A 115,343-nucleotide genomic window follows, 5' to 3' on the forward strand; every position below is an offset into this window, starting at 1 on the left:
GTACGGAACCGAGTATGCAGCCAGAGAAGTATGGGTAGAAATGACTGAAGAGACTCAAAAAGTTGCACAGAATTTATTGAATGTATTTAAAAAATCTGTTGAAAAAGAGGGAATAAGACACCGCGATTTAAAGCAACAAGGGGCTTCAGCAGAGTTAATCATTGAAGAGATGAAATACCACGATCTGCTGGTTTTGGGAAGAGATTCTAAATTTTTTTACAGTGAACCTGATAAAGATACACGCACCTTAGCCAAGGTGGTAAAGGGTGGAGTTTCTCCGACGTTAGTTGTCACAGATGAATACAGAGAGATTGAAAATATTATGATTGCATTTGACGGTAGCTCTGCTGCTGCACGATCCTTGAAAGCTTTTGTTCATTTGCTGCCCTATGGGAAAGATATTGAGATTGATCTGGTGAATGTAGCTGATGGTGAATCGAGTGAGGCTATGGAAAAATCAGCAAGCATATTGAAAATGGCTGAAAATTATTTAAAGGCTCACAATTTTAACTATATCATCAAAACTGTATTGGAGAAAGGGGAACCCGGCTTGAGAATTCTGGATCGTCAACTGATGAAGAATCCGGATCTTCTGCTTTTGGGGGCACACTCAGTGTCTGCAGTAAAACGGACAGCATTTGGGTCAACAACGCACTACCTGATTACAAGCACAATGGGTCCGTTGTTTTTAAGTCCATAAATTGCGGTTACTGTCGGAACTGTTTCACTAATGTTTGTACCAAAACAAAAAAGCCTTGCAAGTTATTGACCTGCAAGGCTTTAATTTTTTAACTGTACCCGAGAGAGGACTTGAACCTCCACGCCCGTAAGGGCATACGCACCTGAAGCGCACGCGTCTACCAATTCCGCCACTCGGGCATTTCGAATTGATTTTAGATCCCAAATATAGGAAGCTTTTTACTCTCTTTGCAATAAGAAATTAATTCCCGTAAAAATTATTTCTGATGGGATTTCAGAATTGATTTTCTGTTGTGCTCTATCTCTCAATGGCGGATTGCACATACTGAAATCAATAAAAGTAGAGAGCCGGATTTCAATAAAAATTTTTTAGTTTACAAGCGAAATTTCAGATTAGAATGGGGGCTTTAATTTTTTATCCTGTCTCTATCATGATTTATTCACTCAATGTATTGGATCTATAAACGACGGCTCTACTTTAAAACAAATTTATAAGCATGGATAATAAAAACGTTACGGAAGAGGTAGGAATTGATAATATGGGAAGGGTTATCTTTCTATCAACTATTGCAGCTATTGGAGGTTTTCTTTTCGGATTTGATAGTGGTGTGATCAACGGTACAGTTGGGGCACTGCAAGAGGCATTTAACTCAGATGCTGTCGGGACGGGTTTTAATGTAGCCTCGATGTTACTTGGTTGTGCTCTGGGTGCTTTTTTTGGTGGTAGCCTTGCCGATAAATTTGGCCGGAAACCAATTCTGCTAATTACAGCTGTGGCCTTTATTTTCAGTGCATGGGGATCCGGTGCAGCCGGAAGTTCGACGTTCTTTGTATTTGCCAGAATTCTGGGTGGATTTGCTGTGGGGGCTGCAAGTGTGCTGGTTCCGGCGTACATCAGTGAAATTGCTCCTCCAAAGGTGCGTGGTGCCTTAACCACATTGATGCAGCTGATGATTGTAATCGGTCTGTTTATCGCATTTGTAAGTAACTACAATATTGCCGGAAGTGCCGGTGGTGCAACGGAACCGTTTTGGGGTGGTTTTGATGCGTGGCAATGGATGTTCTGGGTTGAGATGATTCCCGCCGGAATATTCTTTTTAGGCCTGTTGTTTATACCCGAATCACCAAGATATCTGGTTGCAGCCGGTAAACTGGATGAAGCAAGAGCAGTTTTATCCAGCTTGGCTACCGGAGATACTGCTGATGATAAGATCAAGGATATTCAGTCTACTTTAGAGGAAAATCGGAAGCCAAGACTTTCAGATATTATTTCAAAACATACCGGAAAAATTCAGCCGATTATCTGGGTAGGCTTGGGTTTAACAACTCTTCAGCAGTTTACAGGCATCAATGTGGTTTTCTACTATGGAGCAACACTTTGGCAAGCAGCAGGCTTTACAGAAGAAAATGCTTTACTTCAGAATGTGATCAGCGGATCGGTTAACGTGCTATTTACATTTGTGGCTATTGCGCTGGTCGACAAAGTAGGACGTAAGCCACTATTGATGATTGGAGCTTTGGGTCAGGCTGTAATGCTTGGAATATTAGCCTTAATATTTGGTACTGCAGCCGCTACCGATGGTGGTGCACTACAGCTTGAGGGTAATATGGGACTGTATGCCCTGCTATCTGCCAATGGTTATATTGCATTTTTTGCTTTCACATGGGGACCGATTATGTGGGTTATGCTGGGTGAAATGTTCCCTAACCAGTTCCGGGGCGCGGCACTTGCCGTCTGTGGATTAATTCACTGGTTATCAAATTTCACTATTACCATGACATTCCCCGTACTACTGGCGTCTATAGGTCTTGGATTATCATATGGCATTTATGCAGGATTTGGCGTCATCGCATTCTTTTTTGTGAAACGCTATGTGGTTGAAACAAAAGGGCGTACACTGGAAGATATGTCCCGCGATATCCAGAAATAATCGATTTACAACTGCAGCTATTTTGGAGCTGCAGTTTTCTGTGTTTATGTCATCAGATGAATTTCTTTTATAAGCCATTACCGTTCTTAAAGATGTGGTAATGGTTTATTATCATCTGTTTTCAGATCTATAATTTCTTTTGGGCATAAATTTACCAACCACCTTACTATTAATTGTATAAGTACTATATAACATGGATTTGACCGATCATCTTGGGCAGAAAATTTTTGAAAAAATTGATACAACTATCTTTTCTGATGCTAGAGAAGCTTCGAAAGTTGTAGCGAACGAGATAGCCGGTCTTATTCGAGCCCGAAATCAGATTGGACAAAATACAGTTCTGGGCCTGGCCACCGGTTCAACTCCGATCCAGGTATATGGTGAACTGGTTCGGTTACACCGTGAGGAGGGATTAAGTTTTGAAAGGGTAGTAACATTTAATCTGGATGAGTACTACCCAATCCGGCCGGAGGAACTGCAGAGCTACGTGAGGTTCATGAATGAGTATCTTTTTGACCACATTGATATCAAAAAAGAGAATGTTCACATTCCGGATGGTACACTCGAGAGGGAAGATGTTTATAAGTACTGCAAAGAGTACGAGCAGAAAATTGAGCAAGTTGGCGGACTGGATGTCCAGATATTAGGAATCGGCCGAACCGGCCATATTGGTTTTAACGAACCGGGATCGCTCGAAAAAACAAGAACCCGGTTGGTAACACTGGATGAGTTGACCCGGGCAGATGCGGCCGCATCATTTTTTGGTGAAGAGCATGTACCGCGAAGAGCCATTACAATGGGTGTTGGCACCATTCTGAAAGCCAAAAAGATCTATTTAATGGCTTGGGGGGAATCAAAAGCCTCAATTATTCAAAGGTCTGTAGAAGGTGAAATATCGGCCCAGGTTCCTGCTACTTTCCTTCAAAAGCACGAAAACACAAAAGTAATTCTGGATGAAGCGGCTGCTTCCGAATTGACCAGGAGGAAGACTCCGTGGCTGGTTGGTCCTTGTAAATGGGACGATCGAAGAATACGAAAAGCGGTTACCTGGCTAAGTCTAAAAATCAGTAAGCCCATTCTTAAACTTACGGATGAGGATTATAATCAACATGGGATGAGTGATGTAGTTACTGATTACGGTCCTGCATACAATGTTAATATTCGTGTTTTTAATCAGGTTCAGCACACTATAACCGGTTGGCCCGGTGGTAAACCCAATGCGGATGATTCTAACAGACCGGAACGGGCAGAACCATTTCCGAAAAGAGTTTTAATTTTTTCACCCCACCCGGATGATGACGTAATTTCAATGGGAGGTACCTTAATGCGTTTGACGGATCACGGTCATGAAGTTCACATAGCCTACCAGACATCGGGTAATATTTCTGTATACGACAATGAGGCCCTTCGATATGCTGATTTTATTTCCCAGTACAGTTCGAATAAAGCTGAGAAGAACCTATTTGAGAATTTGCTGAATTCAGTGGAAGAAAAAACTCCCGGTGATACAGATTCTGAAGTCATGCTGGAGATTAAAACGAAAATACGTCAGGCCGAAGCGCGTGCCGCATGTCGATATTCGGGCTTGCCTGAAGAGAATATTCACTTTTTAAATATGCCTTTTTATGAAACGGGAAGGGCTAAAAAGAATCATCTCTCTGATAATGATATCCGTTTAATACAAGATGTAATGGAAAAGGTGAAGCCTCATCAGATATATGCTGCCGGGGATTTATCTGATCCGCACGGGACTCACAGAATTTGCTGGGATGCCATTCGTACCGCACTCGAAAATCTTAAAAACGAAGCGTGGATGAAAGACTGTTTTGTCTGGCTGTATAAAGGTGTTTGGCAGGATTGGGATATCAGTGATATTGATATGGCTGTGCCGTTGAGTCCGGATGAGAGGTTGAAAAAACGCCGTGCGATTTTTAAACACGCTTCGCAGAAAGATCAGCCAAAATATCCCGGAGCCGAAAGCCGTGAATTCTGGATGATTGCTGATGAACGAACGATGAAAACAGCTAAACTTTATGATCAGCTGGGACTTGCAGAGTACGACTCTATTGAAGGTTTTACACGCTATATGTTAGACTGATATTTTAAATCTGAATTAAGGTATTGTATCTCAGAAGTAAAAAATCTATTTATAAGACTATTGTGGTTTGGATAATGGTATGTTGTGAATGAAAATTACGGGAATAGCACAACTTATCTCCAATTTTGCTCATTACGATTGTTGAACTATCTAAGAAACTCCTTGTCTACTATTAATTTAACTGGAGCTTACTGAAATGGATGGTGGAGATAAAGCTCATCATAAACTTGTGGAACAAATACGTTCAGGAGATCAGTGTGCTTTTGAAAAACTGTTCCACCTCCATTATGCAAGGCTCTGCGTTTTCTCGAACAGTTACTTAAAATCACTGGACGTGGCCCGGGACGTGGTTCAGGAAGTATTTATTAAAATTTGGGATAACAGAGAAGAGTTTGAAATCCGGCACTCTTTAAAAGCCTATCTATACCAGGCTGTACGGAATCAGTCGCTCAATCATCTTGAAAAAAATAAGCAGAAAATTAGACTGAAAGAGAGCTTAAAAGAGCAGAGGGATCTGCTTCAGGAAGAAGTTCCCACAGATTTTAGTACCGAAGAGCTTACCCAAAAAGTGTGGAAAATTGTTGATGAGCTACCCGAAAGGCGTAAGATGATCTTTATTCTCTACCGTAAACACGGTTTATCTTATAAAGAGATTGCCGAAGTGATGGACATTACTCGGAAAACGGTAGAAAACCAGATGGGGAAATCACTGCAATACCTGAGAGAACGACTCGACTTATAGTTTAATTTTTTCAAGAAAAATTTAAATACAGTGGGGGGATCACCATCTGTCCTTGTCTAAAAAGTAACAAAATTGATATGTATGGTAAATAAAGATGAAATATGGCCGGTAATTGTCAGGTATTTAGATAATACGATGGACAATTACGATTCTAAGAGGCTGGAAGATTGGCTTTCGGAGAGCAATGAAAATAGTAAAATCCTCCACTCGGTTAGTCAGATCTGGAAAGCTTCTGAAGATAAATCTCAGGATATAATAATCCAGGAATTGAATCTCGAAGAGGATTGGAAAAGCATTTCTGATCATATTAACACCTCGGATGAGGAGCAAAAAAAGGCAAGGATACTGAAATTTAAGCGGCTGCGTAAGCGCCAGCAATTTGTATCCCGGTTTATGAAGGTAGCTATTCTGGTACTCGTAGCCGTAGCGTCCGGATTGTTAACACTTCAATACGCTCCGGCACCACAGGAAAAAGATTACGATCCTGTATTTAATGAAATTAGAACAAGTGCAGGGGAGCGTGCCAGAGTTGATCTGGGTGACGGTTCTAAGGTTACACTTAATTCGGCAAGTAAGTTGATTATGCCGGAGACATTCAGTCAAAAAACCCGGGAAGTTGAACTGCAGGGGCAGGCATTTTTTGATATAGAATCCGACAGAAACCGTCCATTTTTGATTCACACTCAGACTGGAGTGATCGAAGTAGTGGGCACATCATTCGACGTTCGCTCATACAGTGAAGATGATCTGATTGAAGTGGTGGTTCGGGAAGGTACTGTAGAAATTAGCCAACAGGATGAGCCGGACCAGAAGCTGATTGTTAATGAAGGATATAAAGGTTCAATCGTAGTTTCTGAAAATCGTCTCAACCTAAAATGGGTTGATGATCTGGATAGCTATTTTGGCTGGATGGAAGGCCGCATAGTTTTTCGTGAAGACCCTTTATATAGTGTATTCCGCCAGATCGAAAGAATCTACGATGTTGAAATAAGTTACATGGGGACGGATGATTCTATTTTAGAAAAAGAATTTTCGGCTGATCTGAAAACAAGGTCAGTCCGTGAAGTGATGGACGTTTTGAAAATGACCATGGACATCGAGTTTGAAATAGAAGATGACCGTGTGATCATTTTATAAAGTTTTGTGTCTCGACAGACATAAAAAGAACAGTAACAGTAACAAATAATCAAAAACCCACGCGTATGAAAACCGTTACGTTGATAAAAGGATTTACTTTCCTGCTATTGATGGTGATGATCTCATCATTGATGCCGGCAAAAGCATCCGTTCAAAATCAGTCTTCGGAGTCTGAGTTACCGCAGTTGGTAACCTATTATTCCGTTAAGAACTACAGTAGTCAAATACCGGAGTTACAATCTTCTATATCTGTTGATTTTCAAAATATCTCAGTTGTGGAAGCGCTTTTCCAAGTTGCCGAAAAAGCAGACCTGGAAATCGCATTCGATTCCGGAATTTTTGACGATGATGATCTGGTAACATTACAGAATAATAAAATCAGTGTAGGTGAATCACTTGAACAGATTTTAAAAAACACCGGATACGAAGCGGTTATAACATCACGCCGCCAAATCATACTTCGCGAAAGAGTTGTGGAAGAGATTGAGGAAGAGGAGTTGATGGTAGATGTTCAGGGACAAGTTGTGGATGCCGAAACCGGTGAGCCGCTGTTTGGTGTTACCGTTTTTGTTGTTGGAACACAAACCGGTACAACTACCGATGCTGAAGGAAGATTTACCTTAACAGTTCCGGATGGTGGCGAAGTTTTGGCTTTTTCATACGTTGGATATGTAAGACAAGAAGTTCCAATTGAAGATGAAACGGAGTTTTTCATTGAAATGAGATCCGATGTGGCCATGCTTGAAGATGTAGTCGTTGTCGGGTATGGTGTTCAGCAAAGAACAGAGGTAACCGGTTCCGTCTCTTCTATAAATGCTGAAACTATTCAGAATAATCCAACTTCAAGTTTTGAAAATGCCCTTCAGGGTCGACTTGCAGGTGTAAACGTAGCAGAATCGACCGGTGAACCCGGAGCTGCTCCTCAGGTGGTTATCCGTGGTACAGGTTCTATTTCTGCGGGTAACGATCCTCTCTATGTAATTGATGGAGTTCCTCTGTCTCAAAACTACAATCAGCAGGGATCTATCGGATCACAGCGGGCGTCTTTTCAACCCCCAAGAGCGAATCCGTTATCAACACTGAACCCGAATGACATTGAGTCGATTGAGGTACTGAAAGATGCTTCTGCAGCAGCTATTTACGGTTCAAGAGGTTCAAACGGTGTAGTTTTGATTACTACCAGACAAGGTAGAAAAGATACTGCACCTCAGGTCAATTTCAGGACTTACTTGGGAGTTCAGACTCCATTTAACGTACCGGAACTGATGAATGCAGAGGAGATTATTGACTACACAAAAGATGCGAGAAATAATACCTATCTGAGAGAGCAGGATCCGACCAATCCTTCCAGCCCATTCTATAACCCGCAGTATGATCCTGATACGAATGCAGGCCGAGAGGCTTCCGGCGCAACGGGTAACCATATCATTCCGGATGCATATGTAAATTGGGACGGAACAGATACAGACTGGCTTGACCTGGTACTGGATCAATCCGTACTTCAAAATTATGATATGTCGGTTAGTGGCGGTTCGTCAAACGTAACCTACTTTTTAGGAGGTGGTTACATGGATCAAACTGGTATAGTAGAGGGTTCCGCATTTAACCGATACTCAATCAATGCGAATCTAAATGCAGACCTTTCAGAAAAAGTTCAGCTTGGACTTACTGTAAATGGAGCCTTTACCGAACATGATAGAAAACCGGCCGGCGCTCCCTACTTCGGAACACCTCCGGGTATTATCTATTCTGCTATGACGCAATCTCCGGTTGTAGATCCATACAACGAAGATGGCACTTATCGTCAGCTGGAGGGAAGTCATAATGACCTTGGTGGTGCGATGACAACAACCAACCACCCGCTTGCTGTAAGAGATTACATTGATGAGCGCATTGCGAATAACAGAATTTACGGTAATCTGAATACCAGATATCAAATACTGGAAAACTTGCAGTTTAAGACAATGGTAGGATATGACCTTGATAACTATCAAAGATCCTATTACCAGGGAACGCAACTCTATTACAGAGGTGGCGATCCAAGACCATTCGGACAATCCTCATCAGCTCAGAGTTTTAACTGGCTGTGGGAAAATACACTGAACTACCAGGCATCTGTCGGTGAAGATCATCGTATTGATGCGGTTGCAGGTTACACTGTTCAAAAGCAGCGTGATGAAAGAAACTCTGTAGAAGCACAGAATTTCCCGGATGATCAGATAAAAACTGTAAACGGTGGCCAAGTAACCAATGGATCACAATTTATAGAAGAGTGGTCGTTGATCTCTTATTTGGCTCGTGTCAATTACGTGTTTAAAGATCGCTATCTCCTTACCGGTACCATCCGTTCTGACAGATCGTCAAGGTTTGGTGCGAATAATCAGACAGGTGTATTCCCATCCGTTTCTTTGGGTTGGAGAATGACACGTGAGCCTTTTATGGCTGATCAGAACTTGTTCAGTGAGTTGAAGCCAAGAATTAGTTACGGTGTTACGGGTAACTTCCTGATTCCTAACTACGGTTCAATCGGTCTGTTGTCGGGTTCAAACTATGTGTTTGATGATCAAATTGTTTCAGGAGCAACTCCTTCAACTTTAGGTAACTCAGAACTTACATGGGAAACCACCAAGCAGTTGAATGTTGGTCTTGACTATGCACTTATGGAGGATCGTATTTACGGTTCGTTTGATTATTACGTGAGTAACACAGAAGATTTACTTCTTGAGGTGAACATTCCTGCAGTTACAGGCTTTACTCGTGCACTAACCAATATCGGTGAAGTTGAAAACAAAGGTTTTGAAGTTCAGCTTACCTCACGAAATATGGTCGGAGCTTTCCAATGGTCAACAGATTTTAACTTCTCTACAAACACAAATGAGGTTAAAAAACTGGGTAACGAAGGAGATCCGATTCTCGTACCGGGTGCTGCCGGAGTTCGACACATCACCCGAGTAGGTGATGCTATCGGTAGCTACTATGGCTATGAAGTTGTGGGCATTTTCCAAACTCAGGATGAGATTGACAATGCACCTGAAGACCTTGAAGGAAACCCAACTCCGGGTGACTTCCAGTTCAGAGATGTGAATGGTGATGGATTTATTGATGCGGATGACCGAACAATCATTGGCAGCTACCATCCTGATTATACATGGGGTTTAACCAACCGCTTTAACTGGAGAAATATCGACTTTAGCTTCTTCCTGCAAGGTGTGGAAGGAAGAGAAGTCATGAACCTTACTGCTCGCCACCTGAAAAACGGTGAGGCCAATTTTGGAAGCTACGCGGTATTGAACGACCGATGGAGGTCGCCTCAAGATCCTGGAAATGGTGAGCATCCAAAAGCTGAGAGAGCTTCAGGCGGTAACAATAACCGTGCTTCATCTTATCAGGTAGAGGATGGTTCATACATCAAACTGAAGAATATCACCTTAGGTTATAATCTTCCTCAGTCGCTCATATCAGACTTTGCACAGAATGTAAGACTGTACGGTTCTGTGACAAATGTTGCGATCTGGACTGATTACAATGGATTTAACCCTGAAGTGAATTTGCAACCCGGTAATGGATTGACTCCGGGCGAAGATTATGGAGCATATCCATTGTCGAGAGCATTTCAGTTTGGTATCGACATCTCCTTTTAATTACAAAAGAAACTATGGTGAATAAAATGAATAAATTAAAAACACTGTTGCTGGTACTGCCGGCACTGATTCTGGTAGTTTCGTGCGGAGATGATTTCACAATTCTTGCTCCGCAATCGGAACGTAACGTTGAGAATTTCTATCAATCAGATACCGATTTTAGAGTGGCCATTAACGGCGCTTATGCAGGTATTGCTGATAACAACCTTTATGGTCGGAATCTTATGCTTCTGCATGAGATGAGATCGGATAACACCTTTAATGGTGGTGGAGCCACAGGTTTGGCAGAATCGTTACAACGAATTACTCGTTTCGATGAGTTGCCCGGATCCACTGAACTGGAAGATACCTGGGCCGGTGGCTATAAAGTGATTGCAAGTGTCAACACAATTCTCAGCAGAATTGATAATGTTGACTTTGACAATCCTGACCTGGCCGATCGAATTGAAGGGGAAGCACTCTTTATCCGTTCACTGGTTTATTACAACCTGGCTGTAACTTATGGAAATATTCCTCTTCAGCTGGAAGAAGTAACCACTCCAAATGTTGAGATCAATCAGGTTTCTGCGGATGTGATTTATGATCAAATCATTACCGATCTGGGAACAGCTGAAGGTCTGCTGCCTGCCTCTTATTCCGGAAGTGATGTAGGTCGTGCCACAAGTGGTGCGGCTTCAACTCTGCTGGGATTGGTTCACCTGACGAATGGTAATTCCGGACTTGCAGAAGATGCACTGCGCCGAGTGGTAGACTCTCAGGAGTATGAACTGGTGCCGGCCTATGCTGATATCTGGGGACCATCCAACGAAAACAATATTGAGTCCATATTTGAGATTCAGTATAAGTCGGGTGGCCAGGGTACAGGAAGTGGCTTCACAGAGTACTACTCTACAGATTTATCAATTTCTGGTGGAGTAGGTGGAGGTAACGTACCTCAGGGAATAAACGATAACCTCTTGGATGCGTATGACGAAACTGATGATGACCGTTTTGAAACGATCGGAACTGACGAAGATGACTTGCCATATTTGAATAAATACGACGCCAGTCAATCCATCGCTTTTGATTCGGATGTCAACTTTATCGTATTCCGATATGCGGATGTACTTCTCATGTTGGCCGAAGCAATCGGTGAGAGTCCGGAAGCATACGACCTGATAGATGAAGTTCGGGAACGTTCCGGGCTGACCACGCCTTCTGCAACCCTTACAGGAAGTTTTGAGGAGATCTTACTCCTTGAACGTCGCCGTGAATTTGTGGGCGAAAATAAGAGATGGCCTGATTTACTCCGTTTTGGAGTAGCTCCGCAGGTGATGGCAGATTTTCTGTCTGATGAAGGATTAACCCCTTCAGATATTCGGTTGCTCTACCCAATTCCTCAGCGCGAACTGGACGCAGCACCCGGACAGCTAACACAGAATCCGCTTTAATATTTCGATTCAATTCCGGGGTGAAAAATTTGTCATCCCGGAAATTGATTCCTGGCTTTATAATTTTGAAAACTGAAATATCATGATGAAACAAATTCTAATAACCACACTACTGCTTTTTATTGCTGCATCAACAGTAAAAGCACAGATCAATACATCTGACGATACTCCACTGAGAGTGATTGCAATTTTTGCCCATCCCGATGATGCTGACTCTAAAATGGGAGCAACAGCTGCTATGATGGCTGAAATGGGTCATGAAGTTAAATTCCTTTCACTGACGAATGGAGATGCAGGACACCAAGAAAAAGGCGGTGGAGCACTTGCCAGAATTCGCCGGGCTGAAGCCGAAGAAGCCGGTGAGCGACTTGGTATCGAAGAATATGAAGTATTTGACAATCACGATGCAGAGCTGCTTCCCGATCTTCATATCCGAATGGACGTGATACGTGCGATTCGCGAATGGAATGCGGACGTTGTACTGGGTTTGCGACCTAATGATTACCACCCGGATCACAGAAATGCAGGGAAACTGGTAATTGATGCTTCCTATATGGTGATTGTGCCAAACGTAGCACCCGACACCCCACCACTGCCAAATAACCCTGTTTTCTTCTATATGCAGGACAGATTTAGCAAACCGAATCCATTCAGCCACGATGTTGTGGTAGGAATTGATTCTCACATAGAAACTAAACTTGCCGGACTGGACGCCCATACTTCTCAAATGTATGAATGGTTGCCATGGACCAATCAAAGTCTCGATGAGGTTCCTGAAGATCCTGATGAAAGAGTTGAGTGGTTACGTCAACGTTGGATTGGCCGTGAAATGTCGGACGAGCAGAGAGCAGGCCTTGAAAAGTGGTATGGCTCCGAAAGAGCTTCAGAATTTAAGTATGCCGAATCATTTGAAATTGCTGAGTATGGAAGATATCCATCTGAGGAAGAGCTTAAAATGATATTCCCAATGCTGGGTAACTGATTTATTACATCTTCATAACGTACCTAAGCCGTGCCGGTTTGGTAGCCGGCCGGCTTTTTTTATACAATCACTATTCAAAACATCAGTGTTTTTATGATCAATCAGACGGCTATAGGAATAGATCTTGGAGCCACCAACATCAGGGTTGGTTTAGTTCAAGGTGGTGAACTTGTTCAGGTAGAAAACTGTCAATTACCCGAAGATAAATCTGTGATGTCCATCCTGAATAAAATGGGTGAGATGATTGAAACAGTAGATGACGGGGCAGAACATATTGGCATTGGCGTGCCCAGTGTAGTCGACTCTGCCGAGGGAATCGTTTACGATGTTCAGAATATACCCGGTTGGGAAAAAGTGCACCTCAAAGACCTTCTTGAAGAGAAGACCGGAAAACAGGTTTACCTGAATAACGATGCAAATTGTTTTGCACTTGGTGAATGGATGTTTGGGAATGGAAAGGGGAAAAAGAATATGATCGGTATCATTATCGGTACCGGGTTTGCAGGTGGTATTATTATTGATGGCAAACTTTACGAAGGCAGAAATTGCGGAGCCGGAGAATTCGGCATGATTCCTTACAAACAGTCTATATTGGAACACTACTGCAGCGGTCAGTTTTTTACCCGGCTGGTTGGTGTTCGCGGAGAAGAGATCTACGAAAAAGCGATGAATAACGACAGCCCATCAAAGAAGCTTTTTCAGGAGTTTGGTAAACATGTAGCCGAAGCAATTAAAATTGTGCTCTATACCTATGATCCGGAATCAATAATTTTAGGCGGATCTGTCAGTCAAACATTTCCACTATTTCAAAAAGGATTCGAGCAGGAACTGAAAAGTTTTGGTTTCACCAACTCACTGAAAAATGTTGAAATCACAATTTCCAAAACTAAACATATTGCAATATTAGGTGCCGCAGCACTTTGCGCCAACCATATTAATGTTAATCACACGGAAAAATGATCAGGAAACTTCTCACATTAACTTTATTTATTGTATTTGTTCATTCACAGGTGGCTTTTACCTGGACTAATCCGTCCAATTCCGTAACTGTACGAGTTCAGCAGGCCGAAGATGGGGCTCCCGTAAAATTTGGGATCCCTTTTAAAAAAGGTGAACTAAAATCACCGGATCATGTGCGTGTTTTGAATGAAAGCGGAGAGGAAATTGCGATTCAGACAACGGAAGTAACCAACTGGCTGCCGGCTGATGACAGTGTGAAATGGCTTTGGATATTTTTCTTTGCTGACCAATCGGATGAGTATACTGTTGAGTATGGTGATGAAGTGCGGCAAAGCGTATTTACCGATTCCCCAATCATGTTTAAAAACAATCAAAGGGTAAATGGTTTTGCTGAGATTGAGACCGGTCCGCTCAAATTTCGAATTGATAAAGACGGTTCAGGATTTATCGACCGTGTGTACTATAATCCGGAAGAAGATGGTTATAGTGATGAACATATTGTTGCTACCGAACTGGAGCAAAGAGGGACCTTTTTTGATTTGATGGATGATGCCGGCATCGACACTTCAAGAGCTGTAATTCATCAGCATTTTATAGAAAAAGGTTCAGGTCCGATGCACGCTATTCTTCGCGTTGAAGGCGAATATGTATATGACAGGGATGATCACGAAAATTCCCCGTTTGTAACCTATTATCATGCTTATGCCGGAAAATCGTATGTTAAAGTACTGCATACTATCACCTACACCGGAAAACCGGATCAGAGTGAGTCTTTGAATGGTAAACAGCACGAAGATATTGCTACTCAAACTGAACTTCTTGTGGATGAAGAGGCTCGATCAGAAGATGAAGGTCTAACACAACCTAAAGACAGAATTGCGTCGGCGGGATTTGGTCTCCAGTATCAGCTGAAAAACGATTTACACATAAAATCGGCACTTGAAACCGGTAAATGGTACGAAGATGGGGATACCGACTTCATAGATCACCGAGTGGGACGTGAAAGAACCATATCCGTTTTTCAAACCGGTCCCGAAGCGGCCAGGCTTTCTCCCGCACCCGTGTCTGATAAAGATAACAGGATTGATGGGTTTGTTGCTGAAATTCGGGGAGATGGAATTTTAAAATCCGGAGAAAAATCTGAAGGTTGGATGTCTTTATCTGATGGCCGTACTGGCATAACGGTTGCTCTTAAGAATATGGTAGAAGAGTATCCAAACGAGCTGAATGTAAACACAGAATCCGGAACGCTTCACGCCTATACTTGGTCGCCAAACGAAGAACCAATGAGCTTCGCAAGATTTAATACGGAACCTGATGGCGGGATGGTGGGTAACTTCGCCCAGGGCTTGACCAAAACGACGGAGGTGGTTTTCAATTTCCATTCCGGAGATCTGAATGCTGAATCGGTCAGATCTGAAATTTTAAGCTTGGTTAATCCACCCGTCGCTCATGCCGGAGCAGAATGGTATAGCCGCTCGGGAGTATACGGCCAGTTTGCCGGAACAGGAACACAGTTTGATGAATTAGAGCAGAGTTTGGATTACAAATATGAATGGATGCTCTTCAATCAAAAATGGGAGCCATGGTATGGTATGTTTGACTATGGGGATGTTCGAAATTACTACTTTAACAACAACTGGTTTCAGTGGGCAAATAATGAGCCGGCGATGGATTTTCAGTACTGGATGCAGTTTATGAGAACAGCTGACATTGATATGTATGAAATGGCAAAAGCGATGAGCCGCCATACGATGGATGTGGATAATACTCACTGGCCAAGACCTAACTGGTATCGTGGCGATACGAACCGTTCGTTGGACTGGAATGAGTCAGAAATGCAGGACGAAATTAACGAGTATGTAGGGATGGGAAGGCGTCATGCAAATCAGCAGTGGGTTTCTATGCTGTCGGCACATGTTTGGGTTCCGGGTTGGATCGCGTCTTATTACCTGGATGGATATCACCGTGGTTTGGATGTTGCCCGATTAACAGGCGATTATTATGTGCGACGCATTTTTGGAGGACATGGTTTAACCGGCCGCAGATTATATCTTTCGATCTGGAATTTAGCTGAACTTTATGACGCTACGAAAGATGAAGTTTACCTGGAAGAACTGGACGATCGTATTGACAGAATGCTCAGGCTGCAGAAAACACAGGGTGGCAGGATAGTTATTGACCGGTACGGTTATTCCCAAAATTATATCTCTCACGGGTTGAGTAAGGTTTTACAAATGTTTGACCGCCCAGACCTGGAGAATGCTCTTGTGACTAATGCCAGAAGCCTATATAACAATCCTCCGTACGATCACGATATGGAATCCTACCTGTCTAGCATTCATGCACTGATTGTTGGATACGATCTGACCGGTGAGGAGAAGTATATCGAAGAAGCTTGCTATCGGTCACGCTATCTGCCGGTTGATGAGATGGACCAACCTGTTTTATCGTATGATAATCAGGGAGAGCTTGCAGTCGATCTGGAGGATATTAGCCGTTTACCGTCTGCAGGTGAGGGTCCGTCTTTCCGCGGACGACTACCGATCTGGGCTTATTCGAACGGACTTCGAATTTTTGGCTGGACACACGCTTTCAACGTGCCCTATACAATTGACCGCTTGACGAAGCTCAATAACCTGAACTCCATGCAGTGTGTGGACTGATCGGTTGCCGATATAAATCCAGAGGAATAAACTGGATTTTAATCTGATGACTAGTAAAAAGTGTAGGTATACTTAATCAGTACTGTTCGATTTTCAAACCGTGGAAGGGTGGGAGTAATCCTGTTCAGTTCGCGGTTTGATACCTCACTGTATACAACCCAAAAATCGTGTCCCTCACTGAAGTTATATCTAAACCTTGCATTTGTTCCTACCTGCCTGGCAAGATGATTGTATTGAGAAAGAACCTGCAGAGAAAGATGTGTATTTAAAGCTGCAATCGATCGTACTCTGAACAGATGAAGATATTCGGTTTGATCTCTGTCCGGGAAACTTAAATAGTTCAACTCTGCATCAGCACTTATTTCAAAGTGTTTTGAAGCATTCCATGCCGGAGAAAAAGTAAAGGAGTATTGATAGCCATCATAAAATGTTCGAGCCTGCCCGGAAATGGATGTTCTGACCTGACGGGAATTGGACATTTGGTATGATGCCTCGGCTCCATAAAATGTATAGCTTCCGGTCTCAACCGTTGCATTATCGCTGAAAATCAGTGGCAGTCTTAGATCCTCATACCATAAACCTCCGGCAAGCTCAAATTCTGTATCGTTCTTAAGTTCGATTTCCCAAGACTGCTCGATGTTTATAGATTCGATCGATTGATCTTCATTTCTTAAAAATGCAGAACCTTCGAGAGATGGATTTACAATTCGTATGGAGGATTCAGGATCATTAAAATATCCGTAGGCCAGTTCCAGATTGAGCTGGGTGTAATCGAAACGAGAATTAAAGCCAATTTCAGGTAGATATTGATCGCCGGACCGAATGAATGAAAAATCATAGTAAAAACCGGTGGATGATCTCTTTAATAAATTTACTCTGAAGATGGATTGATCAAACAGGTTCGATCCGGTTCTGTTATCAAAAGTAGTGGCTGTTTTGAAATCCAGAAAGTGATTTCTGGTATAATTATAGAGCAGGTCAAAACCGGTACCGATGTTGTAGCTCCCATCAAATCCAAGTCGGTTTGTTACCATTCCTCCCGCATGAGAATTCTGATTGATAATATTTTGTTTCATCCGGTAAACCCCGAAGTTTTCAGCAGGTTGATCAATTGAGTTTAAACGGTCGGTTTGCATATTTAAAACACCGACATCCCATTTTCCTGTTCTGCCGGCCAGTCGTAGCCCTCCCAGAATTCGAACCTGTTGACCCTGTTCAAGACCAATTCGTCTGCTGTAAAAAAGTGCATTATTGCCTCCAAGATTGAAATCAAAAATGTCTGACCGCTCCTGGAAGAATTGTCTTTTTTCGGGGAAGAAAAGCGGCGTTCTGTTAAGATTTATTTGAGCTTCATCAGCTTCAACCTGGGCAAAATCGGTGTTCAGCGTCAAATCCAGGTTCATATTTCCGGTTATTGGATATTTGATATCCAGACCGGCTTCAGTTACATAATCAGTGCCGGTTTGATATGCATCGCCGGATGTATTCAACAAGTTTGACTGTTCAAATCCACCCAATAGGTAAGGGGTAATGTAGACCGGTTTTTCATATTCAATTCCTGTAAAACGCACCTTTTGGGCTTGCGATGGTTTTGTAAACCCCCGTGACCATTCTGGGGCGATATCAGGGAAGATGTGTCGCTCGGCTCGACGAGCATCCCACCGGTACGTGATGAGTCCCATGATCACTTCATTGTTAACTTCTCGAAATCCCAGGCTTGAAAATGGAATTCGAATTTCCGCAAACCAACCATCCTCTGTTATCTCAGCTGCAGCATCCCAATGTGTATTCCAGTCTCGATTAAAAGAGTTGCCGCCTTCAGAGTCGTTGGATATCTGCTGATCTACCCGAACTCCTGTGGGTGTGACAAAGAACCATTTAGCGGTTTCATTATCGTTAAAAGAGTCAAGTATGATGGCAAATGTCTCATCTCCGCTGTACCGGTTTCGATAGAGCGTGTTGGCAACAATATTTTCCGGTTCGGAATCGTACAGTTCGCCGGCTATGTATAGATATTTGTCATCATAAGTAACCTTTATCACGGTTCTGTTCGACATTTCACCACCATAAACAGGTTGATATACTTGCATGGGGAAAGGTTTAATCTCCTGCCAGGCGGGCTCATCAGGTATCCCATCAATCGTAACCGGAGAGCTTAGTCTTTGAATGTTGATCGGACTCTTTTTATCAACGGTTTGAGGTGCAACCTGGAAGAGTAAAGCGAACGTAAAAGCTAAGAGTATATTCATGCCAATTTACTGAGCCCAATCGGGGATGATGCCAATTTCTATGCCAAATACATATGAGAATAAAGTGTAGCAGGCAATACTTAGAATGACAGATACAATGATGTTAAGCCAGATCCCTGCTTTCGCCATTTGAGGAATGGATACTTTTCCGCTCCCATATATAATGGCATTTGGGGGTGTGGCTACCGGCAACATAAATGCACAACTGGCAGCTATGGCTGCAGGAATTACGAAGAGCATTGGATTCTGTCCTATTCCAATTGCAGAAGATGCTAGAATTGGAAGAAAAGCAGCTGCGGTAGCTGTATTACTGGTAATCTCTGTGAGGAATACCACAATCATAATTACAACAAAGAGAAGGAAGATAATAGAAAGTGCATCCAGCCCGCTTACGCCCTGACCAATCCATGCCGCTAAGCCGGTTGAACTGATAGCAGAGGCTAAACTCAAGCCCCCTCCAAAGAGAATGAGAATACCCCACGGCAAATCCCGTAAATTACTCCATTGCAGTAAATTTCCACCCGAATTTTTACCATTAGGAATCAAAAACAGTACAACCCCTGCAGTAACTGCAATGCCGGCATCCGACAGTCCCGGAATTAATTCTGAAATGAGTGGACGGAATATCCATAGAAAGGCAGTAGTCGTAAAAATAATGGCTACCCGAAATTCAGGTTTGGAAATGTTCCCAAGTGCTTCAAGCTGATTCAGAATGATCGACTTACCGCCCGGCAGTTCTTTCATTTTAATAGGGAAGATGAACCGACTTAACAGGATATACATAATGGGAAGAAGTAAGAGAACAAGTGGAACACCAATCATCATCCAGCGGGCAAAACTGATTTCAAGACCGTAGTTTTCCAGCATAAAGGCTGCTAAGAGTGCATTCGGAGGAGTTCCTATCAGTGTTCCAATTCCACCAATATTGCAAGCGTACGCAATGGAAAGCAGGAGTACAATTTCAAAATTTGTAACTTTTGGAGCCGCATCATCTTTCTTGTTACCCACAAATTGAAGGACAGAAACGGCAATAGGCAGCATCATTAACGCAGTTGCTGTATTGCTTACCCACATACTTAAAAATGCAGAAGCAATAATAAATCCAATAATAATAGACGAAGGTTTAACACCCACAACATTTACAATGTTTAAGGCAATTCGCTTGTGTAGACCCCAGGTTTGCATTGCAATGGCAATGATAAAACCACCCATAAAAAGAAATATCAGCGGATTTGCATAGGGTGTTGTTGCATCGCTAATAGGTGCTATATCGAGAACGGGAAACAGGACGATGGGAATCAAAGATGTAGCTGCAATGGGAATGGCTTCAGAGATCCACCAGGTAGCCATCAGTATAGCAACTGCAGCCGTTCGCCAGGCAGCCTCGTCTAACCCTTCAGGAGCCGGAAGGAATAGAAAGATGAGAAAAAGAATGAATCCAAGATATAACCCAAATCGAGATGAATCGGTAATTCGATTTAACATAGTATCATTAAATTAAAAAATGTGCACTGTTATATAGACCATCGCGAACGGGGAAACCCCTATTGGGGCGAGTATATTATCACTAAAAGCTGGTAGAGTCGAACAGAGCCTTCATCATATTTTTATATGCGGGAGTAAGTTCAACACTGCGGCGCTCCATCATTTTTCCCATTGCTTCTATCGCCTTTTCAAAATGGTAAGGCACGATGTCATGTCCGCTTACCCAGCTAAAAGAGGGGATATACTTTGGTGGATAACCGTCAGAGAAGAGATTGCAGCACACACCACAAAGTGTTCCCGTATTAAGCATAGAGTTGATGCCTGTTTTACTGTGGTCTCCCATAATTGTCCCGATGAACTGCTGCCCGGAATCAACAAGTTTACCGGAACTCCAATCGGTCACTTTAACAGTGCTGTAATTATTTTTGAGATTTGATGTATTCGTATCTGCACCGAGATTTACCCATTGACCGAATACAGAGTTTCCTGCATAACCGTCGTGGGCTTTATTGGAATAGGAGTGAAAAATAACATTGGAGATTTCGCCTCCTACTTTGCAAACCGGGCCGATTGTTGTGTCTTCATAAATTTTAGCTCCCATTTTAACAACCGATTTTTCACAAATTGCTGAGGGTCCGCGAACGACTGAGTTAGCCATTACGTGAGCATTTTTACCGATGTAAATAGGACCTTTATCAGCGATAAGCATAGCACCCGGCTCAATTAAAGCGCCTTCATCGATGTAGATATTTTCAGGCTTAACAAATAAGGTATTGGGGTAAATTTTCTCTTCACCGTAGGCGATCTTTTTTGATAAGATCAGATCCTTTCGAATTTCATTGCCATTTAACTGAAACAATTCCCAGATATTTTTAACAATTGTATTTCCGTCGGGTTTTATTTCAGAAGTCTCTAATGCTTTTTGATCAATCCCGGATTTCTCCCATTTACTGTGCTCTTTGGTGGATATTAGTGCAGCAATAAGCGAGTCGTTACAGGTTAATCCCTGAGAAATTTCTAACTGCTTTATCTGTTCAATTAACTGTACATTCGGGATGAATCGCGGATTAATCCATAAAACCGCGTCATGTTCTTTCTTTATTTCAGGTAATTCAAATACTCCGGAAAGGTGCTGACGGATAGGTCCTCTCAATGCAGAATCAACAGGTAAACCGAGAGCGTATTTCCATTTTTCTGCAAGTGTGAAAATCCCAACTCTTAAATCGTATACCGGCCGGGTTAGAGTGAGTGGATGGAAATTTTCCATGAAGTGATCTTCAAAAAGGGAGTATTGTAATTTCATTATATTTTGTTTTCCTTTTGCAGGGAATTCTGATTTGTTGTCTTGACGTTTTCTAAAATGTTAAATAACAAATTAATTTCAATCAGACGTTATGAATATTATGTACATTTTAAAAAAGTACATAATGGATAAAATAGAAGAGTAAAACTGATTTAATAGTTATCAGTTATAATAAGATCAATAAAAAGTTATAGACTATGTGCGGAATAGTAGGTTATGTAGGTGATAGAGACGCCGCTGAAGTATTAATCAAAGGGTTAAAAAGGCTTGAGTATAGAGGGTACGACTCTGCCGGAATTGCCATCATGAATGGAGAGTTAAACATTCAAAAAGGCAAGGGTAAAGTAGCCAACCTGGATAAGAAAGTGTTGGAGAATAGTGTGAAAGGCCATATTGGTATTGGTCATACACGCTGGGCTACTCATGGTGAGCCCAATGATGTAAATTCTCATCCACATTTAAGTGAATCCGGTAAAGTTGCCGTTGTTCACAATGGAATTATTGAAAACTACGGATCACTAAAAAGATCTCTGACCGAGAAAGGCCGGACGTTTAAGAGCATGACTGATACTGAAATTATTGCTCAGCTCATTGAAGAGATTTATACAACTTCCAAGAATGTGACTTTTGAAGAAGCCATTCGCCTCACCTTAAAGCAGATTGTGGGAACGTACGGTCTTGCAATTGTAAATCTGGATAGCCCGGAAAAGATTTACATCGCCCGAAAAGGCTCTCCTCTTCTTTTGGGAGTTGGCGATAATGAGATGTTTATTGCTTCGGATGCATCACCCATTGTTGAGTATACCAATAAGGTAGTATACCTGGATGATGGTGAAATGGCGGTTGTAGAGCGTGACGGTTATGAGGTTAAGACAATTGATGATGTGAGCCTGACGAAAGAGGTTCATGAACTGGCAATCAGTTTGGAAGCGATTGAGAAAGCGGGTTATCCTCACTTTATGCTGAAAGAGATATTTGAGCAACCCAGATCAATGGCTGACTGTATGCGGGGGCGTATTGATCCCGATAAGGGAACCATACAACTGGGGGGTATTGCAGATGTAATGGACGATTTGGCTAACGCAAACCGAGTTATAATTGCTGCCTGCGGAACCAGTTGGCATTCAGGCTTGGTGGGTGAGTACCTATTTGAATATTTGGCAAAAACACCCGTTGAGGTTGAGTACGCATCTGAATTTCGATACAGCGATCCACTGATTGGTGAAGGGGACGTGATGCTGGTAATTTCTCAAAGTGGAGAAACAGCTGATACACTTGCAGCACTCCGTGAAGCCAAAGAGCGTGGCGCTTTGGTTTTGGGTATCTGTAATGTGGTCGGTTCAACAATATCCAGGGAAACCGATGCGGGTGTCTTTACCCATGCCGGACCGGAAATCGGAGTTGCTTCAACGAAAGCATTTACTGCTCAGGTTGTTGTATTGACAATGATGGCACTGGCTCTCGGTATTAAAAAGGGACATATCGACAATAAAAAAGCGAAGAAGTATATCAAAGAACTGAATGCCATTCCTGATAAAGTGGATCAAATTTTAAAGGAGTGTGATGATGATACCAAAGAGATGGCTAAGATGTTTACGTATGCACCCAACTTTCTCTATCTGGGACGGAGCTATAACTTCCCGGTTGCACTGGAAGGTGCGTTGAAGCTGAAAGAGATCTCTTACATTCATGCTGAAGGATATCCGGCTGCGGAGATGAAGCACGGACCGATTGCCCTCATTGATGAGATGATGCCGGTTGTGGTAATTGCTGCCACTACTCATACTAATGACAAAATGATCTCGAACATTGAAGAGGTAAAAGCGCGCAAAGGACGTATTATCTCCATTATGAATAAAGAGAACAGTGATGTAAAAGAGCTGTCGGAATACTCCATCTCAATTCCCTCAACGTTTGATGTATTTTCACCGCTTCTTACGGTAATACCGCTGCAGCTGCTTTCGTACTACATTGCCGTGAACAGAGGGTGTAATGTGGATCAACCCAGAAATCTGGCGAAGAGCGTTACCGTTGAATAGCGAATGTAATCTTATAAGTTCGAGTTCGTTGTAACTACTTATGAAATTGTCAGTCAAAAATATGGTCTGTCCCCGTTGTGTTGAATCCGTTTCGGATATTCTGTCGGGGATGGATATTCCTGAAGCTCGTGTTGAACTTGGATCTGTTGAGTTGGAAAAAAAATTCTCAGAGTCAGAACTGGATCAGTTTAGTAAACGGCTTCAGGCAAAAGGGTTTGAGCTCATATTTGATCGTGAAACGGAACTGGTTAATGACGTGAAATCTGCTTTAGTCAAGTATATTGATCATCTCGAGAATTCACAGATGCCGGACAAACTTTCCATCTTTATTGCAGAACAAACAAACTATAACTACTCCTACCTTAGTAAAGTTTACTCCGATCAAACCGGTTATACGATTGAAACTCATCTTATTGAGATGAAAATAGAGCGGGTGAAAGAGCTGCTTGGTTTTCGGAAATGGACACTCAGTGAAATTGCCTGGAAACTGAAGTATAGCAGTGTGCAGTATCTTTCCAATCAGTTCAAAAAAGTGACCGGCATGACGGTTACTGAGTATCGAAAGTCAGGAGAATCAGCCCGGAAAACTTTGGATCAAATTTAGCCAAAAATATTACACATCTCTCTGCTCGCTGTATAACACGTAACGTCCTATCTCTTTCTATACTGTTATCAGAAAATTAAACAAAGAAAAAATCGGGTAAAACCGATCATCCATAAAAGGTAGAGTATTATGAAAAAGCGTATTCAAATAAATGGAATGCATTGCGCGGGTTGTGTCAACTCCGTTGAAAAGGTATTGAGCCGGGTTGAAGGTGTTAAAAATGCTAATGTTCAACTCACTACCGAAAGCGCAGAGATTGAAGTTGAGGGAGATAACTTTCCTTTTGAAGTGATACGCGAAACCGTTGAGAATGCCGGATATGAAGTTGAGGAGCCTAAAAGTGAGTCGGTAACCTTTCAAATTGGCGGTATGCACTGCACAGGATGCTCTTCGGCGGTAGAGAAAGCGATTCGAAAGCAGGATGGCATTGTAAGTGCAAATGTGAATCTAGCCGCAGAAAAGGCTTTTGTAGACTTTGACAGCTCGCAAATATCGATCGATCAAATTAAAGAGAGTATCGAAAATGCCGGTTATGAAGTGATTGAGCAGCAAAAAAAAAAGTTAATAAGTTAGAGCAGAAGCGAGAGAGAGAAGAGAAAAAACTTTCTGCTGCAAAACAGAAAATGGTGCGGAGTTGGGTGGTTACCGTTCCATTAATGATATGGATGTTTCTCAGCATGGTGCTGGGTATTCACTTCACCTCACATCTTGTAATGGAAGTGGCTATGGTACTTGGAGCGGGTTACGTTCTATTCGGACCGGGTCTTGAAACCATCCGAAGCGCTATACTTTCCACCCGAAATTTAACTCCCAACATGGATGTCCTCATTGCTTTGGGTACAACCGCGTCTCTGATAACAGGGTTGGTGTCGCTGGGTTTTATGCTCGGACTGATTCAGTCACCTTTCTACAGTTTTGCCGGAATTGCCTCTATGATCATGGCGTTTCATCTTACCGGGCGATATATCGAGGCAAAAGCGAGAGGACGAGCATCTGACGCAATCACCAAACTTTTGACATTGGAGGCCAAAACAGCCCGTATTATCAAAAACGGAGTTGAAGAGGAGATAGAAATCGGTGATTTGAGAAAAGGGGATGTCATGATAGTTCGTCCCGGTGAAACCATCCCAACCGATGGGGAAGTTGTAGATGGTAAAAGTTCTGTTGACGAGTCTATGGTTACCGGAGAGTCGATGCCGGTAGTTCGAGAAAAAGGGGATGAAGTTATTGGGGGTACGATAAACACAGAAGGCTCCATTCGTGTACAGGCAAAAGAAGTTGGGGAGAATACATTTTTGAATCGAGTAATCCAGATGGTAGAGGAAGCACAGGGATCCAAGATTCCTATCCAGGATTTTGCGGATAAAGTAACGGCAATTTTTGTGCCTGTAATTTTAGTACTCACGGCAATTACATTTACGGTCTGGCTGGCTTTTCCCGAAACATTACGTCCCATTTTAACCTGGGCCGATTCATTTATTCCCTGGATTATCACAGATCTTGAACCGGTTAGCCAGGCATTTTTTGTGGCTCTTGCTGTTTTGGTTATCGCTTGTCCGTGTGCGTTAGGGCTGGCAACTCCAACAGCACTGATGGTAGGTACCGGATTGGGTGCCGAAAATGGAATTCTTATTCGAAAGGGTGAATCTATTCAGCGTCTGCAGGAAGTCACAACTTTTGTATTTGATAAAACAGGTACATTAACGAAAGGCGAACCGGAAGTTACGGATTGGTTCGAAATTGGAAGTGATGAGTTAGATCTCAAAAAAATAATCGCTGCTGCAGAAAACTACTCTGAACATCCGATCAGTAAAGCCATCTTAAATTATACAGGCACAAAAAATCTGCCGACATCGGAAGATTTTGAATCATTTACCGGAAAAGGTGTGAAAGCGATAGTGAATGGTTCGCGAATTCTGGCCGGTAATGTTGACTTACTTAAACAATTTTCTATCAAACAGTCTGAGGCGGTTCAGGAAAAAGCAGATGCACTTCATTCAGCCGGTAAAACTACGATTTTTCTGGTAATGGATGATGAGGTTGTTGCACTGTGCGGAATAAAAGATACCATCAAACCGGAAACCGCCGATACAGTTCGAGAGATTCATCAAATGGGATATAAAACCGTGATGTTGACCGGAGATCAGCAGAAGGTAGCAGAGATCATAGCAGAAGAGATAGGCATTGACGATGTATTTGCACAAGTAAAACCGGATGAGAAAGCCGATGTGATCAAAAAACTGCAAGAAAAGGGAGAAGTTGTTGCTATGGTAGGCGACGGAATCAACGACGCTCCGGCACTGACACAATCTGATGTGGGTATCGCACTGGGAACCGGAACAGATATAGCCATCGAATCGGGGAGTATGATTTTGATTGATGGAAATCCGCAGGCCATTATCAGAGCGATTAATTTGAGTAATGAGACGTTTAAGAAAATACGCCAAAATCTGTTTTGGGCTTTTTTCTACAATATCGTCATGCTACCCGTAGCTATGCTGGGATGGATGCACCCGGTGTTGGCAGAAATTGCAATGGCACTGAGCTCCATAAATGTTGTTGGAAATTCTAAACGTCTGCAAAAAAAGAAAATCTGATTTTTTATAAAGAATTAGAAACAAAGGGACACAATCTTTGTAACAAATTTCTTTGATAACACTCTTGTAAATACACAGCGGTTACAAAAAGTTGTAAATAGTTGTGATGGTGGAAAAAATAAACTTGATTTTGGCTGGGAATATAATTAGATAAAAAGGTCCCATTAAGCCATTCTAATAATTTTTGTGTTCTCTGATGAAAAACTGGAAAACTTTACTTTTTAAGGTAGCTCTGCTAGTAGTTATTGCAATTGTAGTCTTTACTGGCTAATAAAAATCAATTTGGCTCACAATAGCTTAGGTCACCACATTTTAATACATTCAATTTTAGAATGATGAGAATCGTGTAGATGACTGAACGTGATAACTTTGTAAGTGAGCACCCTGTACTGTTAGCAAAACTGCTCAATCATACATTTGATGCTTTATTGATTTGCAAGCCGCAAAAAGATCAACTCGAAGCGGTTTATGCCAATCAAACATACTACTCTTTAACCGGACAAACTGAACAGGATGTTATAGGTTTACGTCCACAGTTAACAGCCCGGAAACCTACTGCAAATAATATCTATGAAGACATCTTATCTCATTATCAGAATAATGAGTTGCTGGAAAGAGAATGCTCCTGCCTTGATGCTTCCGGTTCTCCTTTTTGGGCGCAGTTAAAGTCATTCACCGTTGAAGAAAAAGAAAACCGTTATTGTGTTCTGCTAATCAAAGAGATCACAATTCGTAAGAAGAGGGAGAGTGAACTTACCAAAGCACTGGATATAGCTGAAGCTTCCAAAGATGCGAAGGATAAGTTTTTGGCCAACATGAGCCATGAAATGCGTACACCTCTGAACGGAATTTTGGGTATTGTTCAATTACTGGAAGCAACAAGTTTAAAAGACGATTCGAAGAACTATGTAGATGAAATCAAGCACTCTGCAGAAAATCTGCTGGCTATAGTGAATGATATTCTTGAGTTCAATTTTTTAAAATCATCCGGCTTTAAACCGAATAACAGAAAATTCAGCATTCGCAAAACCTTAAAGCAGATCTTTGAGACGATGAAAGATCGAGCTGATCAGAAAGGTCTGAATTTAAGTCTGGTGATTTCGGATAAAGTGTCTGAACAATTAATAGGGGATTCGGTACGGCTGTCTCAGATTTTGATGAATCTGATCGGAAATGCCATCAAATTCACAAAAGACGGTGAGGTAGCTGTCTATGTTAGGCAGTTGGAGGTGGTTAATGAGAGAGTGCATTTAGAGATTAAGGTTAAAGATACCGGTATTGGCATTCCTGAGTCGTTAGTAAGTGAAATTTTTGAAAGCTTCAATCAAGCTGCAAAAAACACGACGTATAAATATGGTGGTACAGGTATGGGGTTGTCGATTGTAAGGCAACTTGTAGGGCATATGGACGGAAAAATAGGAGTTAAAAGCCGGGAAGGTGAGGGAACAGCTGTTTCTATCACTCTACCTTTTGAACTTGTTGACTCGTCCTCGAATTTTAAATCTTTGGATGAACTTTATGGAGCGGATGAAAAAACAGATTTTAAGGGATATAAAGTTCTCATTGTTGATGATTACACCGTGAATAGACGAATTGTGAAGGGCATGATGAAAAAACTAGGTGTAGAAGTGGATGAAGCCGAGGATGGACGTTCAGCCCTGGAAATGATAGCAAATAATGACTATTCAGTCATTTTTATGGATGTTCATATGCCGGGAATGGACGGATTGGAAGCAACCCAAAAAATCCGGAATCTTGAAGATGATGTAAAAAGTCAAGTACCGGTTATTGCTATCACTGCTTCCGTACTGGATCGGGATATTGAAGAGTGTAAAAAGGCCGGGATGAATGGGTTTATTGCAAAACCATTTACATTTAATGAGCTTTATGAACGCTTCAGTAACTTTATTTCAAAAGACTACTCTGAGGAATCTTCAGGAGAGGTCGAATCGAAAGAATTTATTGGATTTAAAATTGAAAACCTTGAAGAACTTACCGGTGGAGATGATGATTTGCTAAAAGAGATGCTGGATCTTTTTCTGGAACAGACTCCAGATATGATGGAAAAAATTCTGGATAATTTAGATAATAAAAACTACGAGAAGGTTAAAATGAATACCCATACGCTAAAACCAACATTTACGTATGTTGGAATCCAGGAGGCAACAGAGCTTGCAGAAAAGATTGAAGAAATGGCCGGTCGTGAGAATCCTCCCTCTGAAGAACTGGAGAAGTCAATTTACCGACTTAAAGAAATTAGTGACAGATCGATTTTAGAAGTTCAAGAGTTGAGACGATCATTGGTCTAATCGTTGTGTCATTTGTACGTGCGGTATTCCATCCAGATCGTAGATTTCACCTGCACTCGTAAAACCTAAACTCTCATAAAACTTTATTAAATGGGCCTGAGCTTCAATTCGAACATCTTCTGCTCCCTCTTCGATAACCCACTTTAAAGACTCTTTTATAATCTGCTTCCCCAAACCTTGTCCTCTTAGTTTTATATTTACAACGATTCGGCCTACAGAGGGTTCATCGTATTTGACACCGGCCGGAACAATTCTGCTGTAAGCAACCAGGTCATCATTTTTCTTGAGCAGAAGATGGTTTGATTGTTTATCCAATCCATCTATATCGTCATAAATGCAATCCTGTTCTATTATAAAAATATCCTGCCGCAACTTTAAGATCTCATAGAGTTCTTCAGCAGACATGGTCTTAAATCCGTGGTATCGAATAAATTTCATAGAGTGAAAACTTTTTCAGTGTTCTCGCGTAAAGTGAAGAAATGTAATAAATCTGACTGCTATGTTAAAAATCCTAATAATTAATAGTCTTGTTATCTTTTTTGGCGCGTACTTATTAGAGGGTGTTTCGATTAAAAACTATTTGACCGCTATTGGGGTGGCAATTTTATTGGGTTTGATAAACGTGTTCATAAAGCCTCTGATTATCATACTTACGCTTCCACTTACTATTATCACTCTGGGGCTTTTTATCTGGGTAATAAACGCCTGGATGTTGATGATGATTGATAAATTGGTTGAAGGATTAACAATCCGGAATTTCTGGTGGGCACTTTTCTTTAGTCTCTTTATTTCTATTCTGAATGGAGTTCTTTTTAGAATTTTTTAGTTGAATAGATTCATTTTCCTTTCTACAACTGATTTGTAAGTAAAGCTCGACACTTTAATCTCAAATATTAAAGTGATTCAGCTTTTTACTATTTTATGCTTGTGTTGATTTTGCTGCGCATTCTATTATAATCGAACGTTCGATACTACAAAAGCCGTTTAAAGATAAAATATCATTTACAAAAGCAGTGCAAGTCAAAAAGTAGTCAAATCAGAAATATTTACGTCAAATGGTTAAGAAGACAGTTACAGTAAAAAATGAAGCGGGATTACATGCTCGACCCTCTTCGGCTCTCGTTAAAACTGCATCAAAATATGATTCAGATTTTTACATTAGTATGTACGGTTATAAAGTGAATGGGAAAAGCATTCTTGGTGTAATGACGCTTGCTGCCGAATGCGGGGCAGAAATGGAGCTCATCTTGGAAGGTCGAGACGAAAAAGAAGCTCTCGACGAAATATCTCAATTATTTGAAAACGAATTCGAACTACATTAGTCTGCTATGACGGAACGAATCGAATTTAATGGTGTACCCGCTTCTCATGGTATTGGAATCGGGAAAGCTTTTATACTTGAAGAGAGAAATAGTGATGTAAATCCTGAAAAGATTCACGAAGAGGATATCGATTATAACCTTGAAAAGTGTACTCGGGCATTCAGCAAACTTAAAAGTGAATTTCAACATCTGAAGAATGAATCTGAAGGTGAGGTAGCCGATATTGTCGATGCTCAGATTGAAACACTTAAAGATCCCGAGCTGAAAAAATCAATTCTGAGAAAAATTAAGGAAGAACGCTACGAAGCGGAATATGCTATTTTCAGTACGTTGAACGAATTCATCCATATTATGGAGAATTCGGACGCTAGCTGGTTGAATGATCGAACGATTGATCTCATGACGATAAGGGACCAGTTAATAGATGCAGCAAAAAACCGAAGCAGAGATGAGAGTATAGAGGAAAACTCAGTTGTATTTGCCACTGCTATCTCGCCTACCAAAATGATAGAGCTCAGTCGAAGCCATATAGCAGGCGTAGTGATGCAGAAAGGTGGACTAACTTCTCATGCAGTGATCCTTTCACAATCGTTAGATATTCCGTGCATCATTAGTGCAAAATGGAAAAATAAACGCATCAAAAATGGTGAAGATATCATTATTGATGGTGATGAAGGAACTGTTGTTGTAAGACCAAAAGAGAAAGAAGAAGTTCATTACGCAAGGCTGAAGCGGGAGCAGCAAAAGAATTATAAAAAAGAACTCGAAATTGTTGAGAAGCCCAGCAAAACCAAATGCGGGGCTCATTTTTTACTTCAGGCTAATGTTGAGTTTTTAGAAGAGTTGCCACGCATTAAAACTCATGGTGCAGAAGGTGTTGGACTACTTCGAACAGAAACCATTCTGTTTCAAAAAACGGGATTTGATCTAGAAGCACAGTTGGATTTCTATCGAAAAGTTGTAGAGGCGAGCGGCGATAAACCAGTTACAATTCGTCTTTTTGATGCCGGAGGAGATAAACTGCTTGAAGATGCAGAGACTGAATCGAATCCTTTTTTAGGATGGCGTGGAATTCGAATGCTTCTTGACCAGAATGAACTGCTTACTAATCAACTGAAGGCGATATATATACTTTCAGGTGAATACCCGGGCCGGATAAAACTTTTGGTTCCGATGGTGTCTTGTAACAGTGAAATTGAAAAACTGAAAGAAAATATATCATCAATCAAAGAGGAGCTGAAGAGCGAGAATACAAACTTTGATGATAATCTACCGCTGGGCGTAATGGTAGAGGTGCCAAGTGTGGCATTAATGGCGGATCGACTTGCAAAGTTGGTCGATTTTTTCAGTATTGGAACCAATGATTTAACACAATATACTTTGGCGGTTGACCGTGGAAATGAAAAAATTTCAACTCTGTATCAGCCTTTCCATCCGGCTGTTTGGAAATTAATTCGTATGACTAAAGAGGGTGCCGATCAATATGGGATTCCTGTTACTGTATGTGGGGAAATGGCATCAAAACCCAAAGCGGCGGCTTGCTTAATGGGATTGGGAATTACAAATTTAAGTATGACTACATCAGCACTGCCCAAGGTTAAATCGATGCTGTGTAATCACAGTCTTAGTGAAATGCAGAAGCTTGCAGAAGATGTTTCGGAGTCGAATTCTCCTGATGAGGTAATAAGTCTGCTGGAAGGTTTCGGCAGTTAATGAATTATTGTTTAGATCTTTTGAAGCTGATTTGTCTGATGTCTGACAGAATTAGTTAAAGATTTAAATACAGAATGAATAATGCTTTAGAGGCTTTTAGGTAAGCAGGTTTAAATAGGGAAACGTTTCCATAATTAAAATATTTAGGAATTTATTCTATATTTCCTTTTAAAATTAAATAAATTATTACAGTGGCCGACTATCCTTCTGCTTGATGTCTTTTTAAAGGTAAAATGATTAGTTATTATTATTTTTCAACAAGAATGAAATTACGTTTAAAATGGTAAGTAAAGCATATACACCTAAGAGAACAATTTGTAAAGTTACATTTGAAATTCCGGGAGATTGGGCAAAAGAAAGTGCAAATCTTGTAGGTGATTTCAATGATTGGAATGAATCGGAAGATCTCATGTCAAAGAATAAGAAAGGTAATTGGGAGATCACGAAGCGTTTAAAGCCTGAGACGACCTATAGATTCAGATATTTTCTGGATAGCAGTAGGTGGGAAAACGATGACGCAGCAGACCAATATGTTGCAAACGATTTTGGAAATGAAGACTCTGTAGTTATTACAGGAAAATAAATAGAATATGAGTCGGCCATTTGATACAGGGCTATTTACCAAACAGCTACCTACAAATTGGCTTGGAAAACAATTTCAATACCTGGCTGAGGTCGACTCTACAAATACATTCCTGAAGAATATCCCTGAAGAAGAGCTGCATCATGGAATGATTGCTTTGACAGACGATCAGACCAAAGGGAGGGGACAGCATTCGAAAAAGTGGGAGGCGAACGCTTATGAAAATCTCACTTTTTCTATAGCATTTAAGCCGAACTCACCGGATAGACTGACGCTTTTAACACTATCGTGTGCATTTGCTATTGCTAAAGTTTTGGGTGACATCACAAACGAAAAAGCTTTGTTAAAATGGCCGAATGACATTTATGTAAACGATAAAAAAATTGGTGGAATTCTCACGGAGTGCACTTTTATGGGCCCCAAACCCGAACGTGTGCTAATCGGTATTGGCCTTAATATTAATCAGTCTGATTTTGGAGATGAGATAAAAAATAGTGCGACTTCACTTTATCAGATCACAGGTATACAATATTCAAGAGAGGAAGTTTTAAGCAAGATTTTATTTCAGATAGAGCAGACCTATGAACTTTGGGAAAGTCGTTCTCCGGAACTCCATAAAAAAATCAGCCAAAATCTTATAGGGTTTGGAGTTTGGGTACGACTTCAGATAAATAAAGAGCTGATGGAGAGTCGATATAAATTTTTGGGAGTTAATGAAAAAGGTGAGTTATTAGTGTTAAACGAAAAACTTGAGCTCAAGTCCTATTCACATGAGCAAATTCGAATCATCATCGGTAACGAAAGCATTTCAAAAATCAGTTAAGAGCTACCTACCTGACTCCTTAAAGCTCATCGCTGGTGTGAGCGGCGGTCCGGACTCTATGGCTCTACTCTACCTGCTCCATCGATTTGAAATGGATGCTGTGGTTGTTCATTGTAATTATCAGCTTAGGGGAGAGAATTCTGAGAAAGACCAGCGACTCGTGGAGAAGATGAGTTCATTTTGGGAATTTGAATGTGTTTCAGTAAAACTCGAAAATGAGTCTATGAATAATTTTCAAGCTTGGGCAAGGGAGCGCAGGTATGAAATATTTTATGATCTGAAAAGAGAGTTTCAAGCAGATTTTATTACCACGGCACACCATCAGGATGATCAAATTGAGACCATTTTGCAGCGGATGCTAAGAGGCGCAGGCTTGACGTCCTGGAGAGGTATCCGTCCTATTGAAGAACAACTTTTCAGGCCGCTTCTGGAAGTTTCGAAAGGGGAGATATTGAAATTTGTGGAAGAATTTAACATCCCATACAGAATTGATAACAGCAATGAAGAGTCTACGTATGCGCGAAATTTTTTGAGGCATAATTGGTTTCCGGAAATGAGGAAGTTTTTCCCCGGATGGCGTGATAATATTTTAAAACTTCGGGACAGAGCTGAAGAGTACGAGTTGATGGCAGATGAAATTTTAAAATCTGTCAGAATGGATAGGAAATCACTGAAAAGAGAGCAGTTTATGGAATTGCCTGAAAAAATCCGTTCTGCCATTCTCGTTCACTTTATTGAATCGGCTACAAAAGAGATTGATATAAGCAGTTCAATTCGCTCAATTTCTGAGAATTTAATTGAGTTGCAATCCGGAAAGTCGATTCAACTTTCCAGTAACTACAAGCTTGTTCGTGACAGAGACTTGATCACATTGAATAGAATCAGTGATGAAAAAAAAGCATCCGTCGAATTAAAGAAAGAAGATCTTTCTCAAATAAAAGCTGTTTATGGACATCAAATGTCTATTGAGGAATACGATGGAAAATTTGAAGATAATCGATTATATGCGGATCTATCCAAGGTGAGCTTTCCAATAACGGTTCGACACTGGAAAGATGGTGATCGCTTTCAACCGTTGGGTATGGAAGGAACACAACTTATATCTGATCATCTAACCAACAGAAAAATTTCATCTGCACAAAAAAACGATGCTTTTCTGATAGAAACTTTTGATGGAAATATTTGTGCCGTTATATTCCCTCACAATACTTCAGACGATCAAATCGGGACCCTATCAGAGTCAGTTCGCTGTTCTTCTGAAACCAAAAAAGTTTTAGTCATTTGTAATCAAACATAATTCATGAACTTGTATCTGCCTGAGAAAATTAATGTTCAGGGTGAGGAGTTTAGAGTTTATCTCACTCAGGAAGAAATTCAACAAAGAATTAAACAGATCGGTCAAAATCTTAGCCAGAAATTTCAGGATAAGCGCCCCATTTTTATTGGTGTTTTGAATGGATCTTATATTTTCCTTGCAGACTTGATGAGATATGTCAGTATTCCTTGTGAGGTAGATTTTTTAAAGTTAAGCAGCTACGGAGATGAAAAAGTTTCTTCTGGCGAGGTCAGGGATTTGAAACAAATTGATGCTGACATTAAAGATCGGCATGTGATTATCATTGAAGATATTGTGGATACCGGCCTCTCCATGAAATATTTGGTTGATAAGTTGAAGCAGTACAAACCTGCATCCTTAACTGTAGTTACACTGCTTCACAAGACGGAAGCAACCCGATATGAAGTGCAGATCGATTACACTGCTTTTAAAATTCCGAATCTATTTGTTTTGGGGTATGGATTGGATTTTGCACAAGAGGGAAGAAATCTTGGTCAGATCTATATCCAGATTGAAAAAGAAGAGGAATAAAATTTCGAATATTTTGCAATCAATGTTGCAAAGAGTTCATAAAGGTTCCTATATTTGAGGCTCTTAAAAAGATGATATTCGACTACGGAGAGATGGCTGAGTGGTCGAAAGCGCTCCCCTGCTAAGGGAGTAAACCCCGAAAGGGGTTTCGAGGGTTCGAATCCCTCTCTCTCCGCTCAACAAAAAGGATGCTGTTCTGTGAATGGCATCCTATTTTTTTATCCAAATGGGGTTAAATCATGTCTCTTCTCATTTTTGAACTGGTGCCTGCCGCTCTCGTACCTCTTTTTATTTTCTTTGCCCGTATTTTGGATGTTAGCATCGGTACGATTCGAATCATGTTTGTTTCGAAGGGCTTTCGTGGAAAAGCCACGATTCTGGGATTTATTGAGGTGTTGATTTGGATCATAATCGTTGCACAGATATTCCAAAATCTGGATAACTGGCTGAACTATATCGCATATGCGGGTGGATTTGCGGCGGGCAATTTTATCGGGATGTACATTGAAGAGAAGATGAAAATGGGAGTTCAAATCTACCGGATTATTGTGAATCAGGAGAATTCACACCTTGCAGAAGAGCTGATGAAACACGATTTTCGTGTAACGGTGGTAGATGGAAAAGGTAAATTTGGCCCTGTGAATGTTTTGTTTACGGTGGCAAAAAGAAAACGATGGCAAGAGCTGGCAGATGTTGTGAATGAGTTTGCCCCGAATGCGTTCTTCTCTGTTGAAGATGTGAAACATGTTTCTCTGATTGGCGAAGATGTTCCATCGGGCAGACCTGATGTCTGGACGCGAATGCTTAAGTTAAAAAAGGGCGTTTAAGTTGAAAGGTTCTCAAATTTCGGCCAGGATAATACTCAAACTACGGTGGACTCTATGAAATCGTCGCGCCGAAGAGAACTGGAAAAGAGAAGGGAGAAAAAACAAAAGCTGCAGAAAATCTCAGATTACTGTAAACAGCATGTAATTCCATGGCTGGAGATTTATAGAGAGCTTAAGAGAAATAAGGCAAGTTTTAAATTGGAGTATTTGGCTTCCTCACTTGACCAACCGTTAGACTTTTTAGAAGAGACCCTGATAACACTGCTGAATAATGAAGAGGCTGATCTTATTTCAGGAATAATTTCGACATCAGAACTGCCTGTACATCATAGTATGGAGAAATACTTTCCATCACGCCAGCAATTACGCTATGTGCCGGGAAACACCTCAGTTACTTTTGGTTCAGATTCAATCAAAATGGTACAAAAGGCTGTGAAAGAACTTCGGATTTCAAAAGAAGAGCTCTGTTTTGTTTGTTATCCTATATTTACTCCGGTGATCTTTATGAGTGTAGGGGAAATGGTGAAGCAGTGCAGTGTATTATTCGAACCTCAAGAGAGTGTGGCAATTTTATCCAAAGATTATACCTGGATTATATTCAAAAGCCTCGAAGATGAATGGATTTGGATACGACGGAATTCAATGAAATAAACGTTTAGAACTCATTCACCTCTCAAGGGTGTAAATCTACTTTTCAGCTAATTCGAAATCCATTTTAAGGATAGCTAATGAGTCTACAGGATATCTCTATAGCGGTTAATTTGTCAAAGTAATAGTGAATGTTGTTCCTTCATTTACTTCACTTTCAACCTGTATTGTTCCACCCATAGCACGTATATGGTTGTAAACTAAATACAGCCCGATACCTTCACTGTCTTTATTTTTATGAAAGGTTTGGTTGAAACCAAAGATCTTGTCTTTCACTTTATCCATTTCAAATCCAATGCCATTATCAGAGAAGATGATTTGCCTGTATTGATCTTCCTTTTTTGTCTGGATTAAGATTTGAGGGGATGTATTTGGTTTGGCGTACTTTATTGAATTCGTTATCAGGTTCAGAAAAATACTTTCGAGATATGAACGATTGTAAAGAATTGAACCAAACTCTTCCAATCGTGTCTCAATGTTAGTTTCAGTGTCTTTTATAAGTGACTGAATCGATTGTGTAACAGTTGATAAGCATTCAGAAATATCAATTTCTTCAACATTTCCGGTAATATTTTCAGAATACTTAATAGTATCAATCTGCTTATCTAACGTTACTCTCATTTTTTCGGCACTTGTCTTAAGTAACCCGAGAAGATTAAGGATTTCTTCATCCACCCCTTGAGATATATCCAAAATACTAAGGATGCTGATCAAATTTCCCAAAGGAGCACGAAGATCGTGAGAGGTTGAATAGGTGAGTTGTTTTAAATCGCTATTTGATTTGGTGAGTTTTGACAGCTGTAAGTTTCGATGCTCAGCTAGAAGTTTGCCATGGGTTATATTTTTTGCAACAGCATAAACCAGATTTAAGTCCTTCACGGGCATTGAGGTCCACGAAAGCCAAACCGTTTCTCCTTTTTTTGTTACATACCTATTTTCAAAATTCAAGAGGGGAGTGCCACTTCGAATTCTTCCACGATAATTAGATGTAATTTCTCGATCCTCCGGATAAATAAATTCGTTGATGGGTTTGCTGAGAAGTTCATTTTCTGAATAACCCAACAGTTTAATCAACGAAGGATTTACTTTCTTAAAGTACCCATCAAAACCGGCAATACAGAGAAGATCGGCAGAAATCTCAAAAAATAGCTCCAGATTATAGGTTTTATCTGACTGCTTAGAAATGGCTTTCATGGATGATATTAAATTCGGATTTCGAAAACAGAATACTTGAGCTTAAAGAGTCATAAAATATAATCCATTAAAATGGAATGGCTACGCAAAATTATTCTTCTAACAGAATAATAACTAATCTTCTCGCCCACCCCGAATCCATATTCACAAAATTAAATATCCTGCCATATTCCGAGGTTGAACATTCTATTGATTACGGGACTTTGCAGGAGTAGTAAATGTATTTACCTATAAGGCATTATACGCTTTTGAGGGTATAATTAGTGATTAATAAGTAGAAAATTAAGATTCAGTATTAAAGCTACAATCTCTTACCAACATGAGTAATGAAATTTAAAATACAATTCCATTTCAGATCAAACGATCGATGGCTTTGAAGAGAAATGTGTATATAAGCAGTTCAGTAAATTTTTGCAGAAAAGGTGTTTTTTGACTTGTTATAAATCAAGTTTGTATGGGTAAACCATTTGCTTCTTTGGCATTAGGATATATTAATACATTTATATTTAGAAGTATATAATGTTATTAAGTTACTATAAAATAATGTGTTAAATGATTTTATAGACATGCATACATATCAGGCGTAAAGATTAGAAATTAAGTTATATATATTAATATTTATAAAAATTTTGTAAAAATAGGTAACACCTAATGCCTTAGGAAAAGAGTGAAAAAAAAGAGAGGCAAAAAGGGGGAAGTCTTATCTAAAATTAAACAGGGATAAATATTATGAAAACCAAACTATGGGGTATTTTTATACTCGTTCTAACGAGCATGTTGTATCTAACGGCATGCGATAACAGCACAAGTCCGGGGATAGAAGATTCGTTTGAACTTTTTACTGGTCTTGAAGCGGTAGAGGAAGCCAATAACATGACCTTGCTCATCAATAAGGGTAGTGACTCACAAGAAGATGGTTTTTTTAAAATAGATATCAGTGACGTATTGCCTAATGAGTATATAAATAATACAACCGCAAATGCATGGTGTCTTGAGTGGAATAAACCATTAAGATCCAGTAACGATATTCATGTAGGAGTGAAAGCATTCGCTACGGAATCAAATGATAAATGGAAGCCATTAAATTATTTGTTCAGTATAGAAAATGAGCTTAAAGCCAAATATCCTGAAAAAGGCGTTTTGACACATAGAGAAATGCAGGCTGTAATTTGGACCTTAGCAGGGTATATGGGTATTGCTCCGGAATTTAACGTAGATAACCTCAGTGATAGTGAACTGCCAAGCCGATTGACAGAAAATGGCAGAGCCAATTTTAGTCGTGAAATTGTAAAAGAAATCAGTGAACTGGTACTGAAAAATTACTCTTCCAGCACAATAACTACATCTGGTTTTGCACTTCAGACCGAAGAAGATCAGCAGAACGTTTATGTTGTGCCGCCGTCTGGCATTACCACAAATGAAGTTACTGATATTACACCAACCACTGCAGTAACGGGTGGAGTGATTGATGACGCCGGAGATTCTCCAATATCCAAAAAAGGAGTATGTTGGAGTACATCGGCAAATCCAACAACTGACGACAATTGCACCGATGATGGTACAGGATCAGAAGATTTTGTAAGTAACATATCAGGGCTCAATCAGTCTACAACTTACTATGTTCGTGCTTATGCTGTCAATGAAGCGGGAACGTCGTATGGGAATCAAAGAACCTTTACAACAGGTTTGGCAGGCGAAGTTGATAAAGAGCTTGATGTTTGTGGTGATTGGTCGGCTTCCCAATCCGGAGGTTTCGGAGTTACTGTGGATACCTGGGACATATCCGAGATTCCTGTAGGTGCATCTTTTGATATCCGATTTGATGCTTTAAGTCAACCGGATAAATATGTTGTTGAATATCCCATTGGTAATGAAGTGTATGATTCAGGGTGGCGGGGCCTTCAAAGTTATTATAATGATCCCATTCTCTTTCCAGAATTCCAACCAGATGGTGTGGTTGGTCCTGGTCAAGGTCAAGAAAATGGTATCTTTATAAAAGATGCTCAGAATACATTCAGAGTTATCGTTACAGGGCCTCAGGCTGGTACTATATGGTATTATGACATTAGGTGCAGTGTTCCCGGTTAATATGAATCATTAACTTTAGTATTAATATTAGTTTTAAATTTACAGGCGGCATCAGAATTTGATGTCGCCTTTTTTATGTTAATTTTTAAAAAAGTTAAACTAAGAAACTTGATTATATCCTTGAAACAAAGAGATCTCTAATCCTGTATCTATCAAGTCGTGGAATATATTCCTCAGGGCAGAATGACCACCCATGGCGCCATTGCTAAATGCATGGGTGTGGCATCGGGTGCACACATGGTAGGGTATGCGCTGAATCAGCTGGTTCACGAACACGAGGATCAACCGTTACCTACACACAGCGTGGTGAACCGCCTGGGGCAGCTTACGGCACGCGGATAGTTTACGGATGATAGAATGCGTGAACGCCTTGAACCTATTCGAAAAAGAAGCGCAGAATTCTTTCAGAAATATAGTTACAGGATCTCAAGCAGGTAGAGTATGATCCTTCAATATTCTATGTGTAGAGTAGAATGAGATAAAATTAAAAAAGGCGGAATTTTAAACGGATTCAACCTTTTTAATTTAAAAGCTAGTAGCATACAGAATAAATTAATTGGAGTAATTATTTATTTATCTAAACGATACTAGTTTAAATCTGTAAGTTATTTATTCAGCAAACAAAGTAACAACCAACCTCCTCGCTCCACCCCGATTCCTGTGCTCACAAAGATAAATTCCCTGCCATGTTCCCAAGTTAAATCGACCGTTTGTGACAGGCACGGAAACAGAGTGACCAAGAAGTGAACTCTTGATGTGAGATGTCATGTCATCCGGCCCTTCTAGTGTGTGTTCAAATAATGATATGTCTTCCGGGACCATTCTGTTGAAGTGCGACTCAAAATCTCTTCGAACCGAAGGATCTGCATTTTCATTGATTGTTAAGCCGGCGCTGGTGTGTTGGATGAAGATATGTGCAACTCCTGCTTTGATATTTTCCAGTTCAGGAACCTTTTGAATAATTTCATCCGTAATGAGATGGAAACCACGAGATTTAGGTGATAGAGTTATTGATTTTTGAATTGTATTCATGATTTAACCAAATATTCCTTTTATGGATCCGCCATCATGACTGATGGTTTGTCCGGTTACATAACCGCTGTGAGGCGACAATAGCCATGCAGCAAGAGACGCAAACTCCTCTGCTTTACCCATGCGTTTTACAGGAATATTTTCAACCATCTCTTCTTTAGCTTTGTCGTAAGATATTCCTTTCAGACTGCTGTTATTTTTGATTACTCTTTCGATGGCGGGCGTTTCGTGTGAGCCGGGAGCAAGGACGTTTACAGTCACTCCTTTATCCGCAATTTCAAGCGCCAAAGACTTTGCAAAACCGACCACTCCCGCTCTGAATGAATTGCTTAGCGCCAAGGAGGGCAGAGGTTGTTTTACGGATTGGCTTTCAATAAAGAGCATCCGCCCGTACTTCTTTTCAACCAAAAGAGGAGCCAATCGCAACGCCAGATCAATTTTCCAGCGCATGACCAGCTGCCAGGATGAGTCCCAATCAGCCATGTCCGTATTTAAAGGTGTTCCGGTAGGAGGGCCTCCGGCATTAAATACAATTCCGTGAAACGATTTTTTTTGAACACTTTTTTCAATCTTTTTAAGGGTCTCATCATATAGAATACTTCCTTCAATTATACTTGTCTGATCTTCAAAATGTCCGAATTTATCTCTTAGCACATCTCCTCGTCTTGCAACTAAAACGACATGAGCTCCTTCGGATAACATTAGACGCGCAATGGCTTCACCGAATCCACTGCTGGCTCCACAAATAATAAATCGTTGATTATCGAGTTCTAAGTTCATGATGATAGGATTGGTTTAGAATTGTTAATACAGAAATAATATCGACTTGTCATAATAAAAGCTTATTTTAGGAAGCTGTAAACATTTTCATTTAAATAATAAACTTTTTCTGATTTGCCCCTACAAAGGAAGGTCAGATGGTTAGTACCAATTTTATGACTCAAGATATTAGAAATATTGCCATTATCGCTCACGTAGATCACGGAAAAACCACATTGGTGGACAAGATGCTTCGGCAGAGCGGTACATTCAGAGAGAATCAACAAGTAGACGAAAGAGTAATGGATTCCGGTGACCTCGAAAAAGAAAAGGGGATTACCATTAGTTCAAAAAATACAGCTGTACTTTGGAAGGGCACGAAAATCAATATTGTGGATACTCCGGGTCACGCCGATTTTGGTGGTGAAGTGGAACGTATCCTGAAGATGGTTAACGGTGTGATTTTACTTGTTGACGCTGCTGAGGGTCCGCTTCCTCAAACCAAGTTTGTACTCCGAAAATCGCTTGCTCTGGGATATCAGCCTATTGTTTTAATTAATAAAATTGATCGACAAGATGCTCGTCCGGATGCTGTATTGAATATGGTATTCGACCTGTTTGTGTCTCTGGATGCCAGTGATGAACAACTTGACTTCCCGGTTCTATATGCTGCCGCGATTGACGGTTATGCAAAAACGGAACTGGAAGATGAAAATGTGGATATGGCTCCGCTATTTGATAAGATTGTAGATCATATACCACCGCCGAAGCAAATAACAGACGCGCCATTCAAAATGCTGGTCAGCAGCGTGGACTGGAACGACTATGTTGGCCGTATTGCGATTGGTAGGGTAGAGCAGGGAACCATCAAAACCAACCAGGAAATTATTTTGATGGACCGGAAGGGAAATCAAAAGATAAAGGCAAAAGCTACAAAACTGTATACTTTTAATGGTCTGAACCGTGAACCGGTTGATGAAGCTCAAGCAGGGGACATTTTTGCAATGGCCGGGTATGATGCCGTGGAGATCGGCGATACGTTGACTCACGTTTCCGACCCTACTCCGATCGAGTATTACGATATCGACCAGCCAACAATGGCGATGTATTTTAGGGTTAATAATTCTCCGTTTGCGGGCCTTGAAGGTGATTATGTGACCTCAAACCAGATAAAGGATCGTCTTAATAAAGAGATTCGAACTAATGTCTCCATAAGGGTTGAGCAGACCGATAATCCGGATATTTTCAGAGTTGCCGGAAGAGGTGAACTCCAGCTGGCCATTCTTATTGAAACCATGCGAAGAGAAGGTTACGAGTTTGCCGTTTCCCGTCCGGAAGTACTTTACAGAGAAATTGATGGACAGACTCATGAGCCATTTGAAGAGGTCGTGATCGACGTTCATGCAGATTACAGTAACAAAGTGATCGATAATCTGCAGAAACGGAAGGGAATTATGACATCAATGGTACAGGAAGGAGAGAATCACAGAGTTGAGTTTAAAGTACCTTCGCGTGGCTTGATTGGATTCAGAGGCGAGATGCTTACAGAAACCCGAGGAACTGGCATCATGCACCAGCAGTTTGACTCCTATGAGCCATACGCAGGTGATATTCCGGGACGTACACGAGGAGCACTAATTTCACTGGAGAAAGGTGATGTAACTCCATATGCTCTTGAGGGGCTTCAGGACAGGGGGCAGTTTATTGTTGAACCCGGAGATCCTGTATACACGGGCCAGGTTGTTGGCATCAACAACCGCGCGGATGATTTGGTTGTGAATGTAGTGAAGAAGAAGAATTTAACGAATCACCGGGCAACCCAAACTGCTGATTCAGTAAAAATTTCACAGGCTAAAAAAATGAGTCTGGAGCAGTGTATTGAATTTATCGACAATGATGAACTGCTGGAAGTAACTCCCAAAAGTTTGAGAATTCGAAAAACGTATCTTGATCACAACGAGCGGAAAAGAGCTGAGAAGAAGAAAGAGTTGGTTTAATTTCCACGCACTTATCCACTTCATTTATCAAAAGGTGAATGAGTGAGCTTTAAGCATTTGAAGTAACTACAGATCGGGAATTTTTGGGAATGGCAACATTCTTATAATCGTTTTCGACATCATGAAAAACTTCAACAGCTACCGAGTTTTTAAACGAAACGATAAAGAGCTAAATCCGGATGGAGAGTATGTTCTCTATTGGATGCAGATTAACCGACGGTTCCAATACAATTTTGCATTGGAGTATGCTGTAGGCTGGGCCAATAAACTCGGAAAACCACTTCTGATTTTAGAAGCATTCTCCTGCGATTATCCCTGGGCAACGGATCGCTCACATACATTTATGATGCAGGGAATGAAGGAGCATCTGGACTATGCTACAGATCAAAAATTGAATTATGTCTCTTTTGTGGAAAAGGAGGCGGGTCAATACAAAAAGCTGCTCTTCGATCTGGCATCAAATGCCTCTGTTTTAATTACAGATGAATACCCCGTTTTTATCATGAAAGAGAGAAACCGGGAGTATCCAAATGAGGTGAAAATTCCATACTACACGGTAGACAGCAACGGACTGATCCCACTCGGTTTAACCGAAAAAGATCCCTACAGCGCATACTTTTTCAGAAAAATTATGCAGAAACACTTTGTTGAGGCGTTTACCCATCCACCCAAGCAGAATTCATTAGACGAGTTAGAGAACAATTCAAAGATTGAATTACCGCAGTCAATTTTTGATGATCTTCCCGATGCAGAAAATTCATTGAATAATATCCCCGATTTTATTGAACATCTGGATATTGACCATGAGGTAAAACCGATCGAATGGATGGGAACACGGGCGGCCGGTCTTGGAATGCTGGGGCAGTTTATCAGCCAAGCACTTTTGGAGTATGATGATAAGCGGAACGATCCGGATGAGAAGAAGACGAGTCAGCTGAGTCCCTGGCTTCATTTTGGTAAAGTCTCGGAATACGAAATTGTGAAAGCCGTTATGGAGTATCAGCCGGAAGGGTGGGATCTGGATAAAATCACATTCAACAAAGGTTCAACCGGTGGATTTTTTAACGGTAATCCGAATATTGACGGATTCCTGGATGAGGTGATTACATGGCGTGAAGTCGGATTTCACTTTGCTCATCACAGAGATGACTACGATCAGTTTAAAAGCCTGCCGGACTGGGTATTGGAAACAATGAACGAACATCGTGATGATCCGAGAGAGTGGATTTACAGCTACGATGAACTCAAGAATTCGAAGACTCATGATGAGATATGGAATGCGGCTCAAACTCAGCTTCGGGAAGAGGGCATCATCCACAACTATCTGAGAATGTTGTGGGGAAAAAAGGTTATTGAGTGGACTCCGGACCCGGAAACTGCACTTCAGTATTTGATTGACCTCAACAACACCTACGCCATTGATGGTCGTGACCCGAACAGCTACTCCGGTATTTTCTGGTGTTTTGGACGGTTTGACCGGGCTTGGCAGGAGAGACCCATTTTTGGAAAACTAAGATATATGACCAGCGAGAGCACGCGAAAAAAGGTAAAACTGAAGGAGTATCTCAATAAATATGGGAGTCAAAAAAGTCTTTTATAAAATACTTGTCTGAGCCCGAAATTTTAAATCAAAGTCTGTCAATCAGTTCTGTAACCAGTTTTGCAAAATCATCTTTGCGACTTTCAGCAGCTGCTTTTACTTCAGAATGATCCAGCTTTTGGTTTAACACACCGGCGGCCATATTAGTAACCAGTGATATGGCTGCAGCAGGCAGTTCAAGTCTGGAAGCTTCAATCAGTTCCGGTGCAGTGCTCATCCCCACAACATCTGTACCCATCACACGAAATGCGCGGATTTCTGCTTTGGTTTCGTAACTGGGGCCCTTTGCGTAGAGATACGTACCTCGTTGAACCTCGAGCCCGATTGATGCGGCTATTGATCTCACTTTATCTGCTACAGGTCCAAGATTGTATCGATAGGGTTGGGAGACTGCAGGCGCTACTTTCTGGAATATCCGAAAAACATCATCTATAACCATCAGGTCGCCTACTTTAAACCGGGTATTGATTGCACCGGCAGCATTTGATACAATCAGTTTTTTAGCGTTAAATGCTTTGGCTAGGTGAACGGGGAGAACGGTGGTTTCTAACGGATGTCCCTCATAGTGATGAAACCGGCCAGAGAATGCTATAATTTTATGACCTTTAGTAGTACCGGTAAATAGCTCACCTGAATGCCCCGTTACGGTAGTATGAGGGAACCCGGGAATTTGATTGTAAGGAATTGAAAAAGGCTCATCTATGGTTGTTGAAAAATCGCCCAGACCTGAACCTAAAATTATAGCAGCTTCAATTTCCTCAGGAAAATCATTTTGAATCAGGTACGATTTTATTTGATCGATTTTGTCAGGTAGTTTCATCATGATACATTTTCAATTGTATATCCCTTCTTTTTATCGAAGCCCGTTAGTTTAAAAATCGGATTTATCGGTTCATGATAGGTCATGATTGCATAACCTTCTTTATAAGCCAACTCTTGAAGCTCTGACCTGGCCTTTACACTCTGCTTGGGGTCGAAGTCATACTTTGCCTCGAAGCTACGATTTATGGCGCTTCTGCGCCCCAATATGTCTCCCGCCATAAGGTAACGATCATCACCGTTTTCGTAAAAAAGTACCTGATGGAATTCGGTATGCCCGCCAATTCTCTTCGTTCGTACATGATCGATCTGATTCTCCTCATCATTCAAAAAATTGAGGTCAGCATGAGAATCAATAAAGTTGAAGAAGTCTCTTACATCGTCATCCTCTTTTTCGATAATGGACCTGAGCTTTCTCCACCCATTCTTTGATATCCAAACCTTTGCGTCGGGAAACGTAAGATCCCAATACCCATTTTTTCGGTTTGCTAATCCTCCGATATGATCAAAATGGAGATGGCTGGCAAAGATATCCGATATTTCAAAATCCTCAACTCCTTTGGATTCCAAATTTTCCAGAATGGTATCTATAGAACTGTTCTCACCCAGCAAATCACCAAGTCCCACATCAAAAAGAATATTTTTCTCGCCATCCTGTATTAAAAACGGATTAATGGCAAGCTTGAGAGCCCCTTTATTTGGTGGATCATCTCTGCTAATTCGTTTGAAATTTTTATCAAGCCCCACAGAGAATGTACCTTCATACAGTGGTGTAACTTTGATATTGCTCATAGTTTGAATAAACTTAAATCGTTAAAGGAGAGACGGGATCTATTATTACTTTTCAAATTTTTCGTATGCATCAATGATGTCACGAACCAGCTTGTGCCGCACAACGTCTTCCTGACTTAAATAGACGAACGAAATTCCATCTATGTCTTTCAGAATATTTTGAATAGAGATCAAGCCGGACTCTTGTTTTTTAGGAAGGTCCGTTTGAGTGACATCGCCGGTGATAATCGCCCGGCTATTAAACCCAATCCGGGTAAGGAACATCTTCATCTGCGTATTGGTGGCGTTCTGCGCCTCATCCAGAATCACAAAAGCATTGTTTAGCGTACGACCACGCATGTAGGCCAGGGGTGCAATCTCAATAGTATTTTTTGCCAGCTGAAATTCGAGCTTATCAAACTCAATCATCTCTTCGAGTGCGTCATAAAGCGGACGGAGGTAAGGATCGACTTTTTCCTTTAAGTCTCCTGGCAGAAAACCGAGATTTTCACCGGCTTCAACCGCCGGTCTGGCAAGTATAATTTTTTTCACTTTTCGCTCTTTCAGTGCTTTAACTGCAAGTGCAACAGATGTGTAAGTTTTACCGGTGCCCGCCGGACCAATAGCGAAGAGAATATCATTGTTTTCAGAAGCTTTTACGATGTTTCTCTGACCGGGAGTTTTTGCAGAGATAGCTTCTCCGGTATGCGTATGGATAATTACATCACCTTTGTCCTGAGTAAAGGGTTTTCGTGCAGGTGATGAACTGCTGTCTCCCTCAGTTTTATCAGCCAGAGCCAGCAGTGTGGAAACATCCTGAGATTTAATGTGCCCCGTTTGTCTCCCAATTGAAATCATTTCACTCATGATCTCTTCAATAGCACTTACTTCATCCTGGGGGCCTAAAATTTTAATTCGATTTCCTCTGGCGGTAATCTTTGTAGAGGGGAAGGCCCGATCAAGTTGATTCAGATGTTCATCACTAAATCCTAAGATTACAACCGGATCCAGATCTTCGATGAAAATCGTTTTTTCAATGAGTTTTTGGGATGTTTCGATAGGAGTCAATATTTAAAGTTGGGTTTAGAATTTAAAGATAAAGGTTCTATGTGAAAATGATTTAAACGACCTTCTCCGAACCTTTTAAAGCAAGTGAATTGAGTTCGCTGATTCTTTCAGGAATATCTTCTGCTTTAAAGACACTGCTTCCGGCCACAAGTACATCCACACCTGTCTCAACAAGTTTGGAGATGTTTTTGGTTCCTACGCCACCGTCTATTTCAATAAGGAACTCAGCATTTAGTTCACTTCGGATCTGTTTAAGCTCCTGAACTTTCCGGTAACTGGACTGAATAAATTTTTGTCCGCCAAATCCAGGATTTACACTCATAATCAATGCAAGGTCTACATCAGGTAAAATAGGTCGAAGTAGATCTGTACTTGTAGCAGGATTAATGACCACTCCCGCCATACAACCGTTTTGTTTAATACTTTGAATGGTTCGGTGAAGATGTGGACAGGCTTCGTAGTGAACAGAGATTAAGTCTGAGCCCGCGTCTGCAAAGTCATCAATATAATTGTCCGGATTTTCAATCATCAGATGAACATCTAGAAATGAGTCCGGTACAGATTTTCGAACGGCTCCTACAATTCCCGGTCCGTAGCTGATATTTGGCACAAAATGGCCATCCATGATATCACAGTGGAACCAGTTAATTCCGGCATCTTTACATGTTTGAAGTTCATCACCAAGTTTCAAAAAATCAGCGGCCAGTATAGATGGAGCCAGTATCGGTAGATCAAAATTCATGTTAAGTGATTTATTAATTATCTATTTGAGTGGTATCAGGTGGGGTTGTGGCAGTTGAGTCGTCGACAACAGCTCCTGATTCAGCTTCTTCACGGGCGTCAAAACGTTCTGCAATAACCAATTCAATGGATTCTCCTTCCTGGAGTTCAGGTCCAACCGGACTGTATGAAAGAACCGTATTTGGAGTAACATCCCTTGCCGGTTCAAAACGTAATTCTCCAACTCGTAATCCTGCGGCCATAATTTTTTGTTGCGCTTCAGACAGTCTCAAACCCTCCACGTCAGGCATTTGTACCATTCTTGCACCCAAGCCATCACTGACTACAAGGTTTACAACAGTACCGCGGTCAACGGTATCTTCCGGGGCTATTGACTGGCGTAAAATCGTGTTTCTGAAACGGTTAGATTCATAACTGATAGAACCTACAGTTAAGCCATTATTTTCCAGCTGAAGCCGAGCATTGCGAAATGAGAGATTCTCTACTTTGGGAACCACCACCTGCGGTGTTGATTCGGAGTTAACGGTTAAGTAAACCTTTCGATTGGGTTTTACGAGTTGTTTTGCCGAGGGTGACTGATCAATAATGTAGTTAGCCGGATAAGCTGAGTGAGCTCTGCGGTCATGAATTTCATATCGAAGACCATAGTCGATTAAAAGAACCTCGGCTTCTTCGAGAGAAAGTTTGGTTACATCTGGTACGGTTACACCTTCATTGTAATTCGTGTAATTAGGCATAATTACAAAATCCATCAACAGGACGAGAATAGCACCTAATGTGACTAAACTGCCAAGAGAGATGTAGAATGTTTTATTGGTCAGTAATGCTTTTAATTTATCCATGGTTAAAAATACAATTTTCCATCAGTTGTTAGAAACGGACAGTCATACTTATTTGTCGTCCGGGTACAATACTTGGAGTTGCTTCTACTCTGTTTTGTTTCAGCTGAACGGTAAACAGTGCATCAAAAGCTGATGCAACATGATTAACCAGCAAAACCATTTTAAATGACCGGCTTGTTCTGTATAGATCATTAAAACGTTCGGCATCATCAGCAAATTGCCAAAAAAGGGGACTGGCATAAGCACCGTTCCGATCAAATAAATACCGTTGATTGTAGCTTTCTCCCGTATGACCGAGTTGGTCGTGAAAATCGTGGTAGTCTCTCCATCCGGCCTGATACTGATAGTACTTTGCAATCAGTTCGTAGTATTGCTGTGAGCCATAAGCCGGAAGTGTGTGAGAAAAACGATTAGCAGACAGGTCATCCGTAGTGAAATACCGGGTATTTCGTTCACTGTTCCGTAATACATTGATATCTACTGCACTCCAGTCAATATCGGTATCAAAAGCCGGATCAAGTCCTGAAACTTCATTTCTCAGATCTTCAATGTAGGGGTTGTTAATATTATGTACGTCATGGTACTCAACCAGCCATTGAGCATACTGAACCACACTCCAATTCTGATCCGCGTTTCGTTCATAACTGTTTTCAACTCGTGATCCCCGGTTGTGAAAATCGATAGCCAGAACAATTGCAGTGGCTTCAACAGCGGCAAAAAAACCGGCTCGAATCCAGTTTCGGTTAAACGCCTGTGCTGATCCGGGTACTATGGCAGAACTAAAAAAGGCTAAACCGGGCTTAGACTGAAATGAACCTGAAATAGAATAATCGTCAGCAGAATTGAATCTGGTTGTAAATGCAGGGTCAACCAGGTCGAACTTGTTTAATTCCTGAGTCGAGGTAATAACCTGTTCACCCGGGTTGCCGGTACGTTCCACCTGCTGCGAGTGTACGGATAAGGGTAAAAGTAAAAAAATCAGAACGGCTGTAAAACGAATCATAGAAGATCAAAATCGAAAGTTAAGCCGAAATAGAACAACAGTTCACGACCGTATTGAACTCCACCACTTTCCTGCGTGGTAACAAACTGAGATGGCAGGTTCACGTCGAACCGGTTGAATCCGTATGAGGTATTGATGAAAAATTTCATAGGGAAAAGATAGGCATTGTTGAATGCAAATCGCAGTTCTGCTCCAATTCCCGATTTTAGATTATTTCCGATCTCTAAAGGGCCTCCCCAGCCGTTTCCGGTTTCCGCATACAGGTGTGCAAAAAGTTTGTCTAAGGTATAAGGGCCAAATTGTTTGTTGATTTGATCGATAAGCGGTGTGATGTAGGATGTACGAATAAATGCTGTTCTCTGCCCTCCAATAGCAAAAAATGGATAAGATCGCAGCCCTCCCAAACCGCCACTGTAATCAAGATAAAAATAGTCTTCAGGGGTATTTAAATATGTGTAGGCGCGAGATGTGATCAAACCGGTTGATCGATTGGAAATACTAAATCCGTACTGTCCGCTCCACTCCAGAGAGTGATTCTTCTCCCTGTTGTAAATCGGAGAAAGAGAGCCATCTTCAAGTTCAAAACGATCCAATAGCCTTCCGGGTTGATATCGATAAGTGAACGAACTTTTGATTCCTTCAGGAGCAATGTCGGAGTGTCTGGTCGGCTCAATAAGCTCTGCGTGATAGGCTGCAGAAAATGTTGCCCCTTTAAAATACTCTGATGATGAGCCCGGAATAAACTCCTGGTACTCTTCAGAAAAAAATCCGTCACTTGTTACGGTATAGGGAGAGTAGGTTGCTCCCAGTTCCAATAAGCTCCACCGATTTAATTTACTTCTTAAAAATAGGTTCGCTTCCCAAATGGAATAGCGGGTATCAATCTGGCGTATTTCCGGCAGACAAGATGTACACTGAAATTCTTCAAATTCGAGCCCATTTTTGACGTTTCTCTTGAGATTATAAAGCTCAATGGAAATGGTTGGAGACCAGCTTCTTTTTATGAACGGAAGTCCTTTATGTTCTACAATAAAAAACAGATCTCTGTCCAGATTATTTAATCGGGATGGAGAGAAAAAATCACCGATGCCATCTGCAGATCTTGAACCGAATCCGAAAAGTGCTCCGCCAAAAATTGAGATGTTCTCAGTAACATCACGCGTGGATAAATAAGTGCCAATTTTGAGATCTCTCCACAAATTCTCAGAAAGTGAACCAAACTTACCTGATGTAATTAATTCACCATTTCCACCCTTTAATTTCGAATAATTATCAAAGCGAACAACCGGGAATATCGAGAGACCGGTAGTAGTTTCACTGTAAGGCTCAACTTGATATGTTGGAGCAAGATCTTCAGTCTGATGGGTATTGATAAACCTCTCCTGATCCGTATCGTTTTTATTAATGTCAGCAGTGAATTCTGAAGCAATTGAACTAAGGGATGATTTCGTGATTTTGTATCCACCGGCTTTGTACTCTGCCATGTAGAGTTCTTCATCGTAAACATGAGGCATGAATGCCCCGCCAAGTACATCGGTTACTTGCTCAATCTGTTCGGTATTAAGATTTAAACGATAGATATTGAAAATTCCTGTTTGATCGGATGAGAAGTAGAGGAATTCTCCTGTAGGTTCAACCCAGGGATCTCTGAAATCAACGTAGCGATCTGAAAATATTGAGTTGATTTCTCCGGTCTCTAGATCATACTTATAAAGATTCCGGTTTGATTTGGAAGCAGCCGAAAAGTAGATGCTGGAGCTATCAGTATGCCAAACCGGGGTGAAAACTGTTTCACCACTGTTGAAATCGGTTAGCTGAGAAATCTCTCCGGTTTTCGGATCTGCCAAAACTAAATTTTGGGATCCCTGATACAGCTGAACTGCAGCAATTTGATTTGAAGAGGGGCTCCAAGCTGGATCCTGGATTCTTGAATCTGTGGTAATCTTTCGACTTTTCTGCTGATCAATATTGTAGATATAAAGATCATTATAGGTTTCGCCGTAGCGATTTTTCTCAGCTCTGCTATAGATAATTTCTGTTCCGTTGGGGGAGAATGAAAATCTGCTGCTTATAAAATCCAATGCAGCGTTTGAGGTGAAACCGTGTAAACTATGATAGTTTTGATCCCCGGTCATAGATTCACCACTGCTTAAATCATCAATTTTTGTCACTTCTCCGTCATCCACTAAGATTAAAGCATTGCGTGCATAATCTCTTCCCCTGTTTGAGAGGTATGCAAACCTTGATTCAACCGGGCTAAACTGCGGATGGAAATTAAAAAAGCCGTCATCCTCTACAACTACTGTTTCGGTTTGGTGTACCTCGTTTGAGACGGAGGAATACTCTTCTTTTTTTGTATGTATCCAGTCATCAAATAATTCTTCACCAGAGCTCCCGGTCACGGCTTCAATGGTTTTGCTGAAATTTGATTGACTGCCGGAAGCCGATTCAGTAGTAATATCAGCCAGAACTTGTTCTCCAAATCGATTCGCTAAATAAATAGTAAATCCAAATCCCTGACTATATACCAATTCTCTTTCAAGACTGCTTTTAGAATCAAAAACTCCCATCTCAATAAATCCAAGATTCGTTTCTGATAGGACTTCGGTTCGAAGCAACATATCGCGATGAGAGTCCCAATAGTCATATTCCATTCCGGTTCGCTGGTACTGAGCTGTTCCTTCGGCAAACCAAGCCGGTATATTCAAAGTGGCAAACGGAAGGGTTACGACACCTTTGGGAAAACCGTACAGTACATCGGGCCGGCGAACATCCTCGTAGGATAGCCACTGAAAATAGATGGCTGGAATCCGGTTACTCCTTTTCATAGAGGCACCAAGCTGCACCATGTGTGTAAATTCGTGAGGGATTACATTATCCAGCCAATCGTGGGTTCCCCTCAATGGAGTATCCAGGGGAGGAGTCCAGATTTCGATTTTATTATCAAAAAAGAAAGCCGCACCGTTTGAATAGTCCTCCCGGTCTCTTAGAACGATACTTATTTTCCGGTCCGGTACATATTCATAAAGTTCAGTAATTGGGTAATAAACAGAATCAGCTATTGCTGCAGTTCGTTCGGCACTCACTATGCTGCCCTCCTGAAAGTGAATCAGAAAATGATCACTTTCGATGGTAAACCAAGGCAAGTGATTTTGCGGATAATCGTAAAATTGAGGAGAAGTTTGACTATAGGATGTGTGACTGATCCCAATAGACACGATGAGCATAAAAATTATGCATGCCCCAAGCCGATATGTTTTTGAATGAATCAATTATCTGGCAATTGCAATTTTAATCAGTTTACTCTCTTTCTTTTCATTTATCTCGGCAGTAATGAGAGCAATATAACCCCCACTGGCCCAGGATGAAGTATCAATGGAAATCTCTTCCGGTAAACCACCTCTGCTTTGAAATTTGCGATCATAAATGGGGCGTCCGCTTAATGTTGTGATCTTAATTTCTATTTCGGCCGGTTCGCTTGTTTGAAACCTTATATTAGTGTCATTTTGAGCAGGATTGGGCCAGTTATAAGTCTCGTCTTTATTTAAAAGCGTAAAATCAGGGATTTGTGTATCAGCCGAAGAAATGTTAGCCGTACTCTTATTGTCGTTTTGAATACCATAAACAGAGCCCCAGCTGATTTCCCCCATCTCTGGAAATTCCCAGATTTTGAGATCTCCTGCCGGGCTCACTGCGGCAACATAATGATCAAATATGACAGGATTGATAATTCTTTGGTCTAAATTTTGAATTCCACCAACAAGAAGTGGAAATCCATCTAAAAGCTCGCCACTGGTATCATACGCGTAGAGATTTAGAGACGACTTGTCTATTCCGGCGATCAAGATATTCATTTGATCATCACCATTTATATCTGCAATTAGCGGAGTTCCGGAGAACTGAACTCCGGCAGGAGGGTTGAGTGGAAAATAATCTAAATATGATCCGTTTTGGTTCAATGCAATGAGCGAATGATTCTCTTTGTTAACAAAGATAAATTCCGGTGCTCCATTATTAGTTAAATCTGCAACAGCCGGTCGTTCGAGTGATGCTCCATCGTGCAATTGAATAGGCTGATTGTAATCGTTATCCGGAGTAAAAAGTTTTAACGATTTATCCTCAACAAGGTAAAAAAGTGGATTCCCGGATTGCACTCTGATTAAACCTGCATATAGCCTTTGCCTACTTGATTCATTGAATATTGTATGTTCTGAAGATCCGCCGGGGTATGAGATGATAAAGTTTTGACCTGAAAGGGATGCGGAATATCCAGCTTCACTATCAGTTCTGAAAAAAGTTTGATCAGGTACAGATTCGGCGGTTTGATTGTCAATATTAAATCGGAAGGCAGATCCATCTAAATCTATATATCCGGTTTCAACCGAGCTTAAATTTCCACGATTTGCAGGTACTGTGAATTCATCAATCAGCTGAAGTGTTTCACCATCCCATTCAGCTGTTTGCAAAATTATGTTATCTACAGATGAGGCGGGATTTGGGGATAAGTAAATTTTTTCATCTATAATGCTATAGAGGGGTTGCTGATAGCTTTGCAGATCGGTTATCGGAGATGATAATACTTCATCATTTAACGAGTAGACCTGGAGTCCATCGTTTCCGGGAATGAGTATGTGTTGATTTCCATTTCGGGTAAAGGATGACAGTGAAAGAGGGTAGGAGTTCCAGTAGTCGTCACTATCGGGTGTGAAGGTTTCAATGTTGAGGTCAGAACGATCGATAGATAAATTGTAGAGATCTTCGAATGGATTTACCGGCCTGATACTAAAATTTGCAGTGGGTAAATTATCGGAGAAATCGAACAGCTCGAATGTTGAAATTGCTCCTGAATGACTGTTGTTTTGGGGAGTTGTATCTGGGCCGAATCTATTTTCATAAAGTGTGATACGATCTGTTTGAGTGATGACCGTAGCATCATTACCGCTCCACCAAAAATCAAAGGCTGATCCGTTCGATTCATTTTGAAATAGACCTACTGAAACCGGTCTGCCGATATCCTGAGCTCCATCCGCTTCAATTAATTGAACTCCTTTTCTGGATGGGTCATCATTAACACCCAAATTCTGAATCAACTGTTGTTCAATAACAGAATCATCAATATGCCAGATTAAAATCCCTCCATTAAGCTCGCGGTTCCCCTCTTCATCCAATCCGCCCGGGAGAGAAAAATCGTAATGAGAAACATCAATGATAACACCCGGCTCTAACAGTTCATCAAATCCGCTTCGTTGATTTGTAAAATCAACATCACTGTGGGAAAATGTTTGCTCTACGATTGATCTGTCGGGCTTCTGTATTGTAAGTGTAACGCCATTACCGTCAGGATCTCTATGACGGTTTTCTAGGAGGAAATACTCGGTGGAAGACAAGGAAATTTGTGCAGTACTGCTTTGTCGATTCAGTGATGAAACAGGTAGATTTACTGATGTTTCCTGATCTGTGTCATATTGAGTCGGTTCAGTCCAGCCCAGGTGGAGTTTTTCCCATGCGGACATTTCAGGCGGGAACAGACCATTATAGGCAAAAATACCGGCTCCATCCATCAATCCAAATCGACCGATTCCGGACTCACCGGTTTGAGTGTTAAACAGATCGGGCAACCCCAGGTGACTACCCAGTTGTGCAGTTAGCATTCCATTAATAGAAAGAGGGAGTACATAACGTTCGCCGGTCAGATCTTCACCTGATCGGCTGAGGGTGCGGGGTATAATAAGGCTGTTGGTAACCAATATATTACCGTTTTGAATGGGGAATCCGCTAAAAGAAGGATCACCCATCATTTCTGAAAGGGCCTCATTGCTGAGATAGACGGATGGAATATCCTGAGGTGTTCGGTCTAATGTGGTACCGGTGAGTTCAATATCTCTTCCAACACCGGCATGAAAAATAACAAATGCGATATTGTCTCCGGGCTGTAAAGATGGGACTTGCATATCCGATTCTGCCACGGTTTCCCAAACCTCACGCGTTAACTCTGATAATTGAGATAAATCAGGTTCTTCTCCAATTGGAGAGTAGTATTCCATTTTATTAGATAATCTGATTACTTCTGGCAGTACGGAATATTCTATCTCTAATTGACCATCAGACATTCGCTCGAAATAATTTTTAGAAAACCGAAGATGTGCTTCGAAATAGGAACGATCGTGAGGAAGAGCATCCACTGAAGTTCCCGGATTTTCTAAGTAAGGGATACTTCCGGTTTCAAATGTACCATTACCCGACGTAAATCGATTATCATCAGGTTGAAATTCTGCCATCACACCAATGATGTGAAGAGTCCCATCAACCGGAGAGGGAGTCAGTGAATTTAAAGATGAGCTGTAATCTTGAGAATAGACTGATGGAGAACATAAAAAACATAAAAAAAGCAGTGATATAATATGCTTACCACTGCTTTTGAAATGTCTATAAATCATTCACGCTGCCATTATTGGAAGTTAACCAAAAGACTGAGGCGAATAGTGTTTGCCAATGGGTGATCTTCTTCAAGTGTGTAAATATAGCTGAAGTCAACACCAAAAATATTGTATCGTAAACCGGCACCGAGAGTTACAAACTCACGATTTCCGTTGTCAGGGTTTTCATAATAGTAACCTGTTCTGAGAGCAAAAAGATCGTTGTACCAATACTCGAGTCCAAATCCCCACATCAATTGCTGGGGGAGATTTAGTGAAATAGTTTCACCCTGACCTGTTGCACGCTCCAAAGAGCCCCAAGAGTTAAACAGAGCTTTTCCGACACCCATAGGTTCGTACGTCTCATCACCATTCTCGTCTACAGTTCTTTCCGTCCGAGCCATGATTTTTGAGATATCATTTGTAAATGTCAGGGTATTCATTCCCATGTCATCCAGATCCATGGTGTAAGCCCAGCCTAAACGAAATACAGTAGGTAATGGATCTTTTTGTGCATTATCCGTGTACTGCATACCCGGTCCGATATTGGAAAGGTTTACACCTGCATTAAATGAGGCATTTCTGTTCGCTACCTGAAAGGGATTACTTTTATAAAGAGCTGCAAGGTCGAGCCCGACGCTGGAACCCGGGTTAATTTTTTGACCGCTTACTTCACCGTCGGCCAATGAACTGTAAATAAATCTCAATCCGGTACCCAATGCAAAGTTTTCAGAAAGCTGATAACCGTAAGATAGGCCGGCAGAGATCTCATAACTGTTAAAACGCCCGAGGTTCTCGGCAAATTCATCAGTACGTACTTGCTCGCCTAAATTAAGGAATGTGATGTGTCCACCAATTGTACCGATTCCTTCCACATGATAGGTACCAACCAGGTAGTCATAAAAAAGATCTGCATTAAAAGCAGGCAGCCAGTTAGCGTGTGTAATACTTACCTGATTTTGATTTTGAAATGCCAGACCGGCTGGATTCCAGAAAATTGCGGATGCATTGTCAGCAATGGCAACACCGGTACTGCCCATTCCGGCGCCACGTGAATCGGGTTCAATTTGAAGAAAGGGTACTGCTGTAATACCAACCTGTGCTTGTGCTGCAGGTACTGATATAGCAAAAATTACTGCTAATAGGATGGATGATAATGCCTTTTTCATATAAATATGCCTTTATGCTACGAAAGATTGATAACGAGAATATCGGGGATCAATTATAGATATAACTGAATTATAATGATTAATATAGAATTATGAGAACTGTAAAAGATAATAAGCCGGTAAGACTTGATCTAATTTAACGAAAGTAGCAACTATTAAATAGGCAAATTGTTTCTTGAATGTTTACTTCTGTGAAATTTGAAACCTCTTAAGTAGAGATAATTCAATAAAAATATTATACATCCGTCATCTCAAAAATGCAAAAAAATTGTAGAAGGCAACGGATGTATAATGATACGTAATCTAAATCATTTCAACTACAAGAGCCGACGCACCGCCACCTCCATTGCAGATACCGGCACAACCGTATTTGCCACCGGTTCTTTTTAACGCGTGCAGAAGAGTGACAATGATTCTGGCACCGGAACAACCAATTGGGTGCCCAATACTTACCGCACCGCCATGGATATTAACCTTTTCCGCGTCGAGCTCAAGAATTTGATTATTAGCCAGTGATACAACTGAAAAAGCCTCATTGATTTCAAAAAGATCAATCTCATCTTTCGTAAGACCAGCGCGTTTCAGAGCAATAGGAATGGCATCAGAAGGAGCTGTTGTAAACCATTCCGGAGCTTTTGCAGCACTTCCGTGACTTAAAACTTTTGCGAGTGGTTTGAGTCCTAGCTCCTTTGCTTTTTCTTCACTCATGATCAACACAGCTGCTGCTCCATCATTAATACTGCTGGCATTGGCTGCTGTTATTGTTCCTTCCTTGTCAAAAACCGGACGCAGTTGTGGAACTTTATCGAAGTTTACTCGTCCCAGCTCTTCGTCTTTCTCAACTTCAGTAACATTTCCTTTCCGGTCTTTCACTTTGATCTTTACAATCTCATCTTTGAAGTAACCTTTCTCGGTAGCTTCGATGGCACGTTTGTAAGATGTAATAGCAAACTCATCTTGGTCTTCTCGTGAGATATTGCATTCTTTAGCACAGATTTCCCCTGCATTTCCCATATGGAAATCATTATAGACGTCCCAAAGACCATCTTTCAGAATTCCATCTTCTACCTGAGAATTGCCAAGTTTTGAACCGAAACGATGCTTGGGGAGATAGTATGGTACGTTACTCATGCTCTCCATACCACCGGCAATCATAATATCATTCTGGCCGAGTGCTATTTGGTCTGCAGCAATCATGATCGCTTTTGTACCGGATGCACATACTTTATTGATAGTTGTAGAAGGTGTTTTTTCAGACATTCCTGCTTTTAAAGCTGCTTGACGTGCTGGTGCCTGGCCAATTCCGGCTGTAAGTACATTACCCATTACAACTTCCTGAACATCATCCGGTTTGATACCGGCAGTTTTCACTAAATCGTTGATTACGGCTGCACCCAGTTCAGGTGCTGAAAAGGATGATAAACTGCCACCGAACGAACCAAGAGGAGTTCTTCTGGCAGCAACAATTACTGCGTTCTTCATAATGTTATGGTAGATTTAAAATGCTTGATTTAAGTCTTTTATTAGATCATCGACATCTTCGATGCCAACAGATAACCTGATAAGGGAGTCTTTTAACCCGGCTTTTTCCCGGACTTCTTTTGGAATAGAGCCGTGTGTCATAGATGCCGGATGGCTGATCAAAGACTCAACGCCTCCTAAACTCTCTGCAAGAGTAAATATACCGGTTTTGCTCATAAACTCTGAAGCTTTTTCAATGGAATCATCTTTTAGGCTGAATGATACCATCGCGCCAAAGTCATCCATCTGTTGTGAGGCAATATCATGTTGAGGGTGTGATTCCAGGCCGGGATAAAATACTTCTCCAACTTTCGGGTGCTCGTTCAAAAACGATGCGATTTTTTTAGCATTCTCAACAGAACGCTGTACACGAACATGAAGTGTTTTGATTCCCCGGAGAATGAGATAGCAATCCATCGGCCCGGGAACGGCACCTGAAGTTTTAATCTGGAATCTCAATTTCTCCATCAACTCCTTGTTGGAAGTTGCCACGGCTCCTCCAATAGCATCAGAATGACCACCCAAATATTTAGTGGTAGAGTGCATAACCGCATCGGCGCCCAATGTGAGTGGCCGCTGCAAATAGGGAGATGCAAAAGTATTATCAACTATACTTAAAATATTTCGACTTCGGGTAAGCTTGGTTACGGCTTTAATGTCAATAATACGAAGCAGAGGATTGGTCGGTGTTTCCATCCAAACCAATTTCGTGTTGTTTTGAAAAGCAGATTCAACCTCTTGAATATCGGTCATATCCACAAAGGAGAACTCTATACCATATGGCTCAAAGACTTGAGTAAAAAGACGGTAGGTTCCGCCATAAAGATCGTTCGTTGATATTACGTGATCTCCCGGCCGCAATGTTTTCATAATACCATCTATAGCGGCAACACCACTCGCAAAACAGGCACACTCATCTGCTTCTTCCAATCCTGCAATAAGATTTTCCAATGACGTGCGTGTAGGATTTCCAACTCTCGCATAATCGTAACCCTGATGATCATTCGGGGCTTTTTGAGCATACGTTGATGTCTGAAAAATAGGTGGCATTACTGCACCTGTTGTCTCTTCAGGCTTTTGCCCTGCATGGATTGCTTTGGTGTTAAATTTCATATGCTATAGATTATATGATCTTTTTAGTGATTCCGCTTCTTCAGTCATTTCTAAGTCGACATAAATTTCGTAGAGATTACGAATATAATTTATGTTATCGGGGTTGTTTTCTGTTAATCGCTCCCAAAGTTCTAAAGACCTGTTTAAAAGTTCAACTCTATGCTGTTCCAGTCGATCATCAGTTGAGTTTGATGAAAGGTCTGCAAGATATTGAGAACTATTTTTCAGAAAGGCGGCTTTTCGATATGCATTTTCATCTGATAGAGGAACTGCTGAATCAATCTCCTCATATAGATTTGAGATTTCAGATAGTATTTGAAGTAATTCGTCGGTCTCTGAATCGGAAACCTCACGTTCAGAATTGATAATTTGCAGAGCCGTACTTCTGAAAGTGAAATAGAGTTCTCCGGCTAAAGACTCCTTGTATTCAATTCTGTTTGGATAGTCATTTATGAGATCACGAAGTACAGTTATCGAAGAATCATGATCATTATTTAGCATATATGCGTTGGCAAGTCCATGACGAATTTGGGCATTCTGAGGATACTCTTCTACCAACTGATTATAGTAATTTATAGAAGTCTCAATATCGCCGGACTCCAAATAAATGTATGCCAGTTTTTCTTGATATTCCCGGTTATTTCCCTGATCCAATTCAATAGCGTCCTGTAGCGTTTGAATTGCGTCATCAAACCGTCCGGACCGGTAGTATGTATTTGCTAATAGATTGTAAGTAACCAGACTGTCCGGGTTTACAGTAATAGCATTATTAAAATGATCTGCAATCTGCTCAGAATTACTTAGTGCAGCAACTGAGTTATTGCGCTGTAACAGTTTAACCCCTTCACCTTGTTCATATGACCAGGCAGTACGTACAATTTCATTTATCTCATTATTTGCAGACTGATCGGAAAAGTTGATGTCAGACAGATCTTTCAGATTCCTATAGAGCGGAATTCTTTGTGATGGGGGCGATGTTTTTTCGGCAATCTGAAAAAGAAGTGTTGCTTTTTCAATGTTTAAACGAGGGTCTCGTTCATTCCCTTGTAGTTCTTGTTCAGTGTTATTCAACTGATTTTGGAGCTCATCTAATGATGATAGTGATGATGAGTTATCACTACTTGTTTGATTAGTAGAAGTACAGGATAGGGCAAAAAAAATCCCGAAGGCAAGCAAAGTGCCTGCCACTCGGGTATTTAAATAGTTCATACAGTTTTTTTAAATATTGGAATTACATTCCGGCTTTTTCCATGGCTTCTTCAGCTTCTTCTTCCATTCCTAAAATGGTGTAAACCTGGAAGAGAGATTGCCAGTTTTCCGGATTGTCAGGGTTGATTTCTGCAGCTCTTTCGTAATAAACCAGTGACTCTTCAAGATTTTCACGAGCTCTTTCGTCATAATCCTGAGCCTCGGCGTTATCATCAGTATTGTTACGTCTGTCGAACAGACTGGCTGCTCTGTTTTGGTAGATGATACCAAGGATGAAATTTGCTGATTCATCGTTTGATTCGAGTTCAACTACCTTTTTCATTTCACGTATTGCAATTTCAGTGAGTTCGTCTGCATCCGCTTCTTTACGATTAATTTCAGCATTCAACTCTTCAATCTCACTTTCAAGCTGACTCAGTTCATCGCCTGAAGCATTTCTTGCTTCCTGACGCAGTTCAAATACTTCTTCGTAAAGATCACTTACATCATCATTGAGTTCGCTTACAATCTGATAAACCTGTGTACCAAGTACCCGACGATATTGTGGGTTTTCAGGATCATCCTCAATCAATCCCTCAACAAGTTCAATAGCACGATCTCTTTCTCCGGCTTGTAAATAAGCATCTGCAAGTAATTGAATAAAGATTGTATCATCCGGATATAATGACATTGCCTCTTCAGCATAACGGGTAGCCCGGTCGAAATTTTCATTCACAAGAAGGATTCCGATCATGTATTCATAATCATCTGCTTCTGGTGTTTCAAGCATTTCCATGGCTGTTTCGTACGTGCTTACCGCATTTTCAATGTCTTCTTCATTAAAATATGCTGAAGACATTACTTGATAAGTAAGTGCACTATCGGGTTGTACAGTTGCTGCATTTTTGAAATGTGCAATCGCAGTATAGTTTGGATCCGGAGTAGCAGCATTCAGACTGTCATCGTTCAGGATGTTCACACCGGCATTAAACTCATCAGCCCAAAAAGAAGTTACGGTATCTTCAAGCTCCTGATATTCTGCAGGCTCTTCTTCAAGTGAAGACATAATTTCTTTTGCGCGATCATAGGATTCTCGAGCTCTTTCATAATACTCTTTTCGATCACTTGGATCTTCAAAAGTTTCAGCCTGAGAACTGAGCACATAACCTTTGTAATAGTGGGCAACGTAGTTATTTTCGTCCTCTTCAATTGCAGTATCTACAATATTTAGAGCTTCGTCAAAATTTCCTGTTAACAGTTGTACTTGAACGTCATTCACTAATGGATCTGTAGTTTCACAGCCCCACATGAACCCCGCGAATAGTAAGATGAGTAGTAATGGTTTCAGACTTTTCATGTGTTTTATTCTATCAGTTGTTGATTATCTTCGTTAGAGAGAAAGTAACCATATATAGTGCTTTCCGCAATAAGGCTCTGCGATGAAAAGAACTATATGAATCGTTATTATTGATATCTACTTATATAATGCCTTTTAAACCCATAATGTTTCAATAAATTTAAAAATGAATCACAAAATAGTTTCGACATCGAATGCACCCGCGGCCATTGGCCCTTACAGTCAGGCAACAATTTATAATAATGTGGTGTATTGCTCCGGTCAAATAGCCCTTGATCCTTCTACTAATGAAATTATAGAAGGAGGAGTAAAGGAGCAGACCGACCGGGTAATGAAAAACCTGTCAGCAGTTTTGGCTGAAGCCGGCTCCGGGGTTGATAAAGTTCTTCGGTGCACCATTTTTCTGGATGATATGAATGATTTTCCACTCGTAAATGAAGTATATGGTAGCTACTTTAAAGGGAATCTGCCTGCAAGAGAAACCGTTGCTGTTGAAACACTTCCCAAGAAAGTACTCGTTGAAATCAGCTGCATTGCCTATATCTGATCAGGAACCAGAACGGAAAAGAATTTCTAGTTCCCGGGTTGTGCTGTTACCAACACCGTCTAAAATATTGTATTTGACGGTGTTGGTCTCTGATGGCGAAAAATCCGGATGGTAATACATTAAGAAGTTATTTTCCGGATCAAATTCAATAATTCCCATTTTACCATTAACGGTGATCTTAGAATTTGTGTAATCAACCCCGCTATCCTCATCTTTGACCGGAATACGGACAATGAAATTTCCGGCTAAGTTTCGAACAATTTCCGGCCTTCCCACCCAGGGCGATATGCGATCTTCTCTAACTCTTAAATTTGTTAATTCATTTAAATTTGCCCTGATCATTCCCTCAGAAACTTCTGCACTTATAAACCGTTCTCGATTTCGGTAAGGATCTACAGAAAAAAGTGCCAGATTCTCTTTGGATTTAAACTCTTCCGGCAAAATAAAGTTAAATTTTGCGGATCTGTTGAGCGGAAGTTTGGTTGGAGAGAGCTCTATGTCGATCTGATTTGTGCTATATAAAACTTCCATTCGGACACTTAGAGTATCATAAAGAGATTCATTGGGAAACTGCAGCCACAATTTTTGATCTGCTGTGTGGAGTACGTCCATCTTGCCGGGGCTGAGGGTTGTCTCCGCATATCTGCGTGTCGTGAAGAATACTGCATTCGATGAGTTTTGTGAATAAAGTTCGGGGCCGGAGGATGCGATCAACGATTCATCATATGGTACGGTTGGCTCCACCCAACTGAATGGATTGTAGTTAGGATTGTTTTTGGGTGACGGATAAGTAGCTACATACTGAATGTCGTGCTGTCTGCCGGAATTTTCTACCCTAAGATTAAGATTAGCCGTAGATCTGTTCCCATAGATGTCTTCAGCGATTATCTGGATGGGATAGGAACCTTTATCTAAATGAAGCACACCCTGATTGATCATTTTTTTATAGATGGGCAGTCGGTTTCCGGATACTTTGAATAACCGCTGAAATCCTCTTCTTGTTTGAGCTAAAATTGGAAAAGATCGATCCAGAAACATATCACCTGACTGAGAAAACTCGAATCCATTTTTAACTGAATGGAAAAGGGTATCAGATTCATGAATCATCATTAATGAGTGGACGGCATAAGAGTTGGGAGCCCGATTGGCTTTATCATGAACGTTAACGGAAAGTCCCACAGGTCCGCTGACTGTAATGTCTCCAAAATCAAAACCATCTTCAGTTTTCTGTGCACTGAATATTTCAAAATCTAAAAACCTGTAATTTTCTTTCGAAAGGAATTCAATTGCGATTTGAGAAAATACAGGTGGCAAATTGTCTTCTACATGATTTTTTAAATTGGTTAAAAGCGGGTTGATAGGATTTAAATCCGGATCCCTGATTTCAAAATGGAGGTGCGGAGGCCCTACTCCGGTAGACCCGGAGTATCCGATGATATCCCCTTTTTTATATTCCATGCTCTGTTCATGGAAGCGGAAGTCCAGCTCATATTGATAATTTTGAAGGCGGATAGAATCTGCAAACTCCTGCAGGTTGGGCTCAAATCGATTTAGGTGAGCATATACTGTAAATGAACCATCATTGTGTTTTAAATAGATTACATGACCATAACCTTTTGGCCCAATACCTATACGATAGACTTCGCCGTCGCGTGCGGCAAAAACCTTATAACCTTCCTGGCCCCACGTTCGGATATCGATTCCAGAATGCAGATGGGCAGATCGTGTTTCCCCAAAAGTAGAGGAGAGGTATCGTGTAGCGTCCGTAGGCCAGGCATACTCAACAGTATCACTTAAAAAAGAGGTTCGATTTTCCTGAGCTACGAGGGATGAACTGAAAGATATCAGTCCAATCAATAAAATGAGCAATACTTGAAGTTTATGAGACATGAACTTGCAGTGTGGATAATCCTTTACCTAAGGACGCTTTAATTAGATCACCTTTTTGTACTGCTGAAACGCCTTCAGGAGTGCCGGTGTATATCAAATCACCGGGGGTGAGCGTGAATTGTTCAGATAAATATGAGATCAAATTTGCTACAGGAAATAACATATCAGAAGTGTTTCCTGATTGTCGTTTCTCTCCATTTACTGAAACCGTAAGATCCAGGTGAGTGAGATTAATATCTTTGTTAAACTCTACCAGGTTCCCAAGTGGAGCAAACGTATCAAACCCTTTAGCTAGTGTCCATGGCAAACCTTTTAATTTTGCAGCAGATTGCAAATCACGTGCTGTCATGTCTAATCCAACTCCGAGAGCCTTAACAGAGTCCAGGGCATTTTCCGGAGATACACTCTTTGTCTCTTTACCTATTAAAATGACCATCTCAACTTCGTGGTGCACACTCTCCGACTGTGTTGGGATTTTGACTAATTCACCGTCAAAAATCAAACTGCTTCTCGGTTTCAGAAAGATCACCGGTTCTGAAGGGATTTCATTTTTTAACTCTTTTGCATGCTTGGCGTAATTTCTGCCAATGCAATATATAGAGCCAAAATGCAGATCAGGAAAGTCAGGAATTTGATGAGTCATGATATCAACATTTTGAAATGAACACTAAAGGAAGATGGAACCATCAGATGGTATTGGATTATAGCCCAATCTTAAAATAAAAAAAGCTCCGATATATAAATATCGGAGCTTTAATAAATTCTGATAACAGAAATGTTTTACACCTGTTCGATAGAAACGTATTTTCTACCGTTTCCTCTGCGTCTGAAGGTAACCTTACCGTCAGTTAATGCAAACAGTGTGTCGTCTCCGCCGCGACCAACATTTTCGCCGGGGTGGAATTTAGTGCCACGCTGGCGTACAATAATATTGCCGGCTTTAACTACTTCACCGCCATATTTTTTTACACCAAGACGTTTCGATTCTGAATCGCGTCCGTTTCTTGTAGAGCCTTGACCTTTCTTATGTGCCATTGGTATACCTCGTCGTCGTTAATTACGAAATTTTTTCGATTTTAATTTGGGTGATCGGCTGTCTGTGACCGTTTTTAACCCGATATCCTTTTCGTCGTTTCTTTTTGAAGACGATTACTTTATCACTTTTAAGGTGATCTACTATAGATGCTTCAACTTTTGCACCTTCAACAGTAGGCTGACCAATTTTAACTTTTCCATTTCCATCTTTAACTAAAAGAACATTTTCAAATGTTACTTTTCCGTCAGCTTCAGGCAGCCTGTTTACAAACAGTGTTTGGTCTTCAGAAACTTTGTATTGATGCCCGCCGATTTTTACGATAGCGTACATAGGATTATGATAATTTCTTAGATTGCAATTCAATTATTTTGGATAGAAACCAAAGATAAAGCTTTTTAATTAAATCTGAAAACAATTGATGTATGTTTTTTCCTCTAAATGAAATGCCGATCTGCGTCACATAGAGGAGTGGAAATTGATTCTCGCAGAATTTCAGTTTTTCTAAATGAATCAGTTCACGTATTTTGAAAACAAAAACAACGGAGTCATGAATAAATTACCCGATCTGCATAAGCAAGCTTTTAAGTATAAAAATCGTAAACGTCTTCAACACGATGGCGGGAGAGCCTGGATTAAGGATTCTCAGTTATTTGAATCAAGAAAAGGAGCAAACGGTCATCTCGAAACGGTTAAGGATAATCGACCTGAAAAGCAGGAAAAGTAAACAGATTTAGGTTTACGCAATAAATACCCGCTAACTTTAACAACTTCTTTAAAAAGCTTTGTGTATTCCGTTTCGGTTCACGTGACCGATATACTTTCCGATTACCCGAACCTCTTCAAACACATCGGGCTCAACATGTATGGTATCATACTCTTCGTTAGCGGGTTCTAGACGCAATCCGTTTTTGTCGTAGTAAATTCGCTTTAGGCTGGTCTCACCATCATAGAGAATTGCACCAATATCCCCATCTTTTACATCACTATCCATCAGCAGAACAAAATCACCATCATAAATTCCTGCATCTTTCATGCTCATACCGGCAACTCTCAGCGCAAACATTTGGTCTAAATTCGGGAATAGAGTTTCCAGTGTAATTTTTCCCAAATCGGCTTGAACAGCTTCTTGTAAGTATCCGGCTGCAATAACACCCCGTACTTCAATGCCGTCATTTCTGCCGACCAACATCTCTTCATGGTCCGGATGGATGTCATATTCGTCATCCTCACCCTTGACCAAATAACCCTTTTTTAAAAGTGCCTGGATATTTTGTGTTACACTGTTTGGAGATTTATAGTTAAACTCATCAGAAATCTCCCGGTAGGTTGGCCATACATCAAATTCATTTTTGTATTCAATGATGTAATCGAGAAATTCCTTCTGCTTTCGGGTCAATTGTACTTTATCCATAAACAAATTCATTTACTGTAAGAAATATGTGTAATAAACGGATTCCTGATTCAAAATTCAATCTGAAAAGCTTTAAACCGTACACTTTTTTTTCACTGATTTTGGTGGCTGTCATTTTGCAAGGCTGTTCGAATGAATATGATTATCTGGATAGAGATGAGATTGTTCAAGAAGTATATCCGGAATTAATGGATAATATTTCTTCAAGAAGTTTTTCGGGATTGATTGAGTATACAACTCATGAGAATTCAGATGTGTCTGATTTGGCATGGAAAGCGTTGGCCAAAACTGAAATGAATGATGGAGAGCTGGAAATTCTGCTTGAGAAAGCATTCAGATCCGATATCAAGGGAGGTTGGTTTTCGGTGAGTTTCCACGACTTGGACAGTGAAACACTGGGATCTATTCGAGACGCATTCCGGTCCGGCGAGATCAATTCCGAATCGGTTTGTAATGTCTTTTTCAGACAGGGAGAACTCAGCGATTTAGAATATCTGATATCGTCCATGGACTTGATCAGTTCCTCTGAATGCTCTAAAGCAATTGGCGGAATCATGTCGCGCGTGGAGGTACCCGAATCTCTGAATGAAACTCTTATCCGAATTATTTTTGATACAGAAGATCAGGAAATCCGAAGAAATCTATTGTACGGCTACTATCGTGCATCCGTGAACAGACCTAAACAGGAATCGTTTTTGGCTTCTCTGGTTGAAAACCGATGGAAAGAGTTTGGTGTTGGCCGGGATGAATTTCTGGATGTGACAGTTGTGAGAATGCTTGGAAAGAGGGGATTCCAAGTTGCCATGGATCTGCTGTCGGATCAAGAACTGAATGAAAAAACCGGGCTGGCAATTGATATAGCATCTACTCTTGGAAACGAACTTCCAGACGCTGAGGATGTTGAACCTATTTTTCGACTACTCCATCATGAGAATAATCATGTGGTTGTTCAGGTTCTAACTTCGTTGGCCCAACACGACCGTTTAACTCCACCATTCCTTAACAGAATTGAAAAAGAGATTACAATACCAACACGTGATCCTGAGGTTTTTGTGAGTTCTCTGAATCTGTTTTTAAGAAATGGACTGGATATATCATCACATCGATACCGTCTTGATGATTTAGCAGGTAAAAATCCATACCTCACAGAACAGTTTTTGATTATTTACAGCGCCCTGGATTCGGATGAGGAGTATTTTGAAAGGCTTTCTAATCAACTCAGAAATGGAGGTGTTGAAGCGCTTCATGCCGGCCGTATGATGACTCGTTTTTTGCAAAGAGATGGAATTCCTAATCAGTTCAGGGATTCTATAGATGAACTCATTTCATCCGTATTAGATGAGGGAAACCGAAGTGCTCTGGATGGATTATTGGAAGTGTTTTTAAGTGATCGGGTGCTCTCGGATGATTCATACCGGTTGCTTGATGATGCTTATAGACGTTATGCGGAGATGGAGATGACTGAACAAGCTTTGATATTACAAAGAGTACTATCAGAACGATTTGATGATACTTTTGAACCTGTTGAAATGGTCACGGAAAAACCATTTTATCAACCGGATATGGATCGTTTGTATCAAATGGGAACCCGTCCGTTTTGGGAACTGAAGACAGAAAAAGGAACCATTGTTGTTCGATTGGATCCACTATCAGCACCATTTACAGTTTCGTCAATAGACAGCCTTACCCGTGCAGGCTTATATGATGACGTGGTTTTTCACCGGGTTGTCCGTAATTTTGTAGCACAAGGCGGTGATTTTGATCGAAAAGACGGATTTGGCGGGCCGGATTATCGTATTCCAACTGAACCATCATTTGAGACATTTGAGCGAGGCATGGCCGGAATTGCCAGTTCAGGTACCGATACTGAGGGGAGTCAGTTTTTCTTTATGCACCGATGGTCGCCCCATCTTGACGGCCACTACACCAATTTTGGCGAAGTTACTCGTGGAATTGATGTGCTGGATAATTTACAGGTTGGTGATAGAGTACTTGAAGCGGCGATCTTTCCGGAGTAGATATGCAACGAGTATGATAAGACCTTCAAAGTGCTGAGATCTTTGAAGGTCTTTTTACGTGTATGCTACTTGAAAAAATACTCTGTTAAACTCGTTCCAAAATTACAGCATAACCTTGCCCGACCCCAATACACATGGTAACCAAGGCATATTTCTTACTCTGCTTCTGAAGTTCTATGGCAGCAGTTTGAAGAATTCTGGCACCGCTCATACCTAGCGGGTGACCCAGTGCAATAGCACCGCCATTTGGGTTGATTCGAGAATCATCATCCTCAAGGCCCATTTCCCGGGTGCAGGCAAGTGACTGAGCCGCAAACGCTTCATTGAGCTCAATGATGTCCATATCATCGTAGGTCAGCCCGGCCTTATTCAAAGCGATTTCTGATGCATAAACCGGACCGATTCCCATAATTCTGGGCTCCACACCGGCAACACCTGAAGATACGATGCGCGCCATCGGCTTCAGGTTGTGGTCTTGGACTGCTTTCCCTGATGCAACCAGCATAGCGGCAGCGCCATCATTTAAACCGGAGGAATTTCCTGCTGTTACGCTGCCGTCTTTTTTGAATGCGGGGCGCAGTTTCGCTAAAACTTCTGGTGTAGTGGTTGGACGTATAAATTCATCATCATCAAAAATGATAGGATCCTGTTTTCTGCGTGGGATTTCGACCGGAACAATCTCTTCAGCCAATCGACCGGATTCTCTTGCTTTGGCAGCTTTTTGCTGAGACCAGGCCGCAAATTTATCCTGATCTTCCCTTGAGATGTTGAATTTCTCCACAAGGTTTTCGGCTGTATTTCCCATTCCATCGGTTCCGTAAAGTTCTTCCATTTTTGGGTTGATAAATCTCCATCCAAAGCTGGAATCGTGCATCTCCGAATCATTTCCAAACGGCTTGGATGATTTTGAAATCACCCAGGGACCGCGCGTCATGTGTTCAACACCGCCGGTAATGAAGAGATCGCCGTCACCTGCTTTGATGGCTCGATTGGCATGAACAGCTGCCGACATACTGGAAGCACATAGCCTGTTCACTGTCTCACCGGGAACCGTAAATGGCAGCCCTGCCAAAAGAAGAGCCATTCGGGCTATGTTCCGATTATCTTCGCCAGCCTGATTGGCACATCCCATAATCACATCATTGATAGCAACGGGATCAAGATCTGAATTTCTTTCCATCAATGATTTGATAACATGGGCAGCTAAATCGTCGGTTCGAACAGGGGAGAGCGACCCGCGAAAATTTCCAATTGGAGTTCGAATGGCGTCAACAATGAAGGCTTCTTCTTGGTCAGACATGAGATAAGTGATATGAGATTTGAGATATTTCTAAATAAAAAGTTCAGTGGTATCCATCAGTTCAAATATTGCTGAAGGAGCGGGAAGAAAAGGAACGAAGGAATTCTGTCATTTTTTAAGTATTGCTTATGGATCAGCCTGTGAAGTAGAAACTCAACTAATTATTTCTAAAAATTTAGAGTTTATTCAAAAAAAATCAGTTTGATGAACTGTTTCAAATGTGTGATGAAATTCAGAAAATGATTTATACTCTCCAAAGAAACTTATCGGATAAGTAAATAAAAGAAGTGAGAGTCATTAAAACTCTCATATCTCTCTTCTCATATCTCAAATCTGTTTCAATTCTGATTATCTTCCAAATATCGAACATATCTGGGTGGTAACTCAAAAGGACGCTCTTCAGGGATTGCCGGAAGTCTGGGAATTTGAATCAGCGGTCTTGACGGTTTTTGATCGGGGTGCCAGGCAAAATTATCCAGCTGCCGATTTACGTTCTGAGGTGATTCGGGCAGATAGGAACCATCTACATTTCTTTCGGCTTTGAAAAAATCAAACTCGCCATCCACAAAATACATGGTGGATGATCCCGATGCGATTAACTCAATCAAGCCGTCCGGCTCTTCATTATCATCACGCTGGTGAAAAATAATTTCGCTTTCGTTATAAACAACAATTCGTTCAACAGCACCATCGTCAAAATAGGAGTGCAGGGTATCTCCGGCCATCTGGTGGAGTCTGCCTGTAACTGAATCTTCCTGAACCGCAATAGGGCGAGGGTAGGAGGATAGAAACCGGATATCATCATTTTCCAGGTGAGCTTCTATAATGGGACCCGTCAGTTGAATATTCCCTTGCCACAATTTGGGATTGGATCTCAGCTCAAACTTCTCCTCGTGATCACGATAGAGTGCGGTGTCTGCTACGGCCGAAAATTTTGTAGACCAGATCCGAACATCTTCAAAGGCATCCATTGTAGATGTGGAATCGGTTTCAAGCAGTTCAATCTTTTTTGCCAGTAGGTGCGTTGTGTCGGCTTCACTGTCGCTCAGCTCCATTAGCCAAGCATCGTCACCTTCCAGTAATCTATATCCTGTAGAATCGGCATAGAGATAATCACCCGTAAAAATGACTTTATCTTCGAAATCTTCGGCATAAACCCGGCCAAACAATTCATAAAGATCCTTTTGCCGATTCATGAAAAGGGAGTCCGATTCCAGATACTGCGTACTATCAGCCAGTTGTACATTTCCTCGAAATGCGGCACTGTCTACATCTTGGTAATAGAGTCCTGATCCGGCCAGAAGAGTACCTCGTTCATCCTCAAATCGTATGGGATCGCTAAAGATAATCAGATCCAGGGCGAGAGCTGCATCCATCGCATTACTGAAAACCGTATTGGTTTCGGACTGAATGATGACGCGGCCTCGAAGTTCACTGTAATCTGTTTGTGTATTGTAGAAAAGGGTGTCTGCCCAAATGATCTCCGTTTCAGTTTCAATCTGAATGTTAAAGGCATGCAGCATATTTTGATCGGTAAACTGATATACGCTGTCTGCATTCATTGACATTTGATCGGTTTCGAGCTCCACACTGCCCAATAACTTTCTTACAGTTTGCCCATCAATTACAGCTCCCTCAGCTCTTTCTGCATCAACAATATTAACGCGGTTTTGTGATTGGGAGATCTCAGGGTTGATTAAGTACAGAAGCCCCCAACCGAGTAGAGAAAATAGATATACCTTATAGTTTTTCATTAATCAACGATCAGTCTTCCGCGAGGTTCATCGATAGTGTAGGAGGAGAGATCAGTTAAGCCATCAAATCCCCGGCCGGATATACTATCTGTGGGTGTAACGATGGTCACAAATCTTGGAGATGTAATTCTATCGGTTTTTTGTGACCAGACCAAGAAATCGGAGTAGAGCTCGCGGTCTGTATTTGTGAGTACACGAACAGAATCGTAAAGTTCAAATTCACTTTTATTTTCCAGGTATATGGCTTTTTTACTCCAGGCTTCTGTTTCTACGGCACCGGTTGTATCGAAGAGCTGAACGTAAACGGGGCCGTCTATGTGAGTTTCAGAACGTTCGTTAGACTGATAACTTATCGCATAGCTCCCTTCAATAGATATTCGGGCCTGTTCCTGTTGCATAAGGGTCATCTGAACGTCCCAGCTTTCAGTGGATGTAATGAGGGAGTCGTTCAGTGTAGAGCGAACCTGTTCACTGTCATATTCCGACAGATCACTGCAAGCACCGGCAAGCAGAAGTGAGACAAGAAATCCGGGGATAATAATGTGAAATTGAATTTTTGGCATAAATTTCATTCTGAAGGATTTCTCTTGTCAGCTTGGTTTAGTGCTCCTCAAACCAGAACTATTAAAATCATGATCCAATAAACAGGCTGAACTAAGTAGTGCTGAAATAGCGATCACCGGCATCACCCAGACCCGGTACAATGAATGCATCTTGATTCAGCTGTTCATCTACCGCAGCAGAAATCATTTTAACCTCCGGATATTTTTTACTGATTCGTTCCAAACCTTCCGGTGCCGCTATTAACGATATAAAGCGGATATTGTTGGCTCCCTGTTTTTTCATGAAACCAATGGCATCATCGGCACTGCCTCCGGTTGCCAGCATGGGATCCACAACCAAAACCAATCCTTTCTTTACCCCTTTAGGAAGATTCGAGTAGTAGTCAACCGGTCGGTGAGTTTCTTCATCCCGATACATGCCCAGATGCCCCACTTTCGCATCCGGAATAAAATCGATAATGGCGTCTACCAGACTCAGTCCGGCACGAAGAATAGGAACGATGATGATTTCTGTATCAATTTCGTATCCCTCAGTTTCAGTAATAGGGGTTTGAATAGTGGATTTACGCAGTGGAAGATCTTTCAGGGCAAAGTAAGCCAGAATCGTTGCTATTCTGCCCATGGCAGCACGAAACTCAGCTGTGCCGGTGGTTTTATCTCTCAGGATTGAGAGATCTCGAGCCACCACCGGATGATCAATTACGGTTACTTTGTCTAAAATCTTCTGACGTTTACTCATCGTCTTCGGTTTCTTCCATTCTGTTAAAGTACTCCTTAGAGGTTGCGTAAACGACCCCGGAAAGAGCAAAGAGCGCAATCAGGTTCGGAAATGTCATCAAGCCGAGAGCAATGTCCCCGATGGCCCAGATGGTTCCAAGAGCTGTAATTGCACCGATAAAGTGAAGGAGGATATAAACTCCTTTGTAGTATATGATTGATTTGTCGCCTGCCAGATACTGAATGGATCGATCGCCGTAGTAACTCCATGCAATGGATGTTGAGATGGCAAAAAGGAGAACACAGATGGTAACAATGTACTTACCGCCGGGAATGAGTGGAGAAAGACCAACTTCAAAAGCCTGGGAGGTAAGTGTTGCCCCATTATAAATTGCATTACCGTAAACGGTACCAGAGCTTTCACCGGTATCAGAGCGGAAAGCGGTGTATGTACTCATATCAATTGTACCGCTAAAGAATTCGGTTTGAGCCGGATTTACATAAAGGGTGTCAATAGAAAAATCATTTCTGAGAAGAGTTCCATTAGTTACAATGCCTTCTTCTACTTCAAGGATAAATGGATTTTCAGTAACCTCCGCAACTTCATATCCCATGTCGGGCGAGTTGAGGTTTACATCGGTTGGATGCTTTGTATCCCATACACCTGTTGAAATAATAACCAGACCGGTCATTGTACAAACTAAAATCGTATCGATAAATGGTTCAAGCAGGGCAACGGCGCCTTCCCGAACAGGTTCTTCAGTTTTTGCGGCACCGTGAGCAATAGGGGCTGAACCCTGACCGGCTTCATTCGAGAATAATCCCCGCTTCACACCCCATACCATGGTAGTGATGAAGAGACCGGAACCGACACCAAATGCACCGGCTACAGGATCAAATGCGTATGTGAAAATGGTTATGAATGAAGGTATCACCTGATCATAATTCAGCAGCAAGATGAGTAGTGCACCCAATACATACAGAAGAGCCATCAAAGGGGTGAGCCGTGCGGTTACATATCCAATTCGCTTAATACCGCCTATAATTACAAATCCAACAAGTGATGCAGTGATCAAACCGGTTACATACGTTGGTACAGTGAAGAAAAAGGAGTTCTCCATTACATCGGCAACGGTGTTGGCCTGAATAGCATTACCTGTGAAGAATGAACAGATCACGGCTAATGCAGCAAAGGTGACGGCCAGCCACTTCCAGTTCGGACCCAGTCCGCGTTCGATATAGTACATGGGTCCACCGGAAACAGAGCCATCGGCATTTTTAATTCGATATTTAATGGCAAGTAAACACTCGGAATATTTAATAGCCATTCCAAAAAACGCGGTTACCCACATCCAAAAAAGGGCACCGGGACCTCCGTAGTGAATGGCAATCGCTACACCTGCAATATTACCGATACCCACGGTAGCTGAGAGAGCAGTGGAGAGGGCCTGAAAATGGTTTACATCACCGGTGTCATCGGGGTTGTCGTAATGACCCATCACAACTTTTACACCGTGACCAAATTTTCGAAGTTGGATGAATCCCATTCTGAGGGTGATGAATATACCAAAGCCCAGAAGTGCTATTACCATGAGCGGCAACATTTCCGGGGTATTCCAAACCAGGTTGTTTAAAAAATCAACTACTCTGTCAAGCGTTTCCATTATGTTTATTTAGATTCTGATTAATTCAAGACCGAATGTATAAAAGATTTATCTTAAATTTTGTGAAAATTAGATACAAAGTGAACGATAGCTCTTCAAAATCACTTTCAAAACTAAAGAGTTCAAGAATACTCTCTAAATAGATTTCGTAATTAATCAAAAAAATTGACGTAAATCCCAAAATTATGACGAAAGCAGACATTGTTGATGTGATATCATCATCGACAGGAATTACCAAAGTGGAAACTGAAGCTGTGGTAAATGGATTTTTGGACACGGTAATAGATGCGATGAAACGCGGTGAACATATTGAATTGCGCGGATTTGGTAGTTTTAAAGTCGTAAAGCGTGCGCAACGTGTTGCCAGAAACCCCAAAACAAATGAAGAAGTTATCGTACCGGAACAATATGTACCGGTTCTTAAAATGTCTAAAGATTTTAAGGAGCAAGTAAATAACTCTCACGACTAATTTTTTAATATTGAAACGCGAGTGTCTTTCTGTTATTCAGTAACAGATACACTCGCCAATATCTCAATTCCTTATCTAAAATTACTTATATCATCAATTGCCAGTACGGTTTTAAGTGGGATACCCATCTAATTCTTTTCAGGCGAAATATTCATTATAGAAACTAAGTTTTCCGATTTGGCTCTCAATTCACGATTTTCAAGTCTTATTAAATTGTGAACTTATATTCTGTTTGATCGATGGTATTATCATTTCGCGGGGGGATTTCTTTTTTACTGATCTCACTATTTTTATGGTCTTGTAACCGTCCGCCGCAGGCAGACTACTACAATGCGGAAGGAATTGTATCGATTCATGTATCGGAGGCAGAGGGAAACGAATATTGGGAGAACTACAGAAACCCACCGGTTTTCTCCTTGAGATCTCTTGATGTATCAGATAATGAACCCGGAGAATTAGAACTTCAATTTTACGTCCAAAACGCAGGAAGCTATGCGCTATGGATTCTCGGAGCTTCAGAAACCGGTCAAAATAATCCACTTCAACTACGTCTGCTGGATGAGAATGATGAATTCATTTCCACTCATCGTGTGGAACTCAACGGGGAATCAATTCCAAACTGGGTGAATAGAGATCAGTTTACTGATGATCCAGTTGTTCTAAATTTTGCTAAAGAAGGATTCTATAAGCTGCAGTTAGAGTCAGGTGGTGTTGGTGGATTGCACGTATCAAAAATTCATATGTCGAAGAATGGCGATTTAATTCCAAATGGAACCGGTTACCCGGAAACCAAAGATTGGAGGATCGATCCGGTGATTGATAAACGCCTTGAACAGTCTGCCATACCACCGGCCTGGGTTTTTGGTTCTATTGTAAACCAAAATCAAAACATCGAAATGGCCGATGCACTTCTGATTGACCAAAATGATAGTGGTCAGAATGCATTTTCACCTCACTTTAAACTTGGAAGGTTATCAACTGAAAGTGGTCCGGATTTTGTTTATTACAGTGATTATCAACCTTTCGAAGATTTGAATGTTGAATCACGCCGTTCAAGGGGATTAAATCTTTATCCCGCTCAAAATCTATTGGATAGCAGATACAAAGACTTTCCACTTCCATGGTATAAACCAGAGATCACGGCAGGTTTTGACTATATGAAAGAAGCTGTGAATATACTTTCGAATCCGGACCTGGCAACCTATGAATCTGCCTGGCTGGTGATCCCTCCGGAGTGGTATGAACCCGGTAATCTGAATAACATCAGACCGTCTGATGAGTTGATTCTCAGAACACTTCAACTCTCGGCATTTCAAAATGTAATGTTTACGCCGGCTGCTGATGATGGATTTTCCGATGAGCTACTCGAGGAGTTGAAAAATCTAATTCAGCTGCGCCAACAACTGTTCCCCTACATTTACAGTTACACGAACCGGGCACGAACAGTGGGTACGAAATTAATAACCGGGTATCGGGATTTTCCCGGGCAGTTTCTATTTGGGGAGTATTTTCTGGTTGCTCCTGTTTTTGAAGAGGGAGCCGACAATCGTGAAGTTTATCTGCCGGAAGGCGTCTGGTACAACTTTCAAACTGAGGAAATGTTTGAGGGTGGGCAGTCATTTACTGTAGATGTATCGATGAATTCGTTGCCGTTGTTTGTAAAAGGGGGAGGCATCATTCCGCAGAGGCCGGATGCAAAACCGATATTACTCGGAAATAATAGCAAATTGCTGATTGATGTCTACTCAGGCGGTTCCGGATCATTTCGTTTATACGAAGACGATGGCGAGTCGCTGGAATACCAATCCGGAGAATTTTCAACCATCGCCTATCGATATTTTGAAGGGGAGGGGTACTCCACGTTTAACATCGGTGCAATGGTGAATGGGTTTTCAGACCGGCGTAAACAAACCGACTACGAAATACGGTTCAAGATGGTTGATGAACCGACTCAGATTACCGTAAATGGCAATATTCTTGATCGGACGAATGAATCGCAGGGTTGGAATTATGATCGTGAAAAGAGAACCCTTTTCATCTATTGGAATCAAATGGATTCAAACAGATCGGAGTTTCGAATAGAGTTTTAGTACTTATTCTGTGCGAGGTCCTCGCGTATAGATCGTAACGTTAATGCTGTTTCGAAATAGGAGTACCAACCAGGGTTTTGTATGAAAAATACCCATATGTTTTCAATTTCATCAACTGATAGATTCCCATCTATATAGTCATCAATCATTTTTGAAATTTCAATGTCACTGTCTGATTCGGGTGCTGTAGTCACGTTCAAAATATGTTGCCTAAAGTGTTTTGTATATCTCTTGTTGAATGCATTTTATGCATTTATATAAACTGTCTGTATGGAACGGAATTTTATTCTTCCTTACACCGATTATTACGATCTAACGTAAAATAGAGGGATTACAGTAGAAGATTTTACCTACTGTGTGAGCGATATTCGAAAATACTTTTTAGGGACTGACCTAAAAAAGAGAATTTTGATACTCTTCATGATTTTCCAGGATTATTCCGGTTCCTCTTACTACGGTGGTCAGCGGATCTTCAGCTACATGAACCGGGAGCTCAATGGCTTCAGAAATCATGCGGTCAAGATCCCGAAGAAGTGCGCCGCCGCCGGTTAGCATGATGCCACGATCCAGAATATCTGCACCCAGTTCCGGTGGTGTATTTTCCAGGGACTTTGTGATGGCATCCAGACACGCATTTACCGATTCATGAATAGCCTCGCGTACATCCTCTGAAGTAACTGTGAGGGTTTTTGGTACTCCACTGACGAGGTTACGACCTTTTGTAATCATCTCTTTCTCCTCACCGCCGGGTATGGCCGATCCAATTTCATGTTTAATTTTTTCAGCGGTTCGTTCCCCAATCAGCAAGTTATGCTTTCTGCGGATAAAATTGACAATCTCCTCATTCATCTTTTCACCGCCAATTCGAACCGATTGGGCATGTACAATACCGGAAAGCGAAATAATGGCTATTTCTGTTGTTCCGCCACCGATGTCGACTACCATATTTCCCATCGGTTCATTGACATTCAGTCCCATTCCCACAGCTGCGGCTATGGTCTCTTCAATCAGAAAAACCTCTTTTGCTCCTGCATTTTCCGCACTGTCTCTCACGGCCATTCTCTCAACGGCGGTAATGCCGTTGGGAACCGTAACAAGCATTTTTTTAACGGTAGCAAACCAGCGCTTTTTCATTACCTTCCTGATCATTTCGCGCATCATCTTTTCCGCGATATCAAAATCGGCAATCACTCCGCCTTTCAAAGGACGTACAGTTCTGATGTTCTTGTGGGTTTTTTCATGCATCATTTGAGCTTCTATTCCCACCGCGATGATTTTGCCATTAGGGTCGAGAGCGACGATAGATGGTTCATTCAGAACGATACCTTGGTCGCGAAGATAGATGAGAGTATTTGCAGTACCCAGGTCAATCGCCAGGTCACTGTTCAGAGAGTTGAAAAATCCTTTTTTGGCTTTTGATCGAGGTTTGTCAGTGGTTTTGGTAGCAGTTTCAGTATTCATAAAATGATAGGATTCGGCATTCATTATTTTTCTGGGGCTCCGCTCAGGGTAAATCACCCAACATTCAAAACTGTGTTTGAGGAGGTTTGTTCCTGATTTGATACATGAAAACCAATTTTATTTTAAATCGGTAAATCACATTTTGTTCCCGGATTACTGTTTTAATAAATCCCAAAATGGAACCTAGGTTCTGAAGAAAATCAGATAGAGATAGGGAGGAGAAAAAAGCCTTAAAAAATGTTGTTCAAGTATTGGGGATTCCCTTATATTTGAAATCTGTTTAAAAGACAGAACTTCCAATTCAATTTAATGCCTCGGTGGCGGAATTGGTAGACGCGTTGGACTTAAAATCCAATTGACATTACAATGTCAGTGCCGGTTCGAGCCCGGCCCGAGGTACAAGCCTTCATCTGTTTTCAGGTGAGGGCTTTTTTTATGTCTCAAATTTTTTCAATGCAATTCGAGCTAGAAGCAGGATCGGAGTGAAAGTATAGTATCAGTTCCAAATGAACGATACTGAAAGTCTTTAAAATTAATTGAAGAGTATTGTAGAGCCGCCGCAAATTGATATGATCCCGCTTAGTCGCAGTTACTTTTCAACCGGCAATAAATTTAGGTTTTACCTGCAGATGCAATTCATCATAATTTGATAATATAGGCTGGTTAAATTCATCTTGGTTCATGCGAACCTTCACGATGCAATGTCTAAACATCCTATGTTGAACATATTCATCATTTTTTTTAAACATCCTCCCCTACAAACCACTCAACTGTATCATGAAATTACTTGTTCTAATTCTGTTTCTGATTCCCGCATTTATCATGACACAATGTGAAGATGACTGTTCTACTCTTGAAAACTGGGAAGTAGAGGATGTTGTGAACCTCATTTCCCTAACACCGCTGGATACCTCCTATGAAAAAGGCACCGTTTTGACACTGAATATTGAGCTGCCGTCAACCAATGACTTCTTTGCAGATTACATCAATAACAGAAGAACGCAAGTCAATCTGTTTGAAGAAACCAATGACAATTTTGCCCTGATTACCTTGGGAGAAGATGAACTGTTTGTAGACAATACCCTGACTTTCATTAAGGGAAACCAGGGTGAATTTTTGAACACGTTTATTCTCCCCTATAACTCACGGTCAGGAATGTATGAACTGGAAGTCCAGATTACCCTCGACAGAACCGGAGCCTATTCTCATGAAAAATCCGGTCGGATATATCTCGGTCCACCGGATCCAACCGAATGCAGTGCCTTTCTTCTTAGAGTGCAATTTGCGGATATCGACGGGCAATTTATTGAGTTTACAGTGACTGAAGAGTGACTTGATACATGTAAAAGCTGTCCGTGCTTTGAGATATTGAGTAAATAAATTGACGAAGCAGGTTTAGTTAATAATTCCGGTTTGCTTGAACATAGTTCTTCAAAACCTTTAAAAAATTCAGAAAATCAACAAACTAGCAATTCTAGCTAAACCGAAGTAAAGGAATTGCTTTTGTGATCAGTTAATAAAATCAAAAAAATACCCACACAGGTTTAAATGCGTGGGCATTGTAATAGATTGAATTATAACTTTAAAGTATCACTCCAAAGGAAGCAGTACGGTATCAATTACATGGATAATTCCATTTGAAGCAGAGTTATCGGCGGAGGTAATACTTGCTTCCTGGCCGGCGATATCGCTAATAGTGCCGCCGAATGCTACATTAAAACTAGCACCATCAAGCAGGGTATTAATTTTGCGGTCTTTTGCCCGCATGTTTTTTGGAACCACACTATTTGCTGCCCGTCGTCCTTCAGTTACGTGGTAAAGCAGTACATTTGCTACAGCACCTTCACCAAGAAGATCGTCGATTGCAGCGAAAGGGCCCTCACTTTCAACAACATCCGGATCAAGATCTGCGGACAGAGCATCCACAAGATTTAAAAAGGCTTGGTCAACCGGAGCAAATACAGTGTATTGGTCACCACCGGTAAACACATCGGTCAATCCGGTATACTCCAGTGCTGCCAGTAAAAGGGTGAATTCAGCGTCATCAGCTGCAGCGGATTCTACTACGATATCTGCAATGGTTTGATTGCCGGGAGATGGTGCTCTTTTTTCGGCTTCGGAATTGAACTCTTCAATCGTCAGATCAGCTTCAGAGCTGCTTACGGTACTGTCACTGCAGGCTGAAAAAATCAACAGGCCTGCTAAAAGAGTTAAAATGGTTATAGTGTATTTCATAATGTCGAATATTAATGATTAAGGGGGGTTGTGATTATGCCATCATAAATTTTCATGATTGCATTAATTCGATAAATACATTTAATTTCGATTTCGTTCTGACCACAAATAAAATTTTTTCATGGAAATTATGATGAATTTATCCGGATGGTCAAAAGCTCAAGAATAGGTAAATTCAACCGATCATTTAACAACATCAATCATGCTTGAAAAACTTAAAACATTGATAAAAACAGCAGGTTCAATCGAGCCGTTTGATGCCACCCGGTTTAATGATCCGCTGGCTGAATCGATTGAGTGGGTACCTCAGAAACGGGGAGGGAGTAATTTCCACACTCATAAGATGGTTGCTGTAGATTCTCAACGCCTGGAGTTTCGACCCACACTTGGAGCAAAACTCTTTTCCGGACTTTTTATTACTGTGGGGGTCGGTTTCCCTATTCTTTTTTTAACCGCAGGGTCAGATAGTCCGGATATGGAATCAGTTTGGGGTGTGCTGGGTATTCTCCTTTTTGGTGCTTTGTTTGCCGGTGTAGGTGGTTGGATCTACTACTCTATGGCTAAACCTCGTGTATTTGATAAATATACCAGCATGTATTGGAAGGGGCATAAAAAGCCGGATTATATCTACCGGCCTGAAGATGAAAAGGATGCGACAATGTTTAGCAACATATACGCCATTCAAATAATCCGGGAGTATGTGAAGAGTGATAAATCTTCTTACTACAGTTACGAGTTGAATTTGGTTCTTGATGACGGCCGGCGCCTCAATGTAATCGATCACGGCAAAAAAAATGAAATTTTGGAAGATGCCCGAGAACTGGGTGAATTTCTGGATGTACCGGTTTGGGTAGGATTTGAATAGTCTGTAATTACAGAATTTCTACCGTCACAATTGCTGGATTATTCCATTTTCCTGAAAAATACATTCCTCGTTCTGCCGTTCGAGGCATTAAAACCGGTTATCTCACCCTCATCATTTCGAACAAACTCTACGGTTTGAATGGGCATTACAGAACCGAATTGATCCTTGTGGGTTGGGTCCAGTATCATCTCTTCCTCCAGCTGAAAGTGCTGCATCACGAGTTCATCATCTTTAAGTTCAATGGTATAGGTGGTTTCAATCTCATCGCTGTAGAACCGGCCTGTATATTCTGACATTTCATCAGGGGCGAGTGTAAAGTCTATCTTTTTAGCAATATGATTGCCGTTTTGATGAAGTGTGAGGGAGTCTGCTGTTGCATCTTCATTCAGGTGAAAGGTCACAGAGGCGTTTACACCCATCAGGGAGAAGGTGGAATCGGATGTTGCAGTCAGATCTACTTCGGGCTGATTGGTAGCCTGGGTATAAATTCGATCCCCTTCACGATCAAAAGTAAGGATAAAGCCCGGCATGATGCTCAACTCATATCGTCCGGCTAACAGATCAAAATTTTTGGGATCATACTCAAATTCGGTTTCATCATCCGAGGCAAGAGTTTTCTCCTGTTCAGAGTCTTCATTCGTTTCCATGTACTCTCCAAAAAAGAGATCGGCAATGCGGTTTGGGATAGCACCATTAAAAGAGGCCAGGTTACTCTGTGTAACAATAGCCGCATCGATTTCCGGGAAAAGCATAAACATCGAACGGTGAGCCATATCTCCGCCGCCATGATGAATCTGCTTCAATCCTTTGTAGTCCTGAATAAATAGTCCGAGTCCATAGCCTGTTGATTTACCGTTCTTGAGTTCATAAGGAGTGGTCATCTCTTCAATCATTTCCGGAGTTCCTACTACAGGATGATTCAGATTTTGAATCCACTTTGCAAAATCGTCAAGAGTTATATGAATACCACCCGCACCGGCCGCACCACCAAGGTCTGTTACTTCTTCATAACCGTTATTGCCGTAGCTGTAACCTGTTGATCGATTCGTTACGATTTGATCCGATCGGGTTCGTACAACGGTATTGTGCATTCCCAGCGGATCAAAAAGATTTTTTTTCATCCATTCATCGAAAGGAGTATCCGTAACCCGTTTTATCACTTCGGTCATCAGCGCATATCCGGTATTGTTGTAGTTGAACTCACTGCCGGGAACATTTTGCAGTTCCGGCTGACGCTGTACAATGTCGATGATCTTATCGATGTCCAGATTGGAACTTATATTTCTCCCTGTCATGACCATCAGGTTGATAAACTCCCTGTATCCGCTTGTATGTGTAATTAAATTCCGAAGAGTAACGGTGTGTTCAAACTCAGGAAGTTCGGGGATATATTCCCGGACATCATCGTCGAGAGAGAGTTTCCCTTCTTCCTGCAACAACAACAGACCGAGTGCAAGAAAATGCTTGGAAGTGGAACCGATATTATGGAGCGTATTTTCGGTCATGGAAACATCATATGTGAGATTGGCCATCCCATAAGACTCCTGAAAAATGATCTCTCCGTCTTTCATGACCAAAACGGCGGCACCGGGCACATCATCTCCGGTATATTCTACCATCATCTGATTTAACCTTGCCGCCGGTTCCGTGGCAATCGGCTCCACCACTTCAACCCTGATGGAGTACTCTCCTTCATCCTCTTTAAAGGGTTTTATCTCAATTCGGTAGGTTCCGGCGTTCTTCGTATTAAACTGAAATGAATCTCGACCCACTGCTGAAGCGTCAAATTCAGCGGCTTTTTCACCTGTGGGACTGTAAATTGTAACGACAGCATCAACACTCTCCTGAATGACGAAACCGTGTACAAATTGTTCTTCCTTGAGTTCAAGGGTGTATGTATGAACAGCATCAGCAGACAGGGAATTTTCAATGGATTCCCCAACAGTTATAGATTGTTCCGATTGAACTGAAGTTTGAGCAAAACTTGTGGCAGCAACTAAAAGAAATGAAAAAGTGAAGCAGAGTGAAGGTAAGGTTTTCATGATTCCCCGATTGTTTGATGTGCAAACTCTCAATTATTTAAACATATATACTGATAAATATGAATTGTTCAAATCTTTCGGAACTCTACGAAAATCATGCTTGGGAGTTTCATCCACGGTGAAATCGAAACGCATTCTGCAACTACCTTGTTCTGACTCATGAACAGACGAAACCAATTAATTTAAATTGAAATAGTTATGAGCAAGAAAATGAAAGCCGCTTATTATGAAGAGTTTGGCGAACTAAATCAGATTAAAGTGGGAGAGTTGGATAAACCGGAACCGGGAGAGGGTGAGGTGCTTATTCGGATTCAATCGGCAGGAGTGAATCCGGTGGATGCTGCCGTGGCTCGCGGAATGTTGAAAGATGCCATACCGGCTGAGTTTCCCGTTGTACCCGGTTGGGATGTTGCCGGCTTGATTGAAGAGAGAGGGCACTCTGCACGAAGATTTGCAAAAGGGGATAAGGTCTACGCCTATGCCCGGAGGCCTGTTATTCAACACGGAACGTTTGCAGAGTATATTTCGATTCCGGAAAGCTATGTAGCCAAGAGTCCTGAAAAACTGACGATGGAGGAGGCCGGAGGTGTTCCACTTACCGGGTTAACAGCGTACCAGTCCCTGTTTGATGCAGGTGATATAAAAGATGGTGAAAATTTACTGATCTTGGGAGCATCAGGTGGGGTCGGTTCTTTGGCCATCCAACTAGCCAAATGGAAAGGGGCTAACGTAATTGCTGTTGCCGGATCTTCAAACCAGGATTACATGAAGGAACTGGGTGCCGATTACACCATAGACTACAGTAAGGGTGATGTCGGTGAAGCTGTTGATCAGATTGTACCGGATGGGGTAGATATGATTTTTCACTGTTCCAGGGGAGATTCGCTGGCTCAGTCGCATGACAGACTGAAGAAGGGAGGCCGACTCATCTCCATTACCAATAGTGATCCGGAACGAAGAGATGATGTACACTTTCAATATGTGTTTGTGGAACCGAACGCTGTTCAGCTCGCTCATTTAAGTGAACTGGCCGATAGTGGTAATTTGAAAGTTCCTGTATCAAAAACGTATGAACTGGATAATACACAACAGGCTCTTCAGGAGATAGAATCCCTCCATACAAGAGGCAAAACAGTGATTACCCCATAATTTTACTTTTTTAAAAATAATTCTGTAAGGAATCTCTGTTTCTTGTGTCATACAGTCAGACCAAGTCTATATTTAGGTTTTGACTTAATGATTATCAAGACAGAGTCTTTTGAGAAGGGTGTTGAGCAGCTCTTTTCAAAAGTTCAAAACAAAAAAAGGGAGCGGCCCGGGGATAGTCGCTCCCTTTTTTTATTTACAAAAAAAAACTTCTTTGTTATTATTCAGCTTCTCAAGCTGAATTTTTATAGAAATCTTTTCTCTCCTAATGATAAAATCCTCCGGTTTTTTCGGCTACTGTTTATAGATGGTTAGAAATAACTGTGCCCACATTTAAGATAACCAATGAGAGTGTTGAAAAATAGAATCAAGAATAGTGCACATTTAGAATCATCTATAAGAAGTCAATATAAAATCAAAAAGGGATTAATGTTATGAACAGAACTATCTATATCGGACTAACGATTATTTTACTTTTCGGATCGGCATTTTTGTTGATGCACTCGGAAAAGAGCAATTCTGAAGTGAGTGATTGGTCAATTAATGCAACAACCATTGAGGCATGTACATGTCCAATGTTTTGTCAATGTTACTTTAATACAGAGCCGGCCGGTCACGAACATGCTGAAGGCGAAAGTACGCACTACTGCAAGTTTAACATGGCGTGGAAAATTAATGAGGGTCATTACGGTGATGTAAATCTGGACGGTGTTACTTTCTGGATTGCAGGTGATCTTGGAGAAGGATGGGAAGACGGAGAAGTGGATTGGGCTAAATTACACTTTGATCCATCAGTAACATCTGAACAAAAAGAAGGAATAACAGAAATTCTTGGCCCTCTTTTTCCAGCCGAATGGCAATCCTTCAGCCTTGAAGAAGATTTGAGTATTCAGTGGGAGGCAAATTCAAACGATGCTACAGCACTTCTTAATAATGGTCGGGCAGGTGAAATGCGCCTTGCAACTCCGGCAACTGCACTGAATAATGAGCCGGCAGTTCTTACTAATATTCAGTATTGGGGAGCTCCCCGGAATGATGGATTCGTAATGATGCCGAATACGGTACAGGCATACAGGATTGGAGATAATACCTATGAGTCTAATGGTACAAACGGATTCATGATTACAATAGATATGAACTCCAATGATATCTGATATTTCAAGTATTTATCCAATAAAAGGCCCGTTGTTATTCATCATCGACAGCGGGTCTTTATAATCGAAAACATCATTATAAAGAACTGATTTTATAACATTAAACTTTATGTCAATATGCCGAAATTTGTAATAGAAAGGGAAGTTCCCGGAGTGGATAAATTAAACGATCGTGATAAAAAGGCTGCGGCCTTACAATCAATACGGGCATTAAGAGATATTGGTCCAAAGATTCAATGGGTTCACTCATACATCAGTGAAGGCCGGACCCATTGCATCTATGTAGCCGATAATGAAGATTTGGTTCATGAGCACGCAGAAAAAAGTGGGTTTCCGGTAAAACGAATTTTTAAAGTCGACTACATTATGGAACCTGTCACTGCGGAAGCATAATCATGACTGTTTTAGTTTTTGAATATTAATTTACTTCAGAAAGCTGAGCTAAATGATTGCTGTAGGTTGTCATTTTTTCTGAGTTTCCCCACTGTTCATAAAGTTCAACAAGGGCTTCCAGTGATTCGGCTATTTCTTCCTGTTGATAACCTCTGTTTTCTGATCGGTTTTGAATAGAAGTTAAGCTCTTCAGCAGTTGAAATTCTGCGTCTTCAAAATTCCCTAAATTGGTCAGGCACAATCCCAACTCCCTTCGAGCTGAACTGAGACGAGGGTGATTCGGGTTTAAGACAGATTCCAGAAGTTGAACAGTTTTCCGTAAGGTTGGTTCTGCAGCTTGGTAATTGCCGGTTTCCATGTAGAGCCGGGATAATGCTTGCAGTACTGGCCGTTTCAAAGGGTGGGAATCTTCATTAGTCTGTGCAATAGAATTCAGAAGTTCTTGATAAAGGGATTCTGCAAGGGCATATTTCCCTGTAGATTGATAGAAATCGCCTAAAGCTTTTTTAGCGACACCGGTTTCGGTATGGTTTTCTCCGTATACGCTCTTGTAGATTTCAAGTGCTTCCTTAAGATCTTTTTCAGCCTGATCCGTCTTTTCAAAATGTTGAAGAACTCTGGATCGTGTGATCAGTAGTTGAGCAGTTTCAGGATGATCCCGTCTGTAGTGATCCCGGTATATATTATAAGCGTTTTGAAGCATCTCCATGGCGTCTTCCGGTTGCCCGGATTGGAACAGTGTTACTCCAAGGCCTTCATAACTGGCTCCAATATTTGCCGGATCCTCATCAGGTAATTGAAGTCTCATTTTAAGAGCCCGTTTGTGATAAGCTTCTGCCGTTTCGTAATCTCGTTGAACAGTACGTACCGAAGCGATTGCATATAAACTACTTGCATATTCCGTAGATTCGAGCCCGGGTTTTTGCTCATAAATCTGAACAGCTTTTTTAAAGTTGATATCAGATTCCCGGTAATCTCCCATATGGTGCAGTACGGTGCCCAAATTATAGTAAGCATCAGCAAGGGTCAGGTCAGATTCCGGTTGATGCTCTTTCCATATTTCCAGGGATTTATTCAATAAAGGATACGCCTTTTCATATTCTCCAAGTTCCCGATAAGCCCTGCCAATCACATCATACATTTGAGCCTGAATGCCGGGTTGATCACGAAGCTGATCAGCCTGCTCAATTCCACGATTCAGCAGCATATTTGCAGTAACAGTTTCACCAAGATTTTCGGTTGGATTACCGGACTTAAACATCCCCATCATATAATTTATGATCTGTTCAGATTTTTCAGCCTCCGTTTGCGCCTGATTCAGCGCCGTCTCAATCTGTTGAGAGTGATTCGTGACGGTTACCAGATAGATGAAAGACATTAAAATGATGGCCGAAAAAGATACGACCCCTAATTTATTTCGCTGTATAAATTTATGAGAGCGGTAAACTACCGAGTCTTGGCGGGCTTTTACAGGATATTCCTTCAGATACCTTTTTATATCGGCTGTAAACTGACCGACGGAGTGATATCTTTTTTCAGGTTCTTTCCGGAGAGTTTTGAGAATGATGGCATCTAGATCGCCCCGAAGCTCTTTTTCCAGTTTTTTTTCTGATTGTATATGAGAAAGTTCTGATAAATCCTCTTTGGTGTTGAGTGCACTGCTTGGGGGAATCGGTATGGTTTTGCATACGGACTCTTTAATCCTTTCAGCAGTTCTGCCTTCCACCTTGTATGGTCTTTTACCGGTAAGAAGTTCATAAAGGATAATTCCAAGCTGGTAGATATCAGATGCCACGGTTATGGGATGATTAAGGGTCTGTTCAGGAGTGGCATATTCCGGAGTTAAAGGCATCAAACCCTTTGTGATTTCATCAGTTCTAATTCCGTGCAGCTCATCTGGATTTAGTACTTTTGCAATACCAAAATCGAGCAGTTTTATACTGCCACTGTCAGTCACCAAAATGTTTGATGGTTTAAGATCACGGTGAATGATCAGTTTATGATGTGCATATTGAACCGCGTTACATACATCCATGAAAAGTGAAAGTCTCTCTTTCAGGTTCAGGCGATGCTTATCACAGTAAAGGTCAATTGGAAGTCCTTCTACGTGTTCCATTGCAAACCAGGGCTGTCCATCTTCCGTTACACCCCCATCGAGCAATCGGGCAATATGGTCGTGATTGAGAGTAGCAAGAATCTGCCGTTCTGCAACAAATTGTTGAATCTGGCGGGTTGTACTGAATCCGTTTTTAAGGAGCTTAAGGGCCACCCTTTGTTCAAAATGACCATCATCCCGTTCGGCCAGGTACACCGTACCCATACCGCCATGATCTATCTCTTTCAATATTTTATAAGAGCCGATTTTTTTACCACATAAATTCTTGGTTTCAAAAACACCGGCGGTGAGTGGGGCGATTGATTGGTCTATGGGGCTGGGATGCTTACTCGCCTTAATTAAACTCCAAACCTCGTTAATCAGATAGGTGTCTTCTTCACAACTCTTCTCAATAAAATTCTCTCTTTTAGAGTCTTCAAGCTCTATTGCCTCATTGAAAATCTTCTTAATAATATGCCACTTATCATTCCCACTCATATTAAGCGATCTTTATTGGAAGGATTCCAGCTCTCTGTTCAGCCATGCTCTTGCCATATTCCAATCACGGCTCACGGTAGCGGTTGAAATGTTGAGTGCTTTTGCTGTTTCTTCTATGGTCAGGCAACCAAAAAACCTGCACTCTACAACCCTTACTTGTCTCTCATCAATTTTTTCCAGCTTTTCGAGAAGTTGATGAACCGTCAATACATCTTCCAGGTTTAGTTCTGTAACACAATCGGCTTCACCCAAAGTAACCCTCTGCTGTTTTCCACCACGTTTTTGGGCCTGTTGTTTAATAGCATAATCTACCAAAATGTTTCTCATCACCTGCGAAGCAATTCCGAAAAAGTGGTCTCTGTTTTGCCATTCTATCCGATCAAAATCAACTAATTTAAGGTAGGCTTCATGTACCAGTGCGGTGGTGTTAATCGTATGATCATCCTTTTCACCTTGAAGGCGATATTTCGCCATGGCTTGCATTTTTTCATACACGAGAGGTATAAGCTCGTCCAGAGCCTCACGATGGCCGGAAGCGTGCTTTTGTAACAACAATGTAATTTTGGAACTCTCCACCATTTTACCTCTCCGTTCTATCCAAGAAAACATCACGTTAGCTCCTCCCAACCTCTTAATTGAGAGCACAACCCCATAATGATAAACGATCATCAATTTTTCGGCTTCTATTGATGAGGGATCGTGTAAACGCCATAAGATGGATCAATCAATACCTATAATTAAATAAACAAATCACACATTTACTATTATGATCAAGAATGGAAAAATAATTCTCTGGATCTTTGGGCTCTTCTTTTTAAATCAAACACTCTTAATTGCTCAGAATAGTGGAGAGAATGCCGGAAACGTTCAATTTGAGGTTTCCTGTAATGAAGAGGGGAGTATTTATTTTACCGATGGTCTTACCATGCTGCATAATATGATGTACGATCAGGCATACGACATTTTTAATGAATCGATAAAAGCTGACCCAAATTGTGAGATGGCTTATTGGGGTGTAGCTATGACTCAGTTTAATCCGCTTTGGGCACCGCCTGATGAACAAATGTTCCAAGAAGGATACGAAGCTATTAAAATGGCGGGGGATATTGGTGCCGACTCTCAGAAAGAAGAAAATCATATTCGTGCTCTATCCAGTTATTATGAAACGGCGGACAAACAGGGGTATAGAGAGGGTGTAAAAGCATGGGAACACACTCTTGAGGAGATTTATAATCAGAATCCTGAAGATGTAGAAGCCGGAGCTTTTTATGGACTGTCTATGCTGGCTACAGCTCCTGCCGATGACGAGACTTTTAGCAAAAAAAAGAAATCAGGAGAGATGATGGAACAGCTTCTGGAAATGTCACCGGCACACCCGGGGCTGTTCCATTACATCATTCATGCTTATGATAATCCTGTGCTGGCTGACAAAGGTGTGGAATTTGCTAAAGGGTATGAGAAATTAGCACCGGATGTACCGCACGCACTTCATATGCCAAGTCATATCTTTGTACGAATCGGAAATTGGGATGAGACAATAGCCTGGAATCGAAGATCTGCAGATGCAGCATTAAAACAGCCCGTGGAGAATATGACATCTATGCATCATGCTCATGCTTTGGACTATATGATGTATGGTTACTTACAGAAAGGGGAGGATGAGGCAGCATCAGAAGTGTTGGACGAACTGATGTCGATAGATAATTACCAGCCACATTTTGGTGCCGCCTATGGAGTAGCTGCAGCTCGTGCACGCTACGTACTTGAGCAGAATGATTGGGAAGGAGCTGCTCAGTTGAATCCACGGCCTGATAGTGGATTTGACTGGGATCTATTCCCTCAATATGAAGCGATAGGATGGTGGGCGAAAGGTCTTGGTTCTGCAAAAATCGGAGACTTAGATGATGCTCGCCGGGCCGCCGGTGTTTTAGAGGAACTTCATCAGAAAACAGTAGAAAATGGTGAGGACTATTGGGCACTGTTAGTAGATGTGCAGCAAAAAACGGTACAAGCATGGGTCTTATTTGAGGAGGGAAAATTTGATGATTCTCTGGCATTGATGAAAGAAGCAGCAGGTATGGAGGATTCGGTGGATAAACATCCTGTTACACCGGGAGAGGTTTTGCCAGCTAGAGAGTTACTGGGAAATATGCATATTCTGCTTGATGAGCCGGAAAAGGCATTGTCGGCCTACGAGAGTACGCTTGAAATTTCTCCGAATCGTTTTAATAGTCTGTATGGTGCCGGTAATGCTGCAGACATGATTGGAGACAGTGACCTTGCCGCAACTTACTACGAAAGCTTGCTTCAATTTGTAAATACAGAGAAGAGTAATCGTCCCCAACTATCAAGTGTAAATCGATTCTTTGCAGGTCGCTGATTTTTTTTTAATCAGCACAAGAAAAGTTTTTTTGAATTCATAAAAGGCTAAAATTCTCATTAAAAATTAAAGTTAAAAATGGCTGATCCTGCGACAATTAAAAATGCGTTTGAGCGAAATCGAAAAGCAGTAAAGTTGAAACCAAATCTTGGTAAAAGCACGGCAGTAACTAAAGTTCGTTTATTTGATGGTACAACATGTGAAGTGGAGCATAAACACTGGTCATTTAAAGTGGATATTGGCAAGTCCGAAGGTGGAAATGATGCGGGGCCCGGACCCGGTATATTGGAAAGAGGAGCCTTGGGAAGTTGTTTAGCCATTGCCTATTCACAGCAGGCAGCTTTAAAGAATGTGCCCATTGATCGACTGGAAATTATCATTGAGTCTGATATGGATGCCCGAGGAATGCTGGGTATAGATGATCGGTCACCCGGATTCAAAAAGTTGAGATATAAAGTATTTATCGAGAGCCCTGCTGAAGAAAGTGAAATTATGGAGGTGATTGAAATAGCTGACAAAATTAGCCCGGTGTTAGATGACTTCAAAAGAGCAATACCAGTAAGTAGAGAGGTGATTTTAAGGGAAAAAGAGATGCAGGAATAAGGATTTTTTTTGATCTGTTTCAGTAATCACTGAGTTATCATAAAAATTGTAAGCAAAAATTATTTTAACAATGGAGCCTAGATTACAAAGACGAGTACAGCGTTACGGTTGGGATAAAGCCTCAGGATTTTATGAAGATTCATGGAAAGAGCAGCTTAAACCAGCTCAAGATAAATTAATGGAGATGATTGACTTGAGGCCGGGTGAAAAAGTATTAGAAACGGCTTGTGGAACAGGATTGGTAACAGAGAGAATAGCGAAAACTGTAGAACCCGACGGTAAGGTAATAGCAACGGATTTATCAGCTGGAATGCTTGAACTGGCTGAATCAAGAGTGAGTGGTAATGGATACGGCCACGTAGAGTTTAACAGAATGGATGCTGAAAATCTCGATATGGATGGTGAACGGTTTGACGTGGCTATCTCGGCACTTGGCCTCATGTATGTACCTGATCCTGTGGCATCCTTAAGAGAGAAGTATAGGGTGCTTAAGCCGGGAGGAAGATTAGCGATTGCTGTTTGGGGTGAACGAAAAAATTGTGGATGGGCTGATATTTTTCCAATTGTAGATAAGAGGGTGAATTCAGATGTTTGTCCGATGTTCTTTCAGCAGGGTACCGGAAACACATTAAATTATTCGATGAAGAAAGCGGGGTTTGAACCTGTTTGGATTGAACGGATGAATGTGAATCTGCACTATAAAAATGATGAACATGCAATACTTGCAGCATTTGCCGGTGGCCCGGTAGCACTTGCATATCAGAAATTTGACGAAAAGACGAGGCACGAAGCCCATAACGAATATCTAAACTCAATATCCCAATTTAAAAATGGAAACGGATACGATATTCCGGGAGAGTTTGTAGTGGGCAAAGGAGTAAAATAAAACGGATGAATTAAATCAAATCATTCTTATTTCGGCCTCAGCAATGAAACGAGCTGCGTCTCTGCGTGAAAAATCTTCCATAATCTTTACACCATCAATGTCTGTATCCTCAAACATCTCTTCACCTTCACGGTTAATCATAACCAACCGTCCGTTTTCGTAGTAAATCTCTTCAATTTCATTGAGTGGTATTGAGATGGCACGATCCAGGAGTTTCTGAATTCCGCTGCTCAAAGCAGATCGTAAAACAGCTGCAAAGTGAGTGGAATCTTCCAAATCATTCTCACTTTTAATTTCAGAAGCAATATTATCCAGATAGTTATCGGTGAATTGCAGTAGGATTTCACTGTTTGTGAGTAAAAGATCAACACTCTTTTCCTGGGTAGTTATGTAATATTCTGCATCGCCTCGTGGATACCGGGGAACAATCTCAGCTTCTACATTACTTGTGGTAATAAACGAGTCTGAATTTTGTGCAACTATATGATAGGGTGAAGAGATTATTGTTAGTGTTATTACTGTAAAGGCCAGAAGAGACTTTTGAACCGATTGATTCATATTGGATAAATTTGTTAACGGTTAATTATCTCTACGGACAGATATAATCTCATGTTTCATCAATACAGAAAAATAATGCGCACAAATTACGGTGTGTTTATGCCAATATATTCTCATTACCGGAGTCTGCAACAAATACGCAAGCTGATTGGGTAACTTTTACGAAATATCGGAGCTTTTCAAGATCAGGATCATCCGGTAAACCGAAGAAATCAACATCCGCCTGAGGAGCTGATTGCATTGCTTCTTCAAACGATCCAATTTCCACATGAGGAATTACGTTTTTCAGGCGGGATATGTCAAGCAGGTTTTCAAGGTATTCATAAGCATTTTCTACTTCAGACTCTTCAACAACTGTAATAACTCGCATGGTGGCATTCCAGTTGTGCGAGAGTTTATATGCAGAAAGCATGGAAAGGTCAATATTTCCCAAGTCCATACTTAAATCCCATTTTGGACTCTGTTCGTGGATCCACACATTTACAGATGCACTGCGGCCAAGTTGTGCAACCGGATCTTCCGCATAGAGCTGAATGCCCATTTTATTCATACGTGCCTCATTAATGATACTGTGTATTTCATCATCATTTCTGCTTTGGTGAGGTAACTTTAAGAATAGAATGTTGGGAGAGAAGAAAGTACCCTGTAGAGTTTGCAGTGAGTCCATCACAGCATCCTTGAAGTTTTTGGAATCTAATACAGACCAGCGCGTATATACATTCTCTTTACGAAATGAATCGGCTAAATTGGTAAGTGAGTCACGAAGTACATCCGGTTTTTGTTCTGAAGAAACTCCAATCAATTTAATGGAACCTCTTGGGTAGACAAGGTTACGAATCAAACTGAAACTTCCCCGCAGTTCACGAGAGCTTCTTACTGGAACTAAAAGGTTGGCCTTCCATGCTCTTTCATTATTTGATGGGAGTAAGGAGACTTTTTTTGCAGCCCACTCAGCCAGAGAAGTAAACAGGCCGCTTCGCATATCTCCATAGGGGACTTTCAATTCCCTGTTTGTTAGATAGAGATAGGTTGCAATAACAATCCCTAAAGCTACCAGTCCAAATACAGGATTGATGATAAACATCGTAAACAAACAGCCGATTGTGCCTATGATGGGGACAGTTCTGGGGACAGAAAAAGTAGGCCGGAAGCTGATCATATTCATTTTCTGCTCAATAAACACTACAAGATTGATCATCATATAGGTGATCAGAAAAAACATGGTTATAAGAGGGGCAATGGTGTTGAGGTCCCGAAGCATCAGGGTGAACAAAACGATTGCTCCGGTCAGAATAATTGCATTTCGTGGCTCACCATTTTTTGCAAGTTTTGAAAATTTATCACCTCCGGGAAAGATTCCGTGATCACCCAAAGCCTGTAAAATTCGAGGAGCTCCAACTATAGATGCCAACGCCGAAGAAAAAGTGGCACCCAGAAGTCCACCTAAAACGGCCGGTGCCCAAAATGCTTTATCGATCATCACGTTATAGTTGCTGACCAATTCTTCTGTTGAAGCAACCCTGGCCAGCCAATAGGCTACGGCCATGTAGATACCATAGCTTATAAGTATCGCAGATATGGTGCCAACAGGGATACTTCTTTTTGGATTTTTTAATTCACCGGACATATTTGCACCGGCCATAATACCTGTAGCGGCTGGAAACAGTACTGCAAAAACAACCCAAAAACTGACCCCTTCAAAGTCATTTTCCGGCGCTCCCGGGAATTCACCCCACCACAGAATATCATGCTCCAACACCCCTGTAAAAATGGTTGCACCTACAGATAGCAGAGCACCTACTATTACAGCTAAAATGATGTATTGAATTCGAAATGCAAGTTTTGCACTGATAAATGCAATAAAGAGCAGCACAGAAAAAACAGCCAAATCTACAAGAATGGCGTAATGTTCCGGAAATATGTAGAGCCAACCTTCCCTAAAACCAAAAATATACATGGTAATGGCAAATGTTTGGGCTAGATAAAGTGGTACGCCTACACTTCCACCAACTTCAAGACCCAGTGACTGAGATATAATCGAGTAGGCTCCTCCTGCTTTAATTCGAATATTAGTTGTAATGCAGGACATTGAAAGGGCGGTGAACGTAACAATGACAAATGCGATGGTAATGATAATCCATCCACCGAGTAGTCCCGCGTTTCCGACTACCCATCCCTGCCTCAGGAAAAGAATTACACCAAGAATTGTAAGCAATGTAGGTACAAAAACACCTGCAAAAGTACCATACTTCTGCTTAACATTTAGCTCTCGTTCATCTACTTGCTGTTGAAGGGTGCCTTCTGCAGGTTGATTCATATCTTTTATTGGAAAAGTATTAAACCCGGTTCAACTAAACTTCTGCTTTATATACAGTTGTAACAAAAATGTTAATCACAGAATTTGATGGTTTATCAAAGCTCTTAACATAAAAGTAATAAAAAAACCGACATCGCAATCTAAAAATTTAGATGCAATGCCGGTTTTAAAAGTATTAAGAATTAATTCTGCTTATGAGGCAGAACCAAGATCACGAATAATCCGTGCCAGTTCCATCACTTTATCACTATTTGATGATGAAGATGCTCTGTTGGATAGGGAAGCAGCGACTTCATTCAGTACACGTGATTTTCTGGAATCGTCTGCACTTTCAGCTTCAGACAATCCGTTTCGGATCATTTGAATGGTTTGCATATTCAGCTCACGATTTCTTTCCAGCTGGTCGGTGTAAGCTTTAGCAAGTGCATAGGTTGTAGGCCACTCATACTTCGGTTGTCCCTGAGCGTTTTTGTACTCAAGAACTACAGTATTTGCAGCATCAATTTCATTCTGAGTAAGGAAATCACTCGGAACGAGTTCCAAAATATCAAGACCACGAGCAATTTCTGAGCTCACAAGATAGCCGTTGTACCAATAGATTGACCAGCTTCCACCGGTTTCAATTCGATCAGGATTGACCGGTCCGCGATCATGAAATGCAATTTCAACAGGATTTTCCGGATCAGTAAAATCAAAAACATTGATTCCGCCTTGATACCAAGACTGAACCATAATGTCGCGGTCCGGTACAGGAATCATAGATCCGTTATGTGCAACACAATTTTCTGCTGATGTTTGTGGAGCCGGCATTTTAAAGTAGCTTTGAAAATCCATCTTTCCATCATCACCAATAGCATAGATTGCATTTGCTCCCCATTCGTATGGATCACTTTCTCTACATTTAGGCTGTGTACCGCCACCCCATTCATCAGTAAATAGAACGGTTGTCCCATCATTATTAAATGTAGCTGAGTGCCAGTAAGCAAAATTTGAATCTGCTACAGCATCAATTCGGGTTGGATTCACGGGGTTGGTAATATCCAAAAGAAGCCCATATCCTTCACAAGCACCACCCGCAAGACCCACTTCCGGAAAGAGTGTGATATCGTGGCATTGGTTTGGACCAACATCCTCACCTCTTCCGCGGGCAGCAAGCCTTTCTTCCATAAATTCACCATACATTTCATCAACTTGATCTCGAAGCGCACTGCTGTCTGCTTCAGTTGGTTCGCCTTCACCGCCACGTTCTTCAACGATCTGTTGCAGGAAAGCCTGGGCAAGCCGGTTGTTGACTACACGCGGTGAGCCGTCATAGTTTGCAACGAAACGACCTTCTTCACGTGCTCTTTCAATTGCAGCAAGTTCTTCAGGTGCAGGACCGTGAGTTGGAGGAGCTGTCAATCCTTCAAAAATTCGAGGAGAGTTTGCAATTGCTGCTTCTTCAGGGTTATCCAAAGGAACTTTAATTACTTCAATTCGGAAAAGGGCACTTTCAGGATCTTCATCAGGAAATGCACTTGAACAACCGGGTAATTCATCTTCAGGACGTACAGGAGCAGAACCGGAAATGTAAACATAAACGTTCTCGTCGTCGTTAGGATCCTTTAGTACAGAGTGTGTATGCGAACCACGGCAAGTTTGTACGTTAGAGATATACTCCGGATTCTCAATATCGCTAATGTCAAAAATTCGGATTCCACGCAATCGTTCTTCACTGACTGTTTCAGAAACACCTTCCGTTCCACAATCCAGTCGGCCACCTAAACCTTCACCGGATACAAAGAGAAGATTCTCGTAAACAGATACGTCACTTTGAGACGCCGGACAGAGAAAATCAACAACTACTTCAGGATCTGCAGGGTTGGTCATATCCCAAACTATAAATCCATTATAACTTCCCTGAATGATATAATTGTCTTTAAAGGCTAAATCTGTTGCCCAGGAGCCCAGAAAATCTTCCGGTGGGGGAGTAGCTGAAATCAGGTTTAAATTCCAGATTGCTTCATCGTAGTCAAAGAGTCCGCCGGATAGACCTACGCGCGGGTCAGGACTGGGTTGTTCAATTTCAGTTATAGGAGACAGTGAAGGCTGAACGTTCTGTTCAGGCATATCTGAGGATGCACAACTATACACAGCCAGCAAAGAGGCAAATGCAAGAATCATCCCGGGTAGTAATCGTTTCATACTTGAAGGATTGTTTGTTTGGGTTTTTAGAGAGATCGTTTTAGAAAATATAGAGCTGCATACCGATTCCTGTAGAATAGATCAGTGGTCATTAATAGAGCACAGTAAAAAGATTAGACAGGGGCAGTAGCGTTTTTAATCTATATTTTCCAGCATTAATTTCATTCTTTCAATTTCTGTAACCTGCTCTGCGTTGATACCTGAAGCAAGTTCAAAAGATTCCGTGTCGGAAGCTGCACCGTCTGCAGCAAATAGTTCTTCAACCATAATAACCGCACCACCGTGATGCTCGATCATGTAGGTTAGAAAAAGACGGTCAAACTCTTTACCGGTTGCTGCTGAAAGATTTTCAAGTTGTTGTTGAGTCAGCATTCCAGGCATACCACTGTGATCGTGCATCATATCCGAATTGTGATCCATATCATGATCTTCCTCATGATTCATATCCATATCCATGTTGTGATCATCATGATTGCCGTGATCAGCATCCGTTTCACTCTGTTCCATCTCGATTGTCATGTTGATACCGTCGATATGCACAATAGGAACAGGCTGCCCTCTGTCGCGTAACCAACGCTGCATAAGAGCAATTTCATCAGACTGCGCGTTGATGATTCGGCTTGCAAGAGTTTGTACCGATTGGCTGGCACCATTTTCAGGAGCTAACCGAGACATAATTAAGGCCTGAGAGTGGTGCCCGATCATTCCGGTCATAAAATCCACATCAGCCTCAGTAAAATTCATACGAGACTGTTCTATTCGTTCCCAGTAAATCCTTTCCATCTCCTCATGATTCTGCTGTTGCCTCTCCATCGATTCAGCAGAAGTTTGTGAATCTGTTGTTGATTGCTGAGTTGTTGAGCAACCCGAAAAAATAATCATCAGGGAGACTCCGGATGATATCAAGGTGAGAAAAGTGTTTTTGTAAAACTTGCTAAGCATGTACTTCATTCATTTAAATTCATTGATTCTGAACGTTACATCATATTTCTAAAGAATCAAAAACGAATTGAGGTGAAAAAGTGTAAAAATGTGAGAAATTGTACCGTAAAAGCAGGGTCAGAAACGAATATGGCACGATTCAACATCATGCCATAAGTTGTTTAATAGAAATTTTAGAGAGACTTAAACCGAAAGCCTATGAAAGGAGAAAATCGAATTATTCCGAATCGTCTTTCATCAAGGATAGAACTTCTTCACCTGAAACTTCCTCTTTCTCGATCAACAATTCTGCTAGTTTATCGAATGCTTCTTTGTTCTCCTTTAGAATTTTGAGAGCTCGGTCATAAGCTTCTTGTGAGATAACCTGAACCTCCTGATCAATTTCACGAGCTGTAGAGTCACTGTAACTTTTTTGGCGAGTCATATCACGCCCCAGGAAAACGTCCTCTTCGTCTCCGCCAAATGCGAGGTGCCCAAATTTTTCACTCATTCCCCACTCTACCACCATTTTTCGGGAGAGTTTAGCTACCTGCATTAAATCGTTTTGGGCACCACTTGTTGCTGTATTAAATATTAGCTGTTCGGCTGCGCGTCCGCCCATTATTACAGCCATTCGATCGAGCAAATACTCTTTATTGTAGAGGTATTTCTCTTTTTCAGGAAGCTGCATGGTAATTCCCATCGCTTTGCCTCTGGGTATTACAGACACTTTATGAAGGGGATCACTGTTTGGCAATGCGGCCGCTACAATAGCGTGGCCGGCTTCGTGGTAGGCGAGTATTCGCTTCTCTTCATCATCTATCTGCATTCCTTCACGCTCAAGTCCCATCATGATTTTATCACGTGCATTCTCGATATCGTCCATGATAATTTTTTTCCTCTTATTTCGTCCCGCATAAAGAGAAGCTTCATTCAGCAGATTTTCCAAATCGGCTCCACTGAACCCCGGAGTACTGCTGGCAATTTTTTTGAGATCAACACTCTCATCAATGGATTTATTCCTGGCATGAATTTTCAGAATCTCGAGCCTTGAATTTTGTGAAGGAAGATCCACACTGATTTGACGGTCAAAGCGACCGGGTCTTAAAAGCGCCTTATCTAAAATATCCGGCCGGTTTGTGGCCGCCATCACAATTACATTTTCACTCGGTTCAAACCCGTCGAGTTCGGAAAGCAATTGATTCAGTGTCTGCTCGCGCTCGTCATGACCACCGCCCAGTCCCGCTCCACGTTTACGCCCAATGGAGTCGATCTCATCAATAAAAATAATGGCCGGTGATTTTTCTTTTGCCTGTTTAAACATCTCGCGCACCCGTTTGGCGCCCACACCAACAAACATTTCCATAAAGTCAGATCCTGTGATGGTATAAAACGGAACTTCAGCTTCACCGGCTACAGCTCTGGCCAGAAGTGTTTTACCGGTTCCGGGAGGCCCCATAAGCAGGACGCCTTTTGGAAGTTTGGCTCCAATCTCTTCAAAACGGCTTGGGTCTTTCAAAAATTCTATGATTTCGCGAAGCTCGGTTTTGGCTCCATCCATTCCTGCAATATCATCAAATGTAGTTTTATTTTTTCCGGGCTCCTGCAGCTTGGCCTGGCTCTTTCCAATATTGAACATACCGCGTCCCTGCATCTGCATCCGTCTGTAAAACATCCAGCCGATGAGAAGTAGAAAAAAGAGCGGCATGGAGAAGACAAGAAAATACCACCAGAATCCATCTGAATCGGCTTCAGCGGAAATAATGACGTCGTTTTCTTCAAGCAGATCCGTTAACCGTTCATCTCCGAAAGATGGAATTACAGTAATGAAATTTTTATAGGATGTAGTATCAGAATCAGTGAGCTGTAGTTTTTGTTCAGTCCTGAATATTCCATCAATCCGGTTTCCCTGAATGTGAACTCGTTCAACATTATCACTTCGAAGCTGCTCCTTAAAGGTGCTGTACTCGATCTCCGGCTGTGTGCCAAACATTCCGTTGCCATCGGTTAAAACCCAGTAGCCAAGTACAACAAATGCGATCAGATAAAACCAGTAGATAAATCCGGTTGGACGCTGGCTTTTATTTTGTTCCTTTTTGGATTTGCCATCCGGACTTTTGTTTTTCGATTTTTTATTCGGTGGATTGGATTTACTTTTCAAACCTTTGAATTTCTTTTGAGTTTAGTAACAAATAGGGTGAATCCTTTGAACTCTTTCTACTTAGACAAAATAGTTTTTTGCAGATTCGTTCGCGAATAGAATGATTTTAATGACGGATTCGATGATTTCGATAAACAGCGTATGATAAAGTAAATTGTCTAAACTCGACCAATGATATCATCAAGAACGGAGCGATTTCTAACTGCGCTGATTATTCCGGCTCCCAGAATCAATACCTGTACAATTGGATCCAGCATGCTGATACTCAAGCCGAGCATACCGGCACCTACACCAAAAAACACGTTAAAGAGGTACCGAACCAAAAAGTAGAAAACATTTAGTATAGCCACGGTAACAATGAATATCAGTATTCGATCGGTATATTTACCGGTGTGCTGTTCCCTAATTTCCTGTTGCCGGTTTTTTTGCTCCCCGGTTTTTAGCTCACGTTTTAGTCTGTTGAGTTCTTCTTTCTTTTTTTGCTCAAGCCGTCGTTTTTTGGCTAATTTCAAGCGCTCCTGTTCATCCATTTTTTTGAGAATAAGTGTAAGTCATCGATCAAAAATGATGAAAATCTGCAAAAAAACAAGTTGTCATATCAATTTTTATATCTGCTAAAATTTAAAGTAGACAAACAGTCTCCCAAAATTTTTACTGTCTTTGTCAATCCGGTGATATTTCTGTTTGATGTGTTTTTGATCCAAAAATTTTAAAACGCGTTTTTTTAATTGTCCTGATCCTTTTCCCGGAATAATTTCAACTGTTTTGATTCTTTTTTCAATGGCTTCATCAATAATGTTTTCCAATTCACGATCAATTTGATCTCCTTTATTATAAATATCGTGCAGGTCGAGTTTGAGTTTTGCCATGATAGATAGTTTTATCAGTTTATTAATTCATGAAAACTGCAATGCATGTTCTGAAATTCGGTTAATTCCCGTTATTTTGTAAATCGATTCTCAAGTATGTTACATTGATTTTAAAATAGATAAACCAAAAGAGATTATGGACCTTCATATTACGGGAAAAGTTATAAAGATATTGGAAGAGCAATCCGGAAAGGGTAAAAATGGTCCGTGGAGAAAGCGGGATTTTATTCTTGAAACTCCCGGAGAATATCCGCGAAAGGTATGTATTACACAGTGGGGTGATCAGATCGATAAAAATTCGGTTGTTCAGGATGAAACGGTGACTGCATTTATTGATATTCAAAGCAGAGAGTACAAGGGAAATTGGTATACAGATGTTAAAGCCTGGAAAATTGAGAAGGGAGCTGCGGCACAGGGAGGAGAACCAGCCGATGATGTAGTGATTGATTTTGGTGCCGAAGGTGATGACGAGGCTCCATTTTAAATCACTAATTTGATTAAATTTTCTTCCTCCATCATATTTCATTTAATTAGTAAGAGATAATATTGTCTACAATCAATCGGGGAACCATTGCATACGATTTCTAAAAAAGGGTTGGCATATTCGTTGCCGGTAGTCCTGGGACTCTTGATCATTTTCTACTATGGCTGGAGGCAGGATCAAAATCAGTTGAGAGAGGCTCGCATTCAAACGATCGAATCAACAGCCGGTTTGTTAAAAGAGTTGATTGAAGAGACTGTCAATGAGAATTTACTATTGGTTGAAAATCATAAGGACAGAGTAGAGTTTACAAAAGGGGAGTACTTCAATAATTTTGAATTTGAGACCAATCTGCTACTAAATGTAAAAGAAGACTTCCTGTTTTTTGAGTGGATTGATGCTGACGGTGAAATTATAATCATTGAGCCATTTGAGAACAATTCGCCAGCCGTTGGATTAGATATCCTTGAACTGGATTATAGAAGAGATGAGTGGTTAGAGATGAAGAGAGATTCGTCAATCAATATGACCCCCTGGACCGATCTGGCACAAGGTGGCGGAGCTTTTTTAGTGGATGCACCACTTTATTATAACGATCAGTTTCATGGTTCGCTCACGGTAGGAATGGATTTTACGGATGCATTTGAAAGTATTATGGCCGGGAGAGATATATTCAACCTGGAGATTTGGGATGAGAATGGAGAGGTATTTTTCACGTATGGAATTGACGAAGTAGAGAGCGATCAAAATTACAGCAGCACTCAGTCTCTTAACTTTATCAGTGGCTCGGATAATGAATGGACAATGAGGTTATCAGCCAATGAGAACCTCTACTCGGGTAGGTCATTTGTTTTTAATCAGTTGGGACTCTTTTTTAGAATGCTGATTGCGGTGCTTTTTGGCTTTACCATCTACTTTATGATGGTAGCTTATCGGGCCAATAGGCGGAATTTGCAAGCTTTAAAAGAGAAGGAAGTACTGATATCAGAAATTCATCACCGGGTAAAAAATAATCTGGCTGTTATCTCCAGCCTGATAGATCTTCAAAGAATTGATTCAGACGATCCAAAATTGATTGATTCACTGCAAACAACTCAAAACAGAATACAGTCGATTGCAGGTGTCCATGAATTACTTTACCGTTCAGATACTCTGTCGGAGGTGCCTTTTGAAGAGTATTTAAATAAACTGATGAAAAAGCATCTGGATGTATATAATAACGGTGATAGTCATATCAATGTTAATATCGACAGTCAGATAAATTCTCTAAATATTAATCAGGCTCTTCCACTGGGAATTTTGATGAGTGAATTAGTAACCAACTCGTTCAAACATGCTTTTAACGACAATGAAGAGGGAGAGATCAAGATCAATATTACTGGGGATCAGGACATCATCCGTGTTTACTATTCCGACAACGGCCCGGGCTTTAAAAAAGAGTTTTTTGAAACAAGTACAGGTTTGGGAGTGACTATCATCCGAACACTGCTTGTCCAGCTGCATGCAGAATATGAGCTGGACTCTGAAAATGGATTTAAATTACATTTTACCTTTAAACGCGACGATCGTTAGTTCTCCGGATTATTATTACGGTTTCTGATCTGCTTCCGAATTGAATCAGGATCGATACGATTTTCATCTCTATGTCGCCTTTCCGCGGCCTGAACAGAATCCCGTTCCGTTCGCAATCTGTCCTGAATAATTTTAACTCGACTCATTTGAGCGTCAATATCAGACTGGTAATACTCATGTGCTTCATTAAATTCACTCTCACTTACATTGTAATGAGCAAAAATCTCTTCACGTTTTTCCTGTTTTGTCATCTCACCGAGTAACTGCTCGTTCATTTGGTTCAGTACGGAGAGTTCGGTAACCAGTTCGATATATAGATCTTCGTTAATCACTTCCGGTTCTTTCTCACAGGAGATAAAAGTGAATATCAGAACCGAAAGGATGAGAGCTGTGTATGAGAATTTCACTCTTTAATATCTGGATTTTTAGGATTTAACGGACGCATGGTTACTTCGTTGATCAAAAGATTGTCGGGTGTCTCCAAAAGATGAACCAGTGTATCCGCAACGTCTCCGGGCTGCATCATATTGGAATGAGTTTCACTTCCCACTTTATCAAAGAAATCGGTTGCAATGGAACCCGGGAACATGGTTGATACTTTAATTTTATCATAACGAAGTTCCTTGAAAAGTGCTTCACTGAAACCGCGAACACCAAATTTGGTGGCATTGTAACCGGAAATCTGTGGATTGCCCAATAACCCTGCAACGGATGCAATATTGATAATATGACAGTGATTCGGATTTTGTTTCATCAAGGGTACAATTACACGAGTCAGGTAAAAAATACCATTTAGATTGGTATTTACCATTGTATCCCAATCTTCAACGGAAAGGTCATCCACATTTCCAAACTTGGCGAGTCCGGCGTTGTTTACTAAAATGTGAGGTAGGTTTTTATCATCAGTAAACTGTTCAGTAACCCACGCTTCAACGTCCTGATGTTTTGTGACGTCCATCTGTACCGGAATAAACTGTTCACCAAGTTTACTTTGGATCTCTTTTAATTTGTTTAGTCGCCTTGCCAACCCATAAACAGTTGCACCTTTCCTGATTAATTTTTCTGAAAATGCTGTACCAATACCGCTGCTGGCTCCGGTTACAATTGCGATCTTATTTTTTAATTCCATTATTCGGGATCAATTTTTCGTTAACTTTGTTGTTTGATAATATAAAACATCACCGGCACCAATCATTCCGAAAAACAGAAAATATGACCACTTTATTTCTTGATATTGGAAACTCCCACATCAAATTAGCAGAAAAACAGGGAGTTAAATGGGAGGTTGTTTTCAAGGCATCAAACGGATCTCTTGAAGGATTGACAGAAGTGGTGGAACAATACCCCGATATCAATTTAATGGTAGTTTGTTCCGTTCGCGAAGACGTTCTAAATAAAATTTTAGATGTTCTCAACTTCATTGATGTGAAAGTTTTGACAAGTTCTCTGATCGATTCAGTTAGCCTCGATTATGAAACGCCTGATACACTTGGCATGGATCGTTTTTTAACCTGCTACGGTGCAGTTTCCGTAACGGACCACGATGTCATTTGTGTTGATGCCGGAACGGCATGTACGGTAGACTGGATGACAAATGAAGGTATTTACAGGGGGGGAGTCATTATGCCGGGTTTAAAACTCTTTCATGAAATGATGGAGAGAAAATTACCCGAATTGCCTTCTGTTGACTATTACATTCCTACTCAGTGGCCCGGAAAATCAACGAAACAATCCGTTCAATGGGGAACCAGCGGCGGTTATCTGGTGGTTATAAATGGATTTATCCGAAAATATTTAGAAATTATTGAGGGAGAAACGGACTTGTTTCTGACCGGTGGGGATTCTCTCTATTTGTCAGAAAATCTGGATTCATCACTGAAAGTTCACCACCGTCCACATCTGCTGTTTGATGGTATGGAGATGTTCTGGAAAGATTTGGAAAGGCTGGATTAACTGGAAAGTTTTCCCTCAATAAGCGCAATTACCATCTCGAGTGCTACCAGGTTTTCACCTCCTCTTGGAATGATAATGTCTGCATATCTTTTGCTTGGTTCTACAAACTCAAGGTGCATAGGGCGCACAAATTTCTCATACTGGTTAAGTACTCCGCTCAGGTCCCGGCCTCGTTCGTTGATATCCCGTTGTAATCTGCGGAGAAGTCGAACATCTCCGTCTGTATCTACAAAGAGTTTGATGTCCATCAGTTTTCGGAGTTCTGGTTCGCTGAAAATTAAAATACCATCAACAAGTATGATTCGATGGGGCAGTGCAGTAATGGTTTTTTCTGAACGCGTGTGTTTTACAAAATCATAAACCGGAATATCGATTTTATAACCGTTGCGAAGTGCATCCAGATGACGGATCATTAATTCCGTTTCGAGTGCAGATGGGTGATCAAAATTTTGTTTCGTACGCTCTTCAAAAGGCAAGTGACTTAAATCCCGGTAGTATGAATCGTGCTGTAAGAGAAGAACTCTGTTTTCGCCAATCGATTGAATGATGTTACTAACTACCGTCGTTTTACCGGATCCACTTCCACCTGCTACTCCTATGATCAGAGGTTTTTCACTCATTACTTGCTTGATTTCCCCGGTCGTTTCGGATGCTTTTGTCATATTCTAATTTAAAATCTCTTATAGCTCGGAATATTGCGGATGCCATGATCGTCTGGCCATATTCACTATTTAAGAATCTTGCTTCAGTTGGATTGGATAAGAAACCCAATTCAATCAGAACAGCCGGTGTGGATGCGTGCCATAGAGCTTCAAGTCCGGCTTGTTTCACACCTCGCGAGCGACGTTGCGCCCTGTTCTTGAATTGATTTTCCACCATTGAGGCAATTCTTTCGCTGATGGCAAGGTTTCCGGTATTAGTTAGTTCGTAGACCAGTAACTCTTCTTCACTTAAATCAAGGGATCCCGGACCGTTTTCCAGGTCAACAACACTGTTTTCTCTTTTCATCACTTCAAGTGCTGATTCACTCCGTGCCAGCCCCAGAAAGAAAGTTTCCGTTCCGTGAGCCGAAGGTGAATTGGGTGCGGCGTTTACATGAATGGATACAAACAGGTCACCTCGATTTCGAGTTGCTGTGAGCCCACGTTCACTTAAAGGTACAAATGTGTCATCATTACGGGTGTATACAACTTCAACATCAGGAATATGTTCTTTGATATACTCTCCAACTTTAAGAGTAACAGCCAGGGCTATATCTTTTTCATGAAGTCCCATCGAACGGTTTTCGGTGCCCGGGTCATGTCCTCCATGCCCGGCATCCAGAACAATAACATTGAAATCCATATTATCGCGAAGACGCAGGAATGTATTGTCTTCGTCCTCCCCATTATTTCGGGTTGGATTTACGTATCCATAGAGAGACATGTCAATTTCATCAGAAGCATCCGCAATTTCGTCTATTTCGGATGATGATACCCGCTCGAGAGCAAGAAGCAAATCTCGGCCATTTTGATCGGTGTAACTTCTGGCTTTGAAATACTGACCGGCGCTCAAGGATATTTCTACTCCCATTCCTTCGGCTGCAGGAAATAGTTCAAAATCATTAAATGTACTTGTAGATGGAGGTGAATTGAAATCGAGGGTGTCAAGTTCGGGTGAGAAGAGAATCAGCTGAATTCGGTCAGAAGATGGTTGTGATACTTTTACCGAATCCACCATTTCTGATAAATGATAGCGTACTACAAAACCTTTACCGTCACTCCGCTCTGCAATAGAAATTCTATTCAACTCTTTTTGAGCAAAAGCCGGATCAGAACTGAATAGCAGACCTGTGGTAAAAAGCAGTAAGAGAGGGAACAGAAAATGCCTCTTCATGGTAACGAATCTCAAAATTTTATGCTGCCTGTGTGATGATTCCTAAAGGTAATCAAATTTTGCTGTTTAGTATAATAAATACAAATTAAGAGTAGATGCGTATCTTTTTTATAAATAAAAGTTTTGTACTATATCACAATTCAAACGAGCAGTATAACACTTCAGTATAAGTGAGAATGAACAAAAACTATCCATCAGTTGCAGAATATCTGCATAAACAGATTGAAGAAAAATTTACAGTTAAGACGGCAGAGTTCAGAACGGAGTTCAGAAGTGAACTGCTTAACTGGTTTCAGACTACATATAAGGAGATTCTGAGCATCAAAAAAGATGATGAACTCAGAAATAAAAGAGTAGTAGACACTCTCAATAAAAATATCTCTGATCTGAAAAATGTTATTGAAAATTACGGTAAAAACCAGTGGTCCGATCATTGGAATACATTGATAAATGATCTGACAGAAGAGCTTCCCGAAACGGTAGTTGAGTATCAGTCTGAAGATCGCTTTGAAGCAAAGGAAGAAGATTCGTTTCGGCTCAAATCTTTGAAATCTCTAAAACGTGGTCTTCGCATTGTTTCAGCTCCGTTTAAAAAAGATAAAAAAGGCTGGAAACAGGTTATACAACTCAGAAAAAGCATCAGGTTAAAGTTAACCGGGCTTTCAGGTTTGCCGGAAGATTTATTAGCCGAAGAATTTAAGGTTATGGCTGATGCACTGGCAAAATTATTGGAAAAAGAACCTGAGAAGAAAATTGAAAAAGAAGAGGGTGGAAATAGTTCAGCAGAGGGAGAAGGAAATAAAGATTCAAAACCGCCAAAGGCTAACGAGCAGAATGCCGGATTTAAATTTCAGGTTTTAGAAAAAATTGAAACTCATCTGCAGGAGGCTATTTCCATTCTAAAAAATGTAGAACCGGAGGATTCCGTTTTACAGATAGTAATGGATGAATGTTACGATATAGCTGTGAAAAGCGGCACAGTAGAAGAGAACCGCAAACTTTTGGAGCCTGACTACTATGAGGCAAAACTGGCTTCAAAAAAAGTGACGTTGCAAAAATCACAAAAAGATTGGCTGATCTATCTGAAATCTCAGTACTCCGATTTTGCCATTCAGATTGAGATTGCAAGATTCGCATTTCTTGCAGATAACGCAAAAGGGGAGATTTTAAATTTTACACACCGTTTTTTTCGCGATTATTGTTACCTGCCTCTTGAGAAAGGTGTCACCAAAATTAAAGAGATTGCCGGTAGACTGAAAGAACAGAAGTCGGAAAAACTCTCATCAAAATTGGTTGAAGAGTTGAGATCTGATATATGGGAAGAGCTTTCTGAAAAGCTAATGAATGAGATGACCGGTGATGAAAACCAGCGTCATATCATCAATCAGATCCAAAAAACAATTACCGATCTGCAGCTGGGTTTTTATAATTTTACCGATCAATTTACGCTAGCAGAGAAGCGTTCGATTGAGGGAAACAAACCCCAGGTGACCACGGACACGGTGAGTTGGAAGAAGCTGGCTACTCGATATGTTCAGGAAAATGCACTTCGCGACATGGATCCTGAAAAAAGAGAGTGGGAAACGTTTCTGAAAGAGATCATTTCTGAAACCGAAGAGGCCATTCAAATTGTGGATGTGAACCTGCTTACGGCAAAAGAGTCGGAAAAGGACAAAGAGGAAGATCAGTCAGTTCTTGAGATAGCCATCAGTGGGGCTGAACGTGCCATAAACCAGCTTGAAGCGGCCATTAAAAAAGTTCGTGAACGTCAGAATTCATATGAAAACGTTGTAAAAGTTAAATTTCCCGGAGCAATTCAAACCCTTGCCGAAACGATGCTGGCAAGATCGTACACCGAACTTGAACTTCAGGATAAAGCACTTCAGGTTAAGGCGAAAGCATACAGCTGGCAAGAAAGGGGAGAACGTATCTATTACAAGATACTTGAAAAAGGGGAATTACTTCGCCGATTCGCAGTTCTGAAGCTGAAGGAAGTAAGGAAATTTGCAGCAAAATATCTTGGGATTTCTGAAGGAGGGGCAGCGGTTAGTACTACAGAAAAAAGAAATCTTGCTGAATATCTGGCACAAGTTGATGTGCACCTCAATTTTCCTTTTGTCTATAAACGATTATTCAGCTCTGATTTCGATATCGATGATCGATTTTATACACCTCCTGTTGGGTTATACACACTTTTTGAACAGTCTTATGAAGATTGGACTCTGAATATAGATACAAATTTCTTAGTAGTCGGGGAAAGAGGAAGTGGAAAAACCCTGGCGCTTAACGTTTTGAAACAGAAGTTTTTGAAAGATCAGAAAATTAATACTGTTCATTTCGATCAAACCATTTATACAGAAAAAGAACTCTTGAAATTGTTTTGTGATGCATTTGGGTTTGAGAATACTGAAAATAGGGATGAATTGATCCAAAAAATTAAGCGAAAGAAAAAGAGATCGATCTTAGTTGTTGAGGATATCCAAAATACATTTGTGAGGAATATTCATGGATTTGAAGCGATTGAGAGTTTCTGGGTAATTATGACGTCAACAAGGGATCAGCTCTTTTGGATGGTTACCTGTTCTGCTTTTGCATGGAACTATTTCATTAAGGTTTTTAGTGCAGATCAATATTTCTCTCATACGGTACAAACAGATAAACTGGATCGCGAAGCAATTGAAAAATCCATTTTATCGCGGCATAAAGCAACCGGTTATGAATTGAAGTTTGAGGCTGGAGCTGCTACACAAAAAAGCCGGTCATATAGAAAATTAATGTCCAACGATAAGGATATTCAAACCTATCTTCATGATCAGTACTTCAGTCGTTTGGATAAAATTGCAGAAGGAAACATGTCGATTGCCATGATCTTTTGGTTACAGTCGATTAAAGAATTTGACGATAAGTATGTAACTCAGCTTCCAACCGAAATTGCCGATGTAGATAAACTGGAAGTTCCTTCAAGGGAGGTGCTTTTTACGTTATCGGCTTTGGTTTTACATGAATTTCTCACTGAAGAGGAAGTTTCATTTGCACTGCATCAGGATTTATCAGACAGCCGTTTGATGCTTGCACGTCTGAAAAGTAAAGGAATTGTGCAAAATACTGAGCATGGGTACAATTTAAATCATTTGGTTTATCGTCAAATTGTTCGGTTACTCAAACGTAGAAATATCATTCATTAGGGAGGAGAATCATGAAACATTTCCATCATTTTAAGGCGCTTATTTTCTTCTCCTTATTTATGGGAGTCTCAGCACTGATCTTAACCGGTTCGGCTTTAGATACAGGTGCTCAATTCGAAGAAGTGAGCACAACTTTACCTCAGGCAACCGTGGAGACTCAAACTATATCAGGCGCAGAGCAGTCTGCATCAACTCAAGCTGCCGGCCAAGCAGAAGAAACGGGAGAAGATGTAGCGGAGGAAGTTCAAAACGAAATCACCCAAATACGTGAGCTCATCTCGATCAGTAAGGTGATTTACACACTGATAATCCTGTTTCTGACCTATTTCATCAATAAGTATCTTACACTTATTCTGGATAATATGTCAGAAAAAGCTACAAATTACCGACTCTTTATTAAGCGCCTCGCTCCGATTAGTCGAATCGTAATATGGTCATTTGCCATATATATAATCATAGCAGGTATCATTTCCCCACCATTTGAGACGGTCATCGCAATAGGGGCATCCGTGGGTATAGCTGTTGGTTTCGCATCTCAGGATATTTTAAAGAATATCTTTGGCGGAATTATCATTATTCTGGATCGTCCTTTTCAGGTGGGCGATAAAATTGAGGTGGGTGTACACTACGGAGAAGTAATTAATATCGGATTAAGATCATGCAGGGTGGTTACTCCGGACGATTCGATAGTCTCAATACCAAATGCGGAATTGATGAACCATTCGGTATCAAATGCTAACTCCAGTGCGCTCGATTGTCAGGTTGTAGCAGAAATTTATCTGCCGGCCACAGTCGACATTCAACAGGTTAAAAAGATAGCTTATAAAGCAGTTTATGCCTCTTCGTACACTTTTTTGAATAAGCCTGTAGACATTATAGTACTCAATGAAGTAGAGAACAGATATTTTGTTTATAAACTACGTGTTAAAGCTTATGTAGTAGATATTCGGTATGAATTTTTCTTTAAAAGCGATTTAACGGAAATGATTGTAGCGGAATGTAATCGGTTGGGAATGGTACCATTAACTATACCATCAGAGAAGGAGAGTAACTAAATTACATTTTGCTCTCTACTTCACCGGGATTCCAGGCGTACATTCCCTCACCAAAGCAGGAACCATTTCTAATGGCAATTTGAGGTTCAGTAGCAACATCAGCCGTTGAAAATCCTCCGGATTCCTCATTTCTTGCAGCATCAAGTTCGTTATATTTTTCAACAAGATTTTCCAATTTTTCCTGGTCTGTATATTCCTTGGAGTAGACTAGAAATCCCCAAGGACCGCCTGCAGGTTTGGAGCCAATGGGCATCAAGGCACATTGATCGATGGATTCGGCTTCAGCATTTCCTATCAATTGATCAATCTCTTTTGCAATCTCTTCAATGGATTTTTCATTTTCACCGGCCGCACAGGAAAACAGCAGCAAACTGCTGCTAAATATAAAAAGTGTAAGTGTAGAGAGGTCCATAATTAATTGTTGATGTTGTTTCGTTCAAGAATGTCTCCTGGATTCCAGGCGTATCCATTTCCATGACAGCTTCCGCTCTCGAGTGAGAGGGTGGGTTCTGTTGCATAATCACAGGTTGATCCGTAGCCTTCCTCTTTCATACGGATCTCATCCAGTTCGTTATATCTGTCTACAAGTTGTTTGAGGTTTTGTGCATCACTAACCTCTTCTGAGTAGACAAGATATCCCCAGGGACCGCCACATGGTTTTGCACCGATTGGTATTACCTGGCAGCTACTTAAATTTTCTGCTTGTGCATCTCCGACTTCCATATCGATAAGGGTCGCAATTTCTTCAATGGTGAGTTCTTCAAAATTATCTGTAGAAATTTCTTCACAAGATGCTGTAAGAATTAAGATTAATAAAAATGCAGAATAGAAAAGTAAGTTGTAAAGATATTTCATATGCCAAAACTGTTTATGACTCTTCAGTTTACCTACGATCGTAGTTCATAAATATTATACCAAAACTGCGACAGTTATGGCAATTCTACTTTCGCTCTTGAATTTTTCTAACAGTTGCTGTAACCCATTTTTTGGGCAGAATTCTTACAACTTTGGACATCATTTTATTCATAAACCCGTGTACCGCAACTCGCTTTCCTTTTTTCATGGCTTTATATCCATACTCTGCAACATCTTTAGAGGTTGGCATGGGAAAGCGATCCATTAATTTAGATTTTTCCATATTGGCAGTTGCCTGAAATTCCGATTGGGTTGGCCCGGGACATAGCGCTGTTACCTTTATTCCATATTCCTGAACTTCATTGGCAATGGCTTCACTAAATGCCAGTACATAATGCTTGGTTGCATAGTAGACACTCATGAGAGGCCCCGGTTGAAATGAAGCCGTGGATGCAATATTCAGAATGGCTCCTTTTTTACGATCAATCATTGATGGGAGAAAAAGTCGGGTGAGATGAGTTAAAGACTTAATATTGAGATCAATCATAGTGGCGGTTTTCTGCCAATCACTATCGTGGAAAAGTCCATAATCTCCAATACCGGCATTGTTGGCCAATACATTGATCTGAATATTTTGATCTTCACAGTATTGGTAAATATTCATTGGAGATTCTGGCAGTGATAGATCAGCGGTAATAATGTTTACTTCTGCTGAAGATTTGTCTTCTAACTCATTTTTGAGTTCTATTAGGCGATCTTCACGTCTTGCGGTAATAACTAAATCATATCCATCACCCGCCAGAATT

96 protein-coding genes and 3 tRNA genes (2 of these 99 running past the window's edge) are annotated in these 115,343 nt (G+C 41.1%); 49 read left to right on the plus strand and 50 right to left on the minus strand.

The features are described from left to right. Window positions 1-700: the 3' portion of a universal stress protein gene (locus tag CWD77_RS00875; protein WP_101071318.1), read on the plus strand. The gene continues 155 nt to the left of window position 1, outside the view; 700 of the gene's 855 nt are visible here — the last part of the coding sequence; its start codon lies off the left edge, out of view; the stop codon is at window positions 698-700. Window positions 701-795: 95 nt separating this feature from the next. On the opposite strand, the gene CWD77_RS00880 is transcribed toward CWD77_RS00875, so the two are convergent. Beyond that, window positions 796-879, minus strand: a tRNA-Leu gene (locus CWD77_RS00880). A 317-nt stretch (window positions 880-1,196) separates the two neighbouring features. On the opposite strand from CWD77_RS00880, the gene CWD77_RS00885 reads away from it, so the two are divergent. The 9 genes from CWD77_RS00885 (at window position 1,197) to CWD77_RS00925 (ending at window position 16,286) form a co-directional block, all read left to right on the plus strand. After that, a complete protein-coding gene (locus CWD77_RS00885; RefSeq protein ID WP_101071319.1) occupies window positions 1,197-2,630 on the plus strand; it encodes a sugar porter family MFS transporter in 1,434 nt (477 codons plus the stop codon). A 193-nt stretch (window positions 2,631-2,823) separates the two neighbouring features. Continuing rightward, window positions 2,824-4,728 (plus strand): glucosamine-6-phosphate deaminase, encoded by a 1,905-nt coding sequence (nagB, locus tag CWD77_RS00890; RefSeq protein WP_101071321.1) that lies wholly within the window; start codon window positions 2,824-2,826, stop codon window positions 4,726-4,728. Window positions 4,729-4,924: 196 nt separating this feature from the next. Further along, window positions 4,925-5,470 carry an RNA polymerase sigma-70 factor gene (locus tag CWD77_RS00895; protein WP_101071323.1) on the plus strand — a complete coding sequence of 182 codons (546 nt, stop codon included), beginning with the start codon at window positions 4,925-4,927 and terminating at the stop codon, window positions 5,468-5,470. Between the two features lie 81 nt (window positions 5,471-5,551). Then, a complete protein-coding gene (locus tag CWD77_RS00900) occupies window positions 5,552-6,607 on the plus strand; it encodes a FecR family protein (protein ID WP_101071325.1) in 1,056 nt (351 codons plus the stop codon). Window positions 6,608-6,672: 65 nt separating this feature from the next. Continuing rightward, complete coding sequence (locus CWD77_RS00905; protein ID WP_240596581.1) at window positions 6,673-10,248, plus strand: SusC/RagA family TonB-linked outer membrane protein; 3,576 nt, start codon at window positions 6,673-6,675, stop codon at window positions 10,246-10,248. Between the two features lie 26 nt (window positions 10,249-10,274). Beyond that, window positions 10,275-11,678: a RagB/SusD family nutrient uptake outer membrane protein gene (locus CWD77_RS00910; RefSeq protein ID WP_101072892.1), complete on the plus strand. Its 1,404-nt coding sequence runs from the start codon at window positions 10,275-10,277 to the stop codon at window positions 11,676-11,678. Between the two features lie 85 nt (window positions 11,679-11,763). Further along, on the plus strand, window positions 11,764-12,660 hold the full coding sequence (locus CWD77_RS00915; RefSeq protein WP_101072893.1) for a PIG-L deacetylase family protein: 897 nt from the start codon (window positions 11,764-11,766) through the stop codon (window positions 12,658-12,660). 93 nt (window positions 12,661-12,753) lie between these two features. Continuing rightward, a complete protein-coding gene (locus CWD77_RS00920; RefSeq protein ID WP_101071327.1) occupies window positions 12,754-13,620 on the plus strand; it encodes an ROK family protein in 867 nt (288 codons plus the stop codon). Further along, window positions 13,617-16,286, plus strand: coding sequence for an exo-rhamnogalacturonan lyase family protein (locus tag CWD77_RS00925; RefSeq protein ID WP_101071329.1), 2,670 nt, complete (start codon window positions 13,617-13,619; stop codon window positions 16,284-16,286). The genes CWD77_RS00920 and CWD77_RS00925 overlap by 4 nt, the downstream gene beginning before the upstream one ends. A gap of 50 nt (window positions 16,287-16,336) precedes the next feature. On the opposite strand, the gene CWD77_RS00930 is transcribed toward CWD77_RS00925, so the two are convergent. From CWD77_RS00930 to CWD77_RS00940, 3 genes are all read right to left on the minus strand, one after another. Then, window positions 16,337-18,535 carry a carbohydrate binding family 9 domain-containing protein gene (locus CWD77_RS00930; RefSeq protein ID WP_101071331.1) on the minus strand — a complete coding sequence of 733 codons (2,199 nt, stop codon included), beginning with the start codon at window positions 18,533-18,535 and terminating at the stop codon, window positions 16,337-16,339. 6 nt (window positions 18,536-18,541) lie between these two features. After that, complete coding sequence (locus CWD77_RS00935; RefSeq protein ID WP_206017919.1) at window positions 18,542-20,020, minus strand: SLC13 family permease; 1,479 nt, start codon at window positions 20,018-20,020, stop codon at window positions 18,542-18,544. 82 nt (window positions 20,021-20,102) lie between these two features. Further along, on the minus strand, window positions 20,103-21,323 hold the full coding sequence (locus CWD77_RS00940; protein ID WP_101071333.1) for a putative sugar nucleotidyl transferase: 1,221 nt from the start codon (window positions 21,321-21,323) through the stop codon (window positions 20,103-20,105). A gap of 197 nt (window positions 21,324-21,520) precedes the next feature. Here CWD77_RS00940 and glmS point away from each other — a divergent pair, with 197 nt between their 5' ends. The 5 genes from glmS to CWD77_RS00965 all read left to right on the plus strand — a co-directional run bounded on the left by glmS (window position 21,521) and on the right by CWD77_RS00965 (window position 28,872). After that, window positions 21,521-23,362 carry a glutamine--fructose-6-phosphate transaminase (isomerizing) gene (gene glmS, locus CWD77_RS00945; protein ID WP_101071334.1) on the plus strand — a complete coding sequence of 614 codons (1,842 nt, stop codon included), beginning with the start codon at window positions 21,521-21,523 and terminating at the stop codon, window positions 23,360-23,362. Between the two features lie 40 nt (window positions 23,363-23,402). After that, window positions 23,403-23,966: a helix-turn-helix domain-containing protein gene (locus tag CWD77_RS00950; RefSeq protein WP_101071336.1), complete on the plus strand. Its 564-nt coding sequence runs from the start codon at window positions 23,403-23,405 to the stop codon at window positions 23,964-23,966. 129 nt (window positions 23,967-24,095) lie between these two features. Next, window positions 24,096-24,539 carry a heavy-metal-associated domain-containing protein gene (locus tag CWD77_RS00955; protein ID WP_101071338.1) on the plus strand — a complete coding sequence of 148 codons (444 nt, stop codon included), beginning with the start codon at window positions 24,096-24,098 and terminating at the stop codon, window positions 24,537-24,539. Window positions 24,540-24,589: 50 nt separating this feature from the next. After that, entirely contained in the window at window positions 24,590-26,563 is a 1,974-nt protein-coding gene (locus CWD77_RS00960; RefSeq protein WP_101071339.1) for a copper-translocating P-type ATPase, read from the plus strand. 350 nt (window positions 26,564-26,913) lie between these two features. Then, complete coding sequence (locus CWD77_RS00965) at window positions 26,914-28,872, plus strand: PAS domain-containing hybrid sensor histidine kinase/response regulator (protein WP_101071341.1); 1,959 nt, start codon at window positions 26,914-26,916, stop codon at window positions 28,870-28,872. On the opposite strand, the gene CWD77_RS00970 is transcribed toward CWD77_RS00965, so the two are convergent. After that, complete coding sequence (locus tag CWD77_RS00970; RefSeq protein WP_240596583.1) at window positions 28,861-29,310, minus strand: GNAT family N-acetyltransferase; 450 nt, start codon at window positions 29,308-29,310, stop codon at window positions 28,861-28,863. The two genes, CWD77_RS00965 and CWD77_RS00970, sit on opposite strands and share 12 nt — an antisense overlap. Window positions 29,311-29,371: 61 nt before the next feature. On the opposite strand from CWD77_RS00970, the gene CWD77_RS00975 reads away from it, so the two are divergent. From CWD77_RS00975 to CWD77_RS01020, 10 genes are all read left to right on the plus strand, one after another. Next, window positions 29,372-29,698, plus strand: a complete 327-nt coding sequence (locus CWD77_RS00975; RefSeq protein ID WP_101071343.1) for a phage holin family protein — start codon at window positions 29,372-29,374, stop codon at window positions 29,696-29,698. A 229-nt stretch (window positions 29,699-29,927) separates the two neighbouring features. Further along, window positions 29,928-30,194 carry an HPr family phosphocarrier protein gene (locus tag CWD77_RS00980; RefSeq protein ID WP_101071345.1) on the plus strand — a complete coding sequence of 89 codons (267 nt, stop codon included), beginning with the start codon at window positions 29,928-29,930 and terminating at the stop codon, window positions 30,192-30,194. A 6-nt stretch (window positions 30,195-30,200) separates the two neighbouring features. Continuing rightward, window positions 30,201-31,907, plus strand: a complete 1,707-nt coding sequence (ptsP, locus tag CWD77_RS00985; RefSeq protein WP_101071346.1) for a phosphoenolpyruvate--protein phosphotransferase — start codon at window positions 30,201-30,203, stop codon at window positions 31,905-31,907. 280 nt (window positions 31,908-32,187) lie between these two features. Beyond that, window positions 32,188-32,490 carry an isoamylase early set domain-containing protein gene (locus tag CWD77_RS00990; protein ID WP_101071348.1) on the plus strand — a complete coding sequence of 101 codons (303 nt, stop codon included), beginning with the start codon at window positions 32,188-32,190 and terminating at the stop codon, window positions 32,488-32,490. 7 nt (window positions 32,491-32,497) lie between these two features. Continuing rightward, entirely contained in the window at window positions 32,498-33,313 is an 816-nt protein-coding gene (locus CWD77_RS00995; protein ID WP_101071350.1) for a biotin--[acetyl-CoA-carboxylase] ligase, read from the plus strand. Continuing rightward, the gene (gene tilS / locus CWD77_RS01000) at window positions 33,261-34,610 is read left to right on the plus strand and encodes a tRNA lysidine(34) synthetase TilS (protein WP_101071352.1); all 1,350 of its coding nucleotides are present in this window, start codon (window positions 33,261-33,263) and stop codon (window positions 34,608-34,610) included. The genes CWD77_RS00995 and tilS overlap by 53 nt, the downstream gene beginning before the upstream one ends. Before the next feature lie 3 nt (window positions 34,611-34,613). After that, complete coding sequence (gene hpt / locus CWD77_RS01005) at window positions 34,614-35,180, plus strand: hypoxanthine phosphoribosyltransferase (protein WP_101071354.1); 567 nt, start codon at window positions 34,614-34,616, stop codon at window positions 35,178-35,180. 86 nt (window positions 35,181-35,266) lie between these two features. Continuing rightward, window positions 35,267-35,355, plus strand: a tRNA-Ser gene (locus CWD77_RS01010). 64 nt (window positions 35,356-35,419) lie between these two features. Continuing rightward, complete coding sequence (locus tag CWD77_RS01015) at window positions 35,420-36,007, plus strand: DUF2179 domain-containing protein (RefSeq protein ID WP_240596585.1); 588 nt, start codon at window positions 35,420-35,422, stop codon at window positions 36,005-36,007. 54 nt (window positions 36,008-36,061) lie between these two features. Then, window positions 36,062-36,658, plus strand: coding sequence for a hypothetical protein (locus CWD77_RS01020; protein WP_101071356.1), 597 nt, complete (start codon window positions 36,062-36,064; stop codon window positions 36,656-36,658). Between the two features lie 105 nt (window positions 36,659-36,763). Here the strand turns inward: CWD77_RS01020 and CWD77_RS01025 are convergent, their stop codons facing one another. After that, on the minus strand, window positions 36,764-37,849 hold the full coding sequence (locus CWD77_RS01025; protein WP_101071358.1) for a PAS domain-containing sensor histidine kinase: 1,086 nt from the start codon (window positions 37,847-37,849) through the stop codon (window positions 36,764-36,766). A gap of 729 nt (window positions 37,850-38,578) precedes the next feature. On the opposite strand from CWD77_RS01025, the gene CWD77_RS01030 reads away from it, so the two are divergent. Together CWD77_RS01030 and CWD77_RS01035 are read left to right on the plus strand one after the other, a co-directional pair. Further along, window positions 38,579-39,937 (plus strand): fibronectin type III domain-containing protein, encoded by a 1,359-nt coding sequence (locus tag CWD77_RS01030; protein WP_101071360.1) that lies wholly within the window; start codon window positions 38,579-38,581, stop codon window positions 39,935-39,937. A 159-nt stretch (window positions 39,938-40,096) separates the two neighbouring features. Continuing rightward, window positions 40,097-40,279: an MGMT family protein gene (locus tag CWD77_RS01035; RefSeq protein WP_101071362.1), complete on the plus strand. Its 183-nt coding sequence runs from the start codon at window positions 40,097-40,099 to the stop codon at window positions 40,277-40,279. A gap of 267 nt (window positions 40,280-40,546) precedes the next feature. On the opposite strand, the gene CWD77_RS01040 is transcribed toward CWD77_RS01035, so the two are convergent. Beyond that, a complete protein-coding gene (locus tag CWD77_RS01040; RefSeq protein WP_101071363.1) occupies window positions 40,547-40,969 on the minus strand; it encodes a secondary thiamine-phosphate synthase enzyme YjbQ in 423 nt (140 codons plus the stop codon). 3 nt (window positions 40,970-40,972) lie between these two features. Continuing rightward, complete coding sequence (locus CWD77_RS01045) at window positions 40,973-41,749, minus strand: SDR family oxidoreductase (protein ID WP_101071365.1); 777 nt, start codon at window positions 41,747-41,749, stop codon at window positions 40,973-40,975. Window positions 41,750-41,904: 155 nt separating this feature from the next. Between CWD77_RS01045 and typA the strand changes: the two genes are divergently transcribed. Together typA and CWD77_RS01055 are read left to right on the plus strand one after the other, a co-directional pair. After that, window positions 41,905-43,725, plus strand: coding sequence for a translational GTPase TypA (typA, locus tag CWD77_RS01050; protein WP_101071367.1), 1,821 nt, complete (start codon window positions 41,905-41,907; stop codon window positions 43,723-43,725). A 121-nt stretch (window positions 43,726-43,846) separates the two neighbouring features. Then, complete coding sequence (locus CWD77_RS01055) at window positions 43,847-45,325, plus strand: hypothetical protein (RefSeq protein ID WP_101071368.1); 1,479 nt, start codon at window positions 43,847-43,849, stop codon at window positions 45,323-45,325. Window positions 45,326-45,353: 28 nt separating this feature from the next. Here CWD77_RS01055 and CWD77_RS01060 read toward each other — a convergent pair whose 3' ends face one another. The 13 genes from CWD77_RS01060 to CWD77_RS01120 form a co-directional block, all read right to left on the minus strand. Then, complete coding sequence (locus tag CWD77_RS01060) at window positions 45,354-46,148, minus strand: purine-nucleoside phosphorylase (RefSeq protein WP_240596587.1); 795 nt, start codon at window positions 46,146-46,148, stop codon at window positions 45,354-45,356. Next, window positions 46,145-46,936, minus strand: a complete 792-nt coding sequence (locus CWD77_RS01065; protein WP_101071372.1) for an MBL fold metallo-hydrolase — start codon at window positions 46,934-46,936, stop codon at window positions 46,145-46,147. The genes CWD77_RS01060 and CWD77_RS01065 overlap by 4 nt, the downstream gene beginning before the upstream one ends. 45 nt (window positions 46,937-46,981) lie before the next feature. Next, window positions 46,982-47,983, minus strand: coding sequence for a PhoH family protein (locus CWD77_RS01070; RefSeq protein WP_240596589.1), 1,002 nt, complete (start codon window positions 47,981-47,983; stop codon window positions 46,982-46,984). 52 nt (window positions 47,984-48,035) lie between these two features. After that, complete coding sequence (gene rpe, locus CWD77_RS01075; protein WP_101071374.1) at window positions 48,036-48,725, minus strand: ribulose-phosphate 3-epimerase; 690 nt, start codon at window positions 48,723-48,725, stop codon at window positions 48,036-48,038. A gap of 13 nt (window positions 48,726-48,738) precedes the next feature. Continuing rightward, entirely contained in the window at window positions 48,739-49,566 is an 828-nt protein-coding gene (locus tag CWD77_RS01080; RefSeq protein ID WP_101071376.1) for a PASTA domain-containing protein, read from the minus strand. 28 nt (window positions 49,567-49,594) lie between these two features. After that, window positions 49,595-50,569, minus strand: a complete 975-nt coding sequence (locus CWD77_RS01085) for a hypothetical protein (protein ID WP_101071378.1) — start codon at window positions 50,567-50,569, stop codon at window positions 49,595-49,597. Continuing rightward, a complete protein-coding gene (locus tag CWD77_RS01090) occupies window positions 50,566-53,796 on the minus strand; it encodes a TolB-like translocation protein (protein ID WP_101071380.1) in 3,231 nt (1,076 codons plus the stop codon). The genes CWD77_RS01085 and CWD77_RS01090 overlap by 4 nt, the downstream gene beginning before the upstream one ends. Window positions 53,797-53,841: 45 nt before the next feature. After that, window positions 53,842-57,006, minus strand: a complete 3,165-nt coding sequence (locus CWD77_RS01095; protein WP_101071382.1) for a T9SS-dependent M6-like inactivated metalloprotease — start codon at window positions 57,004-57,006, stop codon at window positions 53,842-53,844. Between the two features lie 11 nt (window positions 57,007-57,017). Continuing rightward, entirely contained in the window at window positions 57,018-58,154 is a 1,137-nt protein-coding gene (gene porV / locus CWD77_RS01100; RefSeq protein WP_101071384.1) for a type IX secretion system outer membrane channel protein PorV, read from the minus strand. A 303-nt stretch (window positions 58,155-58,457) separates the two neighbouring features. Beyond that, on the minus strand, window positions 58,458-59,636 hold the full coding sequence (locus CWD77_RS01105; protein ID WP_101071386.1) for an acetyl-CoA C-acyltransferase: 1,179 nt from the start codon (window positions 59,634-59,636) through the stop codon (window positions 58,458-58,460). Between the two features lie 15 nt (window positions 59,637-59,651). Next, window positions 59,652-60,788, minus strand: a complete 1,137-nt coding sequence (locus CWD77_RS01110; protein ID WP_101071388.1) for a cystathionine gamma-synthase — start codon at window positions 60,786-60,788, stop codon at window positions 59,652-59,654. A 3-nt stretch (window positions 60,789-60,791) separates the two neighbouring features. Next, a complete protein-coding gene (locus tag CWD77_RS01115) occupies window positions 60,792-61,997 on the minus strand; it encodes a tetratricopeptide repeat protein (RefSeq protein WP_101071390.1) in 1,206 nt (401 codons plus the stop codon). 22 nt (window positions 61,998-62,019) lie between these two features. Further along, entirely contained in the window at window positions 62,020-63,333 is a 1,314-nt protein-coding gene (locus CWD77_RS01120) for a tetratricopeptide repeat protein (protein ID WP_101071392.1), read from the minus strand. A 166-nt stretch (window positions 63,334-63,499) separates the two neighbouring features. Here CWD77_RS01120 and CWD77_RS01125 point away from each other — a divergent pair, with 166 nt between their 5' ends. After that, the gene (locus CWD77_RS01125) at window positions 63,500-63,880 is read left to right on the plus strand and encodes a RidA family protein (RefSeq protein WP_101071394.1); all 381 of its coding nucleotides are present in this window, start codon (window positions 63,500-63,502) and stop codon (window positions 63,878-63,880) included. On the opposite strand, the gene CWD77_RS01130 is transcribed toward CWD77_RS01125, so the two are convergent. From CWD77_RS01130 to rplU, 4 genes are all read right to left on the minus strand, one after another. Beyond that, window positions 63,881-65,770: a M23 family metallopeptidase gene (locus CWD77_RS01130; protein ID WP_101071396.1), complete on the minus strand. Its 1,890-nt coding sequence runs from the start codon at window positions 65,768-65,770 to the stop codon at window positions 63,881-63,883. It lies immediately after the preceding gene. Further along, on the minus strand, window positions 65,760-66,413 hold the full coding sequence (locus tag CWD77_RS01135) for a fumarylacetoacetate hydrolase family protein (RefSeq protein ID WP_101071398.1): 654 nt from the start codon (window positions 66,411-66,413) through the stop codon (window positions 65,760-65,762). The genes CWD77_RS01130 and CWD77_RS01135 overlap by 11 nt, the downstream gene beginning before the upstream one ends. 137 nt (window positions 66,414-66,550) lie before the next feature. After that, window positions 66,551-66,805, minus strand: a complete 255-nt coding sequence (rpmA, locus tag CWD77_RS01140; protein WP_101071399.1) for a 50S ribosomal protein L27 — start codon at window positions 66,803-66,805, stop codon at window positions 66,551-66,553. Between the two features lie 22 nt (window positions 66,806-66,827). After that, a complete protein-coding gene (gene rplU, locus CWD77_RS01145) occupies window positions 66,828-67,136 on the minus strand; it encodes a 50S ribosomal protein L21 (protein ID WP_101071400.1) in 309 nt (102 codons plus the stop codon). A gap of 217 nt (window positions 67,137-67,353) precedes the next feature. On the opposite strand from rplU, the gene CWD77_RS15510 reads away from it, so the two are divergent. Next, on the plus strand, window positions 67,354-67,530 hold the full coding sequence (locus CWD77_RS15510) for a hypothetical protein (RefSeq protein WP_165779041.1): 177 nt from the start codon (window positions 67,354-67,356) through the stop codon (window positions 67,528-67,530). 48 nt (window positions 67,531-67,578) lie between these two features. Here CWD77_RS15510 and CWD77_RS01155 read toward each other — a convergent pair whose 3' ends face one another. Beyond that, complete coding sequence (locus CWD77_RS01155) at window positions 67,579-68,217, minus strand: LexA family protein (protein ID WP_101071402.1); 639 nt, start codon at window positions 68,215-68,217, stop codon at window positions 67,579-67,581. Window positions 68,218-68,243: 26 nt separating this feature from the next. Here CWD77_RS01155 and CWD77_RS15595 point away from each other — a divergent pair, with 26 nt between their 5' ends. Further along, on the plus strand, window positions 68,244-70,235 hold the full coding sequence (locus CWD77_RS15595) for a peptidylprolyl isomerase (protein WP_206017920.1): 1,992 nt from the start codon (window positions 68,244-68,246) through the stop codon (window positions 70,233-70,235). A gap of 85 nt (window positions 70,236-70,320) precedes the next feature. On the opposite strand, the gene pcaF is transcribed toward CWD77_RS15595, so the two are convergent. After that, on the minus strand, window positions 70,321-71,535 hold the full coding sequence (pcaF, locus tag CWD77_RS01165) for a 3-oxoadipyl-CoA thiolase (protein WP_101071403.1): 1,215 nt from the start codon (window positions 71,533-71,535) through the stop codon (window positions 70,321-70,323). 46 nt (window positions 71,536-71,581) lie between these two features. Between pcaF and CWD77_RS01170 the strand changes: the two genes are divergently transcribed. Continuing rightward, complete coding sequence (locus CWD77_RS01170) at window positions 71,582-71,740, plus strand: four helix bundle protein (RefSeq protein ID WP_240596591.1); 159 nt, start codon at window positions 71,582-71,584, stop codon at window positions 71,738-71,740. Window positions 71,741-71,873: 133 nt separating this feature from the next. On the opposite strand, the gene CWD77_RS01175 is transcribed toward CWD77_RS01170, so the two are convergent. From CWD77_RS01175 to CWD77_RS01190, 4 genes are all read right to left on the minus strand, one after another. Next, window positions 71,874-73,289 (minus strand): OstA-like protein, encoded by a 1,416-nt coding sequence (locus CWD77_RS01175; protein WP_101071405.1) that lies wholly within the window; start codon window positions 73,287-73,289, stop codon window positions 71,874-71,876. Further along, the gene (lptC, locus tag CWD77_RS01180; protein WP_165779042.1) at window positions 73,289-73,852 is read right to left on the minus strand and encodes an LPS export ABC transporter periplasmic protein LptC; all 564 of its coding nucleotides are present in this window, start codon (window positions 73,850-73,852) and stop codon (window positions 73,289-73,291) included. Before lptC ends, CWD77_RS01175 begins: the two co-directional genes overlap by 1 nt. A 91-nt stretch (window positions 73,853-73,943) precedes the next feature. Further along, window positions 73,944-74,591 (minus strand): uracil phosphoribosyltransferase, encoded by a 648-nt coding sequence (upp, locus tag CWD77_RS01185; protein WP_101071407.1) that lies wholly within the window; start codon window positions 74,589-74,591, stop codon window positions 73,944-73,946. Then, entirely contained in the window at window positions 74,584-76,233 is a 1,650-nt protein-coding gene (locus CWD77_RS01190) for an alanine/glycine:cation symporter family protein (RefSeq protein WP_165779043.1), read from the minus strand. Before CWD77_RS01190 ends, upp begins: the two co-directional genes overlap by 8 nt. A 185-nt stretch (window positions 76,234-76,418) precedes the next feature. Between CWD77_RS01190 and CWD77_RS01195 the strand changes: the two genes are divergently transcribed. Both CWD77_RS01195 and CWD77_RS01200 read left to right on the plus strand, forming a co-directional pair. Continuing rightward, window positions 76,419-76,703: an HU family DNA-binding protein gene (locus CWD77_RS01195; RefSeq protein ID WP_101071408.1), complete on the plus strand. Its 285-nt coding sequence runs from the start codon at window positions 76,419-76,421 to the stop codon at window positions 76,701-76,703. A 239-nt stretch (window positions 76,704-76,942) separates the two neighbouring features. Continuing rightward, window positions 76,943-78,793: a glycoside hydrolase family 31 protein gene (locus tag CWD77_RS01200; RefSeq protein WP_101071409.1), complete on the plus strand. Its 1,851-nt coding sequence runs from the start codon at window positions 76,943-76,945 to the stop codon at window positions 78,791-78,793. A 393-nt stretch (window positions 78,794-79,186) separates the two neighbouring features. Here CWD77_RS01200 and CWD77_RS01210 read toward each other — a convergent pair whose 3' ends face one another. Continuing rightward, window positions 79,187-80,254: a rod shape-determining protein gene (locus CWD77_RS01210; RefSeq protein ID WP_101072900.1), complete on the minus strand. Its 1,068-nt coding sequence runs from the start codon at window positions 80,252-80,254 to the stop codon at window positions 79,187-79,189. Window positions 80,255-80,565: 311 nt separating this feature from the next. Between CWD77_RS01210 and CWD77_RS01215 the strand changes: the two genes are divergently transcribed. After that, a tRNA-Leu gene (locus CWD77_RS01215) sits at window positions 80,566-80,653 on the plus strand. 378 nt (window positions 80,654-81,031) lie between these two features. Then, the gene (locus tag CWD77_RS01220; RefSeq protein WP_101071411.1) at window positions 81,032-81,586 is read left to right on the plus strand and encodes a hypothetical protein; all 555 of its coding nucleotides are present in this window, start codon (window positions 81,032-81,034) and stop codon (window positions 81,584-81,586) included. A 258-nt stretch (window positions 81,587-81,844) separates the two neighbouring features. Here CWD77_RS01220 and CWD77_RS01225 read toward each other — a convergent pair whose 3' ends face one another. After that, the gene (locus CWD77_RS01225) at window positions 81,845-82,489 is read right to left on the minus strand and encodes a fasciclin domain-containing protein (RefSeq protein WP_101071412.1); all 645 of its coding nucleotides are present in this window, start codon (window positions 82,487-82,489) and stop codon (window positions 81,845-81,847) included. Window positions 82,490-82,691: 202 nt separating this feature from the next. Between CWD77_RS01225 and CWD77_RS01230 the strand changes: the two genes are divergently transcribed. Next, entirely contained in the window at window positions 82,692-83,354 is a 663-nt protein-coding gene (locus CWD77_RS01230; protein ID WP_101071413.1) for a hypothetical protein, read from the plus strand. Between the two features lie 38 nt (window positions 83,355-83,392). Here the strand turns inward: CWD77_RS01230 and CWD77_RS01235 are convergent, their stop codons facing one another. Further along, on the minus strand, window positions 83,393-85,396 hold the full coding sequence (locus CWD77_RS01235; RefSeq protein WP_101071414.1) for a serine hydrolase: 2,004 nt from the start codon (window positions 85,394-85,396) through the stop codon (window positions 83,393-83,395). Window positions 85,397-85,594: 198 nt separating this feature from the next. On the opposite strand from CWD77_RS01235, the gene CWD77_RS01240 reads away from it, so the two are divergent. The 3 genes from CWD77_RS01240 (at window position 85,595) to CWD77_RS01255 (ending at window position 88,089) form a co-directional block, all read left to right on the plus strand. After that, window positions 85,595-86,545 (plus strand): NADP-dependent oxidoreductase, encoded by a 951-nt coding sequence (locus CWD77_RS01240; RefSeq protein ID WP_101071415.1) that lies wholly within the window; start codon window positions 85,595-85,597, stop codon window positions 86,543-86,545. 431 nt (window positions 86,546-86,976) lie between these two features. Then, the gene (locus tag CWD77_RS01250) at window positions 86,977-87,696 is read left to right on the plus strand and encodes a DUF1326 domain-containing protein (protein WP_101071417.1); all 720 of its coding nucleotides are present in this window, start codon (window positions 86,977-86,979) and stop codon (window positions 87,694-87,696) included. Window positions 87,697-87,813: 117 nt separating this feature from the next. Continuing rightward, window positions 87,814-88,089 (plus strand): DUF4242 domain-containing protein, encoded by a 276-nt coding sequence (locus CWD77_RS01255; protein ID WP_101071418.1) that lies wholly within the window; start codon window positions 87,814-87,816, stop codon window positions 88,087-88,089. A 25-nt stretch (window positions 88,090-88,114) separates the two neighbouring features. Here CWD77_RS01255 and CWD77_RS01260 read toward each other — a convergent pair whose 3' ends face one another. Together CWD77_RS01260 and CWD77_RS01265 are read right to left on the minus strand one after the other, a co-directional pair. Next, window positions 88,115-90,682: a serine/threonine-protein kinase gene (locus tag CWD77_RS01260; RefSeq protein WP_101071419.1), complete on the minus strand. Its 2,568-nt coding sequence runs from the start codon at window positions 90,680-90,682 to the stop codon at window positions 88,115-88,117. 12 nt (window positions 90,683-90,694) lie between these two features. Then, entirely contained in the window at window positions 90,695-91,261 is a 567-nt protein-coding gene (locus CWD77_RS01265) for a sigma-70 family RNA polymerase sigma factor (protein ID WP_165779044.1), read from the minus strand. Window positions 91,262-91,448: 187 nt separating this feature from the next. Here CWD77_RS01265 and CWD77_RS01270 point away from each other — a divergent pair, with 187 nt between their 5' ends. The 3 genes from CWD77_RS01270 (at window position 91,449) to CWD77_RS01280 (ending at window position 94,551) form a co-directional block, all read left to right on the plus strand. Next, window positions 91,449-93,062, plus strand: coding sequence for a hypothetical protein (locus tag CWD77_RS01270; protein ID WP_101071421.1), 1,614 nt, complete (start codon window positions 91,449-91,451; stop codon window positions 93,060-93,062). Window positions 93,063-93,140: 78 nt separating this feature from the next. Next, entirely contained in the window at window positions 93,141-93,665 is a 525-nt protein-coding gene (locus CWD77_RS01275) for an OsmC family protein (protein WP_101071422.1), read from the plus strand. 70 nt (window positions 93,666-93,735) lie between these two features. Beyond that, window positions 93,736-94,551 carry a class I SAM-dependent methyltransferase gene (locus CWD77_RS01280; RefSeq protein ID WP_101071423.1) on the plus strand — a complete coding sequence of 272 codons (816 nt, stop codon included), beginning with the start codon at window positions 93,736-93,738 and terminating at the stop codon, window positions 94,549-94,551. A gap of 15 nt (window positions 94,552-94,566) precedes the next feature. Here the strand turns inward: CWD77_RS01280 and CWD77_RS01285 are convergent, their stop codons facing one another. The 7 genes from CWD77_RS01285 to CWD77_RS01315 all read right to left on the minus strand — a co-directional run bounded on the left by CWD77_RS01285 (window position 94,567) and on the right by CWD77_RS01315 (window position 103,561). Continuing rightward, window positions 94,567-95,109: a hypothetical protein gene (locus tag CWD77_RS01285; protein WP_101071424.1), complete on the minus strand. Its 543-nt coding sequence runs from the start codon at window positions 95,107-95,109 to the stop codon at window positions 94,567-94,569. A 97-nt stretch (window positions 95,110-95,206) separates the two neighbouring features. After that, entirely contained in the window at window positions 95,207-97,426 is a 2,220-nt protein-coding gene (locus CWD77_RS01290; protein WP_101071425.1) for an amino acid permease, read from the minus strand. Window positions 97,427-97,618: 192 nt separating this feature from the next. Next, entirely contained in the window at window positions 97,619-99,610 is a 1,992-nt protein-coding gene (locus CWD77_RS01295) for an LVIVD repeat-containing protein (protein WP_133120143.1), read from the minus strand. 135 nt (window positions 99,611-99,745) lie between these two features. After that, window positions 99,746-100,552: a DUF305 domain-containing protein gene (locus CWD77_RS01300; protein ID WP_240596593.1), complete on the minus strand. Its 807-nt coding sequence runs from the start codon at window positions 100,550-100,552 to the stop codon at window positions 99,746-99,748. A 217-nt stretch (window positions 100,553-100,769) separates the two neighbouring features. Continuing rightward, complete coding sequence (gene ftsH / locus CWD77_RS01305) at window positions 100,770-102,590, minus strand: ATP-dependent zinc metalloprotease FtsH (RefSeq protein ID WP_420821208.1); 1,821 nt, start codon at window positions 102,588-102,590, stop codon at window positions 100,770-100,772. Between the two features lie 260 nt (window positions 102,591-102,850). Then, window positions 102,851-103,222: a hypothetical protein gene (locus CWD77_RS01310; RefSeq protein WP_101071427.1), complete on the minus strand. Its 372-nt coding sequence runs from the start codon at window positions 103,220-103,222 to the stop codon at window positions 102,851-102,853. A gap of 84 nt (window positions 103,223-103,306) precedes the next feature. Next, the gene (locus CWD77_RS01315; protein WP_101071428.1) at window positions 103,307-103,561 is read right to left on the minus strand and encodes a Smr/MutS family protein; all 255 of its coding nucleotides are present in this window, start codon (window positions 103,559-103,561) and stop codon (window positions 103,307-103,309) included. Window positions 103,562-103,697: 136 nt separating this feature from the next. Between CWD77_RS01315 and CWD77_RS01320 the strand changes: the two genes are divergently transcribed. Both CWD77_RS01320 and CWD77_RS01325 read left to right on the plus strand, forming a co-directional pair. Next, the gene (locus CWD77_RS01320) at window positions 103,698-104,045 is read left to right on the plus strand and encodes a DUF3127 domain-containing protein (protein ID WP_101071429.1); all 348 of its coding nucleotides are present in this window, start codon (window positions 103,698-103,700) and stop codon (window positions 104,043-104,045) included. An 87-nt stretch (window positions 104,046-104,132) separates the two neighbouring features. After that, window positions 104,133-105,614: a histidine kinase dimerization/phosphoacceptor domain -containing protein gene (locus CWD77_RS01325; RefSeq protein WP_101071430.1), complete on the plus strand. Its 1,482-nt coding sequence runs from the start codon at window positions 104,133-104,135 to the stop codon at window positions 105,612-105,614. Here CWD77_RS01325 and CWD77_RS01330 read toward each other — a convergent pair. Beyond that, window positions 105,611-106,021, minus strand: coding sequence for a DUF4296 domain-containing protein (locus tag CWD77_RS01330; RefSeq protein WP_101071431.1), 411 nt, complete (start codon window positions 106,019-106,021; stop codon window positions 105,611-105,613). The genes CWD77_RS01325 and CWD77_RS01330 overlap by 4 nt on opposite strands. Then, the gene (locus CWD77_RS01335) at window positions 106,018-106,743 is read right to left on the minus strand and encodes an SDR family oxidoreductase (RefSeq protein WP_101071432.1); all 726 of its coding nucleotides are present in this window, start codon (window positions 106,741-106,743) and stop codon (window positions 106,018-106,020) included. Before CWD77_RS01335 ends, CWD77_RS01330 begins: the two co-directional genes overlap by 4 nt. Before the next feature lie 83 nt (window positions 106,744-106,826). Here CWD77_RS01335 and CWD77_RS01340 point away from each other — a divergent pair, with 83 nt between their 5' ends. Further along, window positions 106,827-107,567: a type III pantothenate kinase gene (locus tag CWD77_RS01340; protein ID WP_165779045.1), complete on the plus strand. Its 741-nt coding sequence runs from the start codon at window positions 106,827-106,829 to the stop codon at window positions 107,565-107,567. Here the strand turns inward: CWD77_RS01340 and udk are convergent. Together udk and CWD77_RS15600 are read right to left on the minus strand one after the other, a co-directional pair. Continuing rightward, the gene (gene udk / locus CWD77_RS01345; protein WP_101072902.1) at window positions 107,564-108,187 is read right to left on the minus strand and encodes a uridine kinase; all 624 of its coding nucleotides are present in this window, start codon (window positions 108,185-108,187) and stop codon (window positions 107,564-107,566) included. The two genes, CWD77_RS01340 and udk, sit on opposite strands and share 4 nt — an antisense overlap. After that, window positions 108,180-109,442 carry an N-acetylmuramoyl-L-alanine amidase family protein gene (locus tag CWD77_RS15600; RefSeq protein ID WP_206017923.1) on the minus strand — a complete coding sequence of 421 codons (1,263 nt, stop codon included), beginning with the start codon at window positions 109,440-109,442 and terminating at the stop codon, window positions 108,180-108,182. The genes udk and CWD77_RS15600 overlap by 8 nt, the downstream gene beginning before the upstream one ends. A 176-nt stretch (window positions 109,443-109,618) precedes the next feature. Here CWD77_RS15600 and CWD77_RS01355 point away from each other — a divergent pair, with 176 nt between their 5' ends. Both CWD77_RS01355 and CWD77_RS01360 read left to right on the plus strand, forming a co-directional pair. Further along, entirely contained in the window at window positions 109,619-112,627 is a 3,009-nt protein-coding gene (locus CWD77_RS01355) for a hypothetical protein (protein WP_101071434.1), read from the plus strand. An 11-nt stretch (window positions 112,628-112,638) separates the two neighbouring features. Beyond that, window positions 112,639-113,682 carry a mechanosensitive ion channel family protein gene (locus CWD77_RS01360; protein WP_101071435.1) on the plus strand — a complete coding sequence of 348 codons (1,044 nt, stop codon included), beginning with the start codon at window positions 112,639-112,641 and terminating at the stop codon, window positions 113,680-113,682. Between the two features lies 1 nt (window position 113,683). On the opposite strand, the gene CWD77_RS01365 is transcribed toward CWD77_RS01360, so the two are convergent. The 3 genes from CWD77_RS01365 to CWD77_RS01375 form a co-directional block, all read right to left on the minus strand. After that, window positions 113,684-114,094, minus strand: a complete 411-nt coding sequence (locus CWD77_RS01365; protein ID WP_101071436.1) for a hypothetical protein — start codon at window positions 114,092-114,094, stop codon at window positions 113,684-113,686. Between the two features lie 2 nt (window positions 114,095-114,096). Next, window positions 114,097-114,537 carry a hypothetical protein gene (locus CWD77_RS01370; protein WP_101071437.1) on the minus strand — a complete coding sequence of 147 codons (441 nt, stop codon included), beginning with the start codon at window positions 114,535-114,537 and terminating at the stop codon, window positions 114,097-114,099. 85 nt (window positions 114,538-114,622) lie between these two features. Next, window positions 114,623-115,343, minus strand: the 3' portion of a protein-coding gene (locus CWD77_RS01375; RefSeq protein WP_101071438.1) for an SDR family NAD(P)-dependent oxidoreductase. The gene runs 59 nt beyond the window's last position; the window shows 721 of its 780 coding nt (coding positions 60-780); its start codon lies off the right edge, out of view; it ends in the stop codon at window positions 114,623-114,625.

This window comes from Rhodohalobacter barkolensis, from assembly GCF_002834295.1.
In the GTDB taxonomy this organism is placed as follows: domain Bacteria; phylum Bacteroidota; class Rhodothermia; order Balneolales; family Balneolaceae; genus Rhodohalobacter; species Rhodohalobacter barkolensis.

Excerpts from the sequence above, each read along its gene's own strand:
- CWD77_RS00885 (WP_101071319.1), top strand. The coding sequence starts at position 1,197 with ATGGATAATAAAAACGTTACGGAAGAGGTAGGAATTGATAATATGGGA.
- nagB (WP_101071321.1), top strand. The coding sequence starts at position 2,824 with ATGGATTTGACCGATCATCTTGGGCAGAAAATTTTTGAAAAAATTGAT.
- CWD77_RS00895 (WP_101071323.1), top strand. The coding sequence starts at position 4,925 with ATGGATGGTGGAGATAAAGCTCATCATAAACTTGTGGAACAAATACGT.
- CWD77_RS00900 (WP_101071325.1), top strand. The coding sequence starts at position 5,552 with ATGGTAAATAAAGATGAAATATGGCCGGTAATTGTCAGGTATTTAGAT.
- CWD77_RS00905 (WP_240596581.1), top strand. The coding sequence starts at position 6,673 with ATGAAAACCGTTACGTTGATAAAAGGATTTACTTTCCTGCTATTGATG.
- CWD77_RS00910 (WP_101072892.1), top strand. The coding sequence starts at position 10,275 with ATGAATAAATTAAAAACACTGTTGCTGGTACTGCCGGCACTGATTCTG.
- CWD77_RS00915 (WP_101072893.1), top strand. The coding sequence starts at position 11,764 with ATGAAACAAATTCTAATAACCACACTACTGCTTTTTATTGCTGCATCA.
- CWD77_RS00920 (WP_101071327.1), top strand. The coding sequence starts at position 12,754 with ATGATCAATCAGACGGCTATAGGAATAGATCTTGGAGCCACCAACATC.
- CWD77_RS00925 (WP_101071329.1), top strand. The coding sequence starts at position 13,617 with ATGATCAGGAAACTTCTCACATTAACTTTATTTATTGTATTTGTTCAT.
- CWD77_RS00930 (WP_101071331.1), bottom strand. The coding sequence starts at position 18,535 with ATGAATATACTCTTAGCTTTTACGTTCGCTTTACTCTTCCAGGTTGCA.
- CWD77_RS00935 (WP_206017919.1), bottom strand. The coding sequence starts at position 20,020 with ATGTTAAATCGAATTACCGATTCATCTCGATTTGGGTTATATCTTGGA.
- CWD77_RS00940 (WP_101071333.1), bottom strand. The coding sequence starts at position 21,323 with ATGAAATTACAATACTCCCTTTTTGAAGATCACTTCATGGAAAATTTC.
- glmS (WP_101071334.1), top strand. The coding sequence starts at position 21,521 with ATGTGCGGAATAGTAGGTTATGTAGGTGATAGAGACGCCGCTGAAGTA.
- CWD77_RS00950 (WP_101071336.1), top strand. The coding sequence starts at position 23,403 with ATGAAATTGTCAGTCAAAAATATGGTCTGTCCCCGTTGTGTTGAATCC.
- CWD77_RS00955 (WP_101071338.1), top strand. The coding sequence starts at position 24,096 with ATGAAAAAGCGTATTCAAATAAATGGAATGCATTGCGCGGGTTGTGTC.
- CWD77_RS00960 (WP_101071339.1), top strand. The coding sequence starts at position 24,590 with ATGGTGCGGAGTTGGGTGGTTACCGTTCCATTAATGATATGGATGTTT.
- CWD77_RS00965 (WP_101071341.1), top strand. The coding sequence starts at position 26,914 with ATGACTGAACGTGATAACTTTGTAAGTGAGCACCCTGTACTGTTAGCA.
- CWD77_RS00970 (WP_240596583.1), bottom strand. The coding sequence starts at position 29,310 with ATGAAATTTATTCGATACCACGGATTTAAGACCATGTCTGCTGAAGAA.
- CWD77_RS00975 (WP_101071343.1), top strand. The coding sequence starts at position 29,372 with ATGTTAAAAATCCTAATAATTAATAGTCTTGTTATCTTTTTTGGCGCG.
- CWD77_RS00980 (WP_101071345.1), top strand. The coding sequence starts at position 29,928 with ATGGTTAAGAAGACAGTTACAGTAAAAAATGAAGCGGGATTACATGCT.
- ptsP (WP_101071346.1), top strand. The coding sequence starts at position 30,201 with ATGACGGAACGAATCGAATTTAATGGTGTACCCGCTTCTCATGGTATT.
- CWD77_RS00990 (WP_101071348.1), top strand. The coding sequence starts at position 32,188 with ATGGTAAGTAAAGCATATACACCTAAGAGAACAATTTGTAAAGTTACA.
- CWD77_RS00995 (WP_101071350.1), top strand. The coding sequence starts at position 32,498 with ATGAGTCGGCCATTTGATACAGGGCTATTTACCAAACAGCTACCTACA.
- tilS (WP_101071352.1), top strand. The coding sequence starts at position 33,261 with ATGAGCAAATTCGAATCATCATCGGTAACGAAAGCATTTCAAAAATCA.
- hpt (WP_101071354.1), top strand. The coding sequence starts at position 34,614 with ATGAACTTGTATCTGCCTGAGAAAATTAATGTTCAGGGTGAGGAGTTT.
- CWD77_RS01015 (WP_240596585.1), top strand. The coding sequence starts at position 35,420 with ATGTCTCTTCTCATTTTTGAACTGGTGCCTGCCGCTCTCGTACCTCTT.
- CWD77_RS01020 (WP_101071356.1), top strand. The coding sequence starts at position 36,062 with ATGAAATCGTCGCGCCGAAGAGAACTGGAAAAGAGAAGGGAGAAAAAA.
- CWD77_RS01025 (WP_101071358.1), bottom strand. The coding sequence starts at position 37,849 with ATGAAAGCCATTTCTAAGCAGTCAGATAAAACCTATAATCTGGAGCTA.
- CWD77_RS01030 (WP_101071360.1), top strand. The coding sequence starts at position 38,579 with ATGAAAACCAAACTATGGGGTATTTTTATACTCGTTCTAACGAGCATG.
- CWD77_RS01040 (WP_101071363.1), bottom strand. The coding sequence starts at position 40,969 with ATGAATACAATTCAAAAATCAATAACTCTATCACCTAAATCTCGTGGT.
- CWD77_RS01045 (WP_101071365.1), bottom strand. The coding sequence starts at position 41,749 with ATGAACTTAGAACTCGATAATCAACGATTTATTATTTGTGGAGCCAGC.
- typA (WP_101071367.1), top strand. The coding sequence starts at position 41,905 with ATGACTCAAGATATTAGAAATATTGCCATTATCGCTCACGTAGATCAC.
- CWD77_RS01055 (WP_101071368.1), top strand. The coding sequence starts at position 43,847 with ATGAAAAACTTCAACAGCTACCGAGTTTTTAAACGAAACGATAAAGAG.
- CWD77_RS01060 (WP_240596587.1), bottom strand. The coding sequence starts at position 46,148 with ATGATGAAACTACCTGACAAAATCGATCAAATAAAATCGTACCTGATT.
- CWD77_RS01065 (WP_101071372.1), bottom strand. The coding sequence starts at position 46,936 with ATGAGCAATATCAAAGTTACACCACTGTATGAAGGTACATTCTCTGTG.
- rpe (WP_101071374.1), bottom strand. The coding sequence starts at position 48,725 with ATGAATTTTGATCTACCGATACTGGCTCCATCTATACTGGCCGCTGAT.
- CWD77_RS01080 (WP_101071376.1), bottom strand. The coding sequence starts at position 49,566 with ATGGATAAATTAAAAGCATTACTGACCAATAAAACATTCTACATCTCT.
- CWD77_RS01085 (WP_101071378.1), bottom strand. The coding sequence starts at position 50,569 with ATGATTCGTTTTACAGCCGTTCTGATTTTTTTACTTTTACCCTTATCC.
- CWD77_RS01090 (WP_101071380.1), bottom strand. The coding sequence starts at position 53,796 with ATGCTCATCGTGTCTATTGGGATCAGTCACACATCCTATAGTCAAACT.
- CWD77_RS01095 (WP_101071382.1), bottom strand. The coding sequence starts at position 57,006 with ATGATTTATAGACATTTCAAAAGCAGTGGTAAGCATATTATATCACTG.
- porV (WP_101071384.1), bottom strand. The coding sequence starts at position 58,154 with ATGAAAAAGGCATTATCATCCATCCTATTAGCAGTAATTTTTGCTATA.
- CWD77_RS01105 (WP_101071386.1), bottom strand. The coding sequence starts at position 59,636 with ATGAAGAACGCAGTAATTGTTGCTGCCAGAAGAACTCCTCTTGGTTCG.
- CWD77_RS01110 (WP_101071388.1), bottom strand. The coding sequence starts at position 60,788 with ATGAAATTTAACACCAAAGCAATCCATGCAGGGCAAAAGCCTGAAGAG.
- CWD77_RS01115 (WP_101071390.1), bottom strand. The coding sequence starts at position 61,997 with ATGAACTATTTAAATACCCGAGTGGCAGGCACTTTGCTTGCCTTCGGG.
- CWD77_RS01120 (WP_101071392.1), bottom strand. The coding sequence starts at position 63,333 with ATGAAAAGTCTGAAACCATTACTACTCATCTTACTATTCGCGGGGTTC.
- CWD77_RS01125 (WP_101071394.1), top strand. The coding sequence starts at position 63,500 with ATGAATCACAAAATAGTTTCGACATCGAATGCACCCGCGGCCATTGGC.
- CWD77_RS01130 (WP_101071396.1), bottom strand. The coding sequence starts at position 65,770 with ATGTCTCATAAACTTCAAGTATTGCTCATTTTATTGATTGGACTGATA.
- CWD77_RS01135 (WP_101071398.1), bottom strand. The coding sequence starts at position 66,413 with ATGACTCATCAAATTCCTGACTTTCCTGATCTGCATTTTGGCTCTATA.
- rpmA (WP_101071399.1), bottom strand. The coding sequence starts at position 66,805 with ATGGCACATAAGAAAGGTCAAGGCTCTACAAGAAACGGACGCGATTCA.
- rplU (WP_101071400.1), bottom strand. The coding sequence starts at position 67,136 with ATGTACGCTATCGTAAAAATCGGCGGGCATCAATACAAAGTTTCTGAA.
- CWD77_RS15510 (WP_165779041.1), top strand. The coding sequence starts at position 67,354 with ATGAATAAATTACCCGATCTGCATAAGCAAGCTTTTAAGTATAAAAAT.
- CWD77_RS01155 (WP_101071402.1), bottom strand. The coding sequence starts at position 68,217 with ATGGATAAAGTACAATTGACCCGAAAGCAGAAGGAATTTCTCGATTAC.
- CWD77_RS15595 (WP_206017920.1), top strand. The coding sequence starts at position 68,244 with ATGTGTAATAAACGGATTCCTGATTCAAAATTCAATCTGAAAAGCTTT.
- pcaF (WP_101071403.1), bottom strand. The coding sequence starts at position 71,535 with ATGTCTGACCAAGAAGAAGCCTTCATTGTTGACGCCATTCGAACTCCA.
- CWD77_RS01175 (WP_101071405.1), bottom strand. The coding sequence starts at position 73,289 with ATGAAAAACTATAAGGTATATCTATTTTCTCTACTCGGTTGGGGGCTT.
- lptC (WP_165779042.1), bottom strand. The coding sequence starts at position 73,852 with ATGCCAAAAATTCAATTTCACATTATTATCCCCGGATTTCTTGTCTCA.
- upp (WP_101071407.1), bottom strand. The coding sequence starts at position 74,591 with ATGAGTAAACGTCAGAAGATTTTAGACAAAGTAACCGTAATTGATCAT.
- CWD77_RS01190 (WP_165779043.1), bottom strand. The coding sequence starts at position 76,233 with ATGGAAACGCTTGACAGAGTAGTTGATTTTTTAAACAACCTGGTTTGG.
- CWD77_RS01195 (WP_101071408.1), top strand. The coding sequence starts at position 76,419 with ATGACGAAAGCAGACATTGTTGATGTGATATCATCATCGACAGGAATT.
- CWD77_RS01200 (WP_101071409.1), top strand. The coding sequence starts at position 76,943 with ATGGTATTATCATTTCGCGGGGGGATTTCTTTTTTACTGATCTCACTA.
- CWD77_RS01210 (WP_101072900.1), bottom strand. The coding sequence starts at position 80,254 with ATGAATACTGAAACTGCTACCAAAACCACTGACAAACCTCGATCAAAA.
- CWD77_RS01220 (WP_101071411.1), top strand. The coding sequence starts at position 81,032 with ATGAAATTACTTGTTCTAATTCTGTTTCTGATTCCCGCATTTATCATG.
- CWD77_RS01225 (WP_101071412.1), bottom strand. The coding sequence starts at position 82,489 with ATGAAATACACTATAACCATTTTAACTCTTTTAGCAGGCCTGTTGATT.
- CWD77_RS01230 (WP_101071413.1), top strand. The coding sequence starts at position 82,692 with ATGCTTGAAAAACTTAAAACATTGATAAAAACAGCAGGTTCAATCGAG.
- CWD77_RS01235 (WP_101071414.1), bottom strand. The coding sequence starts at position 85,396 with ATGAAAACCTTACCTTCACTCTGCTTCACTTTTTCATTTCTTTTAGTT.
- CWD77_RS01240 (WP_101071415.1), top strand. The coding sequence starts at position 85,595 with ATGAGCAAGAAAATGAAAGCCGCTTATTATGAAGAGTTTGGCGAACTA.
- CWD77_RS01250 (WP_101071417.1), top strand. The coding sequence starts at position 86,977 with ATGAACAGAACTATCTATATCGGACTAACGATTATTTTACTTTTCGGA.
- CWD77_RS01255 (WP_101071418.1), top strand. The coding sequence starts at position 87,814 with ATGCCGAAATTTGTAATAGAAAGGGAAGTTCCCGGAGTGGATAAATTA.
- CWD77_RS01260 (WP_101071419.1), bottom strand. The coding sequence starts at position 90,682 with ATGAGTGGGAATGATAAGTGGCATATTATTAAGAAGATTTTCAATGAG.
- CWD77_RS01265 (WP_165779044.1), bottom strand. The coding sequence starts at position 91,261 with ATGGTGGAGAGTTCCAAAATTACATTGTTGTTACAAAAGCACGCTTCC.
- CWD77_RS01270 (WP_101071421.1), top strand. The coding sequence starts at position 91,449 with ATGATCAAGAATGGAAAAATAATTCTCTGGATCTTTGGGCTCTTCTTT.
- CWD77_RS01275 (WP_101071422.1), top strand. The coding sequence starts at position 93,141 with ATGGCTGATCCTGCGACAATTAAAAATGCGTTTGAGCGAAATCGAAAA.
- CWD77_RS01280 (WP_101071423.1), top strand. The coding sequence starts at position 93,736 with ATGGAGCCTAGATTACAAAGACGAGTACAGCGTTACGGTTGGGATAAA.
- CWD77_RS01285 (WP_101071424.1), bottom strand. The coding sequence starts at position 95,109 with ATGAATCAATCGGTTCAAAAGTCTCTTCTGGCCTTTACAGTAATAACA.
- CWD77_RS01290 (WP_101071425.1), bottom strand. The coding sequence starts at position 97,426 with ATGAATCAACCTGCAGAAGGCACCCTTCAACAGCAAGTAGATGAACGA.
- CWD77_RS01295 (WP_133120143.1), bottom strand. The coding sequence starts at position 99,610 with ATGAAACGATTACTACCCGGGATGATTCTTGCATTTGCCTCTTTGCTG.
- CWD77_RS01300 (WP_240596593.1), bottom strand. The coding sequence starts at position 100,552 with ATGCTTAGCAAGTTTTACAAAAACACTTTTCTCACCTTGATATCATCC.
- CWD77_RS01310 (WP_101071427.1), bottom strand. The coding sequence starts at position 103,222 with ATGGATGAACAGGAGCGCTTGAAATTAGCCAAAAAACGACGGCTTGAG.
- CWD77_RS01315 (WP_101071428.1), bottom strand. The coding sequence starts at position 103,561 with ATGGCAAAACTCAAACTCGACCTGCACGATATTTATAATAAAGGAGAT.
- CWD77_RS01320 (WP_101071429.1), top strand. The coding sequence starts at position 103,698 with ATGGACCTTCATATTACGGGAAAAGTTATAAAGATATTGGAAGAGCAA.
- CWD77_RS01335 (WP_101071432.1), bottom strand. The coding sequence starts at position 106,743 with ATGGAATTAAAAAATAAGATCGCAATTGTAACCGGAGCCAGCAGCGGT.
- CWD77_RS01340 (WP_165779045.1), top strand. The coding sequence starts at position 106,827 with ATGACCACTTTATTTCTTGATATTGGAAACTCCCACATCAAATTAGCA.
- udk (WP_101072902.1), bottom strand. The coding sequence starts at position 108,187 with ATGAGTGAAAAACCTCTGATCATAGGAGTAGCAGGTGGAAGTGGATCC.
- CWD77_RS15600 (WP_206017923.1), bottom strand. The coding sequence starts at position 109,442 with ATGAAGAGGCATTTTCTGTTCCCTCTCTTACTGCTTTTTACCACAGGT.
- CWD77_RS01355 (WP_101071434.1), top strand. The coding sequence starts at position 109,619 with ATGAACAAAAACTATCCATCAGTTGCAGAATATCTGCATAAACAGATT.
- CWD77_RS01360 (WP_101071435.1), top strand. The coding sequence starts at position 112,639 with ATGAAACATTTCCATCATTTTAAGGCGCTTATTTTCTTCTCCTTATTT.
- CWD77_RS01365 (WP_101071436.1), bottom strand. The coding sequence starts at position 114,094 with ATGGACCTCTCTACACTTACACTTTTTATATTTAGCAGCAGTTTGCTG.
- CWD77_RS01370 (WP_101071437.1), bottom strand. The coding sequence starts at position 114,537 with ATGAAATATCTTTACAACTTACTTTTCTATTCTGCATTTTTATTAATC.